Consider the following 113,545-nt stretch of genomic DNA (forward strand, 5'->3'; position numbering starts at 1 on the left):
GGACCACCACGGCGGTCTGCGGGCGCTCGCGCCTGATCCTGACGACCGGGTCGAAGGTGCCCGGTTCGGCGGGTGACGCCGTGCCGAACAGGCAGATCTCCGGAGCCCTGCTGACGACCAGTTCCGCCGCCCCGGAGGTGGGCGCGGCAGCGGCGAGCACCCGGTGTCCCCGCAGTTTCAGTGCCGAGGCGAGTGCCTCGGCCAGCAGTCGGTGGTCATCGATCACCATGAGCCGCACGCCCATCGAGAAACCCCCCATAGCACCGGCAGGCCCCCCGGCCCTCTTCAGACCCGGCAAGTTACACGCTTGTTCGAGGCGGCGGGTGTCTTAGTGGCCAGAAGGATCGAGATAACCGACTTCGGGTGCCTTGAGGGCGAGTTGATGGCTCATCATGGCCGAATTCAGCCTGTTGCAATCTGCATGCTGACCATTACGGATCACCTTCTGGGGGAATCTTGCGTCTCAAGAAGACTCTGCTCGTCTCCGCGGCCACCTGTGCCGTGCTGGCAGGACCCGCGTTCACCGGTACGGCTGCCGCCGCGTCCAACGTCACCGGCGAAGACGTCTCGACGACGTGGGGATAGGCGGAGGTGCAGGCCGCCAGGCGGCTGAACCCGTACAAGCTCGACCCGCTCTACCTGTACGTGAAGGACAAGGACGCCGACGGTCACTCGGTGGGCGTGCGTCTGATCACCACCGGCGACGCCGGCACCCACTACTTCCCGATCCACCGGGTCTCCACCGGTGCCGGCACCGCATGGGGCGCGACCAGCTACGCCAACCCCGGTGGCTGGATCAGCACCGCCCGGATCGAGCTGTGCCAGATGGAGGGCAGCACGATCCTGAAGTGCGTCTCGTCCGGCATCATGTACCCGGCCTTCGACGACAGCAGCAGCTCCTGATGCCGTTACGGGTGAGGACATGCGTGAGGGGGTGGAGCCGGACGGCTCCACCCCCTCACGCACATCCGTGGGTCAGCTCGTGCTGAACGAGACGACGAGGTACTCCTTGTCGTCCAGCGAGCTCTCCCGCGGCTTGCTGACCATCGTCTCCGAGATGTACAGCTTGCCGTTGCCGTAGATGTACTCGGCGTAGTCCGAGGAGAAGCTGGTCTCCGCGTCCCGGACGGACTCGTCGCCCGGGTTGTCCATCAGCACGGTCTGCTTGAAGGTCCCGCCGTCGATGGAGACGACCTGGCCGCCCTTGTCGTACGGGGGCTCCTTGTACGCGATGATGTTGCCGCCGTCCATCCGCACCGGGAACATCGAGTAGCGGTCGCCCGCGTCGGCGCGGTCGCTGGTCGGCTTGCCGGTGGTCAGGTCGAACGAGACGATCTCGTTGGTGTTGCCGTACTCCCCGGTGCCCTCGTGCTCCTCGGTGGGCACGTAGATGCGGTTGTTGCCGACGGCGAGGTGCTGGCAGCTCTCGACCTTGGTGGCGCGGCAGCTCGCCGCGTACTTCTCGCCGTCCGCCGCGATCCTGGTGAGCAGCTTGCCGCTGGACGCGTCGATCGAGAAGAAGTCCGAGATGCCGCTGCCGTCACCCGCGGTGTCGCCGACGTCGGCGGCGACGACCAGCGGCTTGGTGGAGACGATGCTCGCGTAGTCGACGCCCGGCGGCATCTTGTACGAGGAGAGCGGGGCGCCCGTCGTCGGGTTCAGGGCCTGGATGACGAGCTGCGGGTCGTCGTACGTACCGCACTTGCGGACCACGGCGAGTGCCTCGCCGCCGCCGTACCCCTTGTCGTAGCAGCCGTCCGTGCTGACCTTCGGCTTCCAGCGCTCGGCGCCTGTGTTCAGGTCGAAGGCCGCGCCGCCCTCGGTGCCGCCGGCGGCGATCGTGGTGCCGCTGAGGGTGATCTCGTCGAACCGGACCGGGCGGTCACCGCCGGTGGACGCGGTCACCGACTTGCTCCACAGGAGCTTGCCGGTGTTCAGGTCGAGGGCGCCCACCTGGTTGCAGGTGGGGTACTTGTTCGCCGCGCTCCGCTTGCCCTCCTCGAAGGCGACGGCCGTCTTGAAGTCCTTGCTCATGTACCGGGAGGCGGCACACAGCTGGCCGTCCAGCGGGATCGACCAGAGCTTGGTGCCCTTGGCCAGGTCGTAGCCGACGACCTCGTTGACGCCCGTCTTCACGTACGCCTTGTCGGTCAGCCAGGAGCCGGCGACCGTGGTGACATCGGTGACCTTGGGCTGCGGAAGCTGGAAACCGACCTGGGCCTTGATGTTGGCCGGGGCCTTCTCCTTGCCGCCACCGCCGAGGCTGCTGCCCGAACCGCCCTTGTTCTCGCCGGTGGTGCCGGCGGAGGTGGACGCCTCGTCCTTCTTCTTGTCGCCGTCGCCGCCACTCGATGCGAACCAGACACCGCCGCCGATGATCAGCGCCACGGCGACCACCGCGGCGACGATGATCTGGGACTGGGTGGAGAACTTCTTCGGCCCGTTGCCGCCGGGCTGCGGCGGCTGGTACGGCTGCTGCATCGGAGCGGTCGGGTAGCCGTAGCCCTGCTGCGTCGGCTGGCCGGGCGGGAATCCGTACCCCTGCTGCGGCGCCTGGCCGGGCGGGAATCCGTAGCCGGACGGCTGCTGGGGCCCGCCCTGCGGCGGTGCCTGCTGCGGGAATCCGTAACCGGGCTGCGTCGGCGGCTGGTCCTGCGGGTAGCCGTAGCCGGGCTGCTGCTGGGGCGGACCCGCGGGGGGCGGGGAGCCGTAGCCGCCCGGGGCCGGCGGCGGCGGGGTGGCCGGCTGCTTGCCGAACGGGTCTGCGGGCGGCGGCGTCGGGGCGCCGAAACCACCCGGCGGCGGGTCCTGCGGGGCACCGAAACCACCGGGCGGGGGGTCCTGCGGCGCGCCGAACCCGCCCTGGGGCGGGTCGTTGGGCGGCGGCTGGGGCGGCTGCGTCATGGCGTTGCGTACCTCTGGAGAAGGGGATTCGGGCGGTGGGCCGGAGCCGGTCGCGGGCGGGTCTGTCTCCGTCCGCGACCGGTGATGTTCCTGCGGGTGCCGTGGGGAGCGGTTACTTGCCGAAGGCCATCATGGTCTTCGTCTCCAGCTCTTCCTCGTCGTTGCTCGCGCTGACCCGCCCGCTCGTGATGAACGAGCGGCCGTCCGCGTAGAGCACGTCCTCGTCCCAGAACGAGCTCTCGATCTGAGCCGTCGACGCCGGGTGCTGGAGCACCGTCTTCGGGCTGCCGCCGGAGGGCGCCAGGGTGGCGATCCCGCCGCCCTTGTTGTAACCGGCGTCCACGTAGAGCAGCACGTTGCCGCCCTCCATCCGCAGCGGCTTCATGGTCTGCTCGGCCGGGGCCTTCGCCTTCCACTTCGTCTTGCCGGTGTTCAGGTTGAAGGCGACGACCTGGTTGGTGCGGGCGGAGCCGCTGGTGTCGTCCTGCGTCGCCATGTAGAAGGTGTTGGCGTCGGCGGCGACACCGGTGCAGCCGTCCAGGCGCTGGCCGAAGATGGCGAACGCGCCACCGCAGTCCGGTGCGAACTTGTCGCCCTTGTCGCTGACGATCTGGGAGCGGAGCGTGCCGTTCTCCCGGAGCGCGAGGATGCTCCACTTCTTGTTGTCGCTGGTGCTTCCCTTGGTCAGCGACACGATGAGGGGGCTCACCGAGTAGACCTTGTCGATCTCCCAGCCACGCGCGGGCCTGTAGGTCCACTTGGGCTTGCCGGTGTTCGGGTCGATCTGCTCGATCTGGTGCTGCGGGTTGTCGAGGTCGTCGGTGCGGCAGCTGGTGGCGGCGATCAGCTTGGCGCCGCCCGCGAAGGCGAACGGCTGGCAGATGCCGTCGCGCTTGCCGAACAGCTCCTTGCCGTCGCTCACCCGGAACGCGTTGGAGGCGCCGGTGCGGCCGACCGTCACGGTGTTGCCGCTGATGGCGAGGGAGATGTCCGACATCAGGTCGAAGAGCCCGCTGCTCTTGACGGACTTCTTCCAGCCGGTCTTGCCGGTGTTGAGGTCGATCAGCTGGAGGTCCGAGCAGTCGGCCTTGTCGGTGGTGCCGTTCTTGACCCCGATGACGATCTTGCCGGCCGTGGTGGTCTGCGCAGGTGCGGCGCAGATGTCCGCGGGCAGCTTCAGCTTCCACTTCTGCTTGCCGTCGGCCACCGAGTAGCCGGAGACCGTGCGGTACATGCCCTTGACGATGGTGTCGCCGACGATCCACGGGCCGTACACGTCCGCGCCGTTGCGCGGCAGGTCGACATCGTTCTTCTGGAGCCAGAGGACCTTCGCCTCGCCGGGCTTGCGCCCGCCGTTCAGGTCGTCGTCGCCCTCACGGCCGGTGCCGTTGCCGTCGCCCTCGTCGACGGTGGGCGACGTGGACGGCTTCGTCACCTCGCCGCTCTTCTTCGCGATGGGCTTCTTGTCGTCGTCGCCCCCGCTCGTCGCCAGATAGACGCCGCCGCCGATGACCAGGAGTGCGGCGACCGCGGCCGCGATGATCACGGCGGGCTTGCCCTTGAAGGGGCTGCTCCCGCCGGGTCCTGTCGGACCGGCGGGAGCCGGTGCACCGGGGTACTGCTGCTGCGGATAGCCGTAACCGGGCTGCTGCGGCTGGCCGTACGGGCCGGGCTGCTGGCCGTACGGACCCGGCTGCGGCTGGCCGTAGGGGCCGGGCTGCTGGGGCTGGCCGTACGGGCCGGGCTGCTGCGGCTGGCCGTAGGGGCCCGGCTGCTGCGGCTGGCCGTACGGGCCCGGCTGCTGGGGATAGCCGTAACCCGGCTGGGCGGCCGGCGGCTGGGGCGGCTGGGCAGGCGGCGGCGTCTGCGGCGGGCCCTGGGGCGGCTGTGGAACCCCCTGCGGCGGCTCCTGCGGAGCGCCGAAGCCTCCCTGCGGCGGTTGCTGGCTGGGCGGCTGGGTCATCAGCGCGTCCCCCTTCATGCGGTCCGGTGCCCGGTCCGGACTCCCCCGCGATCACGCCGGGGCTCCGGGAGTCGGCGAAGACCCCTGATTTACCAGCGAAATGGAGCGAATCGGGCATGGATCCCGCAGTGTTACGACAGTCGAGCGGGGCTTCTTTGTACCACCCGGCCCGTCACCGGCTCCGGTTCGGTCCGCCCCTGTTCCCAAGGGAGAACCGCCCCGTGATACCGCCGTTATGCCTGCACGGGCCCTGATCGGCCGTCAGTTGCCGAAGGCCACGATGGACCGGGTCTCGATCTCCTCGTCGTCCATGCCACTGATCCTCGAATTCGTGAGGAAGCTGCGTCCGTCCACGTAGGAGACGTTCCGCTCGTAGAAACCGCGCTCAAGGCCGGAGGCCGCCGCCGGGTGCTGCACCACCATGTCCCATTTGCCGCCGGTGGCCGGGAGGGAGGCGATACCGCCCCCCTTGTTCTTCGCCGCCCCGAGGTACATCAGCAGCTTGCCGCCCTCCGTCCGCAGCGGGGTGAGGGGCTGGTCCTTCGGGGAGGTGACGGTCCACTTGTGCTTGCCGGTGGACAGATCGAAGGCGGCGACCTTGTTGCCGTCACCGGTTTTGAGGTCGACGGCCTTGGTCGCCATGTAGAACGTGTTCGCACCGGCGGCCACCCCGGCGCAGCTGTCCAGGTTGGCCCCTTGGACGCGCCGGTCCTTGTCGCACGAGACGGCGTACTCGCCCGGTCCGCCGGAGAGCTGGGTGCGGTAGGTGCCGTTGGCGTTGAGTACCAGGATCGCCCACTTCTTCGGCTGCGTGAGCGAGATGACGATGGGGTCGGCGGAGTAGATCTGCGCGACCTGCCAGCCCTTCTTGACCTTGTACGTCCACTGCACCTTGCCGGTGGCGGGGTCGATCCGCTGCACCTGGTGTTCCTTGTGGTCGTCCGCGGCGGTCTGGCAGCTCGCGGCGGCGATCGCCACGGGGCCGCTGGCGAAGCCGAACGGCTGGCAGTTGCCGGGCAGTTTGCCGAACAGCACCTTGCCGTCACTGACCCGGAAGGCGTCGGTCCTGCTGGTGCGCCCCACGGTCACGGTGTCGCCGTTGATCGCCATCGCGAGGTCGGAGAGCCCGTCCCAGGCACCGTCACGGGCGTACTGCTTGCGCCAGCCGGCCTTGCCCGTCGTGAGGTCGACCATCTGGAGGTTGTCGCAGTACGCGTCCTCCGAGGTGCTGTCCTCGATACCCAGGACGATCTTGCCGTCGGCGGTGGGCTGTGTGGGCGCCGCGCACGCGTTGGTGGGCAGCCGCAGGCTCCACTTGAGCGTGCCGTCGGCCGCCGAATAGCCCGTGACGGTGTGGTACATGGCGGTGACGACGGTGTCGCCGGCGAACCACGGGCCGTACACGTCCTCACCGCCCTCGGGGAGGTCGACGCCGCTCTTCTGGAGCCAGAGGGCCTTCGCCTCCCCCGGCTTGAGCGCCGCGTTGATGGCGGCGGCCTCGGCGCGGGGGGTGACCGTACCGTCGTCGTCGGTGTCGCCCTTGCCGTCGCCCTGGTCCAGGGTCGGCGCGGGGGCCGGCGGCGCGGAGCTGTGGCCGCCGTTCGCCGTGGCCTTACCGTCGTCGCCGTCGTCGCCGGTGGCGAGCCAGATGCCGCCGCCTGCCAGGAGCACCACCGCGAGCAGGCCTCCGACGAGCATCCCGGTCCGGCCGCGGAACCGGCCGCCGCCCCGCGGTCCGCCGGGCTGCGGCGGCTGCGTCGGGTAGCCGTAACCCTGTTGCTGCTGTTGCTGCTGTTGCTGCTGGGGCGGGTAGCCGTATCCGTAGCCCTGCGTCGGCTGGTTGTACGGGCCGGGCTGACTGCCGTACGGGCCGGGCTGGTTGTACGGGCCGGGCTGCTGCCCGTACGGACCGGCGGGCTGCGGCTGGGCGGCCGGTGGCGGATACGCCCCGGGCTGCGGGTCGTAAGGAGTTCCGAACCCACCCTGCGGCGGCTGCTGTCCGGGCGGCTGGCTCATCGGCCCGTCCCCCTGTTCCGTTGTCGATCCGTCGGTGCCTGTGGTGCGACGCGCTCCGGCTACGAATCCGGGCAGGGCTTCTTTCTACCACCCGCACCACAGGCCTCATCGGCCACACCGGTCACGACAGTTGTACCAGCCACGCAGCAAGGCAACTCAGCGGCCGGTCAGGCCTCCTCGGCCAGTTCCAGCCAGCGCATCTCCAGCACATCGCGCTCCGCGACCAGTTCCCGCAGTTCGGCGTCGAGCTTCGCGACCTTCTCGAAGTCCGTGGCGTTGTCGGCGATCTGGGCGTGCAGCGTCGTCTCGCGGGTCGACATCTTGTCGAGCTGGCGCTCGACCTTCTGGAGTTCCTTCTTGGCCGCGCGTGCCTCCTGCGGCGAGACGCCCGGTGCCGGGGCGGCGGCCCGGGAGGCCGCGGCGGGTGCGGCGGCGGGCGCGGCGCTCCCGGCCATCTGCAGCCTGCGCTCCAGGTACTCGTCGATGCCGCGCGGCAGCATCCGCAGCGACTTGTCGCCGAGGAGCGCCAGCACCTTGTCCGTGGTCCGCTCGATGAAGAACCGGTCGTGGGAGATCACGATCATCGACCCGGGCCAGCCGTCGAGGAGGTCCTCCAGCTGGGTCAGGGTCTCGATGTCGAGGTCGTTGGTGGGCTCGTCGAGGAAGAGGACGTTCGGCTCGTCCATCAGCAGCCGCAGGATCTGCAGCCTGCGGCGCTCACCGCCCGACAGGTCGCCGACCGGGGTCCACTGCTTCTCCTTCGAGAAGCCGAACTGCTCGCAGAGCTGGCCCGCGGTCATCTCCCGGCCCTTGCCGAGGTCGACCCGGTCGCGCACCTGCTGCACGGCCTCCAGCACCCGGAGGTTCGGGTTGAGCTCCGCCACCTCCTGGGAGAGGTAGGCCAGCTTCACGGTCTTGCCGACGACGATCTTCCCGTCGGCGGGCTGCGCCTCGCCCTGGCTGCGGGCCGCCTGCTCCAGCGCCCGCAGCAGCGAGGTCTTGCCCGCGCCGTTGACCCCGACCAGGCCGATCCGGTCGCCGGGGCCGAGCTGCCAGGTGAGGTGGGTGAGCAGCGTCTTGGGGCCGGCCTGGACGGTCACGTCCTCCAGCTCGAAGACGGTCTTGCCGAGCCTGGCGTTGGCGAACTTCATCAGCGCGCTGGTGTCGCGGGGCGGCGGCACGTCGGCGATCAGCTCGTTGGCCGCCTCGATGCGGTAGCGGGGCTTGGAGGTACGGGCGGGGGCGCCGCGCCGCAGCCAGGCCAGCTCCTTGCGCATCAGGTTCTGCCGCTTGCCCTCTTCGGTGGCGGCGATCCGCTCCCGTTCGGCACGGGCGAAGACGTAGTCGCTGTAGCCGCCCTCGTACTCGTGGACCGTGCCGCGCTGGACGTCCCACATGCGGGTGCAGACCTGGTCGAGGAACCACCGGTCGTGGGTGACGCAGACCAGTGCGGAGCGGCGGGCGCGCAGATGTCCGGCCAGCCAGGAGATGCCCTCGACGTCGAGGTGGTTGGTCGGCTCGTCGAGGACGATCAGGTCCTGTTCGGCGATGAGCAGCTTGGCCAGCGCGATCCGGCGGCGCTCACCACCGGAGAGCGGGGCGATGACGGTGTCCAGGCCCTGCTCGAAGCCGGCCAGTTCGAGACCGCCGAAGAGCCCGGTCAGCACGTCGCGGATCTTGGCACTGCCCGCCCACTCGTGATCGGCGAGATCACCGATGACCTCGTGGCGGATCGTGGCCTTCGGGTCCAGCGAATCGTGCTGGGTCAGGACGCCGAGACGCAGTCCGCCGTTGTGGGTGACGCGTCCGGTGTCCGCCGCCTCCAGCTTGGCGAGCATCCGGATGAGGGTCGTCTTGCCGTCTCCGTTACGCCCGACGACACCGATCCGGTCCCCCTCGGACACACCGAGGGACACACCGTCGAGCAGTGCACGGGTGCCGTACACCTTGCTGACCTGCTCGACATTGACGAGGTTGACGGCCACAAACGCTCCAGCTCGAAGGAGAACACTGACCTTCAGCGTAGTCGCCACGGCACCGGCCTCCGTACGAGCGCCCGCTCACCCGTGCGGGACGGGGCCGGGAAACGGCGTTCTCCCGTACACCTCTGTGCGGTACCTTGCCCGAATTGATCAAGGTCCGGGCCGGTTCCCGGATCTCACCGGGGTGGGGAACTTCATGAGACGACGTACGGTTCGCGGGCTGGCGCCCGTCCTGCTGGCAGCTGTCGCGCTGACCGGCTGCTCGTCGGGGTCCGGCGAGGGTGCGAAGGCGGACACCAAGCCGGGCGGCGGGGCGGCCGCGCACGGAGCGGGCGACAAGACCGCGGCCAAGGGCGGCTCGGTCGGGGGCCCCGGTTCCGGATGCGAGCTGCCGGTCGTCTTCGACCTGGAGCAGCACTGGAAGGCGAAGGCCGTGGCTCCCATGGAGGCGGACTCGGAGTTCGCCGAGCTCGGCGAACAGGGCCCGGTCACGATGGTGTGCGAGATCGACGGGAAGCCGGCGAAGCACATCGGGTTCCTGCGGGTATGGCAGGGCGAGGGCAAGGGGAGCACGGCGCGCCAGACGCTGGAGGGCTTCGTGAAGGCCGACGAGAACGCCTCGAAGATCACGTACACGCAGACCACGGTCGGGAAGCTGTCCGTGACCGAGGCCCGCTACACCATCCACAGCGAGCTCCTGGACGAGTCGCGCCCGAACCGGGCCTTCGCCGTCGCCACCCCGGACGGACCGGTCGTGGTGCACCTGGGCGGGCTGGACGCGCAGGAGCACGAGGGCATGCTGCCGGCGTTCGAGCTGGCGAAGCGGAGCGTGCGGCTCGGCTGAGCGGAGCCGCGCTGAGCGGGGCCGCACGTCCACGAGGCACACGAGGCCCGGCCGGAGACCCGGCCGGGCCTCGCCGTCAGCGGAGTGTGGCGCCCGGCGCCGGGGACACCGCGATCCGGGCGGTGCGGCAGGTCCCCGAGGCGGTCAGCGCGTCGGCCACCTTGCGGGCCGACGCCTCGTCCTCGGTCAGGAACGCGGTGGTCGGCCCGGAGCCCGAGACCAGGGCGGCCAGTGCGCCCGCGGCGGTGCCCGCCGCCAGCGTGCCGGCCAGTGAGGGCCGCAGCGACAGCGCGGGGGCCTGGAGGTCGTTGCCGAGGGCCGCGGCGAGCGCGACCGGGTCACCGGCCCGCAGCGCGGCCATGAGCGCGGCGGACGCGGCGGGCTCGGGCACCTGTGTGCCGGCCGTGAGCCGGTCGAACTCGCGGTAGACGGCCGGGGTGGAGAGGCCGCCGTCGGCGACCGCGAAGACCCAGTGGAAGGTGCCGCCGACCTCGACGGGGGTCAGCTGCTCGCCGCGGCCGACCCCGAGGGCCGCCCCGCCGACCAGGCTGAACGGCACGTCGCTCCCCAGCTCGGCGCAGAGGGCGAGGAGCTCCTCGCGGGTGGCGCCGGTGGACCAGAGCGCGTCGCACGCCAGCAGGGCGCCGGCCGCGTCCGCGCTGCCGCCCGCCATTCCGCCGGCGACGGGGATGTCCTTGGCGATGTGGATGTGCACATCGGGCGCGATGCCGTGCCGCTCGGCCAGCGCGGTCGCGGCCCGGGCGGCGAGGTTGGAGGCGTCCAGCGGTACCTGGGCGGCGTCCGGACCCGAGCAGGTGACGCGCAGCCCGTCGGCCGGGGTGACGGTGACGTCGTCGTACAGGCCGACGGCGAGGAAGACGTTGGCCAGGTCGTGGAAGCCGTCGGGGCGCGCGGCGCCGACCGCGAGCTGGACGTTGACCTTGGCGGGTACCCGGACGGTGACGCTCGCGCTCATGCGGACAGCTCCGGCTTGTTCTCGGCGATGGCGGCGAACTCCTCGACCGTGAGGGCCTCGCCGCGGGCCTGCGGCGAGATGCCCGCCGCGACCAGGGCCGCCTCGGCGGCGGGCGCGGAGCCGGCCCAGCCGGACAGGGCCGCCCGCAGCGTCTTGCGGCGCTGGGCGAAGGCTGCGTCGACGACCGCGAAGACCTCGGCCTTGCTCGCCGTGGTCGCGACGGGCTCGGTGCGGCGCACCAGCGACACCAGGCCCGAGTCGACGTTGGGCGCGGGCCAGAACACCTTGCGGCCGATGGAGCCGGCGCGCTTGACGTCGGTGTACCAGTTGGCCTTCACCGACGGCACTCCGTAGACCTTGTTGCCCGGCCTGGCGGCCAGCCGGTCGGCGACCTCGGCCTGCACCATGACCAGGGTCCGCTCGATGCTCGGGAAACGGTCGAGCATGGTGAGCAGCACGGGCACCGCGACGTTGTACGGAAGGTTGGCGACCAGTGCGGTCGGCGGCGGGCCCGGCAGCTCCCGTACGAGCATCGCGTCCGAGTGGACGAGGGTGAACCGGTCGGCGCGCTCCGGCATCCGGGCGGCGACGGTGGCCGGCAGGGCGCCCGCCAGCACGTCGTCGATCTCGACGGCCACGACCCGGTCGGCCGCCTCCAGCAGCGCCAGGGTCAGCGAGCCCAGACCGGGCCCGACCTCGACCACCACATCGTCCGGGCGGACCTCCGCGGTGCGCACGATCCGGCGGACCGTGTTGGCGTCGATGACGAAGTTCTGCCCGCGCTGCTTGGTGGGGCGTACGCCCAGCGTCGCGGCCAGCTCGCGGATGTCTGCGGGGCCCAGGAGGGCGTCGGGCTCTGTGGTGCTCACCTGTTAAGCGTACGGGCTGTCGCCAGGGCCTTTCGTTTGGAACAGGCCGGATCAGGGAGCGGGGTCCGGTGCGTGCAGCTGCAAGGCGGAGGAGGGAGCCACTGCGGAGCATCGGCGACCGACGACAACGCGGCAGATGCGCGTGCCGGACCCCGCGAGCCCGGCATGATCCAAACGAAAGGCCCTAGCCGGCCGTCCCGGCCGTGCGCGGGCCCGTGCCGGCCTTCACGACCCGGCTGACGGGTTCCCGTACGACCTCGGTGGCCAGCACCCGGGGCTTCTGCCGGACGCCGTTGACGGTCCGCAGGGCGTACATGACGCGTCGCGAACCGTCCCGCCCCTCCCGTTCGACCCGCTCCGTGCCGGCGGGGAGCGTCCCGTCCCCGGACCGTTCCACGGCGTACGGCAGCAGCTCCTCGCGTACCACCCGGGTGGTGGTGATCCGGAGCACCGAGACGGTCTGGCCCTCGCGCGGGAAGCTGTCCTGGGCCACGGACGTGGTGTCCTCGCCGTGCAGGACGACACCGGCCCGGGCGACGGCCTCGCGCACCGTGGCGGCGGTGGTGCGGACCGTGTGTTCGCGGCCGTCGGCCATCACGGTGACGGTGCGCTCGGTGCGCACGTCCAGGGTCAGTCCGGTGCGCCCGATCGGCGCGGACCGGGAGACGGAGAGGTAGGCGCCCTCGGCCCGCACGCCCAGCCGGCGCAGGGCGGCGCCGACGGTGGGTTCGTAGGTCCAGACCCTGCGCCGCACCCCGTCGAGCGTGAGCGTCACAGGGCGCGGGCCGCCGACGGTGATCACGTCACCGTCGGCGAGGCGGGTGCCGGGGGCCGGGGACACGGCCGGGCCGCCGTCCGCGTCGATGCCCTGTTCGGCGAGGAGTCCGCCCACGTCGTCCGCGAAGGTGTGCAGGGTGCGGGGCTCCCCGTCGACGTCCAGCGTCACCGCCTTGTCCTCGGCGACGAACACGGTCGTCCCGCCCGCCAGGAAGGCGACCACCAGGGCCCGCGGGACCAGGCGGCGCAGCCGCTCGGGACGGACGGACACCCGGCGCCGACGGGCACCCCGCCGCGCCCCGGGCCTGTCGCCGGGGGCCGGCACGGTGAGAGCGGTGACGGTGGGAGCCTGTGCGGTACGGGACGGGCTGCCGAGCGCGGCGACGGTCCGCCCCGTCGGCATGTCGACGACGGTCGGCGTGTGCCGCGGCCACGCGGCGAGCGTGAGCTCCTCGTGCGGCGGTACGGGGGACGGGCCCGGCACGACGACGGTGACGGGCCCACGCGTCCCGGCGACCGCCGTACGCCCCCTGCCGCGTGCTGCACGGTGGCTGCCCTGCGAATTGCTCACGACGCTCGCTCCAGAAGATCCGTACCGGCCGGCTCACTCTTGCGACCTCATCTGCGGTCGTTGGCGCCCGGGACAATAGCGGAGCCCGCGTCACTCTCCAAAGCGGCGCGACTACCCAGCGTCGTGGATCCCGCGTCAGTAGTCGAACGCACGAGCCGTGTTGTCGGCGATCGCCGACGCCAGGGTGTCCTCGTCGACGCCCCTGACCTCGGCCATGGCGCGCAGCGTGACCGGAATCAGATACGGCGCGTTAGGCCGTCCGCGGTACGGGGCGGGGGTGAGGAAGGGTGCGTCCGTCTCGACCAGGACCAGTTCCACGGGCGCGACGGCGAGCGCGTCGCGCAGCGGCTGGGCGTTCTTGAACGTCATGTTGCCCGCGAAGGACATGAAGTACCCCGCGTCCGCGCAGATCCGGGCCATGTCTGCGTCGCCGGAGTAGCAGTGGAAGACGGTCCGCTCGGGGGCGCCCGCGTCGGCCAGGATGCGCAGCACATCGGCGTGCGCCTCGCGATCGTGGATGACGAGCGCCTTGCCGTGCCGTTTGGCGATCTCGATGTGGGCCCGGAAGGACTCCTCCTGGGCGGCCATGCCCTCGGGTCCGGTCCGGAAGTGGTCGAGCCCCGTCTCGCCGACACCGCGTACGTGGTCGAGCGCGGCCAGCGCGTCGATCTCGGCGAGTGCCTCGTGGAGCGCGGCACTCCCGCCCCCCTCGCGCGCGCCCTGCCGTGACCAGCCGTCCGGATCCCCGTGCACGATCCGCGGCGCCTCGTTGGGGTGCAGCGCCACTGCCGCGTACACGCTCGGGTGCGCGGCCGCGGTCTCGGCGGCCCAGCGCGAGCCCTTCACGTCGCAGCCCACCTGGATCACGGTCGTCACGTTCACCGCGGCGGCCCTGGCCAGGCCCTCCTCGACGGTGCCGTCCTGCATGTCCAGGTGGGTGTGCGAATCGGCGACCGGCACCCGGAGGGGCTCGGGCAGCGGCGGGGCTTCGGTACGGCTCATGGCCACGATCGTACGAGGACCGCGGCCGGGAACCTCACTTGCGGTGGAAGGGGTGCAGCAGGTCGGAGAGGTGCCAGTGGTGGTCGCGCGCGGGGGCGGCGGTGGCGGCCACGGGCTCCCGCACCTCGGCCTCGGCCGCCGACGGGCGGTTCTGGAGCAGTTGCTGCACCGTGGACACCCGGCCGGCCCGCATGATCCGCACGACATGCCCGCCGCAGTTCGTGCAGGTCGGTGTGGAGAGCGGGGACGGCACACGTTCGCCGTCCGCCTTGTAGACCACGAATGCGTGGTTCGAGGTGTCGACGTGGTGCTCTATTTCGTAGGCCTGTTCCCAGCCGTATCCGCACCTCATGCAGGCGAAGGCATACGCCTCGTGCACGGTGGTTGCTGCGATCTCGCTCATGCCTGCTCCTCTTGTCCGCCGGACAAGCACTCCGGAGAATGCGTCCTGGATCCAGTGGACGCCTTTACCGGCGGGAGCGCACCGGGCCCTGTCGAGTGTTGGAGCGGTTTTGGCCTTCTCGTGGCAAAAGGGGCCGGAACGCGGCTCGCGCTTTGCCTTTCACGATAGTCCTTTGCCGTCCGCTGGGCCGGTCCGAGCCGCATTCTTTGCTGCGACGACCGCGTCGAACACCTCGCGCTTGGGCAGCCCCGCCGCCGCCGCGACAGCGGCGATCGCCTCCTTGCGCCGCTCCCCCGCCTCCTCGCGCACCTGCACCCTGCGCACCAGCTCCTCGGCGTCCAGTTCCTCGGCTCCGGAGTCGGCCGCGCCCTCGACGACGACGGTGATCTCGCCTCGTACACCCTCGGCCGCCCAGACGGCGAGCTCGCCCAGCGGACCGCGCTTCACTTCCTCGTACGTCTTGGTCAGCTCGCGGCACACCGCGGCCCGCCGGTCGGCGCCGAAGACCTCGGCCATCGCGGCGAGGGTGTCGTCGAGCCGGTGCGGGGCCTCGAAGAAGACCATGGTGCGGCGCTCGTCGGCGACCTCGCGGAGCTTGCCGAGGCGCTCACCGGCCTTGCGCGGCAGGAAGCCCTCGAAGCAGAACCGGTCCACCGGCAGCGCGGACAGCGCGAGCGCGGTGAGCACCGCCGACGGGCCCGGCACCGCGGTGACCTTGATGTCCTTCTCCACGGCCGCGGCGACCAGCCGGTAGCCGGGGTCGGAGACGGACGGCATCCCCGCGTCCGTGACCAGCAGCACCCGGGCGCCGCCCATCAGCGCCTCGACGAGCTCGGGCGTACGGGCGGACTCGTTGCCCTCGAAGTAGGAGACGACACGCCCCGTGGTGTGGATGCCCAGCGCCTGGGTCAGCCGGCGCAGCCGGCGGGTGTCCTCGGCGGCGACGACATCGGCCGTCTCCAGTTCGGCGGCGAGGCGTGGCGGGGCGTCCGCCACGTCGCCGATGGGGGTCCCTGCGAGTACCAGCGTTCCAGTCGTTCCAGTCACAACGTCCATCCTCCCAGCACGGGCGACAGGACTCGCACAGATGCGTTCCCTACGATGGCGCGGTGACGAGTACTGCGCCCGAAGCCCGGCAGGGCCAAGACGCCGGGGAACACCATGGCCCGGAGCCGACTTCCTGGCAGCAGCGGCTGCGCCGCTTCGGCCATTCCCCGCGCCCCGGTATCGGGCTGCGCGAGCGGCTGGTTCCGCCGTACACCCGCCCCGGGGGCCAGTTGTGGGCGGTGCTCGGAATCCCCCCGCTGCTCGCGGACCGGCTGGTGCGCTGGTCGGCGTGGGGCGGTCCGCTGCTGGTGGCGGCGGTCGCCGGGGTGCTGCGGTTCTGGAACCTGGGCAGCCCGCACGCGGTGATATTCGATGAGACGTACTACGCCAAGGACTCCTGGGCGCTCATCAAGCAGGGGTACGAAGGGGCCTGGCCCAAGGACGTCGACAAGCTGATCCTCAACGATCCGTCGCAGGTGCCGGTCCCGACCGATCCGGGCTACGTGGTGCACCCGCCGGTCGGCAAGTGGATCATCGGCATCGGTGAGCAGATCTTCGGATTCACGCCGTTCGGCTGGCGGTTCATGGTCGCCGTGCTCGGCACGCTGTCGGTGCTGATGCTGTGCCGGATCGGCCGCAGGCTGTTCCGCTCGACGTTCCTGGGATGTCTGGCGGGCGGGCTGCTCGCGGTGGACGGTCTGCACTTCGTGATGAGCCGCACCGCGCTGCTCGACCTGGTGCTGATGTTCTTCGTGCTGGCCTCGTTCGGCTGTCTGCTGATCGACCGGGACTGGGCGAGACGCCGGCTGGCGGCCGCGCTGCCGGTGGACGAGGAGGGCGTGCTGCGGCCGGACGCCGGGGTCGCGGAGGGGCTGCGGCTCGGCTGGCGTCCGTGGCGGATCGCGGCCGGGATCTCGCTGGGGCTGGCCTTCGCCACCAAGTGGAACGGGCTGTACATCATGGTCGCGTTCGGCCTGATGACGGTCCTGTGGGACGTGGGAGCGCGAAGGACCGCGGGCGCGGTGCAGCCGTACAAGGCCGTGCTGAAGCGGGACCTGGTGCCGGCGTTCGTCTCCACGGTGCCGGTCGCGGTCCTCACGTACATCGCCTCCTGGACCGGCTGGATCATCCACAACGACCCGGAGCGGCACGGCTACTACCGGGACTGGGCGGCGACCGACGGCAAGGGCGGCAGCTGGACCTGGCTGCCGGACTGGCTGCGCAGCCTGTGGCACTACGAGAACCAGGTCTACGAGTTCCATGTGAACCTGACGTCCGGGCACACCTACCAGTCCAATCCGTGGAGCTGGATCGTGCTGGGCCGGCCCGTCTCGTACTTCTACGAGGAGCAGAACGGCTGCACCGAATCATCGACCGGCAAGTGCGCCCGCGAGGTCCTGGCGATCGGCACGCCGCTGCTGTGGTGGGCCGCCTGCTTCGCCCTGCTGTATGTGCTGTGGCGCTGGTTCTTCCGCCGCGACTGGCGGGCGGGAGCGATCGCCTGCGGGGTGGCGGCGGGGTGGGTGCCGTGGTTCCTGTACCAGGAACGCACCATTTTCCTTTTCTACGCGGTCGTGTTCGTACCCTTCCTCTGCCTCGCGGTGGCGATGATGATCGGCGCGATGCTGGGCCCGGCGGCGGGCACCGGGGCGAAACACGAACTGGGTCTGACAAAGAGCGATCCCTCGGGTGAACGACGCCGGACACTGGGGGCCGTAGCGGCCGGCGTACTGGTCCTCCTGATCGTCTGGAATTTCATTTACTTCTGGCCGCTGTATACCGGAACCCCGATTCCGGAGGATTCCTGGCGGGATCGTATGTGGCTGGATACCTGGATTTGACCGGCCTGTTCACGCCGATCCGGATCGCATTCCGATAACAACCGGCTCCGCCGTCACAGCAGTCCCGTAGCGTGCCGGGAACAGCCCCCTTGAACATGTTCAAGGGGGCCTCCTGGGGAGGGGACTGCAGGGATGCGCAGTGGAGTGAAGGTCGCCGTGGTCGGCGGAGTGTTCGCGGGCGTGGTCGGCGTGGTGGGCTACGGGGCCTACAACGTCCTGGACGGGCTCGGCGACAGCGGCGTCGGGGGCGGCTCGGACAGCAAGGCCACCTCGGCCGAGGTGAAGACGGGTCCGGTCACGAAGGACGAGATCGCCGAGACGTCCAAGAAGTTCCTCGCCGCATGGGCCAAGGGCGATTCGGCCACCGCGGCCGAGCTCACCAACAACAAGGACGAGGCCGAGCCGGCACTGATCGGCTACAGCGAATCGGCCCACGTCACCAAGGCCGTGATCACCGCGGGCCCGGCGACCGGTTCGAAGGTGCCGTACACGGTCAAGGCGACCGTCTCCTACGACGGGAAGACGAAGCCCTGGTCGTACGCCTCCGAGCTGACGGTGGTGCGCGGCCTGACCACGGGCCGCCCGCTCGTCGACTGGTTCCCCTCCGTCATCCACCCGGAACTGGACAAGGGTGAGTCGCTGGAGACCGGCGAGTCGGAGACCGCGTCGATCGAGGCGGTCGACCGCAACGGCAACGTGCTCAGCAAGGAGAAGTACCCGTCGCTGGGCGGCATTCTGGACGAGCTGCGCAAGAAGTACAGCGCGAAGGCCGGCGGCACCGTCGGCATCGAGACCTGGATCAACAGCGCGAACGCCGATGGTGTGGACAAGAGCCTGCTGACCCTGGTCAAGGGGAAGCCGGGCAGGGTGCCGACCACCCTGGACGCGAAGGCCCAGGCGGCGGCCGAGACTGCGGTCAAGCAGTTCAGCGGGGCGTCGGTGGTTGCGGTGAAGCCGTCCACCGGCGAGATCCGCGCGGTGGCCAACAACCCGGCGACCGGCTTCAACGCAGCGATGCAGGGCACACAGGCGCCGGGCTCCACCATGAAGATCGTGACCGCCGCGATGCTCATCGAGAAGGGGCTCGCCTCCGCGAACAGCCCCGTCGAGTGCCCCAAGGAAGTGCTCTACCAAGGAACCACGTTCCACAACCTGAAGTACTTCTCGCTCCCGGACACGGACACGTTCACGTCCAGCTTCGCCCAGTCCTGCAACACGGCCTTCATCAAGCTGATCGACAACACGAAGGACGATGCGGCGCTCGCCAAGGAGGCCCGGGACGTCTTCGGGATCGGACTGGTCTGGAAGACCGGTGTCACCTCCGTCGACGGCAGCGTGCCCGAGGCGACCGGTGGCGAGGCGGCGGCCCAGTACATCGGCCAGGGCACGGTGACGATGAACGCGCTCAACATGGCGTCGATCACCGCGACGGCCCGCACCGGTACCTTCCGCCAGCCGGTCCTCGTACCGAGCGATCTGGACGGCCGTCAGCTCGTCACCGCTTCACGTTCCCTGTCGCCGAACGTCACCGGACAGCTGACCAACATGATGCGGGCCACCGCCTCCTGGGGCACCGGCAAGGTGGCCATGTCCTCGGTCCGCGGCGACAAGGGGGCCAAGACCGGCTCGGCAGAGGTGGACGGGCAGGGGGTGTCCAACAGCTGGTTCACCGGGTTCAGCGACGACCTCGCGGCAGCAGCGGTCGTCCAGTCCGGCGGCCACGGCGGGGACGCGGCCGGTCCGGTCGTCGCCGCGGTCCTGCGCGCGGGGCGGTGACGAAGAGAAGCCGCCTGCGCCCCGGGGCTTCTGCCGCACCTGCGGCAGAAGCCCCTGTCGTGCCATCCGGTCAACCCGATCGCACGTCCCGGACCACGGCCGATAGCGTGCAGGGCATGAGTACTTCAGACGCCCATGCCCTGACGGGCAACGACACCTCCGCCGCCCACCCCCGGTTCGCGGAGGCCCTGCGCGAGCTCGGACTCGACGTCGAGATCCGCCGCTTCCCGGAGGCCACCCGGACCGCGGCCGAGGCCGCGACCGCCCTCGGCTGCGAGCTCGGCGAGATCGTCAAGTCGCTGATCTTCGAGGCCGACGGGGTGCCGGTACTGGTCCTGATGGACGGCTCCTCGCGCGTCGATGTGGAGCTCGTACGGCAGGAGTTGGGGGCGTCGAAGGTGCGGCGGCCGGGCGCTGACGTGGTCCGGGAGGCCACCGGTTACGCGATCGGCGGTGTGCCGCCCTTCGGGCACCGCACCAGGACGCGGGTACTGGCCGACCGCGGGCTGCTCGCCCACGAGACGGTGTGGGCGGCGGCCGGCACCCCGTACACGGTCTTCCCGCTCGCACCCCGGACGCTGATCGAACACGCCGGCGGCACGGTGGTGGACGTACGCGAGCAGACCAGGTGACACCGCTCGTCGCCATAGCCGTCCTGACAGCCGCCTTCACACACGCCGGCTGGAACGCCATCGCCCATGCGATCAAGGACCAGTTGCTGTCCTTCACCCTGATCTCCGGGGGCGGACTGCTGATCGGCGCGGCCGCCGCCCTCTTCGTCCCGTTCCCGGCCGCGGAGGCCTGGCCGTACCTGATCGTCTCCGCAGTCCTGCACGTGGCGTACATGCTGCTGCTGATGCGGTCGTTCACACTGGGCGACTTCGGCCAGATGTACCCGATCGCACGCGGCACGGCCCCACTGGTGGTCACCGTCCTGGCCGCCGTCTTCGTGGGCGAGCGCCCGGACGGCTGGGCCACGGCGGGGGTCGCGGTGGCCTCGGCGGGGCTGGTCGGGCTGGCCCTCTGGGGCATCCGCGGCTCCGGCAAGCGCCCCCACTGGCCCGCGATCCTGGCCGCTCTGGCGACCGGCCTCGCCATCGCCGGGTACACGACGGTGGACGGCGTCGGCGTACGCGCCTCCGGCAGCTCGCTCGGCTACATCGCCTGGCTGATGATCCTGGAGGGCCTCGCCATCCCGCTGTACGCCCTCCACCGCCGCCGCTCCGCCCTGCCCTCCCAGCTCCGCCCCTACGCGGTACGCGGCCTGCTCGGCGCGGCCCTGTCGGTGACGGCGTACGGCCTCGTCCTCTGGGCCCAGACCCGCGCGGCACTCGCCCCGGTCGCGGCGCTGCGAGAGTCGTCGATCATCGTGGGCGCGGCGATCGGGACGGTGTTCTTCAAGGAACGGTTCGGCGCCCCGCGGATCGCGGCGGCGGGGCTGATGGTGGTGGGCATCGGGCTGATGCTGCATACGAGTTGAGGGCGGCCGGCGCCGCCGCATCTCGCGGTTCGCCGGCCCGTTCTGCAACGTGACCGGCATCGACGGATTCCGAATCCGGCCGACGGCCGTACCGCCCCTCCCCGTCGCAACCAGACCGAGGCAGAGGATCCGCCAAGGCGCTTCCGCCTCAAGTCAGCGGCCGTAACCAGCGCGGTACCTGCTCAGTCGGGGACCACGTACTGCGGGCAGCCTGACCAGGGCGTGGTCGAAGGCGTGGCGGTGGGGCGTCAGCGCGCACCAGGGGCGTGGCGGCAGGGGGTAGTCGTCGCGCAGGACGCCCTCCGGGAGCCCTCCGGTCGCCGGCATCGGCGAGGTCTCGCCCGGGTGGGCAAGGTACGCCCAGACCCCGCTGTCCAGCGGCACCACAGCTTCCTCGTCGCCGGGCGGACGCCAAGGGGCGCCCGTGAGGGGGTGGCGGGGGACGAGGAGAACGTCGGGGCGGGGCCGTGGCGTGCCGATCCCGGGGCCGGCCAGCCCCACGGTCCGGGTATCGGGTCCGGCACGGAGGTACCGGCCGACGGCGTCGCCGAGCAGGTCGGCGACAGGGCCGGCGGGGAGGGCCACCGGGCTGTTCTCGGTGACCGCCAGAAGGTGGGCCAGTGCGACTCCGACCGCCGCCTCCCAGCGGCGGCTCCACGACCCGTCGGGTTCGACGGGCGGGACGCGGTGCTCGGCGCGCTCCACGTCGTGCCAGTCGGGAGGCGGACCGGCCTGGAGCCCCGAGGAGCGGCGTGCGACCGCGTCGGGCTCCAGCCACACCGTCTGCCACATCCCGCAGTCGTCCATGCGGGTCGCCACGGCCCGCCCGCAGCCCTCGCACGCCAGGTTGGGACCGGCTCGGCCGTCCACGCCCCGGCAGTAGCCCTCGCACTTCTCGGGGATCAGGGTCATGGACCGGGAGTCGCCGGGGGCGATGACGATCCTGTTCCGCGCGCCGAAAGAGACGGAGTACACCTGGGCGTACACGCCCTGCCGAGCAGCCGCATCCTCTCCGACCTCCTCCCACAACCGCCAGGGCGGTCCAGTCGGCAGGGGGTCGACGGCATACGTGGCGGACCCCATCAGCGGAGGATGGAGTTCCTCCCACGCTCCGTGGTGGGTGTGGTCGGGGAGGGCTACCCGAAGCATCGGTGCCGTCAGGTCCGTGCCGCACCCGGCACACGCGAACACGTCCAAACAAGCTCTCCCTCGCCACAGTTCCCCGCCGGATTGTTCCTCGCCCTCCGCGGCGAATCCACCGGATTTCGGAACGGCTCCAGGGGCCTGCGCCGGCAGTTCCCCGGCAGACCTCCGCCGCGACCGATCGGCGGTCGGGGCCCGTTTCCGACCGGTGCGCGCCTCGCCTCGGCATACGGCATGGCCTGCCATGGCAGCACTGCGAGCCGGGCGAACCGCCTGACGATCACCGACTCAAATCACCAGCCATTCGACGGACGGGGCCACGGCATTCGAGTTGGCACTGCAACTGGACCGGATGAACCAGAGGTCGACACATTTGATCCGGCCGAGCCAAGTGACGCATGAGGCTCGCCGAGCTGCGGGAGCGGGCCGGCCTGACCCAGGCCGAGGTCGCGACACGGATGGGCACGTCCCAGCCCGATGCCTCCCGTCTGGAGCGCAGCGCCTTCCGGTCCAGGAGTTCAGCCCCAACTCACCGACGGCCGGCCGCAATCCACCGGCAACAGGTGCATGCCGCACGCGAGTTGAGCACCTCATGGACCTCCTCGCAGGTCACCGGGCAACTCCGCCGCCGGCCCGCCCCGTTCCGCCAACTCCGCCCGGAGCGGGCGTCGTTCACCAACTATTGACACGCTCTTGTCAGGAGCGGAACACTCCGAGTTGGGAGAGCGCTCTCCCAACTCCATGCACGCCCCCACGACGCAGCAGGAGGTCTCCATGCCACGGAGGTCGAGAACCCTCACCGGACTGCTCTTGTTCACCTCGCTGACCCTGACCACGGCAGGGGTCGCCGGGATCGCGGCGACAGCGAACGCTTCCCCCGAGGCGCCGGCCGCAGCGACGGGCACGCACGCCGCACACAACGCCGCGTACTCCATGCCCGGGATGCCCGGCATGCCCGCGTCCACCAAGGCCTCGGGTGACGACCCGGACGGCGACGGCTACATCATGGCCGACCCTCCGGTCACCGGGGTCACCCCCTCGACGGCGGTCCCGCCGGCGGCGTACTTCCACGAGTTCCAGGCCAAGTGCGCCCCGACGCACACCGCTCCGGACGACCCGATCGTCTACCCGGGGCAGCCCGGCAAGTCGCACGACCACACGTTCATGGGCAACACCACCACGAACGCCGACACCACCACCGCCTCGCTGGAGGCGGGTGACACCACCTGCCTGGCCCCTGGCGACAAGTCCGGGTACTGGATGCCGAGCCTGTTCAACGGGGACCAGAAGGTCCTCCCCGAAGGCGTCCAGACCATCTACTACAAGTCGGGCGTCACCGACTACACCAGCGTGCGGCCCTTCCCGCGCGGGCTGCGGTACGTCGTCGGCAGCCCGATGCAGACGCAGGACGAGTTCAAGAACCTCAAGGGCACCGTCGAGGGCTGGGAGTGCGGCGACAGCTTCAAGAACTACGACTTCCCGGCGACCTGCCCCGACCGTCAGGACGTCCAGCTCAACCTGCGGCTCCAGGCACCCAGTTGCTGGGACGGCATCCATCTGGACACGCCCGACCACAAGAGCCACATGGCGTACCCGGTCGCGGGGGGCGCCAACTACAACTCCTGCCCGGCCGACCACCCCGTCGCACTGCCGATGATCGAGTTCAAGATGGCCTGGCCGGTCAACGGTGACATGTCGAAGGTGAGGCTGGCGAGCGGCGCCGGGTACACCTTCCACTACGACTTCATGAACGGCTGGGACGCCGCCACGCTCGACGCGATGGTCACCCACTGCGTCAAGGGCGGCCTGCAGTGCGACCCGCACGGATACGACGAGAACCACCCCGGGGCCGGCGCCGTGCTCGACGGGAACTACGAACTGCCGTAGTCCGCACGCCCCACCCCCCACCGGACGCGGGGCCCTTTTTCGGGCCATCTTGGAGAGCGCTCTCCAAGATCGCGTCCGTCAACCTCCCCACCCGCAAGGAGCATGACATGCACCATCCCCCCACTCGCCGGGCCAAACGCCTCGTGGCGCCGCTCGCGGCGGCGGCCCTGCTCGGCGGCGGTCTGCTCGCCGTCCAGGCGCCCGCCGCCCAGGCGGCCGGCAACGTCGTGAAGGTCACCGGTTCGCAGGGCGACTGGCAGCTGACCGTGGACGGTTCGCCGTATACGGTCAAGGGCCTCACCTGGGGCCCCTCGGTCGCCGACGCGGAAAAGTACATGCCCGACGTGAGGTCCATGGGCGTCAACACCATCCGCACCTGGGGCACCGACGCCTCCAGCAAGCCGCTCTTCGACACGGCGGCGGCCAACGGCATCAAGGTGATCGCCGGTTTCTGGCTCCAGCCCGGCGGCGGCCCCGGCAGCGGCGGCTGCGTGAACTACCTGACGGACACCGAGTACAAGAACAACATGCTCGCCGAGTTCCCCAAGTGGGTCGACACCTACAAGGACAACCCCGGCGTGCTGATGTGGAACGTCGGCAACGAGTCCACGCTCGGCCTGCAGAACTGTTACGGCGGTGACGAACTGGAGGCCCAGCGCAACGCGTACACCACCTTCGTCAACGACATCGCGAAGAAGATCCACGCGGTCGACCCCAACCACCCGGTGACCTCGACCGACGCCTGGACCGGTGCCTGGCCGTACTACAAGAAGAACGCCCCCGACCTCGACCTGTACGCGGTCAACGCCTACAACGCGGTGTGCAACATCAAGTCCGACTGGGAGAAGGGCGGTTACGACAAGCCCTACATCGTCACCGAGACGGGCCCGGCCGGGGAGTGGGAGGTCGACGACGACGCGAACGGCGTCCCGGCCGAGCCCACCGATGTCGCCAAGGGCGAGGGCTACACCAAGGCGTGGGGCTGCATCACCGGTCACACCGGTGTGGCGCTCGGCGCCACGATGTTCCACTACGGCGTCGAGGACGACTTCGGCGGCGTCTGGTTCAACCTGCTGCCCGGCGGTGAGAAGCGGCTCTCGTACTACGCCGTGAAGAAGGCCTACGGAGCCGACACCTCGGGCGACAACACTCCTCCGGTGATCACCGGCATGGCGGTCGAGGGCGCCACCACCGGCGTCCCCACCGGCAGCGACGTGAAGATCAGCACCCGCACCAGTGACCCGGACGGCGACGCGATCACCTACCAGGTCCTCTTCAGCAGCAACTACATCGACCAGAACAAGGCACTGGTCCCCGCCGGGACCAAGGACAACGGCGACGGCACCCTGACCGCCAAGGCACCCGGCAGGACGGGCGTCTACAAGGCCTACGTGAAGGCCACGGACGGCAAGGGCAACGTGGGCATCGAGACCACGTCCGTGAAGGTCGTCCCCCCGAAGGTGGACGGGACGAACGTCTCCCAGGGCAAGACCGCCACGGCGTCCACCTTCCAGACCGACCCGACGGGCGGCTGCCCGTGCGGTGCGGCCAATGCGGTGGACGGAAGGTTCGACACCCGCTGGGCCAGTGACTGGAGCGACCCGCAGTGGCTCCAGGTCGACCTCGGCGCCTCGACGACGTTCAAGCACGTCCAGCTCGCCTGGGACCCGGCGTACGGCAAGGCGTACGACATCCAGACGTCCGACGACGGCCAGAACTGGAAGACGGTGAAGTCGGTGACCGACGGCAACGGCGACATCGACGACATCGACGTCAACGGCACCGGCCGCTACGTGCGGATCAACGGCACAGCCCGCGGCTCCGGTTACGGCTACTCGCTGTACGAGTTCGGCGTCTACAACTGACAGAAAGGCGGGCACTCTTGATGGTCACGCGCCTCGGGCAGACCCAGCCCTACGTACTCAGTCTGTTCCGGATCGTCGTCGGACTGCTCTTCACCTGTCACGGTGTCGCGTCGCTCTTCGGCGTGCTCGGCAGGCCGGCGCTCTCCGCGGGTACCTGGCCGGGGTGGTACGCGGCCGTCATCACACGGCAGGAGCGGCACCTGGGCGTACCCGCCTGAGGGGACGGGTACGCCCGCGGCCGGCCTCCCGGGACTGCACCCGGGGGGCCGGCGCCGTGTGTGCCGGCCCCGCCGGACAGGCCCTACTCCTGCGCGAGTGCCTGCCGGAAGCCCGTGTTCACCGCGGTCAGCCCGCCGTCCACGCACAGCGTCGTGCCGGTGACCCAGGCCGCGTCGCGCGAGGCGAGGAAGGCGACGGCTGCCGCGATGTCGTCCGCTTCGCCCACCCTGCCGAGCGGATAGAGGCCGCTCACCTTGGCCAGTTCGGCTTCGCGGCCCGCCCAGGCGTCGGTGCGGATCGTGCCAGGGGTGACCAGGTTGACGCGCACCCCGCGCGGCCCGGCGTGACCCGCGAGGGTACGGGTGAGGCTGGCCAGGCCCGCCTTGGCGGCGCTGTAGGCGTGGTTGCCGAAGTCCTGCACCCCGTTGACCGAGCCGATGCTCACGATCGCTCCCCGGCCGGACGCGGCGAGGTGCGGCAGCGCGGCGCGTGCGCACCGGTAGGCGCCGGAGAGGGTGATGTCCAGGTCGCGCTGCCAGACCTCGTCCGGCTCGTCCTCGAAGAGCGCGGCGTCCGGCGTGCACGCGTAGGCGTTGTTGACCAGCACGTCGAGCCCGCCGAACACCGAGACGGCGTGGGCCACCGCCGCCTCGACAGCTGCCCGGTCGGCCACGTCGCAGGCCAGCGAATCGGCCGTGCCGCCGTGCTCCCGGATCTCCGTCGCCACCTGCGCCGCCCGGCCCTCGTCCAGGTCGGTGACCAGGACCCAGGCGCCCTCGGCAGCGAGTCTGCGAGCGATGGCGGCGCCGATGCCCCGGCCCGCCCCGGTGACGAGAGCCCCGTATCCGTCGAAGCGCGCGAGCGCACCGGCGGCCGCGGGGTTCGCGAAGAGCTCGGGGGCCACCGAGGCGGCGGCGGCCGCGGAGAGCCCGGAGGTCTCGAACGTCTCGGGAATGGCGGAAGTCTCGGGGACCGCAGGGCCGGCCGGGGTCTCAGAGCCTTCAGGGGTCGAAGTCGTCTCGGGGATCTCAGGGGTCATAGGACCGACCGTACTGCGCGCACCAGCGCCTGGGCACGGGGGTCGGCCGTGACTCCCTTCTGCAGACCGTTCGTCACATAGCCGAAGGCGATGCCGGATTCGGGGTCGGCGAAGCCCAGTGAACCGCCCCGGCCCGGGTGGCCGAAGGAGCCCGGGGCGAGCAGCGGGGCCGCCGGTCCGTGCAGCATGTAGCCGAGGCCGAAGCGGGTGGAGACGACCAGGACCCGGTCCGGGCCCGCCGACTCCTCGGTGCGGGCCAGGGTGAGGGTGGCCGGGGCGAACAGCCGGTGGCCGTCGACCGGGCCGATCATCGCGGCGTAGCACCGGGCCAGGCCGCGGGCGGTGGCGATGCCGTTGGACGCGGGGAGTTCGGCGGCCCGGTAGCCGGGCGCGTTCTCGTCGGGGAACGGGTCGATGGCGCCGAACGCCCGGCGGGTCAGCGAGTCCGGGTCGCGGTAGGCGTCGACGACCGAGCGCTTGGGGCGCATCCGCAGCGCACCCGTGCCGTCCCCGGCGGGCGCCTCGACCTGGCCGATCCGGCCCGCCCTGTGCGCCTCGTCCGCCGGGATCCCGAACCAGAAGTCCAGGCCGAGCGGGCGGGCGATCTCCTCGGCGACCCAGCGGCCTATGGTCCGCCCGGTGACGCGCCGCACCAGTTCGCCGACGAGCCAGCTGTAGGTCTGCGCGTGGTAGCCGTGGTCGGTGCCGGGCTCCCACTGGGGGCGCTGGGCGGCGACCGCCTGCGGCCCGCTCATCCCGTCGGCCGCCTCATCGGGCGTCAGTGGCCGGTCCAGGGCCACGATCCCGGCCCGGTGGGCGAGGAGATGGCGGACGAGGACGCGTTCCTTGCCGTTCGCCTTGAACTCCGGCCAGTACGTGCCGACCGGGGCGTGCAGGTCGATCTGGCCGCGCTGGTGCAGCAGCAGCGGGACGGCGGCGGCGATGCCCTTGCCGGCCGAGCGGACGATCTGCACGGTGTCGACGGCCCACGGTTCGACGCCGTCGACGTCTCTGGTGCCGGCCCACAGGTCGACGACCTTCTGACCGTGCCGGTAGACGGTGACCGCTGCCCCGCGGTCACCGCGCTGCTCGAAGTTACGGATGAAAGCATCCCGGACCGGTTCGAATCCGGGCGCTGCCGTGCCCCGTACGTCCACGCCTGCTCCTGCGCTCCCGCTCATCCCCCCATGGTGCATTGCGCCGCAGGTAGAAGGTGGGGCGGGTCACCCGATGTTCACCGTCACGGAACGCGGATCGAACCCGAAGGGGAGCTCCAGGCGGTGGGTCCGCATGAGTTCCTCGTCGCACAGGAGGTCCTGGGTGCGGTCGTCGGCGGCGATGACGCCTTCGCTGAGGACGACCGCGCGGCCGCAGAGCTCCAGGGCGTACGGCAGGTCGTGCGTCACCATCAGCACGGTGACGTCCAAGGACCGCAGGATGTCGGCGAGTTCGCGGCGGGAGGCCGGGTCCAGGTTGGAGGAGGGCTCGTCCAGGACGAGGATCTCCGGGCGCATGGCGAGGACCGTGGCGACGGCGACGCGGCGGCGCTGGCCGAAGGACAGGTGGTGCGGCGGCCGGTTCGCGTACTCCTCCATGCCGACCTGCTTGAGCGCGTCGGTGACGCGCTCCTCCAGTTCCGCGCCGCGCAGCCCGCCGGCTGCGGGCCCGAAGGCGACGTCCTCGCGGACGGTGGGCATGAAGAGCTGGTCGTCGGGGTCCTGGAAGACGATGCCGACGCGGCGGCGGATCTCGGCGAGGTTGTGCTTGGCGACCGGGAGTCCGGCGACGTGGACGGTGCCGGCGCCCGCGTCGAGGATGCCGTTGAGGTGGAGGACGAGGGTGGTCTTGCCGGCCCCGTTCGGGCCGAGCAGGGCGACCCGCTCGCCGCGGGCGACGGTCAGGTCGACGCCGAAGAGCGCCTGGTGGCCGTCGGGGTAGGCGTAGGCGAGACCGCTGACCTCCAGGGAGGGCGGTACGGAAGGGGCGGCGTGCGGCTGACTCATATGGTCCATCCCAGCAGACACACGACGAGGGCGAGCAGGGGGAGTGCCGAGGCGTACGCCCACTGGGTGCGCGAGGCCGTCACCTCGTCGATGACCGGCATGGAGCCGGTGTAGCCGCGGCTGACCATCGCGAGGTGGACGCGTTCGCCGCGCTCGTACGAGCGGATGAACAGGGCGCCCGCCGACTTGCCCAGGACACCCCACTGCCGTATCCCGCGCGCCTCGAACCCGCGCGAGCGGCGGGCGATGGACATCCGGCGCATCTCGTCGGTGATCACGTCGCCGTACCGGATCATGAAGGAGGCGATCTGGACGAGCAGCGGCGGCAGCTTCAGGCGCTGGAGGCCGAGCAGCAGGGAGCGCAGCTCGGTGGTGGAGGCCAGGAGCACGGAGGCGGCGACGCCGAGGGTGCCCTTGGCGAGGACGTTCCAGGCGCCCCAGAGTCCGGGGACGCTGACGGAGAGGCCGAGGACGTGTGTCTGCTCGCCGGGTACGACGAACGGCATGAGCAGGGCGAACGCGACGAACGGCACCTCGATCAGCAGCCGCTTGAGGAGGAAGGCGGCCGGGATGCGGGCCACGGCGGTGGCGCCCGCGATCAGCAGCGCGTACAGCCCGAAGGCCCACACCGCCTCGCGCGGCGTGGTGACGACGACCACGACGAAGGCGAAGACCGCGGCGAGCTTGCAGTGCGGCGGCAGGTCGTGGACCGGCGAGTGCCCGTGCCGGTAGAGCTTGTGGGCGTGCCCGGCGCCCATCAGACCTTCTCGCCGGTGCGTGAGTCGCTGCCCGCGGGCTCGTCCTTCGTACGGCGGCGGCTGACGACGTAGAAGGCGCCGCTGCCGACGACGAGGGTGGCCCCGACGCCGATGATGCCGGCGAGTCCGCCGGAGAGCCGGGCGTCGGAGACGTCCCTGACGCCGTAGTCGGCGAGCGGGGAGTCCTTGGCGGCGTGGTCCTTGGCCTCCTTGTCGATGCCCTGGTCGGTGGCGACCTTCTCCAGGCCGTCCGGGTTCGCGGAGGCGTAGAAGGAGACGAAGCCGGCCAGGACGAGGGCGGTGACCAGGCCGGTGGCCCACAGGCCCTTGGTGGAGCGGTGGGCGACGGCGGGCTCACGGGCGGGAGCGGGGGCGTCGACGAGTTCGCCGTCGATGCGGAGCTTGAGCGGGGCGGTGAGGCCGCGGGCGCCGTGGACCAGGTCGGGGCGGACGGCGATGACGGCGCCGACGGTCAGCGCGGTGATCGCGGCCTCACCGATGCCGATCAGGACGTGGACCCCGACCATCGCGGTGAAGACCTTGCCGATCGGGATGTCGGTGGTGCCACCGATCCAGTACATCAGCGTGAAGGCGGCGGCGGCGGCCGGTACGGAGACCAGCGCGGCGACGAAGGACGCGGCGGTCATGGAACGGCGGGTGCGCGGCAGCACGCTCACGAGGCCGCGGAACAGCGCGTACGCGACGACGGTGGTCACGACGCCCATGTCGAGGATGTTCACGCCGAGCGCGGTGAGCCCGCCGTCGGCGAAGAGGATGCCCTGCATCAGCAGGACGACGGATATGCAGAGGATCCCGGTGTACGGCCCGACCAGGATCGCGGCCAGCGCCCCGCCCAGCAGATGGCCGCTGGTGCCGGCGGCGACCGGGAAGTTCAGCATCTGCACGGCGAAGATGAAGGCGGAGACCAGTCCGGCCAGCGGCGCGGTGCGCTCGTCCAGTTCGCGGCGGGCCCCCTTCAGGCTGACCGCCACGGCTCCGGCGGCCACGACTCCGGCGACGGCGGAGACGGGCGCGTTGATGAATCCGTCGGGTACATGCATGGGGGCGGCTCCGCTTCCTGCGTTCCTGCATTGCTGCGCGGGGTCATGAACCTCTCAATGATAGGGCCTTGTTGCGAAGCGTTCGCAAGAGCGGGTCTGCCACAACTGCCCAGTGGTCTCATCGCGCTCTTTTGCGAAAATATGGGACATTAGAGGACGAATACTTTTACACAGGAGGAGCCGGCCCATGTCCCCCGTGATCAAAGAACACGCCCGAGCCCGGCTCGTCACCGACGCCCGCGACCTGCCCGTGGTCCCGGTCGAGCTGCGATACGGCACCTCCGACACCCCCGACACCATCCTGGTCGCCTTTCCCGGCGGCACGGAGTGGGCCGTCGACCGCGATCTGCTGGAGCGCGGGCTGCGCTCCCCCGTCGAGAGCGACAGCCTCCGGATCTGGCCGTGCGGCCGGGCCCAGCTGGTGGTCGAACGCCATACGGTGGGCGGCGTCGAGGTGGTGCAGTTCGACAGCGCGCCGCTGATCCGCTTCCTGCGACGCACGCACAGCAAGGCCTCCAGGACCGAGACCGCGCGCGCCTGATCCACCGCATGCCGAGAGCCCCCGTGCACGTGTGCACGGGGGCTCTCGTCGCCCCGGTCCCCCGTCCCCACAGGTAACCAGTGCTTCCGGGGCCGCGTTCCGCTCAGACGCGGCCCCGGAGGTCAGCGGCTCGGTGACCGGTTCAGACGCGGCTCAGCTCACGCTCTCCGCCCGCGTCCGGACCGGCGTCGCCCGCATCGCCGTCGCCGGAGGTGGTGGCGAGCTCCTTGCGCAGGCCCTCACCCTCGACGTCGACGTTGGGCAGCACCCGGTCCAGCCAGCGCGGCAGCCACCAGGCACGCTTCCCGAGCAGCGCGAGGACCGCGGGCACGATGGCCATGCGGACGACGAACGCGTCGAAGAAGACGGCGATGGCGAGCGAGAAGCCGATCATCTTGATCATCGACTCGCTGGAACCGATGAATCCGGAGAAGACCGCCATCATGATCACGGCCGCGGCCGTGACGACCCGGGCCCCGTGCTTGAAGCCGGTGACGATGGCCTGGCCGGGCTTCTCGCCGTGGACATACGCCTCACGCATCCGGGTGACGAGGAAGACCTCGTAGTCCATCGCGAGACCGAAGACGACACCCACCATGAAGATCGGCATCATCGACATGATCGGACCGGTCTGCTCGACCCCGAACAGTCCGCCGAGCCAGCCCCACTGGAAGACCGCGACGACCGCACCCAGCGCCGCGACGACCGAGAGCAGGAAGCCGAGCGCCGCCTTCAGCGGCACCAGCACCGACCGGAAGACCACCATCAGCAGCAGGAAGGCGAGGCCGACGACGAGCGCCAGGTACGGCAGCAGCGCGTCGTTCATCTTCTGCGAGAAGTCGATGTTCATCGCGGTGGCGCCGGTGACCAGCACCTCGGCGCCGGTGTCGGACTTGATGTCCTTGCCCGCGTCGCGGATCGCGTGGACCACGTTCTCCGTCTCGACGGAGCTCGGCCGGTCCTTCGGGACGACGGTGATCATCGCCGCGTCGCCGGCCTTGTTGAAGGTGGCCGGGGTGACGGCGACGACACCCTTCATGCCGGAGATCTCGTCACCGACCTGCTTGGCGGCGGTCTTGCCGTCGGAGCTGTCCGCCGTGTCGACGACGACCAGCAGCGAGCCGTTGAAGCCGGGGCCGAAGCCCTCGGAGAGCAGGTCGTAGGCGCGGCGCTGGGTGGTGCTGGTGGGCTGGGAGCCGTCGTCCGGCAGTCCCATCTCCAGCGAGGCGGCCGGTACGGCGATCGTGCCCAGGCCGATCACACCGACCAGCAGCACCCACACCGGCTTGCGCAGCACGAACCGCGCCCAGCGGGTGCCCATGTTCGGCTTGGCGTCGGGCTTGTTCTCCGTCTCGGCGGCCTTGCGTGCCTTGCGTCCCATGATCCGCTTGCCCACGAAGCCCAGCATGGCCGGGACGAGGGTGAGGGCGATGAGGACGGCGATAGCGACCGTGCCGGCCGCGGCGAAGCCCATCTTCGACAGCATCGGAATGTTGACGACGGCGAGGCCGACCAGGGCGATGACCACGGTGAGCCCGGCGAAGACGACCGCGGAACCCGCGGTGCCGACCGCACGGCCCGCCGCCTCCTCGCGCTCCCGGCCCTCGGCCAGCTCGGCACGGTAGCGGGAGACGATGAAGAGCGCGTAGTCGATTCCGACCGCGAGGCCGATCATCATCGCGAGGGTGGAGGTGGTGGAGCCCAGGTCCAGCACATTGGCCAGCGCGGTGATCGACGAGACGCCGATGCCGACACCGATCAGCGCGGTGAGCAGCGGCAGCCCCGCCGCGATGAGCGAGCCGAAGGTGATGACGAGCACCACCGCGGCCAACGCGATACCGATGATCTCGGTGGCACCGGTCTCCGGCATCACCTGGAGCGCGTCACCGCCGATCTCCACGGTCATCCCGCTCTTCTGCGCCGCCTCACCCGAGTCCTCCAGGGCCTCCCGGGTCGCGTCGGTCAGCTCCATCGAGTTGACCTTGTACGTCACCGAGATGTACGCGGTCGAGCCGTCCTTGGAGACGGCCTTTCCGGCGTACGGGTCGACGACCGAGGCGATCTGGTCCGAGCCCGACTTCAGCCCGGCGGTGATCTTGTTGACCTCGGCCTTGTTGGCCGGGTCCGTCATCTTCTCGCCCTCGGGAGCCTTGAAGACGATGCGCGCGGTCGCGCCGTCGGCGCTGGACGCGGGGAAGCGCTGTTCCAGCAGGTCGAAGGCCTTCTGCGCCTCCGTACCCGGGATCGAGAAGGAGCTGGAGGTGGCGGTGGACGCGGTGGCCGCGCCGAATCCGGCGAGCGCCAGCAGTGCCACCCAGATCAGGGCGACATAGCGGCGGCGCCGGAAGGCGAGCCGTCCGAGCTTGTAGAGGAATGTGGCCACGGAGGCGTACTCCCGGTCAGGTCGTTGAGTGGAATTTGGGCGTGAGGAACCAGCCCGACGACGAGAGCGGCGTGTCAGGTGGGGCTTGGGGAGAGGGCCGTGCGGGTTGCCGTGGGGACGGCGGGTCAGACTCCGAGAGCGGGGAGAATCACGGAGTCGACGTAGTCGAAGAGGAACGCCTGGTCCACCGGGCGGTCCTCGACCAGCTGCCGAGCGGCGAACGCACCGATCAGCATGTGAGGCAGGTACTTCAGCGCCGGATTGTCCGGACGCACTTCCCCCCGGTCCACGGCCCGTCGCAACAGCAGGTCGAGACCGGTCATCTCCGGTTCGATCAGCAGCTCGCGCAGGGCCTGCAGGAGATCGGGGTTCTCATGGACGGCATGGCTCAGGCCCCGCATCAGCGCGGAGTCCTTCTCCATCTGACAGTCGTCACTACGGCCCAGGACGGCGTGGAAGTCACCGCGCAGCGAGCCGGTGTCGACGTCGCTGAGGGAAACGGGCTTGTTGTGCCGCATGGCCGTGACGACGAGCTCGGGCTTGCTCCCCCACTGGCGGTAGAGGGTGGCCTTGCTGGAACGGGTACGTGCAGCGACGGCGTCCATCGTGAGGGCGTCGTAGCCGACCTCGCGGAGCAGGTCGAGCACGGCGGCGTACAGCTCGCTCTCACGCTCGGGCGTGAGCCTTGTGCGTGCCATGGTCGACCTCCTGTTCCCTGAGCTCGGGTGCTCCGTACGTCAGTCAATCGAACGAAACTGTTTCGTACACATCGACGGTACCCCTCACGCCCAGCGAAACGAAATCGTTTCGCTTGTGTTCCGCACCACAAGTTGCCGCGGCCCTCTCGCGCGGAAAGCATTGGGGGGTGAGTGACGACGTCTCGTATCTCCGGTTCCCGCACCTCCACGACGATCTGCTCTGCTTCGCCGCGGAGGACGATCTCTGGGTGGCCCCCCTCGTCCCCGAGGGCGAGGTGCCCGGACGCGCCTGGCGCGTGACCGTCGACCGCACCAGAGTCAGCCATCCACGCTTCTCCCCCGACGGGACCCGGATCGCCTACACGACCTGGCGCAGCCTCGACCCGGAGATCCATCTGGCGCCCGTCGCCGGCGGCCCGGCCCGCCGGCTCACCCACTGGGGGTCGACCGACGCCCGGGTCTGCGGCTGGACCCCCGACCCCGGGGACACCGCGCAGATCCTCGCCGTGTCCTCGCACCGGCAGCCGTTCTCGTACTTCTCCTGGGCCTACAGCGTGCCCACGGACGGCAGCCCCGGCGGCCGGCTGCCCTGGGGCCCGGTCTCCGACATCGCGGTCGCGGACATCGACGGCGAGCGCCGCACCCTGCTGCTCACCGGAAAGCCGCCGCACGAGCCGGCCGCCTGGAAGCGGTACCGGGGCGGCGCGACCGGGCGGCTGTGGCTGCACGGCGAGCGGCTGCTCCCGGACATCGGCGGGCACCTCGACTCCCCGATGTTCGTCGGGGGCCGCATCGCGTTCCTCTCCGACCACGAGGGCGTCGGCAACCTCTACTCCTGCCGGCCCGACGGCACCGATCTGCGCCGGCACACGGACCACGACGCGTTCTACGCCCGGCACGCCTCCAGCGACGGGCGGCGGGTCGTCTACCAGTGCGCGGGCGAGGTGTGGCTGGTCGACGACCTGGAGTCACCCGATGCCGTGCCCCGGAAGCTGGAGGTCCGGCTCGGCGGCCCGCGCGCCGGACGCCGGACCTACCAGGTACCGGCCGCCAGCAACATCGACTCCCTCTCCGTGGACGAGACCGGCCGCGCCAGCGCCGTCGCGGTACGCGGCAGCCTGTACTGGCTCACCCACCGCGACGGGCCCGCCCGCACCATCGCCGACACCCCCGGTGTCCGGATCCGGCTGCCGGAGATGCTCGGCAGCGGCGGCCAGGTCGCGTACGTCACCGACGCGGAGGGCGAGGACGCGATCGAGATCGCCTCCCTGCCGCGCGCCAGCGGAGACCGCGCACCGCGCCGGCTCGCCTCCGGCCGCGTCGGCCGGGTACAGGAACTGATCTCCGATCCCGACGGCGAACGGCTCGCGATCGCCTCGCACGACGGCCGGCTACTCCTCCTGGACACCGACGAGGAGACGTCCACCGGCGAGCCCACCGAACTGATCCGCTCCGTCAACGGCCCGGTCCGCGATCTGGCGTTCTCCCCGGACGGCGCCTGGCTGACCTGGTCGCACCCCGGCATCGGCCGCTCGCTGCGCAAGATCAAGCTGGCCCGCATCCAGGGCCCCGGCGACCCTGTGATCGTCGACGTCACCAACGGCCGCTTCGAGGACGAGAACCCCGTCTTCACGGGCGACGGCCGCTATCTCGCCTTCCTCTCCTGGCGCGGCTTCGACCCGGTCTACGACGTGCACACCGGCGACCTGTCCTTCCCGCTCGGCTGCCGCCCGTACCTCGTCCCGCTCTCCTCGGCGACCCCCTCCCCCTTCGCCCTCTCCCCCGACGGCCGGCCCGCGGCCGGCGGCCTCGACCCGGTGGACTCCGACGAGGTGGAGACGGCCGAAGGCTCCACGGTCTCCGTCGAGTTCGAGGGCCTGGAGAGCCGGGTCACGCCGTTCCCGGTCTCCGCCTCCAAGTACTCGGCGCTGTACCCGGTCAGCGGCGGCGGACTGGTCTGGCTGCGCTGGCCGATCTCCGGCGCGCTCGGCGAGACGTTCGCCAACCCGGCGGACATGTCGGGCCGCCCGACCCTGGAGTACTTCAACATCGCCAAGGCGAAGAAGACCGAACTCGTCGACCACCTCGACTGGTTCGCCGTCAGCGGCGACGCCTCCCGCCTCGTCGTCATGGACGACGGCGAACTGCGCGCCGTCCCCGCGACCGAGCCGGGCGACAACGACTCCACGGTCTACATCGACCTGCGCCGCATCCTGCACGAGGCCGACCCGCCGGCGGAGTGGCGAGGGGCGTACGCCGAGGCCGGCCGCCTCATCCGCTCCTATTTCTGGGAGCCGGACATGTGCGGCATCGACTGGCCGGCGATCCTGGACCAGTACCGCCCCCTGGTCGAACGGGTCGCCACTCCCGACGAGTTCGCCGACCTGCTCCGCGAAGTCCTCGGCGAATTGGGCACCTCGCACGCGTACGTCTCCCCCGCCCGCCGCAACGAGGGCCCGCCGCACTACCAACGGGCGATCGGCCTGCTCGGCGTCAACTTCGTGTGCCGGGAGGGCGCCTGGACCCTCGCGCGCATCCTTCCCGGTGACTCCTCGGACTCCAAGGCCCGCTCCCCGCTGGCCGGTACGGGCATCCGCGAGGGCGCCGTCCTCACCCACGTCGACGGCCGCCCCGTCGACCCGGTCACCGGCCCCTACCCCCTGCTCTCCGCGGCGGGCGGCACCACGGTCGAGCTGACCTTCAGGCCCGCCGAGGGCGGGGGCCGCTCCCGCCGCGTCGCGATCGTCCCGCTGGTCGACGAACGCCCGCTGCGCTACCAGGACTGGGTGGCCAAACGCCGCGAAGTCGTACGGGACCTGAGCGGCGGCCGATGCGGCTACCTGCACATCCCCGACATGGGCGGCTCCGGCTGGGCCCAGTTCAACCGGGACCTGCGCCTGGAGGTCTCCCGCCCGGCCCTGATCGTCGACGTACGCGGCAACGCGGGCGGCCACATCAGCGAACTGGTCGTCGAAAAGCTCACCCGCACGATCCTGGGCTGGGACCTCACCCGAGACGCCCAGCCCGTCTCGTACGCCTCCAACGCCCCCCGAGGCCCCGTGGTCGCCCTGGCCGACGAGGCGACGTCCTCCGACGGCGACATGATCACCGCGGCCTTCCGGCTGTTGAAGCTGGGCCCGGTGGTGGGCCAGCGCACGTGGGGCGGGGTCGTCGGCATGACGGGCCGCCACCGCCTGGGCGACGGCACGGTGATCACGGTCCCGATGAACGCGGCCTGGTTCGACACGTACGGCTGGTCGGTGGAGAACCACGGCGTCGAACCGGACCTGGAGGCGCTACGCACCCCGCTGGACTGGGCGGAGGGACGCCACGCGGTGCTGGACGACGCGGTGCGGGTTGCCTTGGACCTACTGGCTGCGCACCCGCCGGCGACGGCGCCTACTTACGACACGGCCCCGGACCTTAGACGGCCGCCGTTGCCGCCGCGGTAACGAGGCGGATTCCCTGGGTCGTCGGCTGCCGGCTGTGGTGGGCCGCTCAGGGCCTCGTGATCGGTGCGGCCTTCCCATCGAGCAGCGAGTCGTTTGAAGTGGTGGAGCAGGGCGAAGGTCTACTCCATGATGTAGCGGCGTGCGTTGGAGTCATGGCCCTTGTCGCCGAGCAGGGCTTTCGGACGTCGGCGGGGCCGGCCGAGGCGGCCCGCGACGGGTGGGACGCCGTCGAACAAGGCGAGGGTCTGGGTTACGTCCCTTGACGCTGGCCACGCGCGATGGAGCGCTAGTCCATCAGCACGTCGGCGGCCCCTCATCAAGGCGTAAGCGTTCTCAGTTGGCGGGCATGAACCTCGTGCGAGCGACACTCGCCCTTCACCTCACCACTTCAGCGCGCGGCTGGAAAAGGCTCATTGCCAGGAGCGAGGAACGCGACCGACCTACTGAGCTCCTACATTCAATCAGCAAAATCGAACATCTCCAATCCAGATATCCCCACGGAACCGAATGCTGGAGCTAGGCGCCCAAGGTACCACTCGAAGTCAATGAGTATAGGAAAATCTGAACGATGGACGGTATTAATTAGGGGACTAAGAATAACCTCCCCCCTGGATGGCATGAATATAAAAGAACCGCCGATCTGCGTGTCTTCCCATGTCAGCATAATGGCGCATGACAGACCTGCCTCCTGCGCAGCCGACAGGCACCCATACGCGGCCGCCACATTCGCCAATTCCATCGACTCCCACTCAAAGAAGTCTGGCTCAACTAGGTAGTTGACAGAACCATGATCGTCAGGCTTCCAGCCAGCCCCCTCGAGAGAGTCCAGGACGCGCCGAACGTTCACCTCGCCATGGAAGTGAAACTTGAATCCAAAATCTCTGGACATATCTCCGCCAATACAAAAGGGGATTGATGGACTGCCATCCAGACGACAGCGCACTGTCGCTCGACATTACAACAAAATCTCCTCACGACCACTCTTCCGACAGGATGGACCACTTAAGTTCATACCAAAGATTATCGGGGACTTCATAAGCTTCAGGATCGATTCGACGTACAAGAACTTCCACCTCGCTCGCCACAGCCTCCCAATCATGCGATTCACTGGCAGTAAATGGATACACCCACATCACACCGCGAACGCACAAGGTGAAACACTCAAGGGTGGTATTGACCATCCTCACACCCTCCATCCCGCGTCCAGATTCCACCACCTGCCCAGTTATCGGATCCAAAAGGACACTCCCAAAAAGCCCAGTCGTGCCGAACTTAATAAACCTTCCACGCGCCCCAATGGTCACAGCCTCTAGAAGATCGAGGCACCTATAGAGCCCCCCAATGGGCCCCTTCGGAACTTCGAGGGAGTGCGACCCGGGCACCCCTTCCTCAGATTCACCAAAACTCAACAAAAGCATTGCAAATTCCGAATTAGATCCACTGCTACTCTCACTACCCATGCCGCGCCTCCCAAGGTTGAATCCACATCGCAGTACGCCTCGGAGGACGTACGACTTGTGCGGGGTGGCCCTCTTCTTCGGCCACGAGTCGTTGACGGTGCCACCGATGACCGGACTCTCAGGGCTCAGGGCTCAGGGCTCGAGGTTCGGGACTCGGGACTCGGGAGGCCCTGTTCACTCTTTCGTGGGTACGTGACGGGGGCTCGGCCCGAGTCTTGGGCCTCGGGATCCGAGCGTCGAGTTCCGGGTTTCGAGATTCGAGCGATGCCTGACAACCGGTAGGTAAAAGAAGGAGGTTGGGGAAAACCTACCCACCTCCCCGACCCGTAACGGCGAGCAAGTGTGACCATTTGTGACCGACTTGCGGCACAGCGTTGCGGCTGCTTACGGTGCCCCCAACGTAACGACCCCGACGCGGTGTTGATCGCACCGGCCGGGGTCTCACCCCAAGATCGCAACCCAGAAAGGCGATCTCGTGGCTATCCAGAACTTTAGTCCTGCCCTGCCGACGCCCGCAGTCCCGGCCCCGTGCCCGAAGGCCAGCCCCGGCTACGGAAAGCGCTCCGTCCCGGACCAGCGCCCGCCCCGCGCCGACGACTTCGCGTGTCTGCCCGAGCGGGAGAGGTACATCGCCGGATACGTCGACACGCTCCCCGAGGGCGCGGCCATGAACATCAAGTCGCTCGCCAGATGCCAGCCCCTGTACGGGCAGATGGCCGTCGGCAGCGCCCTGCGGGCCCTGGGCGTGGCCGGTCATCTGCGCCAGGCGCGGTGCGCGGTCGGTGACGGCGACAACCTCCGCTGGGTCACCCGCACCTTCTGGTCGCGGACGGCCCGCGACAACGAGTGGTGGAACACCTTCCTCGCCGCCGAAGCGACCCACCGCCTGCCGCAACCGGTGGTCGCATCGGCCACGCCCCCACCGCCGTGGGTCCCGGCCGAGCCCGCCACCCCCGCCGCACCCGAAAAGCCCGTCGCGCCCGCCCCCGCCCCGGTCGTACCGCCCCAGCGCACCGGAAAGTCGCAGGGCACCGCCTCCGGAGGCTCGTCACTCGCCTACCTCGCTCTGACCCGACTGGGCCCAGCCGACCGGCGCCTGGGGCTCTCCGAGGACGACTGTCGGGAGCTGGAGGAGCTGGCCGCCGCATGGTTCGCACGTGGCGTTGACGCCGACTACCTCATCCACACCGTCACCGCGGGGCTGCCCGCGGCCGTCGACTCGCCCCTCGGCTTCGTCAGGAAGCGCCTCATCACCAAGCTCCCGCCCCAGCAGTCCGCCGCCCCGACACCCGCACCGCTGGGCACTCCAACGCCCCGCCTGATGGTCGAGTGCACCGAGTGCGGCGCGCCCGGCAAGGCCGAAGCGTTCCGGGACGGCCTGTGCGGCCCCTGCCGCCAACCCGCCCAGAGCCCCGACGCCGAGGCGCCCGGCATCGAGCGCGACATCCAGGCCCACGTGAAGCGGCTTCGCGAACAACTGAAGCTGCGCTGACGGTCTCCCTGCCCGCCACATGTGGGCCACCCGCCAGGAAACGACAGCCGTTCATGCGCGCGGCAGCACGCCCAGAAGCGTCGAAGTGAAGGAGACCCGCAGAGCATCACGCAGCTCCACGTGGAGCACACCGAGGGCAGGCTCGTCCGCGTAGGCGGCAAGGACGCTGGGCGGCGGCGGGACGTACGCCGACAGGGCACCCGCCGAGACCAGGCTCATCAGACAGAACAGTTGCGCGCCGTCGCCGAGCTCCGGCAGATGACGGCACACGAGCTCGTCCATGACAGCGAGCCGCACGAGGGAGGAACGCTTGTGCCGCTTGACCACCTCGACCGAGACGTTGTGCTCAAGGACGCCGCCCTGCGCGCCGAAGAGGTCGCACAGCACCACCCGCTCCGCCAGTGACCGGCTGAGGACCTCGGCCAGCTGACCCGCCCGCACGTCCGGCGCCGCGTGAGCCTCGACGCCTGCGGCCAGTTCATCCTCCAGCTCGGCGAGCCAGCCCCCCAGGAAGACGTCCAGCAGTTCGAGCAGCACCGCCTCGCGCGACTCGAAGTACCGCAGGACGTTCGACTTGGCCAGGCCCACCCGCCTGCTGAGCTCGTTGAGGCTCACCTCGGCCACGGGCATCTCGTCGAGCATCGCCGCCGCCGTGTCCAGGATCGCCCGGCGGCGGATCTCCCGCTGCTCCTCGCTGCGCGCCCGCTGAAATGTCACGCCCTCACCCTAACTCCAGATTAAAGACCACCGGTACCTTGACAGGAGACCGTCGGTCTTTTACGTTGGCCTTCTTAACAGACCGATGGTTTCTTAGGAGTCCGACATGAGCGGCAACTGGACCGAGCAGCACATCCCTGATCAGCACGGCCGGGTGGCGATCGTGACCGGCGCCAACACCGGGCTGGGCTTCGAGACCGCCCGGATGCTCGCCGAGCGCGGGGCGGCGGTGGTCCTGGCCGTCCGCGACATCGAGAAGGGCAAGCAGGCCGCTGCCCGCATCACCGGCGACGTCACCGTCCAGGCCCTCGACCTGACCTCCCTGGACTCGATCCGGTCCGCGGCGGCCGACCTGCGCGCCGCCCACCCCCGCATCGACCTTCTGATCAACAACGCGGGCGTCATGTACACCCCGAAGCAGACCACCGCCGACGGCTTCGAGCTGCAGTTCGGCACCAACCACCTCGGCCACTTCGCCCTGACCGGCCTGCTGCTGGACCGGCTCCTGCCCGTCCCCGGCTCCCGCATCGTCACGGTCAGCAGCACCGGCCACCGCATCCGGGCCGCCATCCACTTCGACGACCTGCAGTGGGAGCGCTCGTACAGCCGCATCGGCGCCTACAGCCAGGCCAAACTCGCCAACCTGATGTTCACGTACGAACTGCAGCGCCGGCTCGCACCGCACGGCACCACGACCGCGGTGGCCGCCCATCCCGGCGTGTCCAACACCGAACTCACCCGCAACACACCCGCCGCGCTTCGCGTGCCCGTCACCTGGCTCGCGCCGCTGCTCACCCAGAAGGCCGCGATGGGCGCCCTGCCCACCCTGCGCGCAGCCACCGATCCGGCCGTCACCGGCGCCCAGTACTACGGCCCCGGCAACCGGGGGCAGATCCGGGGATACCCGAAGCTGGTCACCTCCAGCCCCGACTCCCACGACCAGGCCACCCAACAGCGCCTGTGGACCGTCTCCGAGGAGCTCACCGGGGTGACATTCTCGGCGTGACGGCCAACCCGATGGTCTGCGTCCGCGCCCCCCTCGAGCCATCTGCCCACGGGGCGACTGCAGCGAGGTCATCGATCACATCAAGGCGCAGACGGGATGACCTGGCGCTCCGCAGCCAGCCTGATCCTGGCCGCCCTGCCAGTCGTTGAGCATCGCCGCGTACTCGTACCCGGCCTTTACGCCCCCGGCCCCTGCCCGCTCGCGCAGCCGCATACTGCTTGGAGCCACCATGTACGGCCCATCTGACGGCCGTTGGGCTCCTGGAGTCAGGGGGTTCAGCGGGGTGTCGACGCCCTCGCCCGGGGCCGCCTCGTTCTCGTCGCCGCTGACCGTCGCGAGCAATCCGGGGCCACGAAGCGGGGCCTTTCGTCGGTGCGGCGCGATGTCGGCGTACAGGCCAACGACCCACGTGTCACACTGCGTCAACCGTCGGCCATGAATGGCCCGGTGTTCGAAGGGGCACGGAACTATGCACAGGCTCGGTCTGACGGCGGTGGCTGTCGCCATCCTGGTGTTGCCGATCACCGGTTGCAGCGGGAGCGAGGACACTCCTGGTGCGGCCTCGGCGCGGTCGGCGAAAGCGGACGCGTCGGCTCCCGCCTCCCCAGCCGGCCGCCGGAGCAAGGCCTCCGATAAGTCGCTGAAGCAGGCCGAGAACGACCTCCGGTTCGCTACGGAGCCAGAGGGCGAGCTGTCCATGCACAAACGGCATGAGGGCTACTGCACCGCGAGTGCCACCTTGCCAACCGTGAAGCTCCTTGACCACGCGGCTTTCGAGGCAATCGTCAAACGCCTGCAGACACGCGGCTGGACGCTCCGCGGACCCTTGGATACCTTCGACGATCCTTCCGGCAGCTTGTTCTACGCCGCCGTCAAGTCCGGCGATTGGCAGATTTCGCTGGGCTCGATTCTCATGCCTCCGGAGGCCACAGAGGAGTTCGACCCCTATCAGGGGGTTGTATCCATCGCCATTTTCTGGCCCTGCAAACCCGGCTGAGTTGACGAGCGGGCGCACGCGTCGCGCCCGGCAGGGCCGGAGCCGCCCGTGCCACCAGAAGTGCGGGATGGCCGCCCACCCCCGTCACGCGTGAGCCCGGCAGGCGGTACACAGCCAGAATTCGGACGCTCCCACCTGCCGACATCAGGTCCGACCGACACCGGCAAGGCCTCGCGGCCGGAATTCTGCTCCTCACCCAGCCCGGAGTTGAGAGCGAAGTGGGCACCTTTCCTGGCACCCTGGGCTGCCTCAGCAGCATCCGTCGCGCCCATTTCGCTCTCAACTCCCCCCTGGGGTAGCACAGCCAGGGGGTCCGGCGTTCGGCCGCTCTCAGGTCCCGCAGCGGACCGGAGACGGAGGAGTCATGGTGGCGACAAACCGGAACGACACCCCTGTCGCGATCGAGGGCGGAGGTGTGGAGCTGCGCATGCAGGAAGTCGGGGAGGCATGTCCGTCGCGTTTGCGCGGTTCCCCAAGGGCACGGACATGAGGCCGGCCATCAAGGGCATGCCCGATGATCTGTGTCCGTGCCCGCACTGGGGCTATCTGTTCAAAGGGCGGCTGAAGATGCGGACGAAACACGGGGACGAGATCTACGAGGCGGGGCAGGCGTTCTACTGGGCGCCCGGTCACGTGCCGGAACCACTCGATGACTGTGAGTACGTCGACTTCTCGCCGACGACGGAGTTCAGTGAGGTCATCGATCACATCAAGTCGCAGACGGGATGACCTGACGCTCCGCCGCAATCCCGATCCTGACTCAACCGCCTTACGCCGCAGAGCACTGAGCCTTGCCGCAAGGGCTCTCCCGCGGCTCCACGGAACCCACCTGCTTCATACGCCGGATCTCCCGCTCCGCCACTCCCAAGTGCCCGAGGTCGAGGGCCATCGCGGCACGCCCGGCCACGTAGAAGATGTCCTGGCGGGTCCGACAGTCCAACCCCGGTTGGCGGCACAGGGCCAGGAATCCCACCTCAAGACCGAGCTCGATGCGGCCCATCTCGCACCCGACGTGGGCCGGGACTGCGGCGTGCCGGAGATCCTTGGCGTAGTCGCGCGTCTGCCGGTCCGCCTCGTCAGGCCGGGCTTCCACAGGACGATAGGGGTGATCGGCCCACTCCGTGTCAGCCCACCGGACGAGTTCGTCCACGTACTCCGAGGCGACATCCAGATCCGGGGGCGAGGCGGAGAAGGCCGCGTCCGCGCCGACAACCAGCTGGGCGAGACGTCGTCGCGCGTCGTCGTCCCCCGCCACGCACATCGCGACGAAACCCGACAACACGTCGAGCCTGCGCGACACCTCCGCCTGCTGCCAGATCTCGTACAGTCCCGCCATCCACCGTTCCTTCTCCGCCGACCGCGTCTTCGCGCCCCGAACCATACGACGCGCTCCCGTCGGCGAGTCCAACGGTTTCCCCGGGATCGGCGAACTGACCTGGTCAGCGGTAGTACGCCGCGACCACTGACCGCACCTCCTCCAGCAGCGCCGGTCCCTCCTGCGGCACGGGTGGGCGGCCGCTGCCCGGCCTGATGTCCAGGAGCTGTTCGCCGGACAGCGCGTACACCACGCGGCGCAGCCCCGCCTGCTGGATGACCGCCTCGCACATCGAGCACGGCTGGCAGCTGGTGTACATCGTGGTGGTCGCCGCCGTGGCCGCGTCCAGCTCCCTCGCGGCCCACCGCGCGAGCTTCAGTTCCGGGTGCGCGGTGATGTCCCGGTCGGTGAGCGTCGTGTTGCGGTCCTCCGCCAGGACCGTCCCGTCCGGTCCCGCCAGCAGCGAGCCGAACGGCGGGTTTCCGCTCTCGCGTGCCTCGGCCGCGAGGGCGATGGCGCGCCTGAGGAGGGTGTGGTGGTCGTCGGGCGTGGTCATGGTTGCTCCTACAGGTGGAGATGCGCGGCCACCGTGGCGAGTGCCTGCCGGGCCGGCTGCGGGTGGCTGGTCTCGTGGGGGTCGCCGGTGTACGTGTCGAGGACGACCGTGTCGGCGCCCAGCAGCCGTAGTTGGTCGAGGTCGTCCATGATCTGGTCGATCGTGCCCTCGCCGGCGAGACGTTGCGGGCCGTCGACCGGGGTCGCGGTGGGGCGGAGCACGATCCGGGGAGCGAAGGCGGGGACGGGGAGGCTCTGTTCGTACGCGGCCGACTTCAGCCGGTCCGCGGCCTCCCGCAGCCAGGGCATCGTGCAGCGCAGCGGGTGCCAGGCGTCACCGAGTCGCACGGCCCGGCGTATTCCCGCATCGCTGTTGCCGCCGACCCACACCGGGATCTTCCCGTTCCCGTACGCGGCCGTGTCGGCCCAGGCCTCCCGCAGGTCCCGCAGGGCGGCGTCGGTCAGTCGTCCCCGCTGCTCGAAGGGGATACCGAGGGCGGCGAACTCCTGCCGCGCCCAGCCCACCCCCACCCCGAGGACCAGCCGTCCGCCGCTGAGCTGATCCAGATTGGCCGCCATCCGGGCGGTGAGCAGTGGGTGCCGGTAGGGGGCGATGAGGACCGTCGTGCCGAGCCGGATCCGGGTGGTGAGGCCGGCAAGCCAGGACAAGGTGGTGAAGGGCTCGTAGAAGGGCGCCGGATACTGCTCGGCGACGTCGGGCGTGATCGCGATGTGGTCGGAGACCATCAGCAGGTCGAAGCCCAGACCCTCCACGGTCCGGGCCCAGTCGTGCAGGACTCCGGGGTCGGTTCCGGGTCCGAAATTGAGGACGTTCACGCCGATCTTCACACCGCCGAGCCTAGCCAGTCCATGCGGGCCGGCAGAAGGGATTCCTGCCTGTCCGGGCGCAGTTCACCCGTGGATACCTCGGTAATCTGACCGGATGGCCGAGAATCTTGACGCAACGGACTGGGCGATCCTGGACGAGCTCCAGCAGGACGGCAGGATCGCGTTCACGGAGCTGGCCCGGCGGGTGAACCTGAGCGCGTCGGCGACAACGGAGCGGGTGCGGCGGCTGGAGGCGGCCGGGGTCGTCACGGGCTACCGGGCAGAGGTGGATCTGGAGCGGGCCGGATATGTGGCCCTGGCGGTCGTCCGGCTGAAGTACCCGGGGAGCCGGCACGAGCCGTTGCGCCGGATGCTCCGGGAGCGTCCGGAGATCCTGGAGTGCCTGCGTACCACCGGGGACGACTGCTACGTGCTGAAGGTGGCGGCCACCTCGATGGCCCACCTGGAGGAAGTCGTCGACGCACTGGCCGAGTTCGGGAGCACGACCACCAACCTCGTCTTCAGCCGGACGCTGCCGCTGCGCGGCCCGCGGGAGCCCCACGCGGACCTCACCGCACGGTGAGACGCAGAAAGGCACTGCCGGCCACTCCCCTCAACGTGCGGCTGTGGCCCGCAGATGATCTCCGGCCCACTTTTCGAAGGTGGTGAGGGGGATGCCGAGTTCCCGCGCGAACTCCGGGCGGGCGGGCTGAGTGTGCTCGTTGATATGTGACTGGCCGAAGCCCATGTCGGGCATCCCTGCGGCGGTCGCCTCTTCCCCGGTCAGGTCGGGCGCAGTCAGCTCGACGCCGAGGTTGAGAGAGAGGATCGTGGCGATTTCCGTCATCGTCAGGAAGTCGCTCGCCAGCTCCAGCTCGACACCGTCGAATCGCACCGGTGAGGCAACGGCTGCCGCGGCTGCCTTGCCGATGTCCTCGACCGCGACGAGCGACAGCCGAGTCGCCGGCTTCAGCAGGCTCACCAGGCCACCCTCCACCCCGCGGGGGAACATGATCTTCTTGGCCGGGAGGAAGTTCTCCATGAAGAAGCCCGGCTTGATGAGTGTCCAGTGCGTGAAGCCGGCCTCGCGCACCCGGTCCTGGATCCCGGCCTTCGCGGTGTAGTAGGGCTCCATCCAGGCCCAACGGCCTTTGACCCAGTTGACGTGCTGCCCGGCGCCGGAGACGGATGTGTGCACGAACTGCGGCACTCCTGCCGCCCTCGCGCCCTCGATCAGGTTGACGGCCTGGGCAAGCTCACCTTCGAAGGCGCGTCCGTTCACGTCGGGCATCTGAACGGAGAAGACGGCGCGGGTCCCTTCGGCAGCCCGGGCCAGGGAGTCGCGGTCGTCGAGGTCGCCGGTGACCAGCTCCGCGCCGAGTACTTCGACGGCCTTCGCCCGGGCCGTGTCCGGGTCGCGGACCAGTGCCCGGACGGGAACGCCGCTCGCGAGCAGTGCGCGGGCGGTGGCGCCGCCCTGCTGACCTGTGGCTCCGACTACCAGGGCAGGGGAGGATTCTGGAGGCATGGTGCTCCTCAGGTGGTGGCACACAGATATATGGCGGGGCCCGCCACTTACGCTTCGGTACGATACGGAGGCCCCCACCACTTAGCAAGGCCGGAGATGACGCCATGACCGTCCAGCGCGCAGACGCCCGGCGCAACTACGCACGGATCCTCGCCGTGGCCGAGGAGGAGGTCGCCGCGCACGGCGCCGACGCCTCCCTGGAGAACATCGCCCGCACGGCCGGAGTCGGATCGGCCACCGTGCGCCGCCACTTCCCCAGCCGGCACGCACTGCTGGAGGCGGTGTTCGCCGAGCGGATCGAAGCCCTGGTCGCCCGCGCCACGGCGTCGGCCGGGGCACCCGACGCCCGGGCCGCACTGCTGGAGTGGCTGGGCGCGCTCACCGCGTACGCCACCTCCGCGCGGGGCCTGGCCGATGCGCTGACCCGGACCGGAATGGACGACCCGGATCACGTGAACGCCTGCTCGGCGAAGCTCACCGGGGCGGCCGACCCGCTGCTCCGACGCGCCGCGCAGGCCGGTGCGGTGACGCCGGGCGTGACCGCCGCTGACCTGGTCACACTGGTCACCGGCATCGCCCTGGCCACGGAACATCACCCGGACCCCGCCGCCGAGGCGAACCGGCTGCTCGACCTCACCCTGCGGGGAGTCAGCCCGCAGGGATGACGAGGAAGACACATGGCGGCCGGTCATGCGCGCGGCCAAGGCCGGCAGCCTCCCGGGCTGCCATCCAGACCCTCACCCACTCCGGAGTTGAGAGCGAAGTGGGCACTTTTCCACGCGACCTGGCTGCCCCAACAGCATCTGCCGCGCCCACTTCGCTCTCAACTTCCCGCGGGCCCGGCCAGGCGGGCAGCCGCAGCTCGCACCAGACCGCCTTCCCGTGCAGCCCCCGCTCGACGCCCCACTGCAGCGCCAGCGCGTCCACAAGCAGCAGCCCGCGCCCGGATTCGTCACCGGTTCCGGCTGACCGGAGCACCGGCCAGACACCGGGCGCCGGGTCGCTCAGCTCGACACGGACGCGGCCGGTGTGCGTGCCGCAGATCCGGAGCGTGACGGGGGTCCCCCTCGCCGAGATGCGCAATCACGTTGGTCAGCAACTCACTGACGCAGAGCGTCAGATCGGTCGTATCCACGCCCGCGAACCGCGCCCGCAGCATCCGCCGCATCTCCGGTACGGCCTTCGGCACGGCGAGCAGATCCACCGCGAGTGGCAGCACGGTCATCCGCCGGCCGCCAGGCGCAGCGCCTCCGCCAGCCGACTCGCGGTGGCCGCGTTGCAGTTGCCGAGCGCGATCAGCGGCGGCCGGGTCGTACGCGCGGCAAGGGTCAGGGGGTCGACGCCGAGCGAGGGGAGGGTGATGCCGTGCGCGGTGGAGAAGTAGTTACAGCAACGCCAATGGCGGCGACTGCCTCGAAGTCGCCGAAGGCCACCCCGGCCTCGTCCCCGTACGCGACTCCAAGCGCCCCCACGGTCCCGCGCTCGTCGTGAGCGCCGCCGCGTGGGCGCCGTTCGTCGCGTCCGTCAAGGCGCCCTGACACAGCCGACGTCCCGGTCCACCACCCGGTCAGTCGTCCAGCGGCGCCGTGCCTCCCGGGCCCGCGAACACGAGCTGGGTGAGCGGGGAAGGGAGGTAGTCCGCCTCCACCGTGACCCGGTAGAGACCCGCATCGGGGACCTCCAGATCCGCTCCGAGCGCGTCGTCGTCACCGGCGTAGAGACTTACCTCCCGCTGGAAGCCGCCTTCGACCGCCGCCACGGTGCAGTCGACCCCCGACGGGTCGTCCGTGCCCGTGATGCGCACCGTCCATTCGGCGTTCGGCACCACGTAGTCCGGGACGGTCAGGCCGAGGCCGTCGTCCGCCTGGTCGGGGCCCAAGTGGTCGTCCTCCAGGAGGAAGTCGACCACGGCCTGCCGCGCCGCCCTGTCACTGGCCAGCGCACCGTGCTGCAGGGCGAGGGGCACCGTACGACGTGTCAGGGACGCCGATTCGCGGTGGACCGTTCCGTCGCCCCCGACCTGGAAGCGGCGTGGGGCCCCGTCCGGGTCGCGCATCAGCTCGCCGTCCGTGTGGGTCCGGAAGCAGTACTCGGAGGCGATGACCGTGCCGTTCTCCAGCCGCATCGACTGCACGGTCTCCTGGCGGATGCCGACGACCGGGCGGTGGTGCGGGAACGGCTTCGCCCGGAGCGCGTCGAAGAACTCCTGGGAGCTTCTGGCCAGGTCCTTGTCACCGCCCAGCGCGCCGACATCGGAGGGGGTGAGGCGGCGGACGTCGAGGCCCTCCTCGACGCAGAGGAAGCCGGGCAGGAGGTCGTGGACGCCGGGCATCGCGGAGGCGAGGGAGGCGAGGCGGCTGTGCGGCAACGGCAGTGGGGCGCCCTGGGCCGTGTTCAGGATGTTCGCCGCGACGACCGAACCGTGAAAGGGCGTGCCGAGGGTCATGACGCCACGGGTGTCCGCTTCGAGACCGGAGTCGTAGCCGAGGGTGAGGGCCGCGTAGGTGACGAGACCGCCCATCGAGTGGGCGACGAAGACGAGACGGGCCTCGCGCTCGTCCACCGCCTGAAGCCGGGCCTCCGCGTGGGCCGGGTGCTGTCGCCACCGTTCCAGGTGATCACGGGCTTCGCTCGCGAGCCGTCGCGCGTTGACCTCGACCGGCAGCCGCCAGTCGTACGGGAACGGCAGGACGGCAGCGGGGTGGGCGACGGCGTTCTCGATGGCCGCGGTCATCTTGTGGTACGGCTCGATGCCTCGCAGGACCGGGCTCCACGCCGGAATCTGCAGAAGCCTGCGCGCCTTGATCCGGCCGTAGTCGCCGGCCTGCTCCTCGGCGGTGAGGTGCAGGGGCGCGAGCCCGCCCTTCGTCAGCCAGGCCTTCGCCAGCCACGTGGGATGTGCCAGGCCCCAGAGCACCTTGCCGGTGCCGGTGTCGTACAGCTCGCTCCCCATGATTCCCGGTACGAGAACGACGGCGTCGTGCGTGACGGCGGGGGTCAGTCCCGGAGTCGTACGGGGACGGCCGCCGGGGACGCGGCCCGGCGGATTCGTCTGCGGCTGCTCAGTCATGCCTGAAACACTAAAGAGATGCAGAACAGGGCGGGGGAGTTCACGCAAACGCAGGACACCGAGGCGGATACCGGATCGCAGCGGACTCTGCTGACCCTGGCGGTGCGTGACTACGGCGACGGGAACGACAGCTTCACGGAAGGGATCGACGAGCAGCTGGAGGTCGTTGCGGAGTGGTGGTCCGGCCAGGGGGCCGGGGCCGAGTCCTCCTTCCGCCAGATCCCGCCCCCCGATCTGGAGAAGCGCGAGGACGTCGAGGACTTCCTGCGTGAGCACGAAGTGAGGGAGATGGAAGGGCAGGCGCTCGTCATGTTCATCACCGGACATGGTGTCTCCAGCGCGCGGACCCACTTCCTCAAGCTGCCCGGCTCCGTCAAAGGACGGCATCTCAACACCTCGGTACGCACCACGGAACTCATCACCGCCGCCCTCGACTCGCATGTCCGGAACGTCCTCGTGATCGTCAACACCTGTTACGCGGGAAAGATCCGCAGCGAGCTCGACGACGTACTGGAGGACATCCGCGCGGAGCGGCGTACCCAGTGCAGTCTCGATGTCCTGGTGACGTGCGGGCACGACAGGCCTGTTCAGGTTCGGCGGTTCCCCACGCTGCTGCGCGGCGCCCTTCAGCGGCTGCGGACCACCGCGGGCATCACCACCCCCTACCTCACGGTCGCCGAGCTCATGGCCGAGTTCGAACGCGGGCTGGGCACGGAGGATGCGATCAGAAAGCACCGTCTGCACCGGGTGGTCGACGGCAGCGGCATCCTCACCGCAACGCCCTGTATCCCCAACCCGGGTTACCGCTACGGCCATGACCTGGTCGGAGCGGGGCTGCGGCAGGCCGGCACTCCTGCCGACGACTACTGGCTCGACCGGGCCACCGGACGTACCCAGGACAGCGATCCGGGGTGGTACTTCCGCGGGCGTGACGACATCAACCGCAGTGTCACCGAGTTCCTGAGCCCCGCGCGTACACGGGGAGTCCTGCTGATCACCGGGACCGCCGGCAGTGGCAAGTCCGCCGTGCTGGCGCGAGCAGTGGTGCTGAGCAATCCGTCGTTCCAGGACGAACCCGTCTTCAAGACCGCGGTCGATCTGGCCGCGGACGGCACCGTGCCCGCTCCCGGTTCCATCACCGGGGCGATTCTGGCGCGTCATCGGGGCCCGGCAGACCTGGCCCGCGACATCCTGCGGGCTCTCGGTGCCGAACCCGGACGGCCGGCCTCGACCGAGGATCCCGTCGTCACCTGCACACAGCAGATCATCGAGACCCTCCGCGGCCGCAGCGAGCCGGTCACCCTGGTCATCGACGGTCTCGACGAGGCGGCCGAGCTCCCCCGCGTCATCGACGATGTCCTGGCCCCGCTCAGCGAGTTCTGTTCCCCGCAGCTCGGACAGGTGCCCGCCCCCCGGCAGGACGGCGACCCGCCTCCCCCCTCCATGCCTGCCGGGCTGCGTCTGCTCATCGGTGTGCGCTCCAGCCTGCCGCTCAGCGACTCCCCCGTGGAGCTGCCCGACGCGGAGCAAGGACTCAGCGAGGCCCTGCAGGCCGCGTTTCCCACCGCCGAGGAGCAGCGGACGGACGGCAAGGGGAGCGTGAAGGACATCGAGCAGTATCTGCACGCGCTCATCTGCGAGGGCGGGCATCGCGATACGGCCGAGGAGGCGGCAGCCCTGGTGGCACCCGAGGTGTGGCCGTCCTTCATCTCCGCCCGTCTCGCCGGGGAACAGCTGCGTTCGGCCGAGGACCCCGCGGCGGTTGCGCGGCAGGCGGAGTGGCGGGCGATGCTTCAGGGGGGGATGACGGGGCTCCTCGGACGCGATCTCGTGCTGGTGGCAGGGGACGGCCTTCCGTCCGACGTGGCGCTGGCGCTTCTGCGGGCATCGGCCTTCGCCGCGGGGGCGGGAATCCCCTGGTCGAACATCTGGCCACGGATGGGCCGGGTGTTCCTGGGCCGTCAGTTACCGGACTGGGACGACATGATCGGAAAGCTGCTGAAGAGCCGCCTGAACGGCTATCTCGCGCACGATCACGAGGATGAACGGCGGGTCTACCGGCCGGCCCATGAAGCGGTGGCCGAGGTGCTCTGCGACCTCGACGCCAACCTGCTCGACGCCGCCGCGGACACCCTCGATCCGGGCGCACACACCCCCGACGCGCACACCCCCGATCCGGGCGCGCACACCCCCGATCCGGGCGCGCACACCCCCGACCTGGGCGAGTCCGAATGACCCCGCGACCGGGCGGCGACCGGCATGCCGAGATCCACCGCCGGCTGGCAGAAGCCCTGGCCGAGCTGGTGCCCGACGATCCCGGCGTCCCGCCGCACCCCTATCTGCGCCGCCATCTGGCGCAGCATGCCGCCCAGGGACGTGTGCTGGACGACGCGCACGTGCCCCCTTCCCTGCTGCCGTGGGAATCCAGCTCCGGTCTCGGCCGGCTGCTGGCCGGCGGCAACAACCCGTCGGACCGGCAGCAGTGGCTGCAGGCCTGGGCGAAGCTGGAACCCTTCTCCCGGGGGCTCACCCCGCTGTCGCGACTGACCAGCCTGCACCTGGCCCACCACGCGGCCACGGCACGCCATCAGCCCCGGCCCCCTTCGCCCCCGGAGGACGCGGTGCTCGCCGGGTCGCCGGTCACCCCGCTCTGGAGCGACTGCGCGAGTCCGGACAACGTGTGGGCCGTGACCGAGGCCGCCGTCACCTCGCTGACCACGGTGAACGCGGGCCGCCGGGCCCGGGCCCAGCCGCTGCTGGTCACGGGGGACGACCACGGTGTCATCCGTATCCTGCGGCACGACGGTTCCGCCGCCGCGCCGCCGATCGCCGTACACGACGGCGCCATCGAGCACCTGGTCACGCTGCATGAGGGCCTGCTCGCCACGGGTGCCACCGACGGCACCGTCTCGGTCCTGGACGCGCTCCGCGGCCGCACCATCGTCCCGGTGCTCCGGCGCCCGGGCACCTGGGTCAGTTCGCTGACGCTCTACCGGCCACGGGACCGGGCCCAGGTGCTGCTCGCTGCGTGGAGTGACGGCCACATCGCCGCGTTCAACACGGCTGCGTTCCAGCCGATCGACATACCTCTCCCCCGGCTCGAACGAGCAGCGGCCATTCTGCGCGGTACGAACCGGCCGGACGGGTCCGGACTCCTTCTCTACGCCCAGCACGACACCGTCAGCAGTTTCGACGGGCGCACAGCCGTCATGCGGTCCCGTCATCCGGCAGCCGTTCGCGCTCTCGTCGCCCTGCCCGTGGCCGGGCACTACGCCGTGGGAGACGGCGACGGCACCCTGTCCGTTCACGATGTGACCGCCCACGGGCGGGCCTGTGGGGCCGGTACCGACGCGACGTCCGAGGGCGCCGTGACGGCGCTGGCGCTGGTCGAGGTCGAGGACCGGCAGGCGCTTGCGTGTGCCGGGGCGGACGGCACCGTGTCCCTGTGGCGGACCGACTCGCTGGAGCCGCTCGGCCAGTCGATCCAGGCGCACTCCGCCCCGGTCACCGCGCTCTCCTCGTTCACGGAACGGCCGGGCGCCCGCCTCATCACGGCCGGGGCCGATCGCACCGTCCGGAACTGGCCCCTGTCCGGTGCCACGTTCCGGCACGGCCGAGCCGCCTGGACCCCGGTCACCGCCAGCGCGCTGTCACCCGGGCCACCGCATCGCCTCGCGGTCACCGAGGGGAGCAGCACCCTGGCGTGGGACATCGAGACCGGCATGAAGCAACCCGTCATCGACGACGAACCGGTCACTGCCCTCGCCTGGGTGAGGTTGCGGAACAGCGTGCTGCTGGCCGCCGCTCGCAGCGACAACAGCATCGCCCTGTTCGATGCCTCCGCCCCCAGGGATTCGGCGCCGGTCGCAACACTGCGCGGGCACTACTCCCCCGCCCTCGCACTCGTGGCCTTCGAGGGCCCCGGCACGTCCGCCCGGCTGGCGAGCGCGAGCGCCGACGGATCCGTGCGCCTGTGGGACCTCGACACCGAGCAGGCCGTCTCGATTCGCAAGGACCACAAGTTCAGCGTCCGCTGCCTCGCCTCCAAGAGCGCCGAAGGCGGGGTCCTTCTCGCATCGGGCGGCAGCGACGGCAACCTCCGGATCTGGGAAGCGGCAGATCTGACCCAGTACGGCCGCACCATCCGGTGCGGTCAGAACATCGTCAACGATGTCGCCTTCGCCCCCGGGCGTGGTGCGGCCGGCCCGCAGCTCGTCACCGCCGGACAGAACGGCACCCTCAAATTCTGGGAGCCGGACACGGCAGCCGAAGCCCTGCACGAGTTCGATCCGGGTGACGGCGAGTTGAACGCGGTGACGGCCTTCCCCGTCCAGGGACAGCGCGTCGCCTTCGCCGCAGCCGGCAGCACCAGCATTCACCTGTGGGACCCGGCCGCCGACCGGCATCTGCTGCAGATCGTGACCGGGTATCGCGTCAATGCGCTGCGCACAGCCCCGCAGCAACCCGGCGAACCCTCCACGGTCCTGCTGGCGACGGGGGAAGCGGGAACCATGATCTTCCGCATCCATCACGACCGTCTGTGAGGCCGAATGCGCCCTCTGCGCGCTTCGGCGCGACGCCTTTGCGCCCGTTCGGTGTCGGCGAGCACACCGCCGCGCGCTGCTCACCTGCGCAACAATGATCAGCCGCGTCGGCGGCTGGACCGGCACGCTCGCACCTGCCGCCGGCCCCCGCCCAACGACCGCCGAGAAAATCCTTGTCGAGGACCAATGACCGCTGTCTTAGTTCACATCGCCGGCCCCTTGCCCCGACCCCGCCCGCGCGCGTTCCACGAACGGACGGGGAGCCGAGGGGCTGACTCTGCCGGACGGAGGCAGCAGGCATGACCGACTCCGTTCCCCCCGTCGTACTCGCCCGCGCCCCCGACCGGGGCGTCTGGCGCCTGGGCAAGGCGAGCGCACCGCTGAAGTTCAACCGCGTCGAGCCCGAAACCATCGACGGTTCCTCGGCCGGCCGCTTCAGTCTCTTCACTTACGGCATGCTGTACTGCGCCTCCGAACCGACCGGCTGCTACGCCGAAGCGCTCGCCTACTTCCGCGTCCATCCGGAGGTACGAAGCCTCCTCGCCGACGAACCCCACAAGCCCGGTCACATGAGGATCGGACACCTGGCGTCCGGCTGGCGCGACGCCCACATACTCGTCCGGCTGAAGCTGTCGGCCGAGGCCCGGTTCCTCGACGTGGACGCGGACATCACCCGCGAGGTACTCGCACACGAGCTCCGGAACGAGTTCAGCGAATGGGGGGTCGAGGGGGAACTGACCGACGACCACATCCACGGCAGGGACCGCCGCGTCGCCCGCCAGATCGCCGCCTGGACCGTCGCCCAGCGCAACGCCGAAGGCCACCAACTGGCCCAGGGCATCGTCTACCGGTCCGGGTTCGGCGGACGCCGTTGCTGGGCGGTCCTGAGCGGTACCGACTTCATCGAGGCGGAACGCCGCCCGATCCTCGCCGAGTCCGTCGAACTACAGGAAGTGGCTCGCGAGTACGGCCTCACCGTCTGGTGACCGCGGCACGATCGACCGACTGGCCGTGCGAAATGTCCCCCGATCTGATGTCTGGGGGATTCGCACGGCACAGCACCCTGTGAGTCCGCATCAGCGGAGACCCCGCAAAAAGTGCAGGTCACAGGCCTGACCGGCAACAAAGGGAGGGATTTAGCACCCTTCTGAGGAGGGAAATCTATGGAGTAAGTTGCGTGTAAACGGGTACCATTTGCTCAACACCACAGGGGGGACACGATGTTGATCACCAGTCACTTACGTTTAGCGAGTGCTGCGCCCATCCGCAGAGGCAGAGCGATCAGCTCGCCCCGGCACCCCGGTCATCTCCTCCCGCCTGTAGTGGTGCACACCACGGCCGCGGCAATACCACTTGCCCACCCGCCGCAAGCACCCCACGGACATGGCTGACGAACGGCAGCGAATCGCGCCCTCGCCCAGCCTTCGCGCATGCAGCGCACCCATCCTCCGCTGACGCCTCACCGGCGAGCGACGAGGAAACGAGGAGACCATGCAAACTCAGCGAGAGACCACCGCCGAAGCCCGCGCACTCCGCGACACGACGGAACAGTCCATCGCAGGCATCGCACGCTTCCTGCAGGACACCTTCAGCCAGCGCGTCGTCGCGTTCATCGCGGGCATCGAAGATCCCAAGCAGGTCGGAAAGTGGTGCAGGGAGCAGAACGCCCCGCGCTTCGACTCCGAAATGCGCCTGCGCACCGCCTACCAGATCTTCAAGTTCATCGAGAGTGCCGAGAATCTCCACACCGCTCGGGCCTGGATGATCGGGATGAATCCCCAGCTCGACGACGACTCACCGCTTGCGGCGATCGCCGCCGAACGCTACAAGGAAGTCATGACCGCGGCTCGCGCCTACCTTCAGGGCGACCTCTGACTTCAGGCTGATCTCTGCTTCAGACCGGCCTCCGCACTCCGACCTTTGGCTTCAGGCCGACCTCTGTCTTCAGGCTTCTGGCTTCGGGCTGATCCCTGACTTCAGGCCGGCCTCTGCCCAGCAGCATGGTGCATCCGTCATGCGGAAAGGGGCGCGCCCCGAAAGAACCGGGCGCGCCCCTCACCATGCGACGCGAAGAACGCGTCAGCCGCACTGCGTCAGCGGTCGAACTTCTCGCGAAGGTCGTCCGCCGCACCCTGGGTCCTGTCGCGACCCTGCTCAGACGCCTGGCGGGCCCGGTCGGACGCGTCCTGACGACGGTCCTGGCCCTGGCCCTGGCGCTGACCCTGACGCGGGTCCTCGCCCTTGCCGCCCTTCATCTTCTTCTGACCCTGGTCGGCAAGCTCCTGCGCCTTGTCCTTGAACTGGTCGGCGATGCCCATGCTGTTCACTCCTATGTGGGGGTGCGTGGGGATGGCCCCGTTGGGGCCTCGACCAGACTTACACGGCAGGACATACAACGCATTTCGATCACTTACGCTGCGTATCCGCCGCCGTCCGCGACGCCCGTTCGTCCTGGTCAGCCGTACCACCGGCGCCCACCAGACCCTTGCCGACACCCTCCAGACGTGACCCGAACCGCTTCATCTCCCGCTGGCCGACCACCCCGATCAGGCTCGGCAGGTAGCCGCGCACGGACTGCATCCCGCGCAGCCACCACTGGGCGTACACATGCGGGGAGCGCCGCTCGATGCCGGCCACGATGCGGTCGACGGCCGGGCCCAGCGGATACGTACGGTTGGACGGCCACGGCAGCCGCTGGCGCAGTTCCCGCATCACGTCGTCCTCGTCCGCGCCGCGCACCATGTCCGTGTCGGTCCAGGAGAGGTAGCCGACACCGACCTTCACGCCCCGGTAGCCGACCTCCGCCCGCAGGCTGTGCGCGAACGCCTCGACGCCCGACTTGGACGCGCAGTACGCGGTCATCATCGGGGCCGGGGTGATCGCGGCGAGCGAGGCGATCTGGAGGAAGTAGCCGCGGCTCTCCATCAGGACCGGCAGGAACGCCCGGCCGGTGACCGCGCCGCCGATCAGGTTGACCTCGATGACCCGTCGCCAGGCGACCGGATCGGAGTCGACGAACGGGCCGCCCGAGGCGACGCCCGCGTTGGCGACGACGACGTCGACCTTCCCGAAGCGCTCCTTGACCTCCTGCGCGACCCGCGCCATCGCCTCGTGGTCGGTGACGTCCGCGTGCCAGTGGTCGCTGTCCCCGTGCAGCCGCTCGGAGACCTTCTTCAGTTCGTCCGGCTCCAGGCCGACCAGCGCCAGCTTCGCCCCGCGCGCCGAGAGCTTGCGCGCCAGCAGCTCACCCACGCCGCGCGCCGCGCCCGTGACGACGATGACCTGTCCTTCGAGACTGCGCCTGCCGCTCATGCGACCTCCTCCTTGCTCTCGGCCTTGCCTTCGCCATCGGTCGCGCCCCGTACCGGGAGGTACGCGGTCACCAGTTCGCGGATCTTCGCCGTGACGATCTCCGGCGCCTCGACGGGCGTCATGTGGCCCATGCCCGTCAGTTCGGTGAGGCCGAGGCAGTCGGGCAGGGCCGCCGCGATCGCCCGGGCGTGGACGGGCGGCGTCAGCCGGTCGTCCGTACCCGCGATCACCGCGGTAGGCACCCTCAACTCCCGTACGCCCTCGTCGAGATCGAGCTCCGCGAGCACCTGCCCCCACGCGACGCGAGCCGCCCGCGGGCAGTCGTGCACGATCCGTGCGCAGGCGTCCACCCGGTCCGGGGCCGAACCCGCGCCCATCGTCCCGTACTTGAGGATCCGCCGGGAGACCGGCGTGACCGGTCCGAGCGGCGCCCGCGCCCCGAGGATCGCACGCGTCATCCGGGTCCGCACGGCGCCGGGCCGCAGCGGCACGACGAGGGATTCGGCGATCAGCCGGGAGCTGCCCGTGCTGCACAGCAGCGCTGCGGCCGCGTGCTCGCGCAGTCCGGCCCGGCGCGAGGCGGACATGATCGTCATGCCGCCCATGGAGTGCCCGGCCAGTACGGCCTTCTCCCCCGGGGCGAGGGTGGCGGCGAGCACCGCTTCGAGGTCGTCGGCCAGCGCCTCGGTGCTGTATCCCTCGCGCCCCACCGAGGGCGAGGTGCCGTGGCCGCGCTGGTCGTAGGCGACGACGCGGTGATCCACGGCGAGGTCCCTGATCTGCGCGTCCCAGAACTGGGTGTTGCAGGTCCAGCCGTGGGCCAGGACCACGACCGGGGCGCCGTCCTGCCCGTGCACCTCGACATGGATGCGGGAGCCGTCGGCGGAGACGGCCATCAGTTCTCGTACCGGCACCGGCCGGGGGTGCACGTTGCGCAGCGGCCGGCTCATCCCGCCACCTCCTCGGCGACGGTCTTCTTCGCGTCCCGCTGCGCGGGCAGCCGTACGACCTCGTACTCGGTGAGGTCGACGTTCCGCGTGACCTTGCGGAACTCTGCGGTGGTGCCGGGCCAGGCCGTGGTGTTGCGCCCGTTGGCGTCCAGGTACCAGCTGTTGCAGCCGCCGGTGTTCCAGACCGTGCGCTTCATGCGCTCCTGGACACGGCGGGTCCAGGACCCGACGGCCGAGGGTCGCGCGTCGAGTGCGACGCGGCCGCCCAGCACGTTCAACTGGCGCATGTAGTCGGCCATGTAGTTCAGCTGGGACTCGATCATCAGGATCATGGACGAGTTGCCGAGCCCGGTGTTGGGGCCGATGATCGTCATCCAGTTGGGGAAGCCGGCCGCGCTCGCACCGCGCAGCGCCTCCATGCCGTCCTTCCACGCCTCGGCGAGCGTGATGCCGTCCGCGCCGACCACCCGTTCGGCGATCGGCATGTCGGTGACGTGGAAGCCGGTGCCGAAGATGATCGCGTCGACCTCGGTCTCCGTACCGTCGGAGGCGACGACCGTGGAGCCGCGCACCTCGCTCAGACCGGAGGCGACCACGTCCACGTTGGGCTGGGCGAGGGCCGGGTAGTAGGCGCTGGAGAGCAGGATGCGCTTGCAGCCGATGCGGTACGAGGGGGTCAGCTTGGCCCGCAGCGCCGGGTCCTTGATCGAGCGTGCCATGTTGGACTTGGCTATCCGCTCGATCATGCCCAGCTGGTCCGGATGCTTGGTGAAGGCGCTGACCTGCAACTCCCGTATCCCCCACAGCAGTCCGCGGCGTGCGGTGGCGGTGAAGGGGAGGGTGCGGTGCAGCCAGCGCTCGGCGCCGCTGATGGCGCGGTCCATGCGCGGCATGACCCAGGGCGGGGTGCGCTGGAAGAGCGTCAGCTTGCCGACCTCTCGCTGGATCGACGGCACGATCTGGATCGCGGAGGCGCCGGTGCCGATCATCGCGACGCGCTTGCCGGTCAGCTCGGCGTCGTGGTCCCAGCGGGCGGAGTGGAAGACCTTGCCTGGGAAGTCGGCGAGCCCGGGGATGTCGGGCATCTTCGGGTCGGAGAGCGGGCCGGTCGCGGAGACGACGACGTCGGCGACGACCGTCGTGCCGTTGGCGCTCTCGATGACCCAGTTCAGCTCCTCGTTGTCCCAGCGCATCTGCGTCACCTCATGGTTCAGCCTGAGGTGCGGGCGCAGCCCGAAGGTGTCGGCGACGTGCTCCAGGTAGGCGCGGATGTGCTCCTGCCCGGAAAAGGTGCGCGGCCACTCGGGGTTGGGTGCGAACGAGAACGAGTAGAGGTGGGACGGTACGTCGCAGGCGCATCCGGGATAGCTGTTGTCGCGCCAGGTGCCGCCGACCGAGTCGGCCCGTTCCAGGATCACGAAATCGGTGATGCCTTCGCGGCGCAGCCGGACAGCGGCCCCAAGACCCCCGAATCCGGATCCGATCACCGCCACTCGTACATGCTCGTGCTGGGCCATGCTGCCGCCTCCCGCGGTACGTCACACGACTCTGCCAGCAATCACTGGCATTGTTGGGAGAGTAGAGCAGCCGCGTACCGATGGGTAGGGGTCCGGCGAGGGAAAGTTACCGGCGGTACAACATGCGGCCTCGCTCACGGGGAGGCCGATAGGGTGCGGGGGTGGCAGAAGGACGCGAGCACCGCGAATACCGCATGGAGGAGCTGGCCAAGGAGGCCGGCATCCCCGTACGGACCCTGCGCTTCTACCGGGAACGCGGCCTGATCTCGCCACCCCGGCGCGAGGGCCGCATCGCCTGGTACGACGACCACCACCTGGCCCGCCTGCGCACCATCGCAGGCCTGCTGGAACGCGGCCACACCCTCACCGGCATCGCCGACCTGGCCCGCACCTTCGAGAGCGGCCGCGACGTCGCCGAGGTGCTGGGCCTGGGCGAACCGACCGAGGAGACCCCGATCCGGCTCACACCGGAGCAACTGGCGGACTACTTCAAGGACGAGTCCACGCCGGAGAACCTGGCGACGGCCATGGAACTGGGCTACCTCGGCACGGACGGCGACGAGATCGTGCACATCAGCCGCCGCCTGCTGGAGGTCTCGGCCGAGCTCGTCCGCGAAGGGGTCCCGCTCGGCGAGGTGCTCGCCTCGGGCCGCCGGGTCCGCGAGCACGCGGAGGCCCTGGCCGACCTCTTCGTGGCGACCCTGCGCGCCCACAGCAGTGAGGCCGAACCGCCCCAACTGCGCCCGCTGGCACGTGCGGTGGTGGACGCGGAGCTCTCCATGGCGCTGGACCGGCGACTGCGCCGCGACGCGGAGGCGTCGCGGCCGCCGGCGTAGCCCGTACGCCCTACCGCTCGTACACCACCGTCACCGGCGCATGGTCGCTCCACCGCTCCGCGTGCGTGGCGGCCCGCTCGACCAGGGCCTTCACGGCGCGCGCGGCCAGTCCGGGGGTCGCCACCTGGTAGTCGATGCGCCATCCCGTGTCGGTGTCGAAGGCGCGCCCGCGGTAGGACCACCACGAGTACGGCCCCTCCACGTCCGGGTGCAGGGCGCGCACGACGTCGACGTACGCGGCTTCGCCGAAGACCCGCGTCAGCCACGCCCGCTCCTCGGGGAGGAAGCCGGAGTTCTTCTTGTTGCCCTTCCAGTTCTTGAGGTCGGCCTCCTGGTGGGCGATGTTCCAGTCACCGCACACGACGACCTCGCGGCCCTCGGCGGCGGCCCGCGCCTTCAGGCCGGTGAGGTAGGGCAGGAAGGCCGCCATGAAGCGTTCCTTCTCGTCCTGCTTCTCCGTGCCGACCTCGCCGGAGGGCAGGTACAGGCTGGCGACCGTGACGCCGGGCAGGTCGATCTCGACGTACCGGCCGCTCGCGTCGAACTCCTCGCTTCCCGCGTCGCCGAAACCGCCGAAGCCGATCTGTACGCGCTCCGGCGCCCGGCGGGAGTAGAGCGAGACCCCGGCCCGGCCCTTGGCGGCGGCCGGGGCGTGGACGGTGTGCCAGCCCTCGGGCTCACGCACCTCTTCGGGCAGCTGCTGCGGCTCGGCCCGCACTTCCTGGAGGCAGATCACGTCGGCGTCGGTCTGCGCCAGCCACTCGACGAAGCCCTTTTTCGCGGCGGCGCGGAGACCGTTTACATTCACGGAGGTCACAGTGAGCATTCCGGCACGATACCGACCCCATCGCCCGCATACATGTACGATATGCCGCATGATTATCCGGCCGCGCCCCTACGATCACCCCGACGCCGTCAAACTCAACGATCTCGTGCAGCTCGAATACGCCGAGCGCTACGGGGACGAGGGCGACATCACACCGCTGGACGCCACGATGTTCGACCCGCCGCACGGGCTGTACCTGCTCGCCTACGACGCGTCGGACCGCCCGGTCGCCACCGGCGGCTGGCGCTCGCAGGAGCGCAACGCCGAGGGCTACTCGGACGGTGACGCCGAGCTCAAGCGGATGTTCGTGATAGCCGAGGGACGCGGCCAGGGCCTGGCCCGCCGCATCCTGGCCGCCCTGGAGGCCGACGCCCGCGCGGCGGGCCGTACCCGCATGGTGCTGGAGACCGGCGACCAGCAGCCCGAGGCGATCGCGTTGTACCTCTCCAGCGGCTACACGCCCTGCGAGAAGTTCGGCCACTACCGGACGTACGACAGCAGCCGCTGCTTCGCGAAGCCGCTCCAGTCCTAAGCCCCGCCCACCCCCGCCAGGAACCCCGCCAACGCGTCGTTGAACGCCTCCGGCCGCTCCAGGCCGGGCAGGTGCCCGGCCCCCTCGACCACGACCAGCTCCGCGCCAGGGATCAGCCCGTGCAGGACCCGGGCCTCCGCGACGGGCGTGTAGACGTCGTCCGCGCCGACGACGACGAGGACCGGCACCCCGGCCCCGGCGAGCGAGTCACGGTAGTCGGGCCGCTCGGCCCGGCCCCGCAACGCGGCCGCCGCCCCCTCGGGAGCGGTGGTCCGCATCATCCCCAGGACCTGCGCGGCGACTTCGGGCAACGCGGTGACGTTGTACGGGGCCAGCATCTTGTCGATCACCTCGTCCGCGTACCCGTCCATCCCCTCGGCGAGCAGCCGGTCGGCGAGGCGGTTGCGGAACGCCTTGCCGTCCTCGGTCTCGGCGACCGGGGACGTGTCGGCCAGGACCAGCGCCGCCACCCGGCCCGGGTAGGAGCGGTGGAACTCCATGGCGATCTGCCCGCCCATCGACACCCCGCCGACGACGGCCCGCGCGATGCCCAGGTGGTCCAGCAGCGCGGCGATGTCGTCGGCGAAGTCCGCGAACAGGGTGCGGCCGGGGACGACGCCGCTGGCCCCGTACCCCCGCAGATCCGGCACGATGACCCGGTACCCGGCCGCGACCAGCGCGGCGGTCTGCGGCTGCCACATGGTCCGGTTGAACGGATGCCCGTGGACGAGGACGACGGGCGGCAGATCCCCTCCCGGCCCCTGGTCGTCGTACCCGAGCAGGGTGCCGTCCTCCGCCGTGAACCGGCTGCTCACCGGACCACCCGCCCGACACCCACGTAGAAGCCGCTGCGCTCGACGGCCGGCGCCGGATCCTCCTGGTACCACTCGGTCGCGGGGACGAGCCCCGGCTCGACGAGCTCCAGCCCCTCGAAGAACGGCTCGACCTCGGCGCGCGTACGCATGCGCAGCGCGATGGCGCCCTTCTTGTACGCCGACTCGGTCTCCTGCTTCAGCTCCGGGTGCTGATCGGCGGTGCCGTGCGAGAGGGCCAGGTAACTCCCGTCGGGCAGTGCGTCGACCAGGGTGCGGGTGATGCCGTACGGGTCCTGGTCGTCCGGCAGGAAATGCATCAGCGCGATCAGCGACAGGGCGATGGGCCGGTCGAAGTCCAGCAGCTGCGCCGCCCGTTCGAGGATCGCCCCCGGCTCCCGCACATCGGCGTGGAGGTAGTCGGTGGCACCTTCCGGCGTGCTGACGAGGAGCGTCTCCGCGTGGCGCAGGACGATCGGGTCGTTGTCCGCGTAGACGATCCGGGCGGTCGGCGTGATCGCTTGGACGATCTGGTGGAGGTTGGGTTCCGTGGGGATGCCGGCGCCGATGTCCAGGAACTGGTCGATCCCGCCGCGCGCCAGCCAGGCGGCGGCCCGGTGCATGAACGCCCGGTTCCGCGCGGCGTTCCCGCGCGTCTCCTCCGGCAGCGTCTGCGCGAACTGCTGGTCCACCGGGTAGTTTTCCTTGCCGCCCAGGAACCAGTCGTAGACGCGGGCAGGGTGAGGCCTGCTGGTGTCGATCCGGGGCTCGGGTTCGGGTATGCCTGCCGTCACTGGTCGCTCCTCGATGCGGAGAGTCTGACGATCGGGTAAACGCTTTCAGCCTAAGGGCTGTCCCGCTCGCCGAGACCGTCGAGGCGCTCGGGGAGCTGAGCGCGGCCGGCACGGTCGGGCTGCTGGGCGCCAGCAACCACGCCGTCTGGCGGGTGGAACGCGCCCGGGCACTCGCGGCCGCGGCCGCACTGCCCGGCTACGAGGTGCTCCAGTACCAGCACAGCCACCTGCGCCCCCGCTTCGACGTCCCCAGCCCCCTCTTCGAGGACGGCAGCCTGGGCCACGCAGGCCCCGAACTGCTCAGCTACCTGCGCGCCGAAGAGGACCTGACCCTGGTCGCCTACTCTCCGCTGCTCGCCGGTGCGTACACCCGCCCGGACAAGCCGATCCCCGAGGACTACGACCACCCCGGCACTCCCGCCCGGCTCGCGGTCCTGCGCGAGGTCGCCGCCGAGACGGGGGCGGGCATCAACCAGGTCGTCCTGGCCTGGCAGATCGGCGGCCGGCTTCCCGTCATCCCGCTGACCGGGGCGTCTTCGGTGGCCAGCTGAAGGAGAACCTGGCGGCGGTGGACCTGGAACTGACGGACGAGCAGCGGGCGCGGCTGTGCGGGGCGCACTGAGGCCGGGGGAATCCGGCGCTACTCGCCCCCCCGCATGAGGAATCGCACCCGTCAGCGCAGGGTCAGTTGCTCGCGAAGCCGCTTCACGTGGGCCCGGATGTCGCGCTCGATGCCGGGTTCGTCCGAAGGCGCCCGGTCGGCGGCGGGGGCCGGGACGGGTTGGCGGCAGGGGCCGCACAGCCCGTCGCGGAACGCTTCGACCCTGCCGGGCGCCCCGCATTCGGTGCACTCGATCATCAGGCGGGGTGCGGAGTCGCCCGACGCCGCGGGTACCGGGGCGGCGGGACGACGGGGCGGGAGCTTGGTGATGAGGCGGCGCCTGACGAAGCCGAGGGGCGTGTCGACGGTCTCGGGCAGCCCGGCGGTGAGGGTGTGGATGAAGTAGTCGGTGTCCACGCCGCGTGCGAACCACTCGGCGGCCATCTCTTCCAGCTCCGCGCAATCGTCCTCGGAGAGTCCCAGGCGTTTGTCGGTGGGGCCCAGTTGTGTCAGGGCGAGGAAGGCGGGCGATGAGCCTTCCGGGGCTGCGTCCCGGGGGATGCCGGTGCGCTGCTGCGGCACGGGCAAGGCAGGCACGGGCGCGGCGGGCACGGGCGCGACGGGTTCTTCGGGTGTGGCAGGGGCGACTTCTTCGGCTGTGGCCGGGGCGGCGGGCTCGGCCGGGACCCATGGCGGCGGGGGCGCGGTCGACGGGGCGGATGCGACGGACGCGACGGACGCGACGGACGCGACCACAGGCTGCGGCACGCATCGGCTCTGTTCGGCGGCGAGGAAAGTGCTCCACCACTCGTTGTCGCGGGCCGTCCGCGACCAGAAGGTGCGGGTGACCCAGCGGAGGTTGTCGCCCTCGCCGGTCGCACACCTCGCCTGGCGCAGATGACCGGCCACGCCCAGGGCCCGCAGCGCGCTGCCGACGGCCATCTGCCCGTACAGCGGCTGGCACTTGGCGAGCGACTTGATGTTCATGGCCGCGCCCTCGGGGAGCGTGTCGACGTATCCGGCGATGTACCGCTCCCGCTCCGGCAGACACGCTGCGGACCGACGTCACCGCAGTGGCCCTCGTCGATCCCCCGACCCGTGGTATCTACGCGATCGGACCACGCCGCGACCCCCACCCCTGCGCGGCGCCCCTCCTCGACCTGCTGGCCACAGCCGTCGCGGCGGCCCGTCCGCCCCGAGCTGCTCACCTGCCTGCCGAGGCGGACGCCCACGTCGCGCACGCCTCCCAATAGCGTCGAAGAGCCCCATCGCTGCCGAAGAGCCCAGCCGGGTCCCCCCGGCAGCGATTGAAGACCGCCCCCGTCTCCTGCGTGACCGTGGCCCGTCGGGAGGGGCAGCCGTCGGCCTCAGCCTACCGCTCGTTCGGCGAGCGGGCGGCGCCGCAAGGCGGTCTCGGTCAGCGAGCGCGGCGGGAACGAGGCGGCGGGGTTGTACAGATTCGTCCCGGGCGGCACGATGGCGTCGATCCGGTCGAGGGTCGCATCGTCCAGGGTGAGCGCGGCGCCCTTGAGCAGGTCTTCCAGCTGCTCCATGGTCCGCGGCCCGATGATGGCCGAGGTGACGGCGGGGTGGGCCACGGTGAAGGCCACAGCGAGCTGGGGCAGGGTGCAGCCGATGCTTTCCGCGAGTTCGGCGAGCTGTTCCACGGCGTCGAACTTGGCCGCGTTCGCGGCCAGCGCGGGATCGAAGTTCGCCGGCCGGATCGCGGCCCGGCCGGTTGCCAGGTCCGTGGGCCTGTCCTTGCGGTGCTTGCCGGTGAGGAACCCGAAGGCCAAGGGGCTCCAGACCAGTACCCCCATGCCGTAGCGCTCGCAGACCGGCAGGAGCGAGGACTCGATGCCGCGGGCCAGGATCGAGTAGGGCGGCTGGTCGGTGCGGAAGCGTCCCAGGCCGCGACGCTCGGATACGTGGTGAGCCTCGACGATCTCCTCGGCCTGGTAGTTCGAGCAGCCGAACGAGCGGATCTTCCCCTGGCGCACGAGGTCGTCGAGGACGGAGAGTGTCTCCTCGACGTCGGTGGTGTGGTCGGGGAAGTGCATCTGGTAGAGGTCGATCCAGTCGGTGTTCAGGCGCCGGAGGCTGTCCTCGACCGCCTTGAGTATCCAACGCCTGGAATTTCCACCACGGTTGGGGCCCTCGCCCATCGGGAAGTGGGCCTTGGTGGCGAGTACGACATCGTCACGGCGCCCTCGCAGCGCCTTGCCCACGATCTCCTCGGACTCACCCTGGCCGTACATGTCGGCGGTGTCGACGAAGTTGATGCCCTGGTCGAGGGCGGTGTGGATGATGCGGGCGCAGTCGTCATGGTCGGAGTTGCATCCGTCCTGGAACATCATGGTGCCGAGGCAGTGGACGCTGACCTCGATTCCGGTCCTGCCAAGGGTGCGATAGCGCATGGTGGTGCTCCCTTACTAACCGATCACGCAGGGCGACAGGAGCGTCGGCCGCACGAGGCACCCTAGGAACTAGAGCCCTCTCTAGATCAACCCCGTTACCCTGGGCGGCATGGTTGAGGTCGCCGCAAGCCTGAGCATCGGGCAGGTCTCCGAACGCACCGGCTTGAGCGTTCACGCTCTGCGCTTCTACGAGCAGGAGGGCCTCTTCATCGATGCCGTGCGCCGCGGGCCTGGCGGGCGCCGTGTCTACCGCCAGGACGACGTGGACTGGCTGACCGTCTGCATCATTCTCCGCGCCTCCGGCATGCCCCTGACCGTGCTTCGCCGATACACCGACCTCGTCAGAGAAGGCAACGACAACGCGGAGGAACGGCTCGCACTCATGCGTGAGCACCAGGAGCGGGTCACCGCCCAGATCGGCAGGCTCACCGAGTCCCTGGACCTGATCAGGTTCAAGGTCGGGGTGTACGAGGACCTTCTCGACCAAGGCGACGCCGCTGTCGAGCAATGCCACGGTCCGTCCCTCGGCTGACGAAGCGCGCACGCCACGCGCACTCCCGGGGCGCACGAAGATCGCTTCCCGAGACGGCAGAGATCGCTTTCCGTTCCGGATGGACGTGGACAGCCTGCGGCCGGCCGGCCGCAGGCTGCGCGTGCTGAGGGAGGGCCGTCAAGGCCTCTGTCCGTGGTGCCGTGGATGATCGGGCATATGACCCATGGTTCCCGAGACGCCTTTCGCTCTCTCGCCTTGCAGCATCTGTCGCCCGAGGACGCTGAGAAGTGGCTCGCCCTGCTTCGCCCCGGTGTGCGTCTTGCGGTGGCAACCGGCTCTGACGACGTGGTGGGCCGGCTCGGTGGCCTGCCGGCTTTGCCGGCTGCCTCGAAGTGGCCGGTGTGGGAGGGGCACGGCCCGCTCTCCTTCGTCGCCTCGATCGACTGCGCGCGCCTGCCGACGGCTGCGCTGGACATAGCTCTGCCCGCCACGGGAACACTGCTGTTCTTCTATTTCGACGGGCAGTTGGACGACGGCGACGCTCTCGTTCTGGCCGAGGACCGGGAGAGCTGGGCGGGCGCCCGCGTGCTCTTTGTGGCAGCGGACGAAGAGGTGGCGGAGCGTGGCACGCCTGAAGGACTCAAGCCGTATCCGGCGGTGCCGCTGACCGCTCGGACGGAGATGACGGCGACGGAGCCCTGGCATCCGTCCGTACGGGCCGCCTTCGCGCCGGATGCCCCACTGGGAAACCGGTACGACCATCCCGTCTGCTCGCAGGAGTTCCTCGACGCGCTGTGGGAGTTCGACGACGAGGTGGGGCACCGGATCGGCGGCCACGCTCATTCGGTGCAGAACCCGGTCGAGATCGAGATCGCGGAGGCGGTCCTGGACGGAGAGGTGTCCTGGGACGATCCCCGGCTGTCCGAGGAGGCGGGCGGCTGGGTGCTGCTGGCCCAGTTCGACAGCGAGGACGCCGCAGACATGATGTGGGGCGATGCCGGAGCCCTGTACTGGCTGATCCGCCCGGAGGACCTGGCGGAGCGGCGCTTCGAGCGGGCGATGTTCACCTGGCAGTGCGGCTGATGGCCGCGGCACCTCCCTCCTGGGGAGTCGAGTACACGCTGAGCCTGCCGGGTGAGGGCGCCGCCCGCGACGCTGCGGCTGAGCTGTCCGTGATGGGGCACCGTCTGACGGCGGTTCGCGTCCACGATCACTTCCGGTTCGTTCCGTCGAGCTTCTGGTACGACCAGCCGTCGATGGACCCGGAGTTGGAGGGGTGGTGGCAGGTCTTCTCGCTGGCCGTCCACAGCGGGTACGAGCGGATGGCTCTTGAGCCGTTCCTCCGGAGTGAACGGATTCGGGTCGCCCATGTGGCCCGTGCCCACGGCGGTTTCCCGCAGGGGTGCGCCGAGGGGCATGCTGTGACGCTCGAAGAATTCTTCACACGGGACGGCCTGGTCCATGAGCAGGCCGACGCCCACGTCGCCGTTCCGAGCCCTCTGCCCAGGGATCCCGCACGCCCTCCGGCCGGCCCGCCCTGGAAGCGCAGTGAGATCGGTGGGCCCGCAGACGTGGTCCAGGCCGTGGTGGCGGTCGCAGAGCGCATGTACGGCAGTGCGGAAGATGCGCCGGATGCCGTGGGGTGGCTGCTCGATGAGGAGTTCGCGTTCGGTGAGCCCTACGCGTCGACGGGTGACTTCCTCGGTGATCTCGCGGACGCGGTGGCCCACCAGGGCACCTGCACGGACGCCACCGTCGAGGCCGTCCCGTTCCTCGTGGAGCTGATCTGCGACGAAAGCGTCGCGCCCGGCAGCCGGTTGGTACTGCTCGGCGACCTGTTGCGGCTCGCTGCTTCGGGGCCGGCGGCAGCGGTCTCCCTGGCCGATCGCATCACCGCACTGGGAGGTGCCTGGGAGGAGCCTCCGGCTGAACACCTGACACGCCGGGCCATCGGCAGCGGGCTGCCGAGGCTGCTGTCCCGCTGGGAGGGAGAGAGTGACGGCGTCCGGTTCGCTCTCGCCGCCCTCACGGCGCTCTGTGGCCTTCATGACCAGCGCGCACTCTCAGGGCCGGCCGCTCTGCCGGCTCCAGCAGGCAGCTCCCGCGCCGATGTCGCATCGCTCGTGGCAGCGCTGCTCAACGACGACCGAGAGGGCTTGGCAACTGCGCTGGACCGGCTGGCATCCTGGTCGCCCGGCATCGCCGAGAAGGCCGCCGGCCCGCATGTGGATCCTCGGACTCTGGGACTGGCAGTCCTTCCGGACCTCGTCCTCGAGGACGTGACCTCAGGAATCGCAGCAGAGAGTGATCTGCCCCGGCTGCCGACTACGTCGACGTGAAGAATGACGACGCGTACTACTACCTCGCCGCCCGGGCGCGACGACAACGGTGTCGCGCGTTGCTAAGCGTCGCTCGATGGCGATCGGAAGCCGGCCACGATCTCGTGTGCGTACTGATCCTCGGGGCCGAGGTCCTGGACCGCGCGATGGGCCTCCTGAACCCGATTCGTCTCGCACAGCAGCCGGACAAGGACGTAGAGCGCGTCCCTGTCGCCCTCTTTCGCGCGGCCGCGAAGCGCCGCCTCCATCCCGTGCTCACGAAGCGATCTGTTGAGTTTCCGCCGTGCATGGACATCCGTGAGGGCGAGTTCCGTGAGTTCCGGGAACCGCCCCGCACGGGCGAGCAGATCCATATGCCACAGATGGTTGCTGTGCATGTGGTGATCGGCGGAATAGCACTCGGCGCGGGCGCTCACCAGCGCGATGGCCGCACCCCAGTCGCTGAGCTGTTCCGCTGCCTGGGCCCGCTCGAACCACTCCACAGGGCGAGTATCGCGTAACCCTGTCCCGTACAACGCGGTGGGAGTGGTGGCCGATGAAGGTCCGCGAACCGCCTCACGCACCCGGACCGCCCCGAACCATCCCGAATCGCCAGGCCGACGATCGCCCCGTCGGAAACCCTCGGGGTCGCCGGTTCTCCCCGGCGTTCGCGAAAGCCGGCAGGTCCGGGCCAGGTGCCGGGCGGCCGGTGTCGCGTACCAGCGGGTGCAGCCGCGCAACCGGCAACACGTCCAGCCCGACTGCGGAGTGCCAAGTCAACTTGGCACTTCCTCCGGTCGCCGGTCCTCGCCGGCGGTGGCGGGGATGGCGGTGTCGATGAGGACGGCGGCGATGGCGGCGGCGGCGGGGAAGGCGTCGGCGTTGAGGACCCGGGTGCGGGCCGCGGCGCCGTCGATGAGCAGTGCGAGCTGCTCGCCGAGCTGTTCAGGGTCGGCGGCGCCGGCTTCGCGGGCGGTGTCGGCGAGCCGCGCGGCGACGGCCTTCTTGTAGTCGCGCGCGTACTGGGATGCGGGGTGCTGGGGGTCGTGGAGTTCGACGGCGGCGGCGATGTAGGGGCACAGGGGGGTGGTGGCGGGGATGTCGAAGGCGGCGAGGAGCCGTTCGCGGGGCGTGAGGTCGGTGCGGTCGAACACGCCGGACAGCACGGAGGGGTCGAACCGGCGAAGGTACTCGGCGACGAGTTCGTCCTTGCTGCCGAAGTGCTGGTAGGCCGTGCGCTTGGACACCTGGGCCGTCGCGCAGAGCTGGTCCATGCCCGTGCGGTTGATGCCCTGCTCGCGGAACAGTTGCTGGGACGCGCCGAGGATGCGCTCGCGAGCGCCCCGGCCGCGGCGGCTGCCCGTGGGGCCCTTCTCCAACTCCGTCATGAGCCCATCGTACCGCAGCTAGGTAACGACTGGTGTACATAGTTTGCGCCCCTGCCGCCCACCCACTACCGTAAGAACACAGGGCGGTATACATAACACCGTCACTCCGGGTACACGCGGCATCACCGAACTAATGGAGCAATCATGGGAAAGCTTGACGGCAAGGTCGCGGTCATCACCGGCGGCACCACCGGCATGGCGCTGGCAGGCGCGAAGCTGTTCGTCGACGAGGGAGCGCACGTCTTCATCACCGGCCGCCGCCAGGACGCCCTGGACGAGGCCGTGCAGCAGATCGGCCGCAACGTCACCGGCGTCCAGGGCGACGCCGCCGACCTGGACGATCTGGACCGCCTGTACGACACCGTCAAGCGGGAGAAGGGAAGCCTCGACGTGCTGTGGGCCAGCGCCGGCGGGGGCGAGCCCGCCCCGCTCGGCGAGATCACCGAGGCCCACTTCGACGCCGCGTTCCACCTCAACGCCCGCGGCACCCTGTTCACCGTCCAGAAGGCCCTCCCGCTCTTCAACGACGGCGGCTCCATCCTCATGACCGGCTCCAACGCCTCCCTCGGCGCCTTCCCAGGCTGGAGCGTCTACGCCGGCAGCAAGGCCGTCCAGCAGGCATGGGCCCGCGTCTGGCTCAACGAGCTCAAGGACCGCCGCATCCGCGTCAACGTCCTGACCCCCGGCCAGGTCGCCACCGCCAAGCAGGCAGAGCTCTTCGACGAGGCCACCAAGCGCCAGTTCGAGTCCCTCATCCCCCGCGGCCAGATGGGCAGCCCCGACGAGATCGCCACCGCCGCCCTCTTCCTCGCCTCCGACGACTCCAGCTACGTCAACGGCATGGAACTCGTCGCCGACGGCGGCACCACCGCCCTCTGAACCCCACAACACGCAACCAGGACGGGACATCTCATGAGCAGCATCAGCATCATCGGCACCGGGAACATGGCCCGCACCATCGGCGCGCGAGCGGTAGCCGGCGGCAACACCGTCGAGATCATGGGCCGCGATCAGGCCAAGGCCGACGACCTGGCCAACACTCTCGGCGGCAGCGCCACGACAGGAGAGTGGGGCACCGCCCCGGCCGGGGACATCGTCATCGTGGCCCTGCTGCACGACGGTGTCGTGCCGTCAGTGGCCCAGTACGGAGACGCGCTCGCGGGCAAGGTCATCGTCGACATCAGCAACCCCTTCAACTCCACACTCGACGGGCTGACCCACCGCGAGCAGACCTCGATCGCGCAGGAAGTCGCCAAGACGGCCCCGGCAAGCGCCAGCGTGGTGAAGGCGTTCAACACCGTCTTCCGCCACGTCCTGGAGAAGGGCCGGCCCGACGTCTTCATCGCCGGCGACAGCACGCACGCCAAGGCGCGTGTCGAGGCGTTCATCGAAAGCCTCGGGCTGCGCCCGCTCGACGTCGGCGGCCTCACCATGGCGCACTGGCTGGAAGGAGCGGGCGTGGTCACGGTGGGCCTGGCCAACCACGGTGTGGGCAACCTGGACTTCGCCCTCGGCATCACCGAGCTTCCCGCCTGAGCAAACGGTTGACGGAGCCTTTTCGGAGCGGTTGCCGATCGGAGGACGGAGCCGGCGTGAGGGTGGGGGTACGCACAAGACCACCCGCCGCGCCCTCAAGAAGCTGGGCAAGCACCTGGGCACACAAGATCAGATCCAGCTACTGCGCTTCGTGCCGTACAACGCCAAAGAGCCCCTACCGGGTTTCCCCGGTAGGGGCTCTGAGCTGCGGTGGACCTGTGGGGATTTGAACCCCAGACCCCCTCGATGCGAACGAGGTGCGCTACCAGACTGCGCCACAGGCCCTTGCAACGAGTGAAACTTTAGCACCCCGACCGGGGTGCTCGGAAATCCGTTCCGCGCTGGTCAGCCGAGTCGGTGTCGCAGCGGGCGGGGCGGGCGTCTCACTCGTTGGCCGCGCGGGGGCGGTCGTCCTCGTCGTACTGGTCGAAGAGCGGGGTCCGGCCCCGTTCGCGGGCGCGGCGGGACTGGGCGGAGCGCTGGCGTGGCGCCGGGTCCACCGGGGTCGCCGCGGGCTGCGGGGCGGCCGACTGGGTGGGCTCGGCGGTGCTGGAGCGGGCCGCGCTCCAGGTCTCCGGGTTGCCGACCTCGATGCCGCCCGTGGCGCGCGGGGCGACCGGGGCGGTGACGTAGGTGGGGAGCGGTACGGGGACGGGCTCCTAGCTGTCGCCCTGGACCCGGCCCCGCTCGCGCTGCTGGTCGACCCACTCCGCGTGATCCGTCTGCTCGACCAGGGCGCGGCGGCCGGCCTCCTGCGGGGAGACCGTGGGGGTGGGCTCGGGGGCGGGGTGGCGGGCTTCGGGGTCCTCGTCGGACTCCGCGGGAGCCGTCGCGGCCGGCTGGTGGCGGCGGGGGCGGCTCTCGCGGAGCCGTTGCGCCGCGACCTCTGCCCGGCGCCGGTCCATGGTGAAGGCGAACCTGCGCCGCTCCTGGGCACGCAGATGCACGATGTACGTGCTCAGCAGCACCGCGGGAACCGCGGGGGCCCAGAGGAGGCGGAGGCCGCCGACAGCGGCGACTACTGCGCCGAGCGTGAACCCGAGGAAGAGGATGACCGTGGTGCGGCGACGGCGCGCGAGGACCTGTAGGCGCTGCGCACGCCGGGCGCGCTCCGCGTCGATTCCGCCGGGGCGTGGACGCCGGGCGGGGGCGGAGGAGTCGGAGGAGGGCGCGGGCCGCTCGCGGGCCGGGCGCTCCAGGGCAGAGTGCTCCGGCGTCCGAGCCGGGTCGTGCACCCGGGCCTCGGTGTGCGCCGGAGGCGCGGAAAAGCCCCGGACGTCGACGGATTCCATTCGGTCCGTGACTGCGTCCGGGTCGGCGTCGGGCGCCGCCTCCTCGTCGGTGCGCTCCCGCAACTCCTTGGCGTACCGGCGCTCCATCGCCGCCCGTCCGGACAGCAGCCGGATGGCGGTGCTGAAGCGTTCCGTCGGACGGGCCTCATTGAGCTCGTCCTGCCTGCGGAGCCACATCGGTACCAAGTAGGCGGCCCAGGCCCCGACAATGACTGCGTAGATCAGGCCGCTGCTGCTCACATCTCACACCGTAGAGGGGTTTGCGTGGAGGCATCCGCCAATTGGCGCGGTGTGTCGCACGATCTGGCTGATATCACGGACTTTTTTTGTGATTGTTCGGATCAACAGTCGACGTTTGTGCGTTCGTTAGCAGTCGCCGCCCGATCAATTTCGAACATATATTTCATTTCGCGCGGTGCTCAGGATGCTCCGGTCGCTCCGGTCGGCCCGGACGCGCACGGTGCCACCTCCGGAGCAGGCCGTCAGGCACCTCCTCCGCGGTGAGCGCGTAGATCAGATGGTCCCGCCAGGCTCCGTCGATGTGGAGATAGCGGGGCCGGAGCCCTTCCTCACGGAATCCGAGTTTCTCGACGACCCGACGGCTGGGCCCGTTCTCGGGGCGAATGCAGACCTCGATGCGGTGCAGTCCGACCGCGCGGAAACAATGGTCGACGGCGAGGGCGACCGCGGTCGGCATCACGCCCCGGCCCGCGACCTCCTGGTCCACCCAGTAGCCGACGTGGCCCGAGCACATCGAACCCCAGGTGATCCCGGCCACGGTCAGTTGACCGACCAGCCGTCCCTCGTACTCGATGGCGAACGGCAGCATCCGGCCGGCGTTGGCCTCGGAGCGCAGATGGCGGACCATCTGGCGGTAGGTGGGGCGCTGGGCCACCGGCCCCCCGGGGGCGGGCGGGGGCACGGTCGCCTCCCAGGGGCGCAGCCAGTCCCGGTTGCGCCGGTTGACCTCGCGCCACATGCGCTGGTCGCGCGCCTTTATCGGCCGGAGGGCGACATCGCCGTCCACCAGGATCACCGGCCAGGTAGGGACGTTCAGCTCGGGCTCCCCGGTCGGGGGTGATCGCCGCCGCGGAGTTGCTCGACGGCGTGCACCAGGAGTCGGCTCAGGACCGCGAGCCCGTCACGCACCCCGCCGGTGGAGCCGGGCAGGTTGACGATGAGCGTACGTCCGGCCACGCCGGCCACACCGCGCGAGAGCGCGGCCGTGGGGACCTTGTCCCGGCCCTCCGCGCGGATCGCCTCGGGGATGCCGGGGACCTCGTGGTCAAGGACGTTGAGGGTGGCCTCGGGGGTTCGGTCGGTGGGCGAGATACCTGTACCGCCGGTGGTCACGATGACGTCGTACGCGGCGGCCACCCCGTCCCACAGCGCCTGCTGGACCGGGTCGCCGTCGGGCACGACCCGCGGCCCGTCGACGATGAAGCCGAGCCCGGACAGCGCCTCGGCGATCAGCGGCCCGCCCTTGTCCTCGTAGACCCCGGCGGCGGCCCTGTTCGACGCGGTCACCACGAGGGCGCGGTAGCCGGCAGCATCCGGCTCCTGGACGCTCATGCGTCCGCCCCGCCGGGCGCCGTGCGCCGGTAGTCGCCGGACTTGCCGCCCGACTTCGCCTCGACCCGGATGTCCGTGATGACCGCGGACTTGTCGACGGCCTTGATCATGTCGACGACGGTGAGCGCGGCGACCGACACCGCGGTGAGGGCCTCCATCTCCACGCCCGTGCGGTCCGTCGTCTTCACGGTGGCCGTGATCTCCACCGCGTCGTCGGCCACGCCGAGGTCGACCGTGACGCCGGAGACGGCGAGGGGGTGGCAGAGGGGGATGAGGTCCGGGGTGCGCTTGGCGCCCATGATCCCGGCGATGCGCGCGGTGGCGAGGGCGTCGCCCTTGGGGACCCCTTCGCCCCGGAGCAGCTCGATGACACGCGGCGAGACGAGGACCCGGCCACTGGCGCGGGCGACGCGCGCGGTGACGTCCTTCGCGGAGACGTCGACCATGCGGGCGGCCCCCGCCTCGTCGATGTGCGTCAGCCTGTTCTGCGTACTCAACTAACTCCGCCTAGCGGTAGGGCGCCGGTTGCCCCGGTGCTGCACCGGGGTGCAGGTCCGGGGTCCGGGGGGTGTCCCCCGGAAGGCACAGCGGCAGATACCGTACCGCCACCCGGCGCCGGTCAGCGGAGCAGGATCACCTCGGTGTCCGCGCCGGGCTCGGCGGAGGTGACGTCCTCGGGCAGCACGATCAGTGCGTCCGCCTGGGCGAGAGCGGCGATCAGATGCGATCCGGAACCGCCGACGGGGGTGACGGTGCCCGCCTGGGCGTCGTACGTACCGCGCAGGAACTGCCGCTTGCCGGCCGGTGAGGACAGGGCCTTGTCGGTGACCAGTGACGCCCTGGCGGTCGGGCGTTTCACGTCGGGCAGGCCCATCAGGGTGCGGATCGCGGGCCGTACGAACAGTTCGAAGGAGACGTAACTGGAGACCGGATTGCCCGGCAGCGCCAGCAGCGGGGTGTGGTCCGGTCCGATGGAGCCGAAGCCCTGCGGCTTGCCGGGCTGCATGGCGAGCTTGCGGAAGTCGACGCCGCTGCCCGGCTCGTCCTCGTCGCCGGCCGGGGACAGGGCCTCCTTGACGACGTCGTACGCGCCCACGCTGACGCCGCCGGTGGTGACGACGATGTCGGCCCGGATCAGCTGGTCCTCGATCGTGGCCCGGAGCGTCTCCGCGTCGTCGGAGACGGCGCCCACCCGGTAGGCGATCGCTCCGGCGTCGCGCGCGGCGGCCGTCAGCGCGAAGCTGTTCGAGTCGTAGATCTGGCCGCCGGTCAGTTCCTCGCCGGGCTGGACCAGTTCGCTGCCGGTGGAGATGACGACGACGCGCGGCCGGGGCCGCACCTTCACCGTCGAGCGGCCGATCGCGGCGAGCAGGCCGATCTGGGGCGGTCCCACCACCGAGCCGGCGCGCAGCGCCAGGTCACCCGGCCGCACGTCGCTGCCGCGGGCCCGGACGTGGGCGCGGGCCTCGGCCGGTCGGTGGACGCGGACCTCGCCGCGCGAACCCTCGGGGGCGTCGCTGTGGGCGAGCATCGTGGCGGCGGGCCCGCCGCCCGTACCGCCGTCGGTCCACTCGACCGGGATCACCGCTTCGGCACCGGCCGGGAGCGGGGCGCCCGTCATGATGCGGGCGGCCTCGCCCGGACCCACGCGCTGGTCGCCGAGGAGGCCGGCGTCGCCCGCCGCGACGTCACCGATGACGGTGAGGACGGCGGGGAACTCCTCGGTGGCGCCCGCCACATCGGCGACGCGGACCGCGTAGCCGTCCATCGAGCTGTTGTCGAAGGGCGGCAGGGCGATCTCGACCACGACGTCCTCGACCAGGACGCAGCCCTGGGCCTCGGGCAGTTGCAGCTCGATGGGTTCGAGCGGCCTCACCGCGGCGAGGATGTCTTCCAGGTGCTCGTCCACCGACCAGATCGTGCTGCTCAAGGTGCTACATCTCCTCGGTGACGTAACTGCGGAGCCAGGTCCGGAACTCCGGGCCCAGGTCTTCACGTTCGCACGCGAGTCTGACAATGGCACGGAGGTAATCGCTCCGGTCACCGGTGTCATAGCGGCGGCCCTTGAAGACCACGCCGTGCACCGGGCCGCCGGCCTTCTCGTCCTCGGCCAGGAGCTGGAGGGCGTCCGTCAGCTGGATCTCGCCGCCGCGGCCCGGCTCGGTCCTGCGCAGTATGTCGAAGACCGCGGGGTCCAGGACGTATCGGCCGATGATGGCGAGGTTGCTGGGCGCCTCGGCCGGTTCGGGCTTCTCGACCAGGCCGGTGATCCGCACCACGTCACCCTCGGCGGTCGGCTGGACGGCCGCGCAGCCGTACTGGTGGATCAGCTCCGGCGCGACCTCCATGAGCGCGATGACGCTGCCGCCCTCGCGCTCCTGGATCTCCACCATGCGCGCCAGCAGCGGGTCGCGCGGGTCGATCAGGTCGTCGCCGAGGAGGACCGCGAACGGCTGGTCGCCGACGTGCGGAGCCGCGCACAGCACCGCGTGGCCCAGGCCCCTCGGGTCACCCTGGCGGACGTAGTGCATGGTGGCGAGGTCGCTGGACTCCTGGACCCTGCGCAGCCTTTCGGCGTCGCCCTTGCGGGTCAGTGCCGACTCGAGTTCGTAATTGCGGTCGAAGTGGTCCTCCAGGGGACGCTTGTTGCGACCGGTGATCATCAGTACGTCGGAGAGTCCGGCGGCGACCGCCTCCTCGACGACGTACTGGATGGCAGGCTTGTCGACGACAGGCAGCATCTCCTTGGGAGTGGCTTTGGTGGCCGGCAGGAAGCGGGTACCGAGGCCCGCCGCCGGGATGACGGCCTTGCTGATCCTGAGGTTCGACTGGGTCATGCGCAGAACATTAACCGGCGCAGATGGGCGGAAGATGAGCCTCCGGTTAACTTTGTACTCAAATATGCCGGTACGAGAGATCCATGGGTGCCCCGTTGAACACCGACATGTCCGCAAAGAGCCTGCTGCGGCGTGAACTGCTCGCCGCCCGCCGCCTTCTGACTGATGAGGACGTCGAACGGGCCGCCGCGGTTCTGGCCCTTCGCGCACTCGAACTCCCGGAGGTCGCCGGGGCCCGTACGGTCGCCGCGTACGTCTCGGTGGGAAGCGAACCGGGGACCCGCGCCCTGCTGGACGCGCTGCGCACGCGGGGCGTACGCGTCCTGCTGCCGGTACTCCTCGCGGACAACGACCTGGACTGGGCGCCGTACCAGGGAGCGGCCGGCCTCAGGAAGGCCGGGCGCGGGCTCCTGGAGCCCGACGGGGCGCGGCTCGGACCCGACGCCGTCCTGGACGCGGACGTGGTACTGCTCCCGGGCCTCGCCGTGGACGGGCGCGGGATGCGGCTCGGCCGCGGCGGCGGCAGTTACGACCGGGTGCTGGCGCGTCTCGCGGCGGCCGGGGCACATCCCGCGCTGATCGTGCTGCTGTACGACGACGAGGTGGCCGCGCGGGTCCCGGAGGAACCGCACGACCACCCCGTGGACGCCGTGGTGACACCGGCCGGCCCGCGGCGCTTCGGCGACGGCTGAAGGTCCGCGGACAGCGGCCGGCCCGCGGCACTCCAGAGGCTGCCTCCGAAGGTCCGCGGGCCCGCCCCTAGGGCTTCAGCGTCAGCGTGTCCGTGGTCGCCGCGGACACCGCGTTCGTCCCGAAGGACCAGTCGAGCAGTTCACCGTTGACCCACTTGTCGGTCTGGTCGGTGTAGTGCGCGCTGAACGCGTGCCCGGAGGCGCCGGTGAGGTTGATCCAGCGGGACTTGTCCCAGTCCCCCACGTTGACGACCATCCGCATGGACGGGACCCAGACGACCTCGTAGCCGCCTGCCGCGTTCCAGCCGGTGGCGTTCACCGCGGCCTCGCCGCCGCCCAGGTTCCAGGGGCCTCGGTTGAGCGCCCTCTGGAGCAGTCCGGGCCCCTCCGTACCGAGGGTCTGGTTCTTCAGGGTCAGCTGGTGCAGCCGGCCCCAGCTCCAGGTGGTGATGTCCTTGCCGAGCTCGGCCGTCAGCTCCCAGCGGGCGTCCTCCATGGCGCGGGCGAAGAGCTCCTCGCGGTTATCGGTCGCCTTGTCCTTACGGTTCGCCGGCGCCTTCCACCAGTCGCTGTCCGGCTTGTCCATGAGGTTCTCGACCACCTGGTACCAGCGGTCGCCGCCGTCCGGCTGCGCGGAGTCGGGTTCGCGCTGACCGCATTCGCGTACCAGCTTGTCCTGCTCGTCGAGCGGACCCGAGCTCTTGGCCGGGGGCACGTTCAGGCACTCGCCCTCGACCCGCATCTCCTTGGGCAGCTTGTCGCCGAAGGCCAGCTTGAGGATGTTGCGCCAGACCGCGTTGAAGTACGCGGCGGCCGCCGAGTCGGCCTCCTGGGTGTAGTCCCAGCCCTCCAGCAGCTTCTGCGCCTCGCGGACGTCCTTGTCCGAGATGTTGATCTTCATCAGCTCGGGCACCAGCAGCGCGGCGATCTCGCTGGTGTTGTCCATCTGCATCTTCTGCATGTCTTCGGTCGAGATCTTCCCGCCGCCCTTGATCTTCGACTCGACGAGGTCGTTGATCCGCTGACTGCGGCTGCCGTAGCCCCAGTCCTTGGTGAGCATGTACGGGTACTTGTCCTCGTCGATCACGGCCTGGTTGGCGGTGACGATGTAGCCGCGCTTCGGGTCGTACTCGTACGGCAGCTCGCCGAACGGGATCGGGTCCTTCTTCCAGCCGTACGCCGAGGACCAGCCGGGGCTGGGCATCGTGCCGTCACCGGACTTGCGCTCCGGGATCTTCCCCGGCGCCTGGTAGCCGATGTGGCCCTTGGTGTCGGCGTAGATGAGGTTCTGCGAGGGAACCTCGAAGTGCTCGGCCGCCGCACGGAAGGAGGCGAAGTCCTTGGCCCGGTTGAGCTCGAAGACGGCGTCCATGGAGTGACCCGGCTCCAGCGCGGTCCACTTCAGCGCCACCCCGTAACCGTCCGCCCGGTCGGGGGCGGCATTGCTTACGGGGGCCTTCTGGCCGACCTTCTCCAGCTCGCTGCTGCGGTCGGAGACCAGCGGACCGTTGTTGGTCTCGCGCACGGTGATGTGCCGGCTCTTGCCGCCCGCGACCTTGATGGTCTCCTCGCGGACGGTGAACGGCTTCACCTTGCCGTCGTACAGGTAGCCGTCGCCCGAGACCTTCTCCAGGAAGAGGTCGGTGACGTCGGCGCCGAGGTTGGTGAAGCCCCAGGCGACGTCCTGGTTGTGGCCGATGATCACACCGGGCATGCCGGAGAAGGTGTAGCCGGCGGTGTCGTACTTGCAGGTCGCCGAGACTGCGCGGCAGTGCAGCCCCATCTGGTACCAGAGCGAGGGCAGCTGCGGCGCCAGGTGCGGGTCGTTGGCGAGCAGCGGCTTGCCCGTGGTCGTGTACTGCCCCGAGACCACCCAGGAGTTCGACCCGATGCCGGTGCCGTTGGGGCCCAGCAGTGCGGGGATCTCGTCGAGGGTGTCGGAGAGCGCGCCGAGCTGGGCGGTGAGGCCCTGGGTGGCGCCCTCGGCGGTCGCCGAACCGACGCCGTCGGACGGCGTGGCCTGCGGGTCGAACTTCCCGGTGACCGAGGAGATCGCGCCCTCGCTGACGATCGGCTTGTGCTTGTCGTACGGGTAGGGCGGGTACAGGTCCTCGATCTGCTTCGCGTCGAGCCGGCTCGTCATCAGCGAACGGTCGATCTCGTCCTGCATGTTGCCGCGCAGGTCCCAGGCCATGGCCTTCAGCCAGGCGACCGAGTCGACCGGGGTCCACTCGGTGGGCTTGTAGTCGTTGGTGAAGCCGAGGGCCGCGTACTCGACGGAGATGTCCTTGCCGTCGCGGTCCTTGAGGTAGGCGTTCACCCCGTCCGCGTACGCCTGGAGGTTCTTCTTGGTCTCGTCCGACAGGACGGTGTCGTACTCCTCCTGCGCGACCTTGCGCCAGCCCAGCGTGCGCAGGAAGGAGTCCGTCTCGACCTGGCCGGAGCCGAACATCTCGGAGAGCCGGCCGGCCGTCATGTGACGGCGGACGTCCATCTCCCAGAAGCGGTCCTGCGCCTGGACGAAGCCCTGGGCGCGGAACAGGTCGGCGTCGGAGTCCGCGTAGATCTGCGGGATCCCGTAGCTGTCGCGTTTCACCTCGACGTTGCCGTCGAGTCCGGCGAGCTGGGCCGTCCCGTTCGTCTGGGGGTACGAGGCGCGCACTGTGGATACGGACCAGTACGTTCCGTAACCGACACCCGCGACGAGCGCCAGCACCAGAACGATCACGATCAGGCGGGCGCGGCGCCCCTTCTTCTTGCCGGTCCCGCCGCCGGCGGTACCGGTGGAGCCGGAAGAGGCGGTTGTGTTGGCGGGCATCGCTGTCCTTCGAGGGGCAGGGTGGTCCTGGGAGTGCAGGAGCAACCATAGGCGCAGCGTCGAGGCCGGTCCGACGCGGTATCGGGATGGTTCGAATTGCGTAGCGATCGTACGAATGCTCGAACGCATCAAGAAAACGTTAAAGATTAGGTAAGGTAACGAAGTAACCGGCCACCGGAAGACGATCCGGCAGGCGTACGCAGGGAAGGACCGGCCACTGACTGTCCACGCGCTCAACGAACTCCTGCTCGTCTGCTCACTCGTCCTGCTCGTCGCGGTGGCGGCGGTACGCATCTCGTCCCGCAGCGGGCTCCCCAGCCTGCTCCTGTACCTCGGCATCGGGATCGCCATGGGGCAGGACGGGTTCTTCGACGTCAAGTTCGACAATGCGGAACTGACGCAGGTGATCGGCTATGCCGCCCTGGTCGTGATCCTCGCCGAGGGCGGCCTCGGCACGAAGTGGAAAGAGATCAAACCCGCGCTGCCCGCAGCCGTAGTCCTCTCCCTCGTCGGCGTCGGCGTGAGCGTGGGCGTGACCGCGGCCGGAGCGCACTATCTGGTCGGTCTGGAATGGCGGCAGGCGCTGATCATCGGCGCGGTCGTCTCCTCCACGGACGCCGCCGCGGTCTTCTCCGTGCTGCGCAAGGTGCCACTGCCCGCCCGGATCACCGGCGTCCTGGAGGCCGAGTCCGGCTTCAACGACGCCCCCGTGGTGATCCTGGTGGTGGCCTTCTCGACCGTGGGTCCGGTCGACAGCTGGTACGTACTGGTCGGCGAGATAGCCCTGGAACTGGCCATCGGCGCGGCCGTGGGCATCGCTGTCGGCTGGCTCGGCTCGTACGGACTGCGTCATGTGGCCTTGCCCGCCTCGGGCCTCTACCCGATCGCGGTGATGGCGATCGCGGTGTCCGCGTACGCCGCCGGCGCGATGCTGCACGGAAGCGGATTCCTCGCCGTCTACCTCGCCGCGATGATCCTCGGCAACGCCAAGCTGCCGCACTGGCCCGCCACCCGCGGGTTCGCCGACGGACTCGGCTGGCTGGCCCAGATCGGCATGTTCGTCCTGCTCGGACTGCTGGTCACCCCGCACGACCTGATCGACGACTTCTGGCCCGCCGTCGTCGTGGGACTGGTACTGACCGTGGTGGCCCGGCCGCTGGAGGTCTTCATCTCGCTGGCACCCTTCCGGCTGCCCTGGCAGGAGAAGGCCCTCATGTCCTGGGCCGGGCTGCGCGGCGCGGTGCCCATCATCCTGGCGACCATTCCCATGGTGTCCGGGATCGAGGGCTCCACCCGGGTCTTCAACATCGTGTTCGTGCTCGTCGTCGTCTACACCCTCATCCAGGGACCCACCCTGCCCTGGCTCGCGAAGGCCCTCAAGATCGCCGACGACCCGTCCGAGACGGCCGACCTGGGCATCGAGTCGGCGCCGCTGGAGCGGCTGCGCGGACATCTGCTCTCGGTGGCCATCCCCACGCAGTCGAAGATGCACGGCGTCGAGGTCGGCGAACTGCGCCTGCCCGCGGGAGCGGCGGTGACGCTGGTCGTCCGGGACGGCAAGAGCTTCGTGCCCGCACCCTCGACCGTGCTGCGCCGCGGCGACGAACTGCTGGTCGTGACGACCGACCCGGTGCGCGACGCGACCGAGGCCCGGCTGCGCGCGATCGGCGAGGGCGGCAAGCTGGCCGGCTGGCTGGGCACCGGCGGGAACGCCGGCGACGAGACCCTCGCCGGGCCCCACGTGGCCAACGCGCTCAAAGCAGTGAAGAAGCTGGGCAGAACGGACGACGCCAGGAAACACGAGGACCGGGCTGCCCGGGACAACAGGGCCCACCACTGAGGACAGGCGGACACACCCCGTGTCCGCAGGTGAGAGACGTTGCCTTGCACACAGTCACAGGTGGACCGGGACCCTTGCCTGTAGCATGAAGGAAACCCAGATCGACCTATTTGATCCACCAACTCTGCCTGACGCAGAGCTGGCGCGACCGTATGGCGGTCGTGGCGTCCTCCGCCTCTACTGCGAGCGCCCGGCATCTACCGCAGTTCCGCGCGAAGAGGACAGCTCTCGGCAGCTCCTGGCCGGGTCCGCACCCACGTGCCGGCCCGCCTCGCAGGAGCACGGCCACCAGGCGGCAGAAAGGCATGGACCGTGGCGTCCACGGTCTCCGACCGCCCCGGATACGGGCAGTTGCTGCGCACCCCGGGTGCGTGGACCTTCCTCCTGCCGGGCTTCGCCGCACGGCAGCCCTTCGCGATGCTGACCATCGGCATCGTCCTGCTCGTCCAGCACACCACCGGCTCCTACGGCAGCGCCGGTGCCGTCGCCGCCGTGACCGGGGTCTCCATGGCCCTGTTCGCCCCGCAGACCGGCAAGCTCGCCGACCGTTTCGGCCAGCGTGCCGTGCTGCTCCCGGGCGTCCTCGTGCACACGGCGTCCGTCTCGGCCCTGACCGCGCTCGCGCTGGCGGGCGCCCCGATGTGGGCCCTGTTCGCCGCCGCTGTCCCGACCGGCGCCTCCGTCCCGCAGATCGGCCCGATGGTGCGGGCCCGCTGGGCGGCCGTGCTCGGGGCGGCGCCGGGCCGGGAGGCCTCGCCGCTGATGTCGACGGCTGCGGCCTTCGAATCGGTGACGGACGAGTTCACCTTCGTCATCGGCCCCGTTCTCGCCACCGCACTGTGCACCGGGGTGCACCCGGCGGCGGGGCTGATCGCCGAAGCCGCCCTGACCCTGTTCGGCGGCCTGTTCTTCGCCGCCCAGCGCGCCACCCAGCCGGCGGTGCGCAACGCATCGGCCACCGGATCCCAGCGTCACGCCTCCGCACTGTCCGTACCCGGCGTACGTGTGCTCGCGGTGGCCTTCCTCGGTATCGGCGCGGTCTTCGGCGGGATGCAGGTCTCGCTGACCGCGTTCGCCGAGGAGATCGGCAGCCCCGGTGCCAACGGTCTGCTGTACGGGATCTTCGCGGCCGGCAACATGCTGGCCGGCATCGCCTGCGGCGCCATCGCCTGGAAGACCGGGCCGCGGCGCCGGCTGATCGCCGGATACGCGGCCCTGACCCTCACCGCGTCGGGCCTCTGGGCAGTGCACTCCGTGCCGCTGCTGGCCGGGCTCGGACTGCTCGTCGGACTCTCCATCGCGCCGGCCCTGATCAGCGGCTACACCCTGGTCGAGGCACTGGTCCCGGGATCGGCGCGGACCGAGGCGTTCACCTGGCTCACGGGTGCGGTCGCGCTCGGCCAGGCGGCGGCGGTGACGGTGGCCGGGCAGCTCGCCGACGCCCATGGGGCGAGCACCGGATTCCTGGTGCCACTGGTGGGCACGGTGCTGGCGCTGGTGACCCTGGTGGGCCTGCGTTCACGGCTCCTCCCGAGGAGTTCGGGACGGACCGTGGCACGTGGGATCGGTCACCGCGGGCCGGTCACGGTGGACTGATCCCGAGGAATACGTCAGTATGGAGCGTCGTTAGCACTCATTGAGTCAGAGTGCCAGGAGGAACAAGTGCCGACCTATCAGTACCAGTGCACCGAGTGTGGCGAGGGCCTCGAAGCGGTGCAGAAGTTCACCGATGACGCCCTCACGGTGTGCCCGAGCTGCGATGGACGCCTGAAGAAGGTGTTCTCGGCGGTCGGCATCGTCTTCAAGGGTTCCGGTTTCTACCGGAACGACAGTCGCGGTTCCTCGTCGAGCAGCACGCCGGCCCCGGCCGCTGCGAAGACGTCCGGTTCCGGATCGTCGTCCTCGACGGGATCGGACGCGAAGTCCTCGTCCTCCTCGTCGACGTCCTCCCCCGGTTCGTCCAGCTCTTCCACGGCGTCTTCTTCGTCGTCCGCTTCTTCTTCGTCGTCCTCGTCGAGCGGTTCGTCGGCCGCCTGAGGCGCTGCCCGACCGTTTCACCTGGCTTCACCGGGACCCCGCCGATCCACTCGGCGGGGTCCTCGGCTTTTTTCCGCCCGGCTGTGTCGAGCGCCGGGCGAACGCCTACTGTGACCGCATGGTGAACGCAGAGATCGGCGTGATCGGCGGTTCGGGGCTGTACTCCTTCCTGGAGGACGTCACCGAGGTCCGCGTGGAGACCCCTTACGGAGCGCCGAGCGACTCCGTCTTCCTCGGTGAGATCGGCGGCCGCAGGGTCGCCTTCCTCCCCCGTCACGGCCGCGGCCACCATGTGCCGCCGCACCGCATCAACTACCGCGCCAACCTGTGGGCGCTGCGCTCGGTCGGCGTACGTCAGGTGCTCGGCCCGTGCGCGGTGGGCGGGCTGAGGCCGGAGTACGGGCCGGGGACACTGCTCGTCCCGGACCAGCTGGTGGACCGTACGAAGACGCGTGTCCAGACGTTCTACGACGGGGAGACCCGGGCGGACGGGACGGCACCGAACGTCGTACACCTGGGCTTCGCCGACCCGTACTGCCCCGAGGGACGCAAGGTCGCCCTCGCGGCGGCCCGTGGACGGAACTGGGAAGCGGTGGACGGCGGGACGCTCGTGGTCGTCGAGGGGCCGCGCTTCTCGACCCGGGCGGAATCGCGCTGGCACGCGGCGATGGGCTGGTCGGTGGTCGGGATGACCGGACACCCCGAGGCCGTGCTCGCCCGTGAGCTGGGCCTCTGCTACACGACGATGACGCTGGTGACGGACCTGGACGCGGGCGCGGAGGCCGGCGAGGGCGTCTCCCACGAGGAGGTGCTCAAGGTGTTCGCGGCCAATGTCGACCGGTTGCGTTCGGTCCTCTTCGACGCGGTGTCCGCGCTGCCGGCGGAGGCGGACCGGGATTGCCTGTGCGCTCATGCGCTGGACGGGATCGAGACGGGGATCGAGCTGCCGTAGGCGATCAACTCCTGGCATACCTCCAGCGGGTGAGGGAGTTGTCCACATCGTGTGGGCCGTCCACAGGGCTCAGCGGGAATCTCGCGGATGGTGAATCGTGGGTGCTGTCCGGTCGATCCGCTTCGGCCGGACCACTCGATCCGGTTCCTTTGAACTCCCTCACCGCAGGCGGTGTTTGCCATGCCCCCGTACGGTCCCTCTTCTCCTTCGCACTCCGCGTCCCCGCCCCTGCCCGCCCCCGCACCGCCGCCCGGCGGGGTGCCGTCGTTTCCCCCGCTGCGGGTGCGTGGGGGCAGCGGGCACCGACTGCGGAGGGCGGTGTGGCGGCAGCGGAGGGCGATGGCGGCGGGGCTGGCGCTGACGGCTGCCGCGCTGGCCGCTTCGGGGCTCGGCGGAAGTGGGGCAGGGAGCGGACGTGGGTCCGGGGCCGGGGCGGCCGACACGGCCGGTAGCGCATCGCGCCACGTGTCGCCGCCCGTCCGCCTGGTGTCCGCGCCCGTCCGGATCGCCGATGCGGCGACCGTCCGGCTGTTGCGGCCGGGAGACCGGGTCGACGTGATCGCTTCCGAGGGTGCCGGAGCGGACTCCCGGGTATTGGCGAAGGGTGCGCGGGTGGCCCAGGTACCTTCGGCGTCCGCCGACGGCGCGGAGGACGGGGCTCTGATCGTGCTCTCCGTACCGCGGGCTACGGCCACGGCGCTGGCCGGTGCGGGAATCTCGGCCGGGTTTGCGGTGATCCTGTGCTGATTCGTACTGACGCGCCATCACGTCACGTGGCACCAGTCGCGGATGAGGTGGATTCCCCTTGTACTTCCGTAGGTTGCGGAACAGTTTGCTCCCCTTACGGCACCTGCAAAGGACGGCTCACGCGTGAGCGAGAAGGAGGTCAGCCTCCTGGACGGCTCGGCCCCGAAGACGGCCGAGGTGACCGAAGGCATCCGGATCCTGTGGGGTTCGGTGCTCAGCGCCACCCTCAGCTTCCTGATCCCCGCTGCCGTCGTCTGCTTCCTGATGGTGCTCCCGGTGGCGAAGTACCTCGCCAGGCGGGCCGCCGTGCAGGCGGCGAACGAAGGCGTGCAGGAGACGATGGAGGTGAGCGAGCCGGAGGTCCTGAAGGAGATCCGCGACGCTCTGGTCGCGCAGCGCAGCGGCAGCGGCCCGGTGGAAGGGAACCGCGGCGAGGACCCGGGGCAGGGGCGCCAGGAGCAGGACCGCGGGCCGGGCGGGGGTGGGCTCAGACGTGGTGGGGCGGCTTCTCGTCGAGGAAACGGGCCAGGTCGGCGGCGCTGCCACCGGAGGGGGCCCGCTCACCCCACCCCCGGTCCGTATCGTCCGCGGACTGCTGGTCCAGCGGATCGTCGAAGATCAGTGCCGGCTTGGGCTTCGGCCGGTCCGGCGAGTTCGGCTTCGAATCGCGCGGTCCGGGGGCGGGGGCGGTACTCATACCTCCAGGGTACGGCCGCCCTGCGGGGAGCGGGGGCGCACCGAAGCGCACCGCGCGAAGCCCGGACTCCCGGCTGCCCGCCTCCCGGGGCGCCGCTCAGCGGTCCTTGGGGTCGAGCCACCAGAGTCCGAGTACGACGAGGAAGGACAGGCAGAGGAATCCGGCGCCCCACCAGGCGGTACCGGTGCTGCCCTCCATCCATTCGTCGATGACGACCGTGAGTCCCCAGAGCTGCCCGATGACGACGGTCATGGCCAGGGTCAGCCGTGCCGTCAGTTTCGAGGACCGCTCCGGTTCCTGGTCGCTGCCCGCTCCCGGCCCCGGCCCGGTGTGGCGGACGCGGGGGTCGCCGTAGCCGCTGGTGGACCGGATCTGCGGGTAGCGCTCGTGGACGGGCCGGTTGAGTTCGGGCCGTGCGCTGCCCGGGTGGTACTCGGGGTAGAGCGGGCCGGTGGGCTGCTGGGCGTCGCTCATGTCCGCCTGCCGGAGGTCGGGGGCTCGGTGGCCTCGGTACGGGAGATGCCGGGGGCTTCGGCGCCCCTGCGGACTCCGGGGCAGCCGATCCGGGAGGCGAGGTCCGGGCGGTCGTCGCCGAGCTGGCGGCACAGCCCCTTCTCGATGCTCTCGCCGGAACGGGTGGTCCCTACCGCCCAGATACTGCCGTCCGTCTGCTCGGTGAGCACCACCTTGGGCAGTCCGCGGGGCGGCGGGCCGGCCGTGACCTCGCCGGTGCGGGCATCGAAGACGCCCTCGTGACAGGGGCAGTACAGCTCGCCTTCGGAGCCCCGGTCCTTCTGCCAGAGCACGGCACAGGCCAGGTGGGTGCAGATCGCCGAGTAGCCGACGAGGGTGCCGTCATTGAGCCGGACGGCGACCGCCTTGTCCTCCTCGTCCGGGTAGCTGAAGGCGAGGGACTCCCCGGGCAGCAGCTGGGAGCTGATCCTCTTCGGCGCGGGCGACTTGTCGTCCTCGGGGTCGCCGTGGCGGGGGAGCATGCCGCCCGCGACGCCAAGCCCGCCGACGGCGAGACCGCCGGAGACGGTGGCGACGATGCGGAGGTAGTCGCGGCGGGTGGTGAGGGAGTCCGCCGCGATCCGGTCGTGCAGGGCCTCGCGCGGGTCCCCGGAGGGCGGCTGTTCGGTGACGCTCATCGGCGGACGTCCTTCCCGTTGATCTCCACGACGGGCAGGCCGCCCGGCACCGGCCACTGGACCTTGTCGGCGGGGACGACCATGGCGACGCCGGTGCGGACCTCGGTCTCGCCGAAGACGAAGGTGTCGGCGACCTGGACTCCGGGGCGTTCGGCCTGGAGCTCCTCGACGGTTCCGTAGAAGAGCGCGCCGGTCGGGCAGACGGTGGCGCACATGGGGGCGAGGCCGTAGGCGGTGCGGTCGTAGCAGAGGTTGCACTTCATCTGCAGCTTCGCCTGGAGGTCGATCTTCGGCACGCCGAAGGGGCAGGCGTTGACGCAGTTGGCGCAGCCGATGCAGCGGGTGGTGTCCGCCTGCTGCACCACTCCGTCCGCGGTCACCAGGATCGCGTCGGCGGGGCAGACCTCGGCGCAGGGGGCGACGGGGTCCTCGCAGTGCATGCAGACCGTGGGAAGGGAGGCGACGGACTGGCCCTCGTCGGTGTAGTCGAGGTGGATCATCGACTTGCCCCGGTGGGAGTCGCACTCCCGGCAGGCGGAGACACAGGCCTGGCAGCCGATGCAGCGCCCCGGGTCGATGAAGATCGTTCTGCCCATCATGCGGGCATCAGCTCCTTTCCGAGGTGCCACGGCCCTGCGGGGACGTGGGCGGCAGCGGGTCGGTGCGGGAGACCTGGGTCTCCGGGTAGGCGACATGGCCCGGTGCGACCGGGGGTGCGGGAACCTCGTCGATCTTCTCGGCGTGCTCGATGCGGCAGGCGCAGACCTTGTACTCGGGGATCTTGGAGCGCGGGTCCAGTGCGTCGATGGTCAGCGCGTTGGCGGCGGTGGGGACGGGCCAGTGGTACGGGATGAAGACGGTGTCGGGGCGGATCGCCTCGGTGACCAGGGCGGGGAAGACCTCGCTGCCGCGCCGGGTGACGACGCGGACCGGTTCGCCGTTGCGGAAGCCGTGGGAGGGGTGGATCTCGGCCCAGGGGCGCGGGGTCTGTTCGACGAGGGCGCCCAGGCGGCGGGTCTGGTTGCCGGAGAGGAAGTGCGCGACGGTGCGACCGGTGGTGAGGGACATGGGGTGGTCGTCGTCGTACGGGTCCATCGGCAGGTGCCATTCGACGACCTGCATATGGATCTTGCCGTCGGGGTGGTAGGTCCTGCCGTCCTCGAAGAGCCGGGGGGTGCCGGGGTGGTCGGTGGACGGGCAGGGCCAGGCGATCCCGCCGGTCTCCTCCAGCCGTTCGTAGGTGATGCCGTAGTAGTCGTTGACGGTGCCGGCGGAGGCGATCCGCAGTTCGTCGAAGACCTCGCGGGAGTCGGCGAAGGCGAATTTGTCGCCCGCGCCGAGACGCCTGGCCAGTTCGCACATCACCCAGGTGTCGGTCCGTACGCCGGGGGGCGGGTCCTGGGCCTTGTTGTGCTTGACCACCCTGGCTTCGGCGTTGGCCATCACCCCTTCGTCCTCGGCCCAGGTGGTGACGGGGAAGACGACATGCGCGTTGGCCGCGGTCTCGGAAAGGAAGAAGTCGAATTGAGCGTGGAACTCCGCCGTGTCGTACCCCTCCTTGACCACCTTGTAGTTGGGCAGGGAGACGAAGGGGTTGTTGCAGATGCCGATCAGTCCGCGGATCTCGCGGCGCTGCATCTGCCAGACCATTTCCATCATCGAGGTTCCGGCGGGCGGGAGTTCGGACTCCTCGATGCCCCAGATCTCGCAGATCTGCCGGCGGTGCTCCTCGTTCAGGATCGAGCGTCCGCCCGGCAGGAGGTCGGACTTCTGGCCGTGCTCGCGGCCGCCCTGCCCGTTGCCCTGCCCGGTGATGGTGCCGTAGCCGGCACCGGGCTTGCCGATGTGTCCGGTGGCGGTGCAGACGTTGATCACGCTGAGGCAGTTCTCGACGCCCTGCGAGTGGTGCTCGATGCCGCGGGCGTGCCAGGCCATGGCCTTGGGGGCGCGGGCGAAGGTGCGGGCGACCTGGACGATCTGTTCCGCGGGGATCCCGCAGATCTCGGCGGCCCGGGACGGCGGGTACTCGGCCACCTTGGCCTTCACCTCCTCCCAGCCGGTGGTGTGGGCGGCGAGGTAGGCCTCGTCGGTGAGACCTTCCTCGATGACCACGTTGAGCACGGAGTTGAAGAACGCCGAGTCCGTCCCGGGCTTGAGGGCGACATGGATGTCGGCGGTCCTGGCGATGGCCGTCTCGCGCGGGTCGATGACGATCAGGCTCGCGCCGCGGTCCCGGGCGCCCCACACGTACTGGGTCATCACGGGGAAGCACTCGCCGACGTTGGAGCCCGCGATCAGGAGGCAGTCGGTGAGCAGGATGTCGGAGAAGGGGTTGCCGGCCCGGTCGATGCCGAAGGCGAGCTTGTTGGCGCCTGCCGCGCTGACCATGCAGAGCCGGCCGTTGTAGTCGACGTGCCGGGTCTTGAGGGCGACCCGGGCGAACTTGCCGACCAGATAGGTCTTCTCGGAGAAGAGGCTCGCGCCGCCGAGCAGCCCGAAGGCGTCGTTGCCGTAGGTCTGCTGGATGCGCCTGATCTCGGCGACGGTGAAGTCGAGCGCCTCGTCCCAGGAGACCTCCCGGAACTCCTCGTCGCGAGAGCGGCGCATGAGCGGGGCGGTGAGCCGGTCGGGGTGGTTGACCTGCTGGTACGCGTTGATGCCCTTGGGGCACAGGCGCATCCGGTTGATGTCGTGGTTGCGGGGTTCGACGCCGAAGACCTTGCCGCCGCGGTCGACGCGCAGATACATCCCGCACTGCACCCCGCAGAAGCAGCAGTGGGTGGGGACGAGCGTCTCGCCGTTCTGGTCGGCGTGCCACTGGTCGGCGGGGATGCCGCCGGCGTCACGGAAGGCGCGGGTGCCGGGCGGGGCGAGGGAGGGGTCGAGGGGGACGACCGCACGGGTGTCGGCTGCTCGCGGATCCGCGGTCACTTGAAGCCCTTCTTCACCTGGGAGAGATAGGCGCTGCCGCGCAGCACCCGCTTGCAGCGCGGGCAGTACTCGGCCCACTGGTCGAAGTCGAGGCTGAGGTCGCGCATGGTGCCGCGGAGGTTCTCGACGTACGGGGCGGTGTCGATGGGTTCCTCGCAGCGCCGGCAGCTGAAGACCTCCTGGTCCTGCCGGCCCGTGTACTTGAACAGCTGCATGCCGACTGCGGCGGGGCGCTGGACGATGTGGAAGAACTTCCCGAACGGGATGTAGATGAGGGTGAAGACCACCGAGACCATGTGGAGGATCGCCAGGAACTCGTATCCGCCGCCGTGCAGGAAGATCGACGAGAAGGTGAGGAGCAGCCCCGTCACGGAGATGACGATCAGCGCGATGAGCGGCACCAGGTCGTAGCCGAACCGCTGGCCGGTGATGGCGCCGCGGTCCTTCATACGGCGCCACAGGAAGTAGGAGGCGCCGGGGATGACGAGGACGGCGGCGATGTCCAGGCCGTGGAACATCAGCCAGCCGAGGATGTCCAGGGAGTCGAAGCCGACGATCTTGAAGCCCCAGATACGCATCTCGTAGCCGGGCCCGGAGCCGCTGTTCGAGGTGAAGGTGAACCAGCCCCACGTCAGCGGGAAGGTGATCAGGGAGGCGAGGATGCAGCCCCAGAAGATCAGCTGATGGGCTGCCCAGCGGGCGTGGGAGCGGGCGCCGAGGAACTTCTGGAAGCCCAGGTAGGTGGCGATCATCTTCGGCAGGGCGGTGGGTGCCTTACGGAAGTTCTCGGCCGAGAACAGGCTCCCCCAGCCCTTCTTGAACAGCCGTCGGGCGCCCGGTGCGGAGACCCAGACCGTATAGCGGTAGGCGACGCCGAATGCGAGGAAGACCGTGGCCACGGCGTAGGGCAGAAGCGCGGAGTCGAAGTTCTCCAGGAACCTGCTGCCGAGCACGATGGCCACGATCAGCAGGAGGGAGACGATCACACCGGCCGCCGTCGCGCGCGCGGTGACGGACCGGGGGACGGCGGCGCCGGAGCGGGCGGACCCGCCGGAGGACGGCGGGTCGACGGCCGCGCCGGCGGAACCGGTGTGGTCACCGGGGGTGGGCTGTGCTGCTGCGGCAGAGGCTTCTGGTGGCTCGGTCACGCCGTCAGCGTAGGGCCGTATGGGGATATTGGTCCTGTTTTATGACCTTACGGGGTGAGCCCGTCGTGGTCCGGCGGCATTCGGGTTGCGAGTTCGACGTACGGCTCACACGGCATTCAGCCCGCGTGAGGAGCTGTCGCCCTCGTAGGGCGTGCAGTTGCGCTGGACGAAGTCCCGGACGTCGATCGCGTCGCGCCACAGCCCGCCCCCGAAGCCGTCCCAGGCACCGCCGCCCGTGGTCGCCTCTGGCGAAGTCGCCGTCATGGCCGCACCTTCCGCTGCCGCCCACGCGTCTCCTTCGCCGCTGCGTCCATTGCGCTCCCGATCGACGCGACCTGCGGCCCGCATTGACCCTGGGCGAAGGGCCATTGGTCCCGTCGGTTGCCGGCGCGGACCGCGCATACACCGTCCGAGCTGGGCGTTCTTGTGGACCTTGGGCCCGTCGTTCACTTGTGAACACATTCACAAACATTTCGGCCCGTCCCGATTCCCCCGTCGTCCGGCGGGTACGTTCACGGTGCACGGCCCGCCCAGCGCAGTCAGCCACCCGCACCACGAGGAGCACCGGATGACCGGCCAGGACACCCCAGCCCCCACATCCCCGCCTTCGCCGGCGCCGCGCCGGAGGGACGCGCTGACCGATGTCGCGGGGATCCGCGTCGGGCATGCGCGGGTGGCAGGCGAGGGGGCGCTCAGCGGCACCACCGTGGTCCTCGCGCCCGAGGGCGGCGCCGTCGCGGCCGTCGACGTACGGGGCGGAGGCCCGGGCACCCGCGAGACGGACGCGCTGGATCCGCGCAATCTGGTGCAGCGCATCGACGCCGTGGTCCTCACCGGTGGCAGCGCGTACGGCCTCGACGCGGCGTCCGGGGTGATGGCGTGGCTGGAGGAGCAGGGGCGCGGCGTGCGGGTCGGCGTCGATCCGGCCCAGGTGGTTCCGGTCGTCCCCGCGGCCTGCGTCTTCGACCTGGGGCGAGGCGGCGACTGGCGGGCCCGGCCGGATGCCTCGACCGGCCGTGCGGCGGTGGAGGACGCGGCGCGCACGGAGCCGGGTGCCGCGGTCGCCGAGGGCTGTACCGGCGCGGGCACGGGCGCGGTCGCCGGGCAGCTGAAGGGCGGGGTGGGCACGGCGAGCGTCCTGCTGCCGTCCGGGATCACCGTGGCCGCGCTGGCCGTGGTGAACGCGGCGGGATCCGTGCTCGATCCGCGCACCGGGGTGCTGTACGGGGAGTACGGCGGCGCCGAGCCGGCCGTCGCACCCGCCCCGGAGATCCACCAGGAGGCGCAACGGCGCCTGGCGCAGGCGCACGACGCGAACACGCGCCCCCCGCTCAACACCACGCTCGCCGTCGTCGCCACGGACGCCGAACTCGGCCGCGCACAGGCGCAGAAGCTCGCGGGGACGGCGCACGACGGGCTGGCGCGCGCCATCCGGCCCGTACATCTGATGACCGACGGGGACACCGTCTTCGCCCTGGCCACCGGCGGGCGATCACTGGATGCGGCGAACCCGCTCGCGCTCAACGACCTGCTGGCGGCGGGCGCGGAGGCCGTGACCCGGGCCATCGTGAAGGCCGTGCGGGCCGCCACGGGCGTCAACGGCCACGACGGCGGCGGCACATACCTCGCGTACGGCGATCTCTACGGCACACCGCAGCAAACGGCACAGTCCCCGGACAACACGGTGCACGGAGTCGACTCGCCGTCGGCGTAGGGAAGTTCGGACGAAGAGCAGGAACCTTCTGCGTGCACCGTACGTTTTTCTCAACCCCGGTCACGATGTCAGACCCAGGGACTACGTTGAGCACGCATCAAGTCACACGCGGCGACGGCCTGGAGACAGCACCTTGAGCGATCCGTACGAGACAACCGAGCAGCACCTCGAGCGACTCCTGCGACGGGCTCTCAACTCGTTCGACCTGCCCGACAGTACGGTCGAGCGGCTCGGCACCGCCCTCGCCCACAGCAGCTCCCTGCACTCCTCGCACCACAGTTCCTCCCTGCACCGCGAGACCTATCGGCACACGTATCTGCTGGCCGACGGGACACCGCTCGCTCTGTGGGAGCTGGTGCACTGCGGCCCGCGCGACGCCGCGGACCACCCGGGATACGCCGCGGACCACCTGGGACACGACGCGCAGCCCGGCCCCCGGCAGCACGAGCTGTACGACGACGAGGGCGACGCCCACATCGCGGCGGCCCGGCTGACCGGCGGCTTCAGCGACGGCCCGGTCTTCGGGCAGGACGGGCCGCAGGCCGACCTGGAGATCCTCGACGCCCTGATGGCGGCGCCACCCGCCCCGCTGCCCCGGATGTACGCCCCGGACAACTCGGCGGACCACGCCCGCCGGGTGCTGCGCCGGGCGGAGAACCGGGATGTGCCGGGCGCGGCGACGGCGCACCTGCTGCGGTCGGCCTTCGCCCACCACATCACCCAGGCCTTCGGGCGGCAGTGCCAGGTGGACGGACGGGACGCGGGATTCACGCTGTACGAACACGCCTTCCTGCTTCTCGACGGCAGAGAGACGAGCCTGTGGGAGGTCGAGCACACGGCGACGCCGGACGGCCGTCACATGTGCGAGGTGTACGGCGACGAGGCCGCCGCGCGCCGCGCGATGGAAAGCCGTACCCGCATCTGCTGACGCGCTGCTCGGCACGGCCCCGGGCATGACGGTGCCCGCACCCCGGCCGGGGTGCGGGCACCGTCGATTCTTCCGTCTTCCGCTTCCGCTTCCGTGTCGCGCCTGCTCAGTGCGTCAGCACCGGCTCCTTGGCGGGCTCGTCGAAGGAGCCGGTGCTCTCGTCGCCGCCCTCCACGTGCTGCTTCGGCCGGGCCGGCAGCGCGAACATCACCAGGAAGATCACCGCGAGGACGCCGGCCACCCACCACAGCGACTGCTCGAAGGCGTCGGCGAACGCCGGGCCGATCTGCGGCGGCGTCAGCTTGTCGCTCATCGCCCCGAAGAAGACGACCGAGACCAGAGCCAGACCCAGCGCGTTGCCCATCTGCTGCACGGTGTTGAACAGCCCGGACGCCGATCCCGAGTGTTCCTTGGGCACCTCGGACAGCACCGCGTCGGCCAGCGGGGCCACGATCAGCCCCATGCCGACACCCATGACCACCAGCGGCAGCGCCATCTGCCAGGAAGTGATCCCCATGCCGTAGCGGCCGGACTCCCAGATGTAGAGCAGCAGACCCGCGATCATGAGCAGCGCCCCCGCCTGGAGCACCTTGCGCCCGAAGCGCGGCACCAGCTTCTGTACGGAGATACCGGCGGCGAAGGAGACGGCGACCGAGAAGGGGATACCGGTCGTACCGGCGCGCAGCGCGCTCCAGCCGAGCCCCTCCTGCATGTACAGCGTCCAGACCAGGAAGAAGATCCCGAGGCCGATGCCGAAGGTCAGCTGCACGGCGATGCCCGCGGCGAAGCTCTTGACCCGGAACAGCGACAGCTCGACCAGCGGCGAACCGTCCCGGCGCGCCTTCGCCCGCTCGAACAGCACGAGGGCGGCGAAGACCACGATGCTTCCGGCCATCGACAGGTAGCCCCAGAGCGGCCAGCCGAGCTCCTCGCCGCGGGTCAGCGGGTAGATGAGCATGAGCATCCCCAGCGTCACCAGCACCACACCGACCAGGTCGAGGCGGAGCGCCTTCGGCGCCTTGGACTCGGTGATGAACTTGCGGCCCAGGATCAGACCCGCGATGCCGACCGGCAGGTTGATCAGGAAGATCGGACGCCATTCGAGACCGGCGATGTTCCACTCGGTGAGCAGTGCGCCCAGCAGCGGACCGGACACGGCACCGAGGCCGACGATCGCGCCGAAGAGGCCGAAGACCTTGCCGCGCTCGTGTGCCGGGAAGGTGGCGTGCACGATCGACAGCACCTGCGGCACCATCAGCGCGGCCGTGCCGCCCTGGAGGATGCGGGAGGCGACGAGCATCTCCGGGTTGGCGGCGAATCCGCAGAGCGCGGAGGCCACGGTGAAGCCACCGATCCCGATGAGGAAGAGCCGCTTGCGACCGTAGATGTCACCGAGCCGGCCACCGGTGATCAGACCGGCGGCGAAGGCCAGGGCGTAGCCGGCGGTGATCCACTGGATCGAGCTGAACGAGGCGCCGGTGTCCGCCTTGATGCTCGGGATGGCGATGTTGACGATCGTGACGTCGACCAGGTCCATGAAGGCGGCGGTCATCACGATGGCCAGCGCGAACCACCGGCGACGGTCCGACGGGTCCGGGACCGCCGGGGCGGCCGCCGGCGACGGCAGGGATGCGGAAGAAGTCATATGAGGAAGTTAAACGTCCATTAGGTCAAGTCATGACCCAATGGACGGGCATCCTGAGTGACATGACCGACACCCCGGCACGACTGCTGAATCTGCTGTCACTGCTCCAGACGCCGCGCGAGTGGCCGGGCAGTGAACTCGCCGACCGGCTCGACGTCAGCCCGCGCACCATCCGCCGCGACATCGACCGCCTCCGCGACCTGGGCTATCCCGTCGAGGCGTCACGCGGCTCGGTCGGCGGCTACCGGCTCGTGGCCGGTACGGCGATGCCGCCGCTCCTGCTGGACGACGAGGAGGCGGTGGCCATCGCGGTGGGTCTGCGGGCCGGGGCCGGCCATGCCATCGAAGGCGTCGACGAGGCCTCCGTACGGGCGCTGGCCAAACTGGAGCAGGTACTGCCCTCACGGCTGCGGCACCGGGTCTCCACCCTGCAGAACGCGACGATGCCACTGGCCCGCGGAGACGGGTCGACGATCGACCCGCAGACGCTGACCGTGATGGCCTCGGCGGTCACCGGGCGGGAGCGGCTGCGGTTCGCGTACCGCGCGGGGGACGGCGCCGAGACGCGGCGGCAGGTGGAGCCGTACCGCCTGGTGAGCACCGGGTGGCGCTGGTATCTCGTCGCGTACGACCTGGAGCGGGAGGACTGGCGCACCTTCCGGGTCGACCGGGTCAGTGATCCGTATCCGACGGGAGCCCGTTTCACGCCGCGCGAGCTGCCGACCGGCGACGCGGCGGAGTTCCTCAGCAGTTCCATGGCGCGCAGACAGCCGGAGCTGGCGGTCGACGTGAGCTTCGCGGCGCCCGCCGAGTTCGTGGCCTCGCGGCTGCCCGCCTCGATCGGCCCGCTGGAGCAGACCGGCGAGCACGGCTGCCGGCTGCGGGCGGTGCTGAGCGACTCACTGGAATGGGTGGCGCTGCGCCTCGCACTGGTGGACTGCGAGTTCACCGCACACCAGCCGCCGCAGCTGGTCACGTATCTGCAGGACCTGGGCAGCCGGCTCAGCCGTGCCGCGGCGCCCCCGGCTTCGTAGGGCGTTCCGCGCTGCCGGAAAAAGGATGAGCCCCGGCGCCAGGGGGGGGTGGGCGCCGGGACTCAGCTCTAGGGGGCCGCCGTTGTGAAGCGGCCCAATTCGGAGGTTACTGGACGCGGGCTCATGCCGCAGCGTCAAAGCCCGTGTCGTGAGCCATTCGCTTCAGTTCGAGCAGTGCGTGCTTCTCGATCTGGCGGATCCGCTCGCGGGTGAGCCCGTGCTGCTTGCCCACCTCGGTCAGGGTCCGCTCACGGCCGTCCTCGATGCCGTACCGCATACGGATGATCGACGCGGTGCGGTTGTCGAGCTTGCCGATCAGCTCCTCCAGCTCCTCGCTGCGCAGCAGCGTCATCACGGACTGCTCCGGCGAAACGGCGGAGGTGTCCTCCAGGAGGTCACCGAACTGCGTGTCACCGTCGTCGTCCACCGACATGTTCAGACTGACCGGGTCGCGGGCCCAGTCCAGGACGTCGCTGACCCGTGACGTGGTCGAGTCCAGCTCGGCGGCGATCTCCGAGTGCTCCGGGTCGCGCCCGTTCTCGCGGTTGAACTCGCGCTGAACGCGGCGGATCCGGCCGAGCTCCTCCACCAGGTGGACGGGGAGCCGGATCGTGCGCGACTGGTCGGCTATGGAACGGGTGATGGCCTGCCGGATCCACCACGTCGCATACGTGGAGAACTTGAAGCCCTTGGCGTAGTCGAACTTCTCGACCGCGCGCACCAGACCGGCGTTGCCCTCCTGAATCAGGTCGAGCAGGGGCAGCCCGGCTCGCGGATAGCGACGGGCGACGGCGACAACGAGTCGGAGGTTGGAACGGATGAATATGTCCTTGGCGCGCTCGCCCTCGGCGACCAGCGCCTCCAGCTCCTCGCGCGAGGCCCCGCCGGCTTCGCTCTCCACCGCACCGTCGAGGACCTGCTGTGCGAAGACACCCGCCTCCAGGGTCTGCGACAGCTCGACCTCCTTGGCGGCATCGAGCAGCGGCGTGCGCGCGATCTCGTCCAGGTACATGCCGACCAGGTCGCGATCGGCGATCTCCCCGCCCACGGCGCGAACACTGCTTGCCCGGTTGGTCCCGCCGGTGGCGGACGAACGACGGGCGACGGCACGGGTTGCCATGCGTGCTCCCTTGCTGAGTAGGTCGCGACACCCTTTCGGGTGCCCTGCATCCGATGGAAACAACGACTGGAATCCGGACAGAATTCCCATGACCGGCATTCATTTTCGAGATCATGCAGTACCCTGTCGCGCCGACAGGGAGGGCACATGACACAGCTGGACACGGAAGTGCAGGTCAGACCGGGCGTCGAGAGCGATCTTGTGGCCCTCACGGACATCTACAACCATTACGTGCGTGAGACCGCCGTCACATTCGACATAGCCCCCTTCGCTCCCGAGCAGCGCCTGCCGTGGCTGCTCTCCCATCCCGAAGACGGACCGCACCGGCTTCTGGTTGCTCAGGACGTCCGCGACGTGGACGAACCGAGCGGGACGCGCCCCCGGATCCTGGGCTACGCCACCAGCAGCGCGTTCCGCCCCAAGGCGGCGTACTCCACCTCCGTCGAGGTGAGCGTCTACTGCTCCTCCGACGCCACGGGGCGGGGCGTCGGCACCCTCCTGTACGCGGCGCTCTTCGAGGCCCTGGCCGGTGAGGACCTGCGTCGCGCGTACGCGGGCATCGCCCAGCCCAACGATCCCTCCGTACGCCTGCACGAACGCTTCGGGTTCCGCCACATCGGCACATACACGGAGGTCGGCCGGAAGTTCGACCGGTACTGGGACGTGGCCTGGTACGAGAAACAACTGGGACCGCAGACCTAGTCCCGGCGCCCCGCCCATCCCGGACCGCAGCCCGTTACCGGGCGACGGCACCGCACCTACCGTGATTCCGCATGGACCCCACGACGCACTTCCCGTCCGACACGTCCGGCACGCTGGACGAAGCGCTGGAGCGGCTCCACTCCTTCGGCCCCGAGCGCGGCGGCTGGCTGAGCAATCACGCCCCGATGGCCGTCGAGGCGCTGGTGCGCCACGGCGCGGCACCCGGGGTGCACCGGTGGCTGGACCACTACCGGGACAAGCTGGAGGACATGCCGGACCCGGCCGCCGAGGTGACGCCCGAGAACTGGCAGGGGGCGCTGGGCGACCCCCGTCGCATCGCCGACTGGGCGGTGTACTTCGAGCGCGAGACGGCCGGCCGGCCCTGGCGCGAGGTCCTCGCCGAGTGGTGGCCGCGGCTGCTGCCCGGGATCGCGGCCGGGGCCACGCACCCCGTGATCCGCGTCGGACACGGCGTGCGCACGCTGCTCGGCGCGCCGGAGACCCCGCCCCGCGTGACCGAGCTGGCCCACGCCCTCGGCTACTGGGCGGCCCGCCATCAGCCGCTGCCCCCGCTGTCCTCGCTCGCCCCGGCAGCCGACGCCGCCACCGCGCTGGACGCGGTGCCGAGGGTGCCCGACCGGAGCGGCGGCATCCGGGACCGGCTGGATCAGCTGACCGCGTTCCCCCGGTGGCCCGGCCCGGCCGTCACCGGCCCGGACAGCGCCCGCGACCGCCTGGAGGAGCTGGTGCGGGCCGCCACCCATCGCTATGCGGTGTACGGATACGGCGAGCCGGTCATGCTGGTGCACGCCGCCACCGCCCCCAATGCCGTACTGCGCACCCTGCCCGCGCTCCCCCGCGAGCTGTGGGCGCCGAGCCTGGGGGCCGCCTGGGCAGCGAGCGCGGCGGTCACGGCCGCGTACTCCCCGCCGCGGCCCGCCGAGCACGCGGCCGCGACCGGGCGGCCTTCCCCCGAGGACGTCTTCGCCCGGGCCGCCGCACACGGCGACGACCACACCATCAAGTTCACCGACACCGCTCTGGACGTCGGTGACCCGACCGCGCTGGCCGCCGCGATCCGCTCCGTCGCAATGAATCCTCCGGCGCTCTGACCCGCGCCCCCGGGCCCGGCCGAGGCGCGGGGTCGCGCCCCGCGCCCGCCTCAGCCGAACTGCACCGAGCGCTTCGCCAGCCCCATCCAGAAGCCTTCGATCACGCTGCGCCCCTGGTCCAGCTCCTGCTCCGCGGCGCCGAGCGTGACGAAGAGGGGGGCGAAGTGCTCGGTGCGCGGGTGGGCGAGCCGGCCGGCCGGGGACTTGTGCTCGAAGTCCAGCAGCGCGTCGATGTCCTGCGCCTGAAGCGCCCGGTGCCCCCAGTCGTCGAACTCCGTCGACCAGGCAGGAGTGCCGCCACCCGGATGCCGCAGCGCGGCCAGGTTGTGCGTGAAGAAGCCGCTTCCGACGATCAGGACACCCTCGTCGCGCAGCGGCGCGAGCTTGCGTCCGATGTCCATCAGCTTCTGCGGGTCCAGGGTGGGCATGGAGATCTGCAGCACCGGAATGTCGGCCGCCGGGAACATCTCCACCAGCGGGACGTACGCCCCGTGGTCCAGGCCCCGGTCGGGGATGTCCTGGACCGGCGTACCGGCGCCACGCAGCAGCTTGCGGACACTCTCGGCCAGTGCGGGTGCGCCCGGCGCGGCGTACTGCACCTGGTAGTAGTGCTCGGGGAAGCCCCAGAAGTCGTAGACCAGCGGGATCGTCTCGGTGGAGCCCAGCGCGAGCGGGGCCTCCTCCCAGTGGGCCGAGACGATGAGAACGGCGGTGGGGCGCGGCAGACCGGCGGACCAGGCCGCGAGCTCGCCGGGCCAGACCGGGTCGTCGGCCAGCGGCGGTGCGCCGTGGGACAGATAGAGGGCGGGCATGCGCTCCGCGGTGACTGTCATGACACTCCCCATCCACTGCTGCTCAAGGTAATTCTTTTACGGGGTCTTCAACAGGAACATTGCTTTAATCTTCAAGTTCCTACCCTTGGAGACCTTAGCTCTATCTAGTTCAACTTTCAAGAAAAGGTCGTACAGTGGAGTACATGACCACGGCATCCACCGGTGGGCCTCGCTGGCTCAGCGAAGAAGAACAGAGCGTCTGGCGTGCGTATCTGCACGCCACCACGCTCCTGGAGGATCACCTCGACCGCCAGTTGCAGCGCGATGCCGGCATGCCGCACATCTACTACGGACTGCTCGTCCAGCTCTCCCAGGCCCCCCGCCGCCGCCAGATGCGGATGACCGAACTGGCCAAGGACGCCAAGATCACCCGGTCCCGGCTCTCGCACGCCGTCGCCCGGCTGGAGAAGAGCGGCTGGGTGCGCCGCGAGGACTGCCCGTCCGACAAGCGCGGCCAGAACGCGGTCCTCACCGAGGAGGGCTACGAGATGCTCCGCCGCTCGGCCCCGGGCCACGTCAGTGCCGTACGCCAGGCGATGTTCGACCGGCTCACCCCCGAGCAGGTGCGCTCGCTCGGCGAGATCATGCAGGTGATGGCTGCCGGTCTCCAGCCGGAGGGCACCGACGCGGACCTCCCCTGGCTCCGCTGACCGCGCCGCACCCCACCCCGCACGCGCCTCTGCCCCGGTTCCGCAGAACGGAACCGGGGCAGAGTTCGCTTCGCACCGCGTCACGGCACGCCGCGCGCAAGGGGATCAGTGCGCGACGACCGGCACCTTGAACTCGTCCTCGACAGCGTCGGCGGAACCGGTGCCCCCGGACGTCGCGGGCGTCGACGTCGGACGGCCGGCGTTGATGAAGGTCCCCGCGATCGCGGCGGCCACCACCAGGATGCCGACGGCCCACCAGATGGCGCCGGTGAAGCCGTGCACCATCGACTGGAGCTTCAGCAGCTCCGGGTCGGTGGCACCGAGCGCGGCGTGCGAGGTGGCGTACGCCGTGGCGGCCGAGGCGGCGATGGTGTTGAGCAGCGCCGTACCGATCGCACCACCGACCTGCTGCGAGGTGTTGACCATCGCGGAGGCGACACCCGCGTCACGCGGCTCGATGCCGTGCGTGGCCAGCGACATGGCGGGCATGAACGCCGTGCCCATACCCAGACCCAGCAGGAGCTGCCCCGGCAGGATGACCGCCGCGTAGGACGAGTCGATCTCCAGCTGCGTGAGCAGCAGCATGCCGACGCCGGCGGCGAGGAAGCCGGGGGCCATCAGCATGCGGGCCGGGACCCGCGTCATCAGCCGGGCACCGATCTGCGTCGAGCCGGCGATCATGCCGACGATCATCGGCATGAAGGCGAAGCCCGTCTTGATCGGCGAGTAGCCCTTGACGACCTGCAGGTAGTACGTGAGGAACAGGAACAGGCCGAACATCGCGATGATGGCCAGACCCAGCGAGAGGTAGACGCCACCACGGTTGCGGTCCATCACGACGCGCAGCGGGAGCAGCGGCGACTTGACCTTGGCCTCGACCAGGACGAACGCCAGCAGCAGGACGCCGGAGGCGACGAACGTGCCGATGGTCAGCGCGTCCGACCAGCCGCTGGACTCGGCACGGGTGAATCCGTACACCAGCGAGACCAGACCCAGCGCGGACAGGACGACGCCGGGGATGTCGAGCGACGAACGGTTACGGCTGCCGGCCGGCTCACGGATCACGAAGTAAGCACCGGCTGCGGCGACGACCGCGAACGGGATGTTGACGAAGAACGTCCAGCGCCAGTTCAGCGTCTGGGTGAGCAGGCCGCCGAGGATCAGACCGACAGCGCCACCGCCACCGGCGATCGCACCGTAGATGCCGAACGCCTTGGCACGCTCCTTGGCGTCGGTGAACATCACCGCGAGCAGCGAGAGAGCCGCCGGGGCGAGCAGCGCGCCGAACACACCCTGAAGTGCGCGGGAGCCGAACAGCATGCCCTGGTTCTGTGCCGCGCCGCCGAGTGCGGAGGCCAGTGCGAAGCCGATCAGACCGACGACGAAGGTGCGCTTACGGCCCCAGAGGTCGGCGATCCGGCCGCCGAAGAGCAGCAGTCCGCCGAAGGCGAGGGCGTACGCCGTGATGACCCACTGCTTGTTGGCATCGGTGATGCCGAGGTCCGTCTGGGCGTGCGGAAGCGCGATGTTCACGATGGTGGCGTCGAGCACGACCATCAACTGTGCGAGTGCGATGAACGCCAGCGCCTTCCAGCGACTGGGGTCCGGGAGTCGGATATCAGCTGTTTTTGACATGGGAGTAGCCACCTAAGGACGCGCGAGGGAGCGCGAGGTCGTGAACCGTGAATTCGGTGATGACCGGTCAACCCGGTGAGGGCCGGTCGAAAGCGAGAGCGAGGGCTGGGCGAGGACTGGGCGAGGTGGGTTCTGGTCTGGGAACTGGGGGTGGTCGAGGCGTGGCGGACACGCGGCCGGGCATCCGGTTCAGGAGCCCGGCACGAGGGTCATGTCCGGCGCCGCAGATCCTCCAAGGTCGCCGCCGTTCCGGGGAGTACGGACCGGGCCGGGGCCTCCAGTCCGTCCAGGAACAGCTGGATGTGGCGGTGGGTGAACCGGTCGATGTTCGGACAGGCGATGCCCGGCAGCGGCCGGGTGAGCTGGGAGAGGGCGACCAGTACGTCTCCGACGGCGATGTCGGTACGCAGGCGCCCCGCGGACATGGCGCGCGCGACGAGCCCCTCGACGGCCTCTTCGAGGCGCCGGCGCTCGGCGAGCAGTTCGGGATGGTCCTTGTCGAAGCCGCCGGACAGCATGGGGCACAGCGCCCCGATCCGTTCGTCGGCCGCCGCGTGCACGAAGCGGGTGAGCGCGACGAAGGAGTCGGACTCCTCCCTCGCGGCCTCCTCGGCGCGGTCGGTGGTGCGGGAGGTGACCGAGAGGACGACCTCATGGGTCAGCGCGGCCCGGTCGGGGAAGTTCCGGTAGAGGGTGGCGTTGCCGACGCCTGCGCGGCGGGCGACCTCGTCGAGCGGCACATCCGGCCCGAACTCGACGAACATCTCGCGCGCGGCCGTCACGATCCGCTCCCGGTTGCGCAGCGCGTCGGCCCGCGGGCGGGGCGTACGCGGCTGCGCGGTTCCGGCTGCGGTGCGGGCGACGGTGTCCACGGCGGCGCTCCTTCTCTTCCTGGTCTTCCGTTACGGGTCGTGCTGCTTGCGGTCTTCTGCTGCGGCGGGCGCCCTGCCTGGGGCTTGCCCCCGCTCGAGCTTGTGCCGTTCCTGCGTTCGTAACTCCGGCGACCCATCCGGTTAACCGGGGACCGCCTCCCCGTTTCGCAGGGACACCGATGCAAACGGGGAAATGGTCCCCGGTTATTTCCGGCTCCATTGTGACCTGCGCCACACTCTTTGGGGTGGGGAAAAACCCACCGATCGGCGCACCCAACGCGCGGCGCCGCAGCGCCCGGCTAAGGCTGATCGACAGAGCGCAGTCGGGGTCGGCCGACTGCCGCGGACCCGAAGGCGCCTCTATGCAGCAGCCCCGCCACCGGATACGCAAGCACCGTCACCCGGTAGCCCTCGGCGCGGCAACGGCCCTGGTCATCGCGGCACTGGCCTCGGCCAGCAGCACCCTCCCCCTGCCCAGCCGAGCCTCCGCCGGGCCGATGACCACCGCCCGGGCGGCCGGTCTCGGCCCGTGCCGGATATCGGCGACCATGGGGGTGCAGATGTCGGAGGGCATGCCCACGCAGCCGGGCTACGCCCGTTCCACCGGCCAGGTGCACGCACTGAACCTGATGATCGACTTCCCCGACGCGCCGGGGAAGGAACCGGCCGTGGACCGGCTCGCCGAATTCTTCCCCCAGACCACGGACTGGTTCCGCAGGAGTTCCTACGGGCGGCTCACCTATGTGCCCGAAGCGCCGGTGAAGACCTGGCTGCGGATGCCGCTGCCGTTCTCGGAGTACGGGATCGAGCGCGGATCACCGTACGAACCGGGCTACCGCCACCTCGTCCAGGACATCGTCACCGCCGCCGACCCGAAGGTGGACTTCACCGCATACGACCTGGTCAACATCCTGGTCAGCCCGAACGCCGGGCCCTCGGCCCTGGACACCGTGCTGTCCGTGACCTTCTCGGGCAACGACGACGCCCCGTACGCGGACGGCGTGCCGCTCTCCAACACGTCCTTCGTCTACAGCCGCCAGGACGACGGCTCGGGCTCGTACCCCCAGACCGGCTACCGCGTCCTGCCGCACGAGAACGGCCATGTCTTCGGCCTGCCCGACCTCTACACGATGGAGGGCGGGGGCTCGGTCGGACACTGGGACATCATGTCGGAGGACTGGGGCGCCAACAACGACCTGCTGGGCTGGCACAAATGGAAGCTCGGCTGGCTGGACAACAGCCAGATCAGCTGCGCCTCCCAGCCCGGCACCAGCGACCACGTCCTGGAACCGCTGGCCACCCACGGCGGCACGAAGCTGGCGTTCGTGCCGCTGACCGCGGAATCCGGCTATGCGGTGGAAGTACGGACCCAGGCCGGGAACGACCAGGAGGTGTGCCGGCCGGGCGTGCTGATCTACAGGGTGAGCTCGGACGTCGACACCGGCCAGGGTCCCGTGTCCGTCACGGACAGCACCAAGGACAGCAGCGGCTGCACCCGGCTGCCCAACGTGCACGCCGAACTCTCCGACGCCGCGTTCCAGCCCGGTCAGACGTTCACCGACCGGGCCAACGGGGTCCGCATCTCGGTGGTCGACAAGGACTCCAAGGGCTACTACCGCGTACGCATCACTCGCCTCTGACCACGCGCGCCCCGGTCGTGCCGCCGGCACCGCTGCCGACGACATCGACCCGGCCCTCCCGGACCACCGCCAGGTCTCCGGTACGGAACCAGCCGCCGGTGAACGCCTGCGCCGTGGCCTCCTCGTCCCGCCAGTAACCCCGGACCAGCGCCTGACCACGAAGCCACAGCTCGCCGGCCTCCCCGTCGGGCAGCGCCTCGCCCGCCGGGCCGGCGATCCGCACCTCGGTACTCGGCGTCGGCCGCCCCACACCGCCCGGGCGGAGCCGGCACTCGGCACCGAGGTTCGCCAGGACGGCGCCGCCGGTCTCGGTCAGCCCGTAACCGCTGCGCGGCTCGATCCGCTCCCCGCAGCGGGCGGTCAACTGCGCCACCAGGTCCCGTGGTGCCGCGACCCCACCGGTGTCGAGCGCCTGGAGGCTCTCCAGCCCGTCCCCCGTCCGGGCGGCCGCGGCAAGCAGCTGGAGGGCGCTTGCCGGTACCCCGGAGTACTGCGTGACGCGGTGCTCCCCGATCAGCCGCAGTGCCTCGTCCGCGTCCCACTCGCGCATCAGGACGACGGCGCCACCCGCCGACATCGCGGCGCAGACGCCCGCGAAGGCCGCTACGTGGAAGAACGGGAACGTCAGCAGCGTGACGGGCACGGGACCCTGTCCCGGGATGACTCCCCGGCCGAGCGCGGAGGCGGCCGCGTGGAAGCGCGGGTTGCGCGCGGCACCCGCCTGGGCGAGCTGGGTGGCGACGGCACCCTTGGGCCTGCCGCCGGCGCCCGAGGTGTAGAAGATCGTCGCGTCGTCCTCGGGCCGGATCTCGACCTCGGGCGGCGCGGCGAACGGATCGGGCGCCGGCAGGTCCTCGCACCGCTCGACGCCCTCCGCGTACCGGCCGGCCTCCTCGGCAGGCCCCCCGGCGCGGGTCTCGCGAGCGGGGCGGTGGTCTTCGCCGCCGAAGACGATCACGCGCGCCCCGGCCTTCCCGGCCCATTCCGCAACCAGCGGCAGCCGCTCTCCGTCGACCAGCAGCACCCGTGGCCCGCAGTCGTCGAGCGCGTGGGTGAACTCGTCCTCCGTCCACCCCGCGTCCAGCGGCACGGCGACCAGTCCGGCCAGCTGGGCGGCCCAGAACGCGATCTGCCACTCCGGACGGTTGCGCATCGCGACCACCGCCCGGTCGCCCGGGCGGAGCCCGTACCTCTCGCTCAGCCGGCACGCCAGAGCGGACGCGGCGGCGAAGAACTCACCGTACGAACAGCTGCGCTCCCCCGCGATCAGGAACGGCTGGTCCCCGAACGCCCAGGTGGTCTCCACGAACTCACGGAGCGTCCTGGGCCCGTCGGCGTACACGAGCGAGCCCGCCTGCGGCCCGTCCTCCTCCCGCACGACAGCGAACGGACCGCCGGGACCGGCCAGCGCGGCATGCACACGGGTTACCGCTTCGACTGAGGGAGGTACGGCTGGGGTCGGATCGGAATGCGGCACGAACAACCTTCCTGAGCACGGCGTCGGGCGGCACGCCCGTATGACGCAACACACTGACGGCAATCCCCATCGGCCACGCCGCCGAGGCTCCCCTCGTGGCGTGCATGCGCGAATGCGCGCATGCACCGAGTAGTTCACGTCCCGTCCTGTCCGCACAGTCCCGCACGGATCCGTGACTCACATCACAGCACGAAGGTCACACCCGAAGCCCCGGGACCCGGGTACACGCCAACTTCCCTCAGTGGCCCGATCCAGGACGAAATACGAAAGTCCCCGGGGTGACCAGTAGTCGTAAGACGCGCACCGGGGCACAGGCCCAGGTGTCCGCAGGGGCGAGCCCGCACGCGAGATCGAGGAGTACGCGGTGGGCACGGTCTGCGCCGCCGTACCCATCACCGTCGGCGCGGTCCCCTCGACCATCGCGATCTCACTCCCGCTGGCCGGGTCGCACCGGCCGCACCGGACCGCCCGGCAGCTCAAGGCACGTAGCGAACGGACTCTGACCTCGCCCGCTTCACGGTCACCGGCTGACCGTCGAAGAAGCGCCGGACCGGCCACCCCCTGCCCGGCTGCCCATCGGCCGAACCGGTCAGGAATCAAGAAGCACCCGCGGCAGGCCCCCAAATAACGTGAAGCACATGACCTCCATCGAAGCCCTCACCCTCGAAGTGGCCGACACCGCGGCCGCCCACCGCTTCTACACCGCCCTCGGCCTGGACACCCGGGTGGGCCTGCGCTCCTCGGATGCACCCACCACCGGATTCCGCGGGTTCTCGCTGTCGCTCACGATGTCCCAGCCGGCCGACGTCCGCGGCTTCGTCGACGCCGCCCTCGACGCCGGTGCCACGTCGCTGAAACCTGCTTCCAAGTCGTTCTGGGGCTACGGAGGCGTCGTCCGGGCTCCCGACGGAACGATCTGGAAGATCGCCACGTCGGCGAAGAAGGACACCGCCCCGGCCACCGGGCAGATCGACCAGATGGTGCTCCTGCTGGGCACTGCGAGCGTGACCGCAAGCAAGCGCTTCTACGTCGAGCGCGGCCTCACCGTGGCCAAGAGCTTCGGCAGTAAGTACGTCGAGTTCGACACCCAGGGCAGCCCCGTCAAGCTGGCCCTGTACGGTCGCCGCGCTCTCGCCAAGGACGTCGGCGTGCCTGTCGACGGCACCGGCTCGCACCGGCTCGCGCTCGTGGGCGGCACCGGCGCTTTCACCGACCCGGACGGGTTCGGCTGGGAGGCCGCGTCGCTGACACCCGCGCCTTGATCCGGGTACGGACCCCGAGGATGAGGGCATGACCGCGGACGAGATCGCTGCCCTCATCGCTCAGGCAGGTCAGAAGGATCCCGATCTCCGCGCCGAGGCGGCGGCCGAGCTGCCCGCCGCCATGTCCGGGCAGCCCGACGACCCCGCACTGGCGGCCTTGATCCCCCTGACCCGCGACCGCGAGGCGTATGTGCGCGAGCGGGCCACCTTCGCACTGGGGCAACTGGCCGGGGTGGACGGACCGGACATCAGGTCGGCCCTGTGGCATCGCGTCGACGACGAGGATCCCGAGACGCGCGAGGAGGCCGTACGCGGTCTGGCCGTGCGCCGGGATCCGCGTGCCGTCCCGCTCCTCGCCGCACTGCTCGAAGAGCCGACCGCATACGTTCAGACGTTCAACGCGGCAGCGGTCCTGGGCGATCCGCGGCTGCTGCCGTCGCTGCGCACGTACGACCCGGCGGATCCCGGTGTCCGGGAAGCGCTCCAGGCCTGCGACCCGGCCGCCCGGGAGCGGCGCGACGCCGCGGCGTGGGCACTGCTTGAAGCGGTCCACGCCCTGCTGCCCACTACGGACGGCGCCCTGTACGCGTCGCACTTCGAGGCGAACCTGACGCTGTCGCTCAGCACCGGCGGACACGGCGAGCTGACGTGGAACGCGGACGCCCTGCTCGTCCGCGCCGGCGGGGATCCCGAACGCGCCGCCGCGCTGGCCGCCGAAGCCGTCTGAAGGAATCGCCGAGGAACCAAGATCATCCACACGCTCGCAGCCTGATCCGGTACGCGTATCTCCCCGCCCTCGGATCAGGCACCACCCGCTACACTGACCGCGGTGGCTGAGCCCTCACGGGCCGCCACCACGACCTGTCGCTGAGCAAGCCTGAGCGTCCGCCTTCCTCGGCAGACCTCAGACACGTTTTCCGACAGATCCCCGCCTTCGTAGCTCAGGGGATAGAGCACCGCTCTCCTAAAGCGGGTGTCGCAGGTTCGAATCCTGCCGGGGGCACAACGCGTTGCCACTCTGACCTGGGGTTTCTCCCCCAGGGAGGGGCCCTACTCGGCCTCGGACTTCTCGTCCGAGGCCGTTTGCGTGAGCGGTGTGTGAGCCGCGCGTGAGCGGACCGGGAATCTCTTTCCCCAATCCGTCCCCACGAATCAGCATCGTCCGGCACGGAGTCGCCGGTCTCACCGAGCTCGGCGCCCACCCCCGGCCTCGTCCGGGATCCCGTCGGCGAAGCACAGCGCGCCGATCCTCGCCTCCACCACATCGGGTGTCGTCACCGACTCAGGAATCTTCTCGAAGTCGCCCATTTGCTCATGCTGCGCGCCACTCGGAACATCCCCATCCGCACCCACTCGGGGGCACCCCAAGCCCAAGGCTGCCCCTCCCCGTCCAGGTTCCACACGGGTCCGGGCCGGTGGCTGATACGGCCTTCTGGCCGAGCGGTGGTGGCACCGTGCGGGGCGACGGTTCACTCCGCCCGCCTGCATCGCCACCTGCCCCGGCCTGAGGCCGGAGGGCTGCCGATCTGGCACTGAACGCGTGTCGGTGCCGTACTCCTGATCCGGCCCCGCGCCACACTGGCTCTCCCGTCGTCACGGTGGCCAGAAGAGGGTGCGCCGCGTGCGTCGGTCTGTCACCGGAGGCCGCCCCCGAGCAGGGGCAAGTTCATGGAGGCGAGCCCCTGCTGTGCCCTTCATCCCCCCAAGTCACGGCTTCGTGCGTTGCGACACCAGGAGGAGTGGGACGTCATGAGTGGTGGCAGCGCCTGGACCGGGGCCGCGGTAGCGGCCGTTACCGCCGGCTACGCGCTGTTCTCGCGCCGCCTGAGCTCGACACCGGTGTCGGCTCCCATGGTGTTCACGGCCTTCGGTGTGGCCATCGGTCCGGTCGGGCTGGACGTTCTCGACCTGGGGCACGACACGGGCCCCGTGATGACGCTGATCGAGGCCGCCCTGGCGCTCTTGCTGTTCACCGACGCGATGACGGTACGACAGCGGGCCCTGCGCGCGAGCGGATTCCTTCCCCTGCGACTCCTGGTCATCGGCCTGCCGTTGAGCATCGCAGCCGGAGCGCTGCTGGCCTGGCCCCTGTTTCCAAGCCTGACGTTGTGGGAGTTCGCGTTGCTGGGCGCCGTCCTCGCCCCCACCGACGCGGCGCTCGGCAAGACCGCCAGTTCCAGTCCCCGGGTCCCGGCCCTCGTGCGCCAGGGGCTCAACGTCGAAAGCGGCCTCAACGACGGCCTGGCGCTGCCGTTCTTCCTCATGTTCCTCGCCGCGATCCCGGGCACGCTCGCCTCCGAGGAAGGCGCGGACGGTGTGTTCTGGCGGGCAGTGGTCCTCAGTACCGCGGTGGGCCTGGCCTTCGGCTGGTCCGGAGGGTGGCTGCTGACCCACGCGCGGGCCCGGAACTGGGTGACCGGTGAATGGCGGCAGGTAGTCGTCCTGGCCGTGGCCTTCTGCGCGTACAGCGTGGCCACCGGCGTCGACGGCAGCGGTTTCATCGCCACCTGGATGGGCGGGTTCGCATTCGGCGCGGCACTGCGCGCGGGCAAGCCGGCTGCCGAGGCACCTGCCAATGAGCGGCCGGCCGACCTGGCCGAGTACGTGGGCGGTCTGCTGGGAACCCTGAGCTTCCTGGTCTTCGGAGCGGTCCTGCTCGGCCCCGTACTGGAGCACCTGAACTGGCGCATCATCCTCTACGCCGTGCTCAGCCTGACGGTCGTACGCATGCTTCCGGTGGCCCTCGCACTGCTCGGCACCGGTATGCGGCCGCCCACGCTCGCCTACGTCGGCTGGTTCGGCCCCCGCGGCCTGGCCTCCGTGGTCTTCGGGCTGCTCATCGTCGAGGACCATGTACCCGGAA

Annotated in this window: 103 protein-coding genes, 2 tRNA genes and 5 pseudogenes (2 of these 110 running past the window's edge); 51 read left to right on the top strand and 59 right to left on the bottom strand. The window is 70.3% G+C overall.

What is annotated here, in order from left to right; genetic code table 11:
- Window positions 1–244, bottom strand: partial view of a LuxR C-terminal-related transcriptional regulator gene (locus SH922_RS16120; RefSeq protein ID WP_393058649.1) — the beginning only. The gene continues 452 nt to the left of window position 1, outside the view; the window shows 244 of its 696 coding nt (coding positions 1–244); its start codon is at window positions 242–244; its stop codon lies beyond the left edge, outside the window.
- Between the two features lie 212 nt (window positions 245–456).
- Between SH922_RS16120 and SH922_RS16125 the strand changes: the two genes are divergently transcribed.
- Entirely contained in the window at window positions 457–585 is a 129-nt protein-coding gene (locus SH922_RS16125) for a hypothetical protein (protein WP_393058650.1), read from the top strand.
- A gap of 6 nt (window positions 586–591) precedes the next feature.
- Window positions 592–903, top strand: a complete 312-nt coding sequence (locus tag SH922_RS16130) for a hypothetical protein (RefSeq protein WP_393058651.1) — start codon at window positions 592–594, stop codon at window positions 901–903.
- 72 nt (window positions 904–975) lie between these two features.
- Here SH922_RS16130 and SH922_RS16135 read toward each other — a convergent pair whose 3' ends face one another.
- The 4 genes from SH922_RS16135 to SH922_RS16150 form a co-directional block, all read right to left on the bottom strand.
- Complete coding sequence (locus SH922_RS16135) at window positions 976–2,904, bottom strand: PQQ-binding-like beta-propeller repeat protein (protein ID WP_393058652.1); 1,929 nt, start codon at window positions 2,902–2,904, stop codon at window positions 976–978.
- A gap of 112 nt (window positions 2,905–3,016) precedes the next feature.
- Entirely contained in the window at window positions 3,017–4,867 is a 1,851-nt protein-coding gene (locus SH922_RS16140) for a PQQ-binding-like beta-propeller repeat protein (RefSeq protein WP_393058653.1), read from the bottom strand.
- Between the two features lie 261 nt (window positions 4,868–5,128).
- Window positions 5,129–6,883 (bottom strand): PQQ-binding-like beta-propeller repeat protein, encoded by a 1,755-nt coding sequence (locus SH922_RS16145; protein ID WP_393058654.1) that lies wholly within the window; start codon window positions 6,881–6,883, stop codon window positions 5,129–5,131.
- Between the two features lie 167 nt (window positions 6,884–7,050).
- A complete protein-coding gene (locus SH922_RS16150) occupies window positions 7,051–8,868 on the bottom strand; it encodes an ABC-F family ATP-binding cassette domain-containing protein (protein ID WP_393058655.1) in 1,818 nt (605 codons plus the stop codon).
- Between the two features lie 193 nt (window positions 8,869–9,061).
- On the opposite strand from SH922_RS16150, the gene SH922_RS16155 reads away from it, so the two are divergent.
- Window positions 9,062–9,709 (top strand): lipoprotein, encoded by a 648-nt coding sequence (locus SH922_RS16155; RefSeq protein WP_393058656.1) that lies wholly within the window; start codon window positions 9,062–9,064, stop codon window positions 9,707–9,709.
- Between the two features lie 76 nt (window positions 9,710–9,785).
- On the opposite strand, the gene SH922_RS16160 is transcribed toward SH922_RS16155, so the two are convergent.
- From SH922_RS16160 to rsmI, 6 genes are all read right to left on the bottom strand, one after another.
- Window positions 9,786–10,685, bottom strand: a complete 900-nt coding sequence (locus SH922_RS16160) for a 4-(cytidine 5'-diphospho)-2-C-methyl-D-erythritol kinase (protein WP_393058657.1) — start codon at window positions 10,683–10,685, stop codon at window positions 9,786–9,788.
- A complete protein-coding gene (rsmA, locus tag SH922_RS16165) occupies window positions 10,682–11,554 on the bottom strand; it encodes a 16S rRNA (adenine(1518)-N(6)/adenine(1519)-N(6))-dimethyltransferase RsmA (RefSeq protein ID WP_393058658.1) in 873 nt (290 codons plus the stop codon). Before rsmA ends, SH922_RS16160 begins: the two co-directional genes overlap by 4 nt.
- Window positions 11,555–11,738: 184 nt before the next feature.
- Window positions 11,739–12,902 (bottom strand): ubiquitin-like domain-containing protein, encoded by a 1,164-nt coding sequence (locus SH922_RS16170; RefSeq protein WP_393058659.1) that lies wholly within the window; start codon window positions 12,900–12,902, stop codon window positions 11,739–11,741.
- A gap of 135 nt (window positions 12,903–13,037) precedes the next feature.
- Complete coding sequence (locus SH922_RS16175) at window positions 13,038–13,904, bottom strand: TatD family hydrolase (protein WP_393058660.1); 867 nt, start codon at window positions 13,902–13,904, stop codon at window positions 13,038–13,040.
- A gap of 34 nt (window positions 13,905–13,938) precedes the next feature.
- Window positions 13,939–14,307: a hypothetical protein gene (locus SH922_RS16180; protein WP_393058661.1), complete on the bottom strand. Its 369-nt coding sequence runs from the start codon at window positions 14,305–14,307 to the stop codon at window positions 13,939–13,941.
- Window positions 14,308–14,466: 159 nt separating this feature from the next.
- Window positions 14,467–15,363, bottom strand: coding sequence for a 16S rRNA (cytidine(1402)-2'-O)-methyltransferase (rsmI, locus tag SH922_RS16185; RefSeq protein ID WP_393058662.1), 897 nt, complete (start codon window positions 15,361–15,363; stop codon window positions 14,467–14,469).
- Window positions 15,364–15,416: 53 nt separating this feature from the next.
- On the opposite strand from rsmI, the gene SH922_RS16190 reads away from it, so the two are divergent.
- The 4 genes from SH922_RS16190 (at window position 15,417) to SH922_RS16205 (ending at window position 20,451) form a co-directional block, all read left to right on the top strand.
- Complete coding sequence (locus SH922_RS16190; RefSeq protein WP_393058663.1) at window positions 15,417–17,195, top strand: dolichyl-phosphate-mannose--protein mannosyltransferase; 1,779 nt, start codon at window positions 15,417–15,419, stop codon at window positions 17,193–17,195.
- 132 nt (window positions 17,196–17,327) lie between these two features.
- Window positions 17,328–18,971 carry a penicillin-binding transpeptidase domain-containing protein gene (locus SH922_RS16195; RefSeq protein WP_393058664.1) on the top strand — a complete coding sequence of 548 codons (1,644 nt, stop codon included), beginning with the start codon at window positions 17,328–17,330 and terminating at the stop codon, window positions 18,969–18,971.
- 116 nt (window positions 18,972–19,087) lie between these two features.
- Window positions 19,088–19,603 (top strand): YbaK/EbsC family protein, encoded by a 516-nt coding sequence (locus SH922_RS16200; RefSeq protein WP_393058665.1) that lies wholly within the window; start codon window positions 19,088–19,090, stop codon window positions 19,601–19,603.
- Complete coding sequence (locus tag SH922_RS16205; protein ID WP_393058666.1) at window positions 19,600–20,451, top strand: EamA family transporter; 852 nt, start codon at window positions 19,600–19,602, stop codon at window positions 20,449–20,451. The genes SH922_RS16200 and SH922_RS16205 overlap by 4 nt, the downstream gene beginning before the upstream one ends.
- Window positions 20,452–20,604: 153 nt before the next feature.
- On the opposite strand, the gene SH922_RS16210 is transcribed toward SH922_RS16205, so the two are convergent.
- Complete coding sequence (locus SH922_RS16210) at window positions 20,605–21,534, bottom strand: hypothetical protein (protein ID WP_393058667.1); 930 nt, start codon at window positions 21,532–21,534, stop codon at window positions 20,605–20,607.
- A gap of 458 nt (window positions 21,535–21,992) precedes the next feature.
- On the opposite strand from SH922_RS16210, the gene SH922_RS16215 reads away from it, so the two are divergent.
- The 4 genes and pseudogenes from SH922_RS16215 to SH922_RS16230 all read left to right on the top strand — a co-directional run.
- Window positions 21,993–22,280, top strand: coding sequence for a helix-turn-helix domain-containing protein (locus SH922_RS16215; RefSeq protein ID WP_393058668.1), 288 nt, complete (start codon window positions 21,993–21,995; stop codon window positions 22,278–22,280).
- Window positions 22,281–22,368: 88 nt separating this feature from the next.
- Window positions 22,369–23,481, top strand: a complete 1,113-nt coding sequence (locus SH922_RS16220) for a DUF1996 domain-containing protein (RefSeq protein WP_393058669.1) — start codon at window positions 22,369–22,371, stop codon at window positions 23,479–23,481.
- A gap of 107 nt (window positions 23,482–23,588) precedes the next feature.
- Window positions 23,589–25,346, top strand: coding sequence for a discoidin domain-containing protein (locus tag SH922_RS16225; RefSeq protein WP_393058670.1), 1,758 nt, complete (start codon window positions 23,589–23,591; stop codon window positions 25,344–25,346).
- 20 nt (window positions 25,347–25,366) lie between these two features.
- Window positions 25,367–25,528, top strand: a pseudogene (locus SH922_RS16230) (DoxX family protein); the annotation flags it as partial.
- A gap of 119 nt (window positions 25,529–25,647) precedes the next feature.
- Here SH922_RS16230 and SH922_RS16235 read toward each other — a convergent pair.
- The 5 genes from SH922_RS16235 to SH922_RS16255 form a co-directional block, all read right to left on the bottom strand.
- Window positions 25,648–26,604, bottom strand: a complete 957-nt coding sequence (locus SH922_RS16235) for an SDR family NAD(P)-dependent oxidoreductase (RefSeq protein WP_393058671.1) — start codon at window positions 26,602–26,604, stop codon at window positions 25,648–25,650.
- Entirely contained in the window at window positions 26,601–27,761 is a 1,161-nt protein-coding gene (locus SH922_RS16240; protein WP_393063584.1) for a serine hydrolase domain-containing protein, read from the bottom strand. The genes SH922_RS16235 and SH922_RS16240 overlap by 4 nt, the downstream gene beginning before the upstream one ends.
- 66 nt (window positions 27,762–27,827) lie before the next feature.
- Window positions 27,828–28,607, bottom strand: coding sequence for an energy-coupling factor ABC transporter ATP-binding protein (locus tag SH922_RS16245; RefSeq protein ID WP_393058672.1), 780 nt, complete (start codon window positions 28,605–28,607; stop codon window positions 27,828–27,830).
- The gene (cbiQ, locus tag SH922_RS16250; protein WP_393058673.1) at window positions 28,604–29,365 is read right to left on the bottom strand and encodes a cobalt ECF transporter T component CbiQ; all 762 of its coding nucleotides are present in this window, start codon (window positions 29,363–29,365) and stop codon (window positions 28,604–28,606) included. Before cbiQ ends, SH922_RS16245 begins: the two co-directional genes overlap by 4 nt.
- Window positions 29,365–30,426: an energy-coupling factor ABC transporter permease gene (locus tag SH922_RS16255; protein ID WP_393058674.1), complete on the bottom strand. Its 1,062-nt coding sequence runs from the start codon at window positions 30,424–30,426 to the stop codon at window positions 29,365–29,367. The genes cbiQ and SH922_RS16255 overlap by 1 nt, the downstream gene beginning before the upstream one ends.
- A gap of 187 nt (window positions 30,427–30,613) precedes the next feature.
- Between SH922_RS16255 and SH922_RS16260 the strand changes: the two genes are divergently transcribed.
- Complete coding sequence (locus tag SH922_RS16260; RefSeq protein ID WP_393058675.1) at window positions 30,614–30,967, top strand: SsgA family sporulation/cell division regulator; 354 nt, start codon at window positions 30,614–30,616, stop codon at window positions 30,965–30,967.
- Between the two features lie 142 nt (window positions 30,968–31,109).
- Here the strand turns inward: SH922_RS16260 and SH922_RS16265 are convergent, their stop codons facing one another.
- Window positions 31,110–33,350, bottom strand: a complete 2,241-nt coding sequence (locus tag SH922_RS16265) for an MMPL family transporter (protein ID WP_393058676.1) — start codon at window positions 33,348–33,350, stop codon at window positions 31,110–31,112.
- A gap of 125 nt (window positions 33,351–33,475) precedes the next feature.
- A complete protein-coding gene (locus SH922_RS16270; RefSeq protein WP_385278912.1) occupies window positions 33,476–34,048 on the bottom strand; it encodes a TetR/AcrR family transcriptional regulator in 573 nt (190 codons plus the stop codon).
- A 167-nt stretch (window positions 34,049–34,215) separates the two neighbouring features.
- On the opposite strand from SH922_RS16270, the gene SH922_RS16275 reads away from it, so the two are divergent.
- Complete coding sequence (locus tag SH922_RS16275; protein WP_393058677.1) at window positions 34,216–37,500, top strand: S41 family peptidase; 3,285 nt, start codon at window positions 34,216–34,218, stop codon at window positions 37,498–37,500.
- 971 nt (window positions 37,501–38,471) lie between these two features.
- Here the strand turns inward: SH922_RS16275 and SH922_RS16280 are convergent.
- On the bottom strand, window positions 38,472–38,960 hold the full coding sequence (locus SH922_RS16280) for an SUKH-4 family immunity protein (RefSeq protein WP_393058678.1): 489 nt from the start codon (window positions 38,958–38,960) through the stop codon (window positions 38,472–38,474).
- Between the two features lie 475 nt (window positions 38,961–39,435).
- On the opposite strand from SH922_RS16280, the gene SH922_RS16285 reads away from it, so the two are divergent.
- Window positions 39,436–40,452, top strand: coding sequence for a MarR family transcriptional regulator (locus SH922_RS16285; RefSeq protein WP_393058679.1), 1,017 nt, complete (start codon window positions 39,436–39,438; stop codon window positions 40,450–40,452).
- A gap of 51 nt (window positions 40,453–40,503) precedes the next feature.
- On the opposite strand, the gene SH922_RS16290 is transcribed toward SH922_RS16285, so the two are convergent.
- Window positions 40,504–41,169, bottom strand: coding sequence for a TetR/AcrR family transcriptional regulator (locus SH922_RS16290; RefSeq protein ID WP_393058680.1), 666 nt, complete (start codon window positions 41,167–41,169; stop codon window positions 40,504–40,506).
- A gap of 106 nt (window positions 41,170–41,275) precedes the next feature.
- Here SH922_RS16290 and SH922_RS16295 point away from each other — a divergent pair, with 106 nt between their 5' ends.
- The 3 genes from SH922_RS16295 (at window position 41,276) to SH922_RS16305 (ending at window position 43,901) form a co-directional block, all read left to right on the top strand.
- Window positions 41,276–42,175, top strand: coding sequence for an SDR family NAD(P)-dependent oxidoreductase (locus SH922_RS16295; protein WP_393058681.1), 900 nt, complete (start codon window positions 41,276–41,278; stop codon window positions 42,173–42,175).
- A 469-nt stretch (window positions 42,176–42,644) separates the two neighbouring features.
- The gene (locus SH922_RS16300; RefSeq protein WP_393058682.1) at window positions 42,645–43,172 is read left to right on the top strand and encodes a hypothetical protein; all 528 of its coding nucleotides are present in this window, start codon (window positions 42,645–42,647) and stop codon (window positions 43,170–43,172) included.
- A 447-nt stretch (window positions 43,173–43,619) separates the two neighbouring features.
- Window positions 43,620–43,901 carry a hypothetical protein gene (locus SH922_RS16305; protein WP_393058683.1) on the top strand — a complete coding sequence of 94 codons (282 nt, stop codon included), beginning with the start codon at window positions 43,620–43,622 and terminating at the stop codon, window positions 43,899–43,901.
- Between the two features lie 40 nt (window positions 43,902–43,941).
- Here SH922_RS16305 and SH922_RS16310 read toward each other — a convergent pair whose 3' ends face one another.
- The 3 genes from SH922_RS16310 to SH922_RS16320 form a co-directional block, all read right to left on the bottom strand.
- Window positions 43,942–44,508 (bottom strand): hypothetical protein, encoded by a 567-nt coding sequence (locus tag SH922_RS16310; protein WP_393058684.1) that lies wholly within the window; start codon window positions 44,506–44,508, stop codon window positions 43,942–43,944.
- A gap of 103 nt (window positions 44,509–44,611) precedes the next feature.
- Window positions 44,612–45,043 carry a nucleoside deaminase gene (locus SH922_RS16315; protein ID WP_393058685.1) on the bottom strand — a complete coding sequence of 144 codons (432 nt, stop codon included), beginning with the start codon at window positions 45,041–45,043 and terminating at the stop codon, window positions 44,612–44,614.
- Between the two features lie 8 nt (window positions 45,044–45,051).
- A complete protein-coding gene (locus SH922_RS16320) occupies window positions 45,052–45,891 on the bottom strand; it encodes an LLM class flavin-dependent oxidoreductase (RefSeq protein ID WP_393058686.1) in 840 nt (279 codons plus the stop codon).
- A gap of 94 nt (window positions 45,892–45,985) precedes the next feature.
- Here SH922_RS16320 and SH922_RS16325 point away from each other — a divergent pair, with 94 nt between their 5' ends.
- On the top strand, window positions 45,986–46,453 hold the full coding sequence (locus SH922_RS16325) for an Lrp/AsnC family transcriptional regulator (RefSeq protein WP_393058687.1): 468 nt from the start codon (window positions 45,986–45,988) through the stop codon (window positions 46,451–46,453).
- A 30-nt stretch (window positions 46,454–46,483) separates the two neighbouring features.
- On the opposite strand, the gene SH922_RS16330 is transcribed toward SH922_RS16325, so the two are convergent.
- Complete coding sequence (locus SH922_RS16330; RefSeq protein ID WP_393058688.1) at window positions 46,484–47,398, bottom strand: NmrA/HSCARG family protein; 915 nt, start codon at window positions 47,396–47,398, stop codon at window positions 46,484–46,486.
- 104 nt (window positions 47,399–47,502) lie between these two features.
- On the opposite strand from SH922_RS16330, the gene SH922_RS16335 reads away from it, so the two are divergent.
- From SH922_RS16335 to SH922_RS16345, 3 genes and pseudogenes are all read left to right on the top strand, one after another.
- Window positions 47,503–48,063: a TetR/AcrR family transcriptional regulator gene (locus tag SH922_RS16335; RefSeq protein ID WP_393058689.1), complete on the top strand. Its 561-nt coding sequence runs from the start codon at window positions 47,503–47,505 to the stop codon at window positions 48,061–48,063.
- Window positions 48,064–48,473: 410 nt separating this feature from the next.
- Complete coding sequence (locus SH922_RS16340) at window positions 48,474–48,782, top strand: hypothetical protein (RefSeq protein ID WP_393058690.1); 309 nt, start codon at window positions 48,474–48,476, stop codon at window positions 48,780–48,782.
- A pseudogene (locus SH922_RS16345) lies at window positions 48,766–48,936 on the top strand (DUF397 domain-containing protein); the annotation flags it as partial. The gene SH922_RS16340 and the pseudogene SH922_RS16345, both read left to right, overlap by 17 nt.
- Window positions 48,937–48,965: 29 nt before the next feature.
- Here SH922_RS16345 and SH922_RS16350 read toward each other — a convergent pair.
- The gene (locus SH922_RS16350) at window positions 48,966–50,468 is read right to left on the bottom strand and encodes an esterase/lipase family protein (protein WP_393058691.1); all 1,503 of its coding nucleotides are present in this window, start codon (window positions 50,466–50,468) and stop codon (window positions 48,966–48,968) included.
- Between the two features lie 18 nt (window positions 50,469–50,486).
- On the opposite strand from SH922_RS16350, the gene SH922_RS16355 reads away from it, so the two are divergent.
- The 4 genes from SH922_RS16355 (at window position 50,487) to SH922_RS16370 (ending at window position 56,887) form a co-directional block, all read left to right on the top strand.
- On the top strand, window positions 50,487–52,703 hold the full coding sequence (locus SH922_RS16355) for an AAA family ATPase (RefSeq protein ID WP_393058692.1): 2,217 nt from the start codon (window positions 50,487–50,489) through the stop codon (window positions 52,701–52,703).
- Window positions 52,700–55,012, top strand: a complete 2,313-nt coding sequence (locus SH922_RS16360; protein WP_393058693.1) for a WD40 repeat domain-containing protein — start codon at window positions 52,700–52,702, stop codon at window positions 55,010–55,012. Before SH922_RS16355 ends, SH922_RS16360 begins: the two co-directional genes overlap by 4 nt.
- Before the next feature lie 299 nt (window positions 55,013–55,311).
- A complete protein-coding gene (locus tag SH922_RS16365) occupies window positions 55,312–55,998 on the top strand; it encodes an RES domain-containing protein (RefSeq protein WP_393058694.1) in 687 nt (228 codons plus the stop codon).
- Window positions 55,999–56,503: 505 nt separating this feature from the next.
- Window positions 56,504–56,887, top strand: a complete 384-nt coding sequence (locus SH922_RS16370) for an XRE family transcriptional regulator (RefSeq protein ID WP_393058695.1) — start codon at window positions 56,504–56,506, stop codon at window positions 56,885–56,887.
- 218 nt (window positions 56,888–57,105) lie between these two features.
- On the opposite strand, the gene SH922_RS16375 is transcribed toward SH922_RS16370, so the two are convergent.
- The 4 genes from SH922_RS16375 to SH922_RS16390 form a co-directional block, all read right to left on the bottom strand.
- Window positions 57,106–57,330: a hypothetical protein gene (locus tag SH922_RS16375; protein WP_393058696.1), complete on the bottom strand. Its 225-nt coding sequence runs from the start codon at window positions 57,328–57,330 to the stop codon at window positions 57,106–57,108.
- An 88-nt stretch (window positions 57,331–57,418) separates the two neighbouring features.
- Window positions 57,419–58,324, bottom strand: coding sequence for an SDR family oxidoreductase (locus tag SH922_RS16380; protein WP_393058697.1), 906 nt, complete (start codon window positions 58,322–58,324; stop codon window positions 57,419–57,421).
- Complete coding sequence (locus SH922_RS16385) at window positions 58,321–59,274, bottom strand: alpha/beta fold hydrolase (protein ID WP_393058698.1); 954 nt, start codon at window positions 59,272–59,274, stop codon at window positions 58,321–58,323. The genes SH922_RS16380 and SH922_RS16385 overlap by 4 nt, the downstream gene beginning before the upstream one ends.
- Entirely contained in the window at window positions 59,271–60,791 is a 1,521-nt protein-coding gene (locus SH922_RS16390) for a flavin-containing monooxygenase (RefSeq protein ID WP_393058699.1), read from the bottom strand. The genes SH922_RS16385 and SH922_RS16390 overlap by 4 nt, the downstream gene beginning before the upstream one ends.
- Before the next feature lie 194 nt (window positions 60,792–60,985).
- On the opposite strand from SH922_RS16390, the gene SH922_RS16395 reads away from it, so the two are divergent.
- Window positions 60,986–61,627: a MerR family transcriptional regulator gene (locus tag SH922_RS16395; protein ID WP_393063585.1), complete on the top strand. Its 642-nt coding sequence runs from the start codon at window positions 60,986–60,988 to the stop codon at window positions 61,625–61,627.
- A gap of 10 nt (window positions 61,628–61,637) precedes the next feature.
- On the opposite strand, the gene SH922_RS16400 is transcribed toward SH922_RS16395, so the two are convergent.
- Complete coding sequence (locus tag SH922_RS16400; RefSeq protein ID WP_393058700.1) at window positions 61,638–62,453, bottom strand: exodeoxyribonuclease III; 816 nt, start codon at window positions 62,451–62,453, stop codon at window positions 61,638–61,640.
- Window positions 62,454–62,502: 49 nt separating this feature from the next.
- On the opposite strand from SH922_RS16400, the gene SH922_RS16405 reads away from it, so the two are divergent.
- On the top strand, window positions 62,503–62,985 hold the full coding sequence (locus tag SH922_RS16405; protein ID WP_393058701.1) for a GNAT family N-acetyltransferase: 483 nt from the start codon (window positions 62,503–62,505) through the stop codon (window positions 62,983–62,985).
- Here the strand turns inward: SH922_RS16405 and SH922_RS16410 are convergent.
- Both SH922_RS16410 and SH922_RS16415 read right to left on the bottom strand, forming a co-directional pair.
- Window positions 62,982–63,800 carry an alpha/beta fold hydrolase gene (locus SH922_RS16410; protein ID WP_393058702.1) on the bottom strand — a complete coding sequence of 273 codons (819 nt, stop codon included), beginning with the start codon at window positions 63,798–63,800 and terminating at the stop codon, window positions 62,982–62,984. The genes SH922_RS16405 and SH922_RS16410 overlap by 4 nt on opposite strands.
- Complete coding sequence (locus SH922_RS16415) at window positions 63,797–64,591, bottom strand: SAM-dependent methyltransferase (protein ID WP_393058703.1); 795 nt, start codon at window positions 64,589–64,591, stop codon at window positions 63,797–63,799. The genes SH922_RS16410 and SH922_RS16415 overlap by 4 nt, the downstream gene beginning before the upstream one ends.
- Window positions 64,592–64,647: 56 nt before the next feature.
- Between SH922_RS16415 and SH922_RS16420 the strand changes: the two are divergent.
- Window positions 64,648–65,213: pseudogene (locus SH922_RS16420) on the top strand (aldo/keto reductase); the annotation flags it as partial.
- 51 nt (window positions 65,214–65,264) lie between these two features.
- Here the strand turns inward: SH922_RS16420 and SH922_RS16425 are convergent.
- Entirely contained in the window at window positions 65,265–66,179 is a 915-nt protein-coding gene (locus tag SH922_RS16425) for a MarR family transcriptional regulator (protein ID WP_393058704.1), read from the bottom strand.
- A 380-nt stretch (window positions 66,180–66,559) separates the two neighbouring features.
- Entirely contained in the window at window positions 66,560–67,609 is a 1,050-nt protein-coding gene (locus SH922_RS16430; protein WP_393058705.1) for an aldo/keto reductase, read from the bottom strand.
- 109 nt (window positions 67,610–67,718) lie between these two features.
- Here SH922_RS16430 and SH922_RS16435 point away from each other — a divergent pair, with 109 nt between their 5' ends.
- From SH922_RS16435 to SH922_RS16445, 3 genes are all read left to right on the top strand, one after another.
- Entirely contained in the window at window positions 67,719–68,141 is a 423-nt protein-coding gene (locus SH922_RS16435) for a MerR family transcriptional regulator (RefSeq protein ID WP_393058706.1), read from the top strand.
- Window positions 68,142–68,318: 177 nt separating this feature from the next.
- A complete protein-coding gene (locus SH922_RS16440) occupies window positions 68,319–69,185 on the top strand; it encodes a YwqG family protein (RefSeq protein WP_393058707.1) in 867 nt (288 codons plus the stop codon).
- On the top strand, window positions 69,185–70,441 hold the full coding sequence (locus SH922_RS16445; protein ID WP_393058708.1) for a hypothetical protein: 1,257 nt from the start codon (window positions 69,185–69,187) through the stop codon (window positions 70,439–70,441). Before SH922_RS16440 ends, SH922_RS16445 begins: the two co-directional genes overlap by 1 nt.
- A gap of 62 nt (window positions 70,442–70,503) precedes the next feature.
- Here SH922_RS16445 and SH922_RS16450 read toward each other — a convergent pair whose 3' ends face one another.
- Both SH922_RS16450 and SH922_RS16455 read right to left on the bottom strand, forming a co-directional pair.
- A complete protein-coding gene (locus SH922_RS16450; RefSeq protein WP_393058709.1) occupies window positions 70,504–70,923 on the bottom strand; it encodes a hypothetical protein in 420 nt (139 codons plus the stop codon).
- Window positions 70,924–71,196: 273 nt separating this feature from the next.
- Window positions 71,197–71,808 carry a TetR/AcrR family transcriptional regulator gene (locus SH922_RS16455; protein ID WP_393058710.1) on the bottom strand — a complete coding sequence of 204 codons (612 nt, stop codon included), beginning with the start codon at window positions 71,806–71,808 and terminating at the stop codon, window positions 71,197–71,199.
- A 144-nt stretch (window positions 71,809–71,952) separates the two neighbouring features.
- On the opposite strand from SH922_RS16455, the gene SH922_RS16460 reads away from it, so the two are divergent.
- Window positions 71,953–72,687 carry an SDR family NAD(P)-dependent oxidoreductase gene (locus SH922_RS16460; RefSeq protein ID WP_393058711.1) on the top strand — a complete coding sequence of 245 codons (735 nt, stop codon included), beginning with the start codon at window positions 71,953–71,955 and terminating at the stop codon, window positions 72,685–72,687.
- Window positions 72,688–72,720: 33 nt separating this feature from the next.
- The gene (locus tag SH922_RS16465; RefSeq protein WP_393058712.1) at window positions 72,721–73,344 is read left to right on the top strand and encodes an NADPH-dependent F420 reductase; all 624 of its coding nucleotides are present in this window, start codon (window positions 72,721–72,723) and stop codon (window positions 73,342–73,344) included.
- 211 nt (window positions 73,345–73,555) lie between these two features.
- Here SH922_RS16465 and SH922_RS16470 read toward each other — a convergent pair.
- The 7 genes and pseudogenes from SH922_RS16470 to galU all read right to left on the bottom strand — a co-directional run bounded on the left by SH922_RS16470 (window position 73,556) and on the right by galU (window position 79,045).
- A tRNA-Ala gene (locus SH922_RS16470) sits at window positions 73,556–73,629 on the bottom strand.
- Between the two features lie 98 nt (window positions 73,630–73,727).
- Window positions 73,728–74,876, bottom strand: a pseudogene (gene glpR / locus SH922_RS16475) (gephyrin-like molybdotransferase receptor GlpR).
- 163 nt (window positions 74,877–75,039) lie between these two features.
- Entirely contained in the window at window positions 75,040–75,672 is a 633-nt protein-coding gene (locus tag SH922_RS16480) for a GNAT family N-acetyltransferase (protein WP_393058713.1), read from the bottom strand.
- A 17-nt stretch (window positions 75,673–75,689) separates the two neighbouring features.
- The gene (locus SH922_RS16485) at window positions 75,690–76,208 is read right to left on the bottom strand and encodes a molybdenum cofactor biosynthesis protein B (protein WP_393058714.1); all 519 of its coding nucleotides are present in this window, start codon (window positions 76,206–76,208) and stop codon (window positions 75,690–75,692) included.
- A complete protein-coding gene (moaC, locus tag SH922_RS16490) occupies window positions 76,205–76,705 on the bottom strand; it encodes a cyclic pyranopterin monophosphate synthase MoaC (RefSeq protein ID WP_393058715.1) in 501 nt (166 codons plus the stop codon). The genes SH922_RS16485 and moaC overlap by 4 nt, the downstream gene beginning before the upstream one ends.
- Window positions 76,706–76,827: 122 nt before the next feature.
- Window positions 76,828–78,138: a gephyrin-like molybdotransferase Glp gene (gene glp, locus SH922_RS16495; protein WP_393058716.1), complete on the bottom strand. Its 1,311-nt coding sequence runs from the start codon at window positions 78,136–78,138 to the stop codon at window positions 76,828–76,830.
- 4 nt (window positions 78,139–78,142) lie between these two features.
- Window positions 78,143–79,045 (bottom strand): UTP--glucose-1-phosphate uridylyltransferase GalU, encoded by a 903-nt coding sequence (galU, locus tag SH922_RS16500; RefSeq protein ID WP_393058717.1) that lies wholly within the window; start codon window positions 79,043–79,045, stop codon window positions 78,143–78,145.
- 83 nt (window positions 79,046–79,128) lie between these two features.
- On the opposite strand from galU, the gene SH922_RS16505 reads away from it, so the two are divergent.
- Window positions 79,129–79,737: a 5-formyltetrahydrofolate cyclo-ligase gene (locus SH922_RS16505; protein WP_393058718.1), complete on the top strand. Its 609-nt coding sequence runs from the start codon at window positions 79,129–79,131 to the stop codon at window positions 79,735–79,737.
- Window positions 79,738–79,804: 67 nt separating this feature from the next.
- On the opposite strand, the gene SH922_RS16510 is transcribed toward SH922_RS16505, so the two are convergent.
- On the bottom strand, window positions 79,805–82,555 hold the full coding sequence (locus tag SH922_RS16510) for a penicillin acylase family protein (RefSeq protein WP_393058719.1): 2,751 nt from the start codon (window positions 82,553–82,555) through the stop codon (window positions 79,805–79,807).
- A 277-nt stretch (window positions 82,556–82,832) separates the two neighbouring features.
- Between SH922_RS16510 and SH922_RS16515 the strand changes: the two genes are divergently transcribed.
- The 6 genes and pseudogenes from SH922_RS16515 to SH922_RS16540 all read left to right on the top strand — a co-directional run.
- Window positions 82,833–84,395, top strand: coding sequence for a potassium/proton antiporter (locus tag SH922_RS16515; protein ID WP_393058720.1), 1,563 nt, complete (start codon window positions 82,833–82,835; stop codon window positions 84,393–84,395).
- A 312-nt stretch (window positions 84,396–84,707) separates the two neighbouring features.
- A complete protein-coding gene (locus tag SH922_RS16520; RefSeq protein WP_393058721.1) occupies window positions 84,708–85,991 on the top strand; it encodes an MFS transporter in 1,284 nt (427 codons plus the stop codon).
- 66 nt (window positions 85,992–86,057) lie between these two features.
- Window positions 86,058–86,432 carry an FmdB family zinc ribbon protein gene (locus tag SH922_RS16525; protein WP_393058722.1) on the top strand — a complete coding sequence of 125 codons (375 nt, stop codon included), beginning with the start codon at window positions 86,058–86,060 and terminating at the stop codon, window positions 86,430–86,432.
- Between the two features lie 118 nt (window positions 86,433–86,550).
- Window positions 86,551–87,384 carry an S-methyl-5'-thioadenosine phosphorylase gene (locus tag SH922_RS16530; protein WP_393058723.1) on the top strand — a complete coding sequence of 278 codons (834 nt, stop codon included), beginning with the start codon at window positions 86,551–86,553 and terminating at the stop codon, window positions 87,382–87,384.
- Between the two features lie 180 nt (window positions 87,385–87,564).
- Window positions 87,565–88,131, top strand: a complete 567-nt coding sequence (locus SH922_RS16535; protein ID WP_393058724.1) for a hypothetical protein — start codon at window positions 87,565–87,567, stop codon at window positions 88,129–88,131.
- A gap of 165 nt (window positions 88,132–88,296) precedes the next feature.
- Window positions 88,297–88,581, top strand: a pseudogene (locus tag SH922_RS16540) (MscL family protein); the annotation flags it as partial.
- A 37-nt stretch (window positions 88,582–88,618) separates the two neighbouring features.
- On the opposite strand, the gene SH922_RS16545 reads toward SH922_RS16540, so the two are convergent.
- From SH922_RS16545 to SH922_RS16575, 7 genes are all read right to left on the bottom strand, one after another.
- The gene (locus SH922_RS16545; RefSeq protein ID WP_219574335.1) at window positions 88,619–88,828 is read right to left on the bottom strand and encodes a hypothetical protein; all 210 of its coding nucleotides are present in this window, start codon (window positions 88,826–88,828) and stop codon (window positions 88,619–88,621) included.
- A 96-nt stretch (window positions 88,829–88,924) separates the two neighbouring features.
- Window positions 88,925–89,302: a hypothetical protein gene (locus tag SH922_RS16550; RefSeq protein WP_393058725.1), complete on the bottom strand. Its 378-nt coding sequence runs from the start codon at window positions 89,300–89,302 to the stop codon at window positions 88,925–88,927.
- On the bottom strand, window positions 89,299–89,979 hold the full coding sequence (locus SH922_RS16555) for a Rieske (2Fe-2S) protein (RefSeq protein WP_393058726.1): 681 nt from the start codon (window positions 89,977–89,979) through the stop codon (window positions 89,299–89,301). The genes SH922_RS16550 and SH922_RS16555 overlap by 4 nt, the downstream gene beginning before the upstream one ends.
- Window positions 89,976–90,578 carry a 4Fe-4S dicluster domain-containing protein gene (locus SH922_RS16560; protein WP_362542433.1) on the bottom strand — a complete coding sequence of 201 codons (603 nt, stop codon included), beginning with the start codon at window positions 90,576–90,578 and terminating at the stop codon, window positions 89,976–89,978. Before SH922_RS16560 ends, SH922_RS16555 begins: the two co-directional genes overlap by 4 nt.
- Before the next feature lie 7 nt (window positions 90,579–90,585).
- Window positions 90,586–92,910: a molybdopterin oxidoreductase family protein gene (locus SH922_RS16565; RefSeq protein ID WP_393058727.1), complete on the bottom strand. Its 2,325-nt coding sequence runs from the start codon at window positions 92,908–92,910 to the stop codon at window positions 90,586–90,588.
- A complete protein-coding gene (locus SH922_RS16570) occupies window positions 92,907–94,058 on the bottom strand; it encodes an MFS transporter (RefSeq protein WP_393058728.1) in 1,152 nt (383 codons plus the stop codon). Before SH922_RS16570 ends, SH922_RS16565 begins: the two co-directional genes overlap by 4 nt.
- Before the next feature lie 105 nt (window positions 94,059–94,163).
- Window positions 94,164–94,322 (bottom strand): hypothetical protein, encoded by a 159-nt coding sequence (locus tag SH922_RS16575; protein WP_393058729.1) that lies wholly within the window; start codon window positions 94,320–94,322, stop codon window positions 94,164–94,166.
- 304 nt (window positions 94,323–94,626) lie between these two features.
- Here SH922_RS16575 and SH922_RS16580 point away from each other — a divergent pair, with 304 nt between their 5' ends.
- Window positions 94,627–95,772: a P1 family peptidase gene (locus SH922_RS16580; RefSeq protein WP_393058730.1), complete on the top strand. Its 1,146-nt coding sequence runs from the start codon at window positions 94,627–94,629 to the stop codon at window positions 95,770–95,772.
- 133 nt (window positions 95,773–95,905) lie between these two features.
- A complete protein-coding gene (locus tag SH922_RS16585) occupies window positions 95,906–96,700 on the top strand; it encodes a DUF6227 family protein (RefSeq protein ID WP_393058731.1) in 795 nt (264 codons plus the stop codon).
- A 106-nt stretch (window positions 96,701–96,806) separates the two neighbouring features.
- Here the strand turns inward: SH922_RS16585 and SH922_RS16590 are convergent, their stop codons facing one another.
- A complete protein-coding gene (locus tag SH922_RS16590) occupies window positions 96,807–98,345 on the bottom strand; it encodes an MFS transporter (RefSeq protein WP_393058732.1) in 1,539 nt (512 codons plus the stop codon).
- A 62-nt stretch (window positions 98,346–98,407) separates the two neighbouring features.
- On the opposite strand from SH922_RS16590, the gene SH922_RS16595 reads away from it, so the two are divergent.
- Entirely contained in the window at window positions 98,408–99,379 is a 972-nt protein-coding gene (locus SH922_RS16595; RefSeq protein ID WP_393058733.1) for a helix-turn-helix transcriptional regulator, read from the top strand.
- A 121-nt stretch (window positions 99,380–99,500) separates the two neighbouring features.
- On the opposite strand, the gene SH922_RS16600 is transcribed toward SH922_RS16595, so the two are convergent.
- Window positions 99,501–100,499, bottom strand: coding sequence for a sigma-70 family RNA polymerase sigma factor (locus SH922_RS16600; RefSeq protein ID WP_363067253.1), 999 nt, complete (start codon window positions 100,497–100,499; stop codon window positions 99,501–99,503).
- 147 nt (window positions 100,500–100,646) lie between these two features.
- Here SH922_RS16600 and SH922_RS16605 point away from each other — a divergent pair, with 147 nt between their 5' ends.
- Both SH922_RS16605 and SH922_RS16610 read left to right on the top strand, forming a co-directional pair.
- Complete coding sequence (locus SH922_RS16605) at window positions 100,647–101,201, top strand: GNAT family N-acetyltransferase (protein ID WP_393058734.1); 555 nt, start codon at window positions 100,647–100,649, stop codon at window positions 101,199–101,201.
- A 71-nt stretch (window positions 101,202–101,272) separates the two neighbouring features.
- Window positions 101,273–102,313: a questin oxidase family protein gene (locus SH922_RS16610; protein ID WP_393058735.1), complete on the top strand. Its 1,041-nt coding sequence runs from the start codon at window positions 101,273–101,275 to the stop codon at window positions 102,311–102,313.
- Window positions 102,314–102,363: 50 nt separating this feature from the next.
- Here the strand turns inward: SH922_RS16610 and SH922_RS16615 are convergent, their stop codons facing one another.
- Entirely contained in the window at window positions 102,364–103,146 is a 783-nt protein-coding gene (locus tag SH922_RS16615) for a dioxygenase (protein ID WP_393058736.1), read from the bottom strand.
- A 134-nt stretch (window positions 103,147–103,280) separates the two neighbouring features.
- On the opposite strand from SH922_RS16615, the gene SH922_RS16620 reads away from it, so the two are divergent.
- Window positions 103,281–103,796: a MarR family winged helix-turn-helix transcriptional regulator gene (locus SH922_RS16620; protein WP_393058737.1), complete on the top strand. Its 516-nt coding sequence runs from the start codon at window positions 103,281–103,283 to the stop codon at window positions 103,794–103,796.
- A gap of 105 nt (window positions 103,797–103,901) precedes the next feature.
- Here the strand turns inward: SH922_RS16620 and SH922_RS16625 are convergent, their stop codons facing one another.
- Both SH922_RS16625 and SH922_RS16630 read right to left on the bottom strand, forming a co-directional pair.
- Window positions 103,902–105,431 carry an MFS transporter gene (locus SH922_RS16625; protein ID WP_393058738.1) on the bottom strand — a complete coding sequence of 510 codons (1,530 nt, stop codon included), beginning with the start codon at window positions 105,429–105,431 and terminating at the stop codon, window positions 103,902–103,904.
- 209 nt (window positions 105,432–105,640) lie between these two features.
- Window positions 105,641–106,303, bottom strand: a complete 663-nt coding sequence (locus tag SH922_RS16630) for a TetR/AcrR family transcriptional regulator (protein WP_393058739.1) — start codon at window positions 106,301–106,303, stop codon at window positions 105,641–105,643.
- A gap of 362 nt (window positions 106,304–106,665) precedes the next feature.
- Here SH922_RS16630 and SH922_RS16635 point away from each other — a divergent pair, with 362 nt between their 5' ends.
- Window positions 106,666–107,943, top strand: coding sequence for a M6 family metalloprotease domain-containing protein (locus SH922_RS16635; RefSeq protein ID WP_393058740.1), 1,278 nt, complete (start codon window positions 106,666–106,668; stop codon window positions 107,941–107,943).
- Here the strand turns inward: SH922_RS16635 and SH922_RS16640 are convergent.
- On the bottom strand, window positions 107,930–109,321 hold the full coding sequence (locus SH922_RS16640; protein WP_393058741.1) for a class I adenylate-forming enzyme family protein: 1,392 nt from the start codon (window positions 109,319–109,321) through the stop codon (window positions 107,930–107,932). The genes SH922_RS16635 and SH922_RS16640 overlap by 14 nt on opposite strands.
- Before the next feature lie 737 nt (window positions 109,322–110,058).
- Between SH922_RS16640 and SH922_RS16645 the strand changes: the two genes are divergently transcribed.
- From SH922_RS16645 to SH922_RS16655, 3 genes are all read left to right on the top strand, one after another.
- A complete protein-coding gene (locus SH922_RS16645) occupies window positions 110,059–110,682 on the top strand; it encodes a glyoxalase (protein WP_393058742.1) in 624 nt (207 codons plus the stop codon).
- Between the two features lie 28 nt (window positions 110,683–110,710).
- Complete coding sequence (locus SH922_RS16650) at window positions 110,711–111,409, top strand: HEAT repeat domain-containing protein (protein ID WP_393058743.1); 699 nt, start codon at window positions 110,711–110,713, stop codon at window positions 111,407–111,409.
- Between the two features lie 203 nt (window positions 111,410–111,612).
- Window positions 111,613–111,685: transfer RNA gene (locus SH922_RS16655), tRNA-Arg, on the top strand.
- Between the two features lie 179 nt (window positions 111,686–111,864).
- On the opposite strand, the gene SH922_RS16660 is transcribed toward SH922_RS16655, so the two are convergent.
- Window positions 111,865–111,990, bottom strand: a complete 126-nt coding sequence (locus SH922_RS16660; RefSeq protein ID WP_393058744.1) for a hypothetical protein — start codon at window positions 111,988–111,990, stop codon at window positions 111,865–111,867.
- 441 nt (window positions 111,991–112,431) lie between these two features.
- Between SH922_RS16660 and SH922_RS16665 the strand changes: the two genes are divergently transcribed.
- Window positions 112,432–113,545 carry the 5' portion of a cation:proton antiporter gene (locus tag SH922_RS16665; protein WP_393058745.1) on the top strand. Its footprint extends 197 nt past the window's final position, so 1,114 of the gene's 1,311 nt are visible here — the first part of the coding sequence; the start codon lies at window positions 112,432–112,434; its stop codon lies off the right edge, out of view.

It is taken from the genome of Streptomyces sp. LN549 (assembly GCF_043203805.1).
Classification (GTDB): Bacteria; Actinomycetota; Actinomycetes; order Streptomycetales; family Streptomycetaceae; genus Streptomyces.

Bases quoted from the DNA above. Each gene is read 5' to 3' on its own strand.
- SH922_RS16135 (WP_393058652.1), bottom strand. From the start codon at position 2,904: ATGACGCAGCCGCCCCAGCCGCCGCCCAACGACCCGCCCCAGGGCGGG.
- SH922_RS16140 (WP_393058653.1), bottom strand. From the start codon at position 4,867: ATGACCCAGCCGCCCAGCCAGCAACCGCCGCAGGGAGGCTTCGGCGCT.
- SH922_RS16145 (WP_393058654.1), bottom strand. From the start codon at position 6,883: ATGAGCCAGCCGCCCGGACAGCAGCCGCCGCAGGGTGGGTTCGGAACT.
- SH922_RS16155 (WP_393058656.1), top strand. From the start codon at position 9,062: ATGAGACGACGTACGGTTCGCGGGCTGGCGCCCGTCCTGCTGGCAGCT.
- SH922_RS16160 (WP_393058657.1), bottom strand. From the start codon at position 10,685: ATGAGCGCGAGCGTCACCGTCCGGGTACCCGCCAAGGTCAACGTCCAG.
- SH922_RS16175 (WP_393058660.1), bottom strand. From the start codon at position 13,904: ATGAGCCGTACCGAAGCCCCGCCGCTGCCCGAGCCCCTCCGGGTGCCG.
- SH922_RS16180 (WP_393058661.1), bottom strand. From the start codon at position 14,307: ATGAGCGAGATCGCAGCAACCACCGTGCACGAGGCGTATGCCTTCGCC.
- rsmI (WP_393058662.1), bottom strand. From the start codon at position 15,363: ATGGACGTTGTGACTGGAACGACTGGAACGCTGGTACTCGCAGGGACC.
- SH922_RS16195 (WP_393058664.1), top strand. From the start codon at position 17,328: ATGCGCAGTGGAGTGAAGGTCGCCGTGGTCGGCGGAGTGTTCGCGGGC.
- SH922_RS16200 (WP_393058665.1), top strand. From the start codon at position 19,088: ATGAGTACTTCAGACGCCCATGCCCTGACGGGCAACGACACCTCCGCC.
- SH922_RS16210 (WP_393058667.1), bottom strand. From the start codon at position 21,534: ATGGGGTCCGCCACGTATGCCGTCGACCCCCTGCCGACTGGACCGCCC.
- SH922_RS16215 (WP_393058668.1), top strand. From the start codon at position 21,993: ATGAGGCTCGCCGAGCTGCGGGAGCGGGCCGGCCTGACCCAGGCCGAG.
- SH922_RS16220 (WP_393058669.1), top strand. From the start codon at position 22,369: ATGCCACGGAGGTCGAGAACCCTCACCGGACTGCTCTTGTTCACCTCG.
- SH922_RS16225 (WP_393058670.1), top strand. From the start codon at position 23,589: ATGCACCATCCCCCCACTCGCCGGGCCAAACGCCTCGTGGCGCCGCTC.
- SH922_RS16235 (WP_393058671.1), bottom strand. From the start codon at position 26,604: ATGACCCCTGAGATCCCCGAGACGACTTCGACCCCTGAAGGCTCTGAG.
- SH922_RS16245 (WP_393058672.1), bottom strand. From the start codon at position 28,607: ATGAGTCAGCCGCACGCCGCCCCTTCCGTACCGCCCTCCCTGGAGGTC.
- cbiQ (WP_393058673.1), bottom strand. From the start codon at position 29,365: ATGGGCGCCGGGCACGCCCACAAGCTCTACCGGCACGGGCACTCGCCG.
- SH922_RS16255 (WP_393058674.1), bottom strand. From the start codon at position 30,426: ATGCATGTACCCGACGGATTCATCAACGCGCCCGTCTCCGCCGTCGCC.
- SH922_RS16260 (WP_393058675.1), top strand. From the start codon at position 30,614: ATGTCCCCCGTGATCAAAGAACACGCCCGAGCCCGGCTCGTCACCGAC.
- SH922_RS16270 (WP_385278912.1), bottom strand. From the start codon at position 34,048: ATGGCACGCACAAGGCTCACGCCCGAGCGTGAGAGCGAGCTGTACGCC.
- SH922_RS16280 (WP_393058678.1), bottom strand. From the start codon at position 38,960: ATGGGTAGTGAGAGTAGCAGTGGATCTAATTCGGAATTTGCAATGCTT.
- SH922_RS16295 (WP_393058681.1), top strand. From the start codon at position 41,276: ATGAGCGGCAACTGGACCGAGCAGCACATCCCTGATCAGCACGGCCGG.
- SH922_RS16300 (WP_393058682.1), top strand. From the start codon at position 42,645: ATGCACAGGCTCGGTCTGACGGCGGTGGCTGTCGCCATCCTGGTGTTG.
- SH922_RS16305 (WP_393058683.1), top strand. From the start codon at position 43,620: ATGTCCGTCGCGTTTGCGCGGTTCCCCAAGGGCACGGACATGAGGCCG.
- SH922_RS16310 (WP_393058684.1), bottom strand. From the start codon at position 44,508: ATGGCGGGACTGTACGAGATCTGGCAGCAGGCGGAGGTGTCGCGCAGG.
- SH922_RS16315 (WP_393058685.1), bottom strand. From the start codon at position 45,043: ATGACCACGCCCGACGACCACCACACCCTCCTCAGGCGCGCCATCGCC.
- SH922_RS16325 (WP_393058687.1), top strand. From the start codon at position 45,986: ATGGCCGAGAATCTTGACGCAACGGACTGGGCGATCCTGGACGAGCTC.
- SH922_RS16330 (WP_393058688.1), bottom strand. From the start codon at position 47,398: ATGCCTCCAGAATCCTCCCCTGCCCTGGTAGTCGGAGCCACAGGTCAG.
- SH922_RS16335 (WP_393058689.1), top strand. From the start codon at position 47,503: ATGACCGTCCAGCGCGCAGACGCCCGGCGCAACTACGCACGGATCCTC.
- SH922_RS16340 (WP_393058690.1), top strand. From the start codon at position 48,474: ATGCGCAATCACGTTGGTCAGCAACTCACTGACGCAGAGCGTCAGATC.
- SH922_RS16350 (WP_393058691.1), bottom strand. From the start codon at position 50,468: ATGACTGAGCAGCCGCAGACGAATCCGCCGGGCCGCGTCCCCGGCGGC.
- SH922_RS16355 (WP_393058692.1), top strand. From the start codon at position 50,487: ATGCAGAACAGGGCGGGGGAGTTCACGCAAACGCAGGACACCGAGGCG.
- SH922_RS16360 (WP_393058693.1), top strand. From the start codon at position 52,700: ATGACCCCGCGACCGGGCGGCGACCGGCATGCCGAGATCCACCGCCGG.
- SH922_RS16365 (WP_393058694.1), top strand. From the start codon at position 55,312: ATGACCGACTCCGTTCCCCCCGTCGTACTCGCCCGCGCCCCCGACCGG.
- SH922_RS16370 (WP_393058695.1), top strand. From the start codon at position 56,504: ATGCAAACTCAGCGAGAGACCACCGCCGAAGCCCGCGCACTCCGCGAC.
- SH922_RS16375 (WP_393058696.1), bottom strand. From the start codon at position 57,330: ATGGGCATCGCCGACCAGTTCAAGGACAAGGCGCAGGAGCTTGCCGAC.
- SH922_RS16380 (WP_393058697.1), bottom strand. From the start codon at position 58,324: ATGAGCGGCAGGCGCAGTCTCGAAGGACAGGTCATCGTCGTCACGGGC.
- SH922_RS16385 (WP_393058698.1), bottom strand. From the start codon at position 59,274: ATGAGCCGGCCGCTGCGCAACGTGCACCCCCGGCCGGTGCCGGTACGA.
- SH922_RS16390 (WP_393058699.1), bottom strand. From the start codon at position 60,791: ATGGCCCAGCACGAGCATGTACGAGTGGCGGTGATCGGATCCGGATTC.
- SH922_RS16395 (WP_393063585.1), top strand. From the start codon at position 60,986: ATGGAGGAGCTGGCCAAGGAGGCCGGCATCCCCGTACGGACCCTGCGC.
- SH922_RS16400 (WP_393058700.1), bottom strand. From the start codon at position 62,453: ATGCTCACTGTGACCTCCGTGAATGTAAACGGTCTCCGCGCCGCCGCG.
- SH922_RS16405 (WP_393058701.1), top strand. From the start codon at position 62,503: ATGATTATCCGGCCGCGCCCCTACGATCACCCCGACGCCGTCAAACTC.
- SH922_RS16425 (WP_393058704.1), bottom strand. From the start codon at position 66,179: ATGAACATCAAGTCGCTCGCCAAGTGCCAGCCGCTGTACGGGCAGATG.
- SH922_RS16430 (WP_393058705.1), bottom strand. From the start codon at position 67,609: ATGCGCTATCGCACCCTTGGCAGGACCGGAATCGAGGTCAGCGTCCAC.
- SH922_RS16435 (WP_393058706.1), top strand. From the start codon at position 67,719: ATGGTTGAGGTCGCCGCAAGCCTGAGCATCGGGCAGGTCTCCGAACGC.
- SH922_RS16440 (WP_393058707.1), top strand. From the start codon at position 68,319: ATGACCCATGGTTCCCGAGACGCCTTTCGCTCTCTCGCCTTGCAGCAT.
- SH922_RS16445 (WP_393058708.1), top strand. From the start codon at position 69,185: ATGGCCGCGGCACCTCCCTCCTGGGGAGTCGAGTACACGCTGAGCCTG.
- SH922_RS16455 (WP_393058710.1), bottom strand. From the start codon at position 71,808: ATGACGGAGTTGGAGAAGGGCCCCACGGGCAGCCGCCGCGGCCGGGGC.
- SH922_RS16460 (WP_393058711.1), top strand. From the start codon at position 71,953: ATGGGAAAGCTTGACGGCAAGGTCGCGGTCATCACCGGCGGCACCACC.
- SH922_RS16465 (WP_393058712.1), top strand. From the start codon at position 72,721: ATGAGCAGCATCAGCATCATCGGCACCGGGAACATGGCCCGCACCATC.
- SH922_RS16485 (WP_393058714.1), bottom strand. From the start codon at position 76,208: ATGAGCGTCCAGGAGCCGGATGCTGCCGGCTACCGCGCCCTCGTGGTG.
- galU (WP_393058717.1), bottom strand. From the start codon at position 79,045: ATGACCCAGTCGAACCTCAGGATCAGCAAGGCCGTCATCCCGGCGGCG.
- SH922_RS16505 (WP_393058718.1), top strand. From the start codon at position 79,129: ATGGGTGCCCCGTTGAACACCGACATGTCCGCAAAGAGCCTGCTGCGG.
- SH922_RS16510 (WP_393058719.1), bottom strand. From the start codon at position 82,555: ATGCCCGCCAACACAACCGCCTCTTCCGGCTCCACCGGTACCGCCGGC.
- SH922_RS16530 (WP_393058723.1), top strand. From the start codon at position 86,551: ATGGTGAACGCAGAGATCGGCGTGATCGGCGGTTCGGGGCTGTACTCC.
- SH922_RS16535 (WP_393058724.1), top strand. From the start codon at position 87,565: ATGCCCCCGTACGGTCCCTCTTCTCCTTCGCACTCCGCGTCCCCGCCC.
- SH922_RS16545 (WP_219574335.1), bottom strand. From the start codon at position 88,828: ATGAGTACCGCCCCCGCCCCCGGACCGCGCGATTCGAAGCCGAACTCG.
- SH922_RS16550 (WP_393058725.1), bottom strand. From the start codon at position 89,302: ATGAGCGACGCCCAGCAGCCCACCGGCCCGCTCTACCCCGAGTACCAC.
- SH922_RS16555 (WP_393058726.1), bottom strand. From the start codon at position 89,979: ATGAGCGTCACCGAACAGCCGCCCTCCGGGGACCCGCGCGAGGCCCTG.
- SH922_RS16560 (WP_362542433.1), bottom strand. From the start codon at position 90,578: ATGATGGGCAGAACGATCTTCATCGACCCGGGGCGCTGCATCGGCTGC.
- SH922_RS16575 (WP_393058729.1), bottom strand. From the start codon at position 94,322: ATGACGGCGACTTCGCCAGAGGCGACCACGGGCGGCGGTGCCTGGGAC.
- SH922_RS16580 (WP_393058730.1), top strand. From the start codon at position 94,627: ATGACCGGCCAGGACACCCCAGCCCCCACATCCCCGCCTTCGCCGGCG.
- SH922_RS16590 (WP_393058732.1), bottom strand. From the start codon at position 98,345: ATGACTTCTTCCGCATCCCTGCCGTCGCCGGCGGCCGCCCCGGCGGTC.
- SH922_RS16595 (WP_393058733.1), top strand. From the start codon at position 98,408: ATGACCGACACCCCGGCACGACTGCTGAATCTGCTGTCACTGCTCCAG.
- SH922_RS16600 (WP_363067253.1), bottom strand. From the start codon at position 100,499: ATGGCAACCCGTGCCGTCGCCCGTCGTTCGTCCGCCACCGGCGGGACC.
- SH922_RS16605 (WP_393058734.1), top strand. From the start codon at position 100,647: ATGACACAGCTGGACACGGAAGTGCAGGTCAGACCGGGCGTCGAGAGC.
- SH922_RS16610 (WP_393058735.1), top strand. From the start codon at position 101,273: ATGGACCCCACGACGCACTTCCCGTCCGACACGTCCGGCACGCTGGAC.
- SH922_RS16615 (WP_393058736.1), bottom strand. From the start codon at position 103,146: ATGACAGTCACCGCGGAGCGCATGCCCGCCCTCTATCTGTCCCACGGC.
- SH922_RS16625 (WP_393058738.1), bottom strand. From the start codon at position 105,431: ATGTCAAAAACAGCTGATATCCGACTCCCGGACCCCAGTCGCTGGAAG.
- SH922_RS16635 (WP_393058740.1), top strand. From the start codon at position 106,666: ATGCAGCAGCCCCGCCACCGGATACGCAAGCACCGTCACCCGGTAGCC.
- SH922_RS16645 (WP_393058742.1), top strand. From the start codon at position 110,059: ATGACCTCCATCGAAGCCCTCACCCTCGAAGTGGCCGACACCGCGGCC.
- SH922_RS16650 (WP_393058743.1), top strand. From the start codon at position 110,711: ATGACCGCGGACGAGATCGCTGCCCTCATCGCTCAGGCAGGTCAGAAG.
- SH922_RS16660 (WP_393058744.1), bottom strand. From the start codon at position 111,990: ATGGGCGACTTCGAGAAGATTCCTGAGTCGGTGACGACACCCGATGTG.